At 64.6% G+C, this 115,343-nt stretch carries 82 protein-coding genes and 2 pseudogenes (2 of these 84 running past the window's edge); 43 read left to right on the top strand and 41 right to left on the bottom strand.

The window, feature by feature from the left end:
- Window positions 1-4,888, top strand: the 3' portion of a protein-coding gene (locus JYG36_RS15605; RefSeq protein WP_213601513.1) for a dermonecrotic toxin domain-containing protein. The gene continues 38 nt to the left of window position 1, outside the view; 4,888 of the gene's 4,926 nt are visible here — the last part of the coding sequence; its start codon lies beyond the left edge, outside the window; the stop codon is at window positions 4,886-4,888.
- Window positions 4,889-4,949: 61 nt separating this feature from the next.
- On the opposite strand, the gene JYG36_RS15600 is transcribed toward JYG36_RS15605, so the two are convergent.
- Both JYG36_RS15600 and JYG36_RS15595 read right to left on the bottom strand, forming a co-directional pair.
- Window positions 4,950-5,717 carry an SDR family oxidoreductase gene (locus JYG36_RS15600; protein ID WP_213601512.1) on the bottom strand — a complete coding sequence of 256 codons (768 nt, stop codon included), beginning with the start codon at window positions 5,715-5,717 and terminating at the stop codon, window positions 4,950-4,952.
- Window positions 5,718-5,739: 22 nt separating this feature from the next.
- Entirely contained in the window at window positions 5,740-6,807 is a 1,068-nt protein-coding gene (locus JYG36_RS15595; RefSeq protein WP_213601511.1) for a phosphotransferase family protein, read from the bottom strand.
- A 201-nt stretch (window positions 6,808-7,008) separates the two neighbouring features.
- Between JYG36_RS15595 and JYG36_RS15590 the strand changes: the two genes are divergently transcribed.
- Window positions 7,009-12,195, top strand: coding sequence for a dermonecrotic toxin domain-containing protein (locus JYG36_RS15590; protein ID WP_213601510.1), 5,187 nt, complete (start codon window positions 7,009-7,011; stop codon window positions 12,193-12,195).
- Between the two features lie 54 nt (window positions 12,196-12,249).
- On the opposite strand, the gene JYG36_RS15585 is transcribed toward JYG36_RS15590, so the two are convergent.
- Together JYG36_RS15585 and JYG36_RS15580 are read right to left on the bottom strand one after the other, a co-directional pair.
- Window positions 12,250-12,567 carry an SCP2 sterol-binding domain-containing protein gene (locus tag JYG36_RS15585; protein ID WP_045198572.1) on the bottom strand — a complete coding sequence of 106 codons (318 nt, stop codon included), beginning with the start codon at window positions 12,565-12,567 and terminating at the stop codon, window positions 12,250-12,252.
- Between the two features lie 56 nt (window positions 12,568-12,623).
- Complete coding sequence (locus tag JYG36_RS15580) at window positions 12,624-13,334, bottom strand: histidine phosphatase family protein (protein ID WP_093383652.1); 711 nt, start codon at window positions 13,332-13,334, stop codon at window positions 12,624-12,626.
- Window positions 13,335-13,530: 196 nt separating this feature from the next.
- Between JYG36_RS15580 and sohB the strand changes: the two genes are divergently transcribed.
- The gene (gene sohB / locus JYG36_RS15575; protein WP_213601508.1) at window positions 13,531-14,550 is read left to right on the top strand and encodes a protease SohB; all 1,020 of its coding nucleotides are present in this window, start codon (window positions 13,531-13,533) and stop codon (window positions 14,548-14,550) included.
- A gap of 89 nt (window positions 14,551-14,639) precedes the next feature.
- Window positions 14,640-15,623, top strand: a pseudogene (locus JYG36_RS26720) (dermonecrotic toxin domain-containing protein); the annotation flags it as partial.
- Between the two features lie 676 nt (window positions 15,624-16,299).
- Here the strand turns inward: JYG36_RS26720 and JYG36_RS15570 are convergent.
- Both JYG36_RS15570 and JYG36_RS15565 read right to left on the bottom strand, forming a co-directional pair.
- A complete protein-coding gene (locus JYG36_RS15570; RefSeq protein WP_045198582.1) occupies window positions 16,300-16,794 on the bottom strand; it encodes a DUF934 domain-containing protein in 495 nt (164 codons plus the stop codon).
- The gene (locus JYG36_RS15565; protein ID WP_093383634.1) at window positions 16,778-18,430 is read right to left on the bottom strand and encodes a nitrite/sulfite reductase; all 1,653 of its coding nucleotides are present in this window, start codon (window positions 18,428-18,430) and stop codon (window positions 16,778-16,780) included. Before JYG36_RS15565 ends, JYG36_RS15570 begins: the two co-directional genes overlap by 17 nt.
- Before the next feature lie 217 nt (window positions 18,431-18,647).
- On the opposite strand from JYG36_RS15565, the gene JYG36_RS15560 reads away from it, so the two are divergent.
- Window positions 18,648-19,730 carry an ABC transporter substrate-binding protein gene (locus JYG36_RS15560; RefSeq protein ID WP_045198586.1) on the top strand — a complete coding sequence of 361 codons (1,083 nt, stop codon included), beginning with the start codon at window positions 18,648-18,650 and terminating at the stop codon, window positions 19,728-19,730.
- Window positions 19,731-19,991: 261 nt separating this feature from the next.
- Here JYG36_RS15560 and JYG36_RS15555 read toward each other — a convergent pair whose 3' ends face one another.
- On the bottom strand, window positions 19,992-20,210 hold the full coding sequence (locus tag JYG36_RS15555) for a DUF2970 domain-containing protein (RefSeq protein WP_010223692.1): 219 nt from the start codon (window positions 20,208-20,210) through the stop codon (window positions 19,992-19,994).
- 119 nt (window positions 20,211-20,329) lie between these two features.
- Window positions 20,330-24,037, bottom strand: coding sequence for a methionine synthase (gene metH, locus JYG36_RS15550; protein ID WP_213601507.1), 3,708 nt, complete (start codon window positions 24,035-24,037; stop codon window positions 20,330-20,332).
- A 156-nt stretch (window positions 24,038-24,193) separates the two neighbouring features.
- Here metH and JYG36_RS15545 point away from each other — a divergent pair, with 156 nt between their 5' ends.
- The 3 genes from JYG36_RS15545 to nfuA all read left to right on the top strand — a co-directional run bounded on the left by JYG36_RS15545 (window position 24,194) and on the right by nfuA (window position 28,283).
- On the top strand, window positions 24,194-26,494 hold the full coding sequence (locus JYG36_RS15545; RefSeq protein WP_213601505.1) for a fatty acid cis/trans isomerase: 2,301 nt from the start codon (window positions 24,194-24,196) through the stop codon (window positions 26,492-26,494).
- A 112-nt stretch (window positions 26,495-26,606) separates the two neighbouring features.
- Window positions 26,607-27,629, top strand: a complete 1,023-nt coding sequence (locus JYG36_RS15540; protein ID WP_093383619.1) for an acyltransferase family protein — start codon at window positions 26,607-26,609, stop codon at window positions 27,627-27,629.
- Between the two features lie 69 nt (window positions 27,630-27,698).
- On the top strand, window positions 27,699-28,283 hold the full coding sequence (gene nfuA / locus JYG36_RS15535) for a Fe-S biogenesis protein NfuA (RefSeq protein ID WP_045198594.1): 585 nt from the start codon (window positions 27,699-27,701) through the stop codon (window positions 28,281-28,283).
- Window positions 28,284-28,348: 65 nt separating this feature from the next.
- Here the strand turns inward: nfuA and JYG36_RS15530 are convergent, their stop codons facing one another.
- The 8 genes from JYG36_RS15530 to JYG36_RS15495 all read right to left on the bottom strand — a co-directional run bounded on the left by JYG36_RS15530 (window position 28,349) and on the right by JYG36_RS15495 (window position 41,627).
- On the bottom strand, window positions 28,349-30,808 hold the full coding sequence (locus JYG36_RS15530) for a TonB-dependent receptor plug domain-containing protein (RefSeq protein ID WP_213601503.1): 2,460 nt from the start codon (window positions 30,806-30,808) through the stop codon (window positions 28,349-28,351).
- A 37-nt stretch (window positions 30,809-30,845) separates the two neighbouring features.
- Window positions 30,846-33,089, bottom strand: a complete 2,244-nt coding sequence (locus JYG36_RS15525; protein ID WP_093383608.1) for a TonB-dependent receptor — start codon at window positions 33,087-33,089, stop codon at window positions 30,846-30,848.
- Window positions 33,090-33,271: 182 nt separating this feature from the next.
- Window positions 33,272-34,330 (bottom strand): ABC transporter substrate-binding protein, encoded by a 1,059-nt coding sequence (locus JYG36_RS15520; RefSeq protein ID WP_045198597.1) that lies wholly within the window; start codon window positions 34,328-34,330, stop codon window positions 33,272-33,274.
- Window positions 34,331-34,360: 30 nt separating this feature from the next.
- The gene (locus JYG36_RS15515) at window positions 34,361-35,401 is read right to left on the bottom strand and encodes an ABC transporter substrate-binding protein (protein WP_213601501.1); all 1,041 of its coding nucleotides are present in this window, start codon (window positions 35,399-35,401) and stop codon (window positions 34,361-34,363) included.
- Window positions 35,402-35,413: 12 nt separating this feature from the next.
- Window positions 35,414-36,568 (bottom strand): LLM class flavin-dependent oxidoreductase, encoded by a 1,155-nt coding sequence (locus tag JYG36_RS15510; RefSeq protein WP_213601499.1) that lies wholly within the window; start codon window positions 36,566-36,568, stop codon window positions 35,414-35,416.
- A 209-nt stretch (window positions 36,569-36,777) separates the two neighbouring features.
- A complete protein-coding gene (locus tag JYG36_RS15505) occupies window positions 36,778-38,616 on the bottom strand; it encodes an ABC transporter ATP-binding protein (protein WP_213601496.1) in 1,839 nt (612 codons plus the stop codon).
- A complete protein-coding gene (locus JYG36_RS15500; protein ID WP_213601494.1) occupies window positions 38,609-40,378 on the bottom strand; it encodes an ABC transporter ATP-binding protein in 1,770 nt (589 codons plus the stop codon). Before JYG36_RS15500 ends, JYG36_RS15505 begins: the two co-directional genes overlap by 8 nt.
- Before the next feature lie 31 nt (window positions 40,379-40,409).
- Window positions 40,410-41,627 (bottom strand): acyl-CoA dehydrogenase family protein, encoded by a 1,218-nt coding sequence (locus tag JYG36_RS15495; RefSeq protein WP_093383581.1) that lies wholly within the window; start codon window positions 41,625-41,627, stop codon window positions 40,410-40,412.
- Window positions 41,628-41,937: 310 nt separating this feature from the next.
- Here JYG36_RS15495 and JYG36_RS15490 point away from each other — a divergent pair, with 310 nt between their 5' ends.
- From JYG36_RS15490 to JYG36_RS15460, 7 genes are read left to right on the top strand one after another with little or no spacing between them, the layout of a single operon-like run.
- Window positions 41,938-42,996, top strand: a complete 1,059-nt coding sequence (locus tag JYG36_RS15490; RefSeq protein ID WP_093383571.1) for an ABC transporter substrate-binding protein — start codon at window positions 41,938-41,940, stop codon at window positions 42,994-42,996.
- Window positions 42,997-43,008: 12 nt separating this feature from the next.
- The gene (locus JYG36_RS15485; RefSeq protein ID WP_213601492.1) at window positions 43,009-43,743 is read left to right on the top strand and encodes a class II aldolase/adducin family protein; all 735 of its coding nucleotides are present in this window, start codon (window positions 43,009-43,011) and stop codon (window positions 43,741-43,743) included.
- 9 nt (window positions 43,744-43,752) lie between these two features.
- Complete coding sequence (locus JYG36_RS15480; protein WP_213601489.1) at window positions 43,753-44,928, top strand: LLM class flavin-dependent oxidoreductase; 1,176 nt, start codon at window positions 43,753-43,755, stop codon at window positions 44,926-44,928.
- Window positions 44,929-44,938: 10 nt separating this feature from the next.
- Window positions 44,939-46,510 carry an ABC transporter substrate-binding protein gene (locus JYG36_RS15475; RefSeq protein ID WP_093383562.1) on the top strand — a complete coding sequence of 524 codons (1,572 nt, stop codon included), beginning with the start codon at window positions 44,939-44,941 and terminating at the stop codon, window positions 46,508-46,510.
- Window positions 46,503-47,564 carry an ABC transporter permease gene (locus JYG36_RS15470; RefSeq protein ID WP_093383558.1) on the top strand — a complete coding sequence of 354 codons (1,062 nt, stop codon included), beginning with the start codon at window positions 46,503-46,505 and terminating at the stop codon, window positions 47,562-47,564. The genes JYG36_RS15475 and JYG36_RS15470 overlap by 8 nt, the downstream gene beginning before the upstream one ends.
- 12 nt (window positions 47,565-47,576) lie before the next feature.
- A complete protein-coding gene (locus tag JYG36_RS15465) occupies window positions 47,577-48,395 on the top strand; it encodes an ABC transporter permease (protein WP_093383553.1) in 819 nt (272 codons plus the stop codon).
- A complete protein-coding gene (locus tag JYG36_RS15460; RefSeq protein ID WP_249744356.1) occupies window positions 48,392-50,206 on the top strand; it encodes a dipeptide ABC transporter ATP-binding protein in 1,815 nt (604 codons plus the stop codon). Before JYG36_RS15465 ends, JYG36_RS15460 begins: the two co-directional genes overlap by 4 nt.
- Here JYG36_RS15460 and JYG36_RS15455 read toward each other — a convergent pair.
- The 4 genes from JYG36_RS15455 to JYG36_RS15440 form a co-directional block, all read right to left on the bottom strand.
- Entirely contained in the window at window positions 50,203-51,126 is a 924-nt protein-coding gene (locus JYG36_RS15455; RefSeq protein ID WP_093383544.1) for a LysR family transcriptional regulator, read from the bottom strand. The two genes, JYG36_RS15460 and JYG36_RS15455, sit on opposite strands and share 4 nt — an antisense overlap.
- 18 nt (window positions 51,127-51,144) lie before the next feature.
- Window positions 51,145-52,119: a quinone oxidoreductase family protein gene (locus JYG36_RS15450; protein WP_195883871.1), complete on the bottom strand. Its 975-nt coding sequence runs from the start codon at window positions 52,117-52,119 to the stop codon at window positions 51,145-51,147.
- 124 nt (window positions 52,120-52,243) lie between these two features.
- Window positions 52,244-53,131, bottom strand: coding sequence for an alpha/beta fold hydrolase (locus JYG36_RS15445; RefSeq protein ID WP_093383533.1), 888 nt, complete (start codon window positions 53,129-53,131; stop codon window positions 52,244-52,246).
- Window positions 53,128-54,978 carry a caspase family protein gene (locus JYG36_RS15440; RefSeq protein WP_213601487.1) on the bottom strand — a complete coding sequence of 617 codons (1,851 nt, stop codon included), beginning with the start codon at window positions 54,976-54,978 and terminating at the stop codon, window positions 53,128-53,130. The genes JYG36_RS15445 and JYG36_RS15440 overlap by 4 nt, the downstream gene beginning before the upstream one ends.
- A 414-nt stretch (window positions 54,979-55,392) precedes the next feature.
- On the opposite strand from JYG36_RS15440, the gene JYG36_RS15435 reads away from it, so the two are divergent.
- From JYG36_RS15435 to ureG, 8 genes are read left to right on the top strand one after another with little or no spacing between them, the layout of a single operon-like run.
- On the top strand, window positions 55,393-56,226 hold the full coding sequence (locus tag JYG36_RS15435; RefSeq protein WP_093383524.1) for an urease accessory protein UreD: 834 nt from the start codon (window positions 55,393-55,395) through the stop codon (window positions 56,224-56,226).
- A gap of 9 nt (window positions 56,227-56,235) precedes the next feature.
- Window positions 56,236-56,538 carry an urease subunit gamma gene (locus JYG36_RS15430; RefSeq protein ID WP_093383521.1) on the top strand — a complete coding sequence of 101 codons (303 nt, stop codon included), beginning with the start codon at window positions 56,236-56,238 and terminating at the stop codon, window positions 56,536-56,538.
- A 9-nt stretch (window positions 56,539-56,547) separates the two neighbouring features.
- Window positions 56,548-56,865: an urease subunit beta gene (locus JYG36_RS15425; protein WP_045198635.1), complete on the top strand. Its 318-nt coding sequence runs from the start codon at window positions 56,548-56,550 to the stop codon at window positions 56,863-56,865.
- The gene (gene ureC / locus JYG36_RS15420) at window positions 56,862-58,565 is read left to right on the top strand and encodes an urease subunit alpha (RefSeq protein WP_045198637.1); all 1,704 of its coding nucleotides are present in this window, start codon (window positions 56,862-56,864) and stop codon (window positions 58,563-58,565) included. The genes JYG36_RS15425 and ureC overlap by 4 nt, the downstream gene beginning before the upstream one ends.
- A 9-nt stretch (window positions 58,566-58,574) precedes the next feature.
- The gene (ureE, locus tag JYG36_RS15415) at window positions 58,575-59,054 is read left to right on the top strand and encodes an urease accessory protein UreE (protein WP_093383518.1); all 480 of its coding nucleotides are present in this window, start codon (window positions 58,575-58,577) and stop codon (window positions 59,052-59,054) included.
- A gap of 22 nt (window positions 59,055-59,076) precedes the next feature.
- Entirely contained in the window at window positions 59,077-59,622 is a 546-nt protein-coding gene (locus JYG36_RS15410; protein WP_093383515.1) for a HupE/UreJ family protein, read from the top strand.
- Window positions 59,622-60,296, top strand: coding sequence for an urease accessory protein UreF (locus JYG36_RS15405; RefSeq protein WP_213601485.1), 675 nt, complete (start codon window positions 59,622-59,624; stop codon window positions 60,294-60,296). The genes JYG36_RS15410 and JYG36_RS15405 overlap by 1 nt, the downstream gene beginning before the upstream one ends.
- A gap of 10 nt (window positions 60,297-60,306) precedes the next feature.
- Complete coding sequence (gene ureG / locus JYG36_RS15400; protein WP_045198646.1) at window positions 60,307-60,930, top strand: urease accessory protein UreG; 624 nt, start codon at window positions 60,307-60,309, stop codon at window positions 60,928-60,930.
- A 72-nt stretch (window positions 60,931-61,002) separates the two neighbouring features.
- Here the strand turns inward: ureG and mddA are convergent, their stop codons facing one another.
- Complete coding sequence (mddA, locus tag JYG36_RS15395; RefSeq protein ID WP_213601483.1) at window positions 61,003-61,752, bottom strand: methanethiol S-methyltransferase; 750 nt, start codon at window positions 61,750-61,752, stop codon at window positions 61,003-61,005.
- A gap of 188 nt (window positions 61,753-61,940) precedes the next feature.
- Between mddA and JYG36_RS15390 the strand changes: the two genes are divergently transcribed.
- Entirely contained in the window at window positions 61,941-62,426 is a 486-nt protein-coding gene (locus tag JYG36_RS15390; RefSeq protein WP_213601481.1) for a DUF2199 domain-containing protein, read from the top strand.
- Window positions 62,427-62,431: 5 nt separating this feature from the next.
- Here JYG36_RS15390 and JYG36_RS15385 read toward each other — a convergent pair whose 3' ends face one another.
- Window positions 62,432-63,484 (bottom strand): NAD(P)-dependent alcohol dehydrogenase, encoded by a 1,053-nt coding sequence (locus tag JYG36_RS15385; protein ID WP_045198652.1) that lies wholly within the window; start codon window positions 63,482-63,484, stop codon window positions 62,432-62,434.
- Between the two features lie 176 nt (window positions 63,485-63,660).
- Here JYG36_RS15385 and JYG36_RS15380 point away from each other — a divergent pair, with 176 nt between their 5' ends.
- The 10 genes from JYG36_RS15380 (at window position 63,661) to chrA (ending at window position 76,958) form a co-directional block, all read left to right on the top strand.
- Window positions 63,661-64,554, top strand: coding sequence for an AraC family transcriptional regulator (locus tag JYG36_RS15380; protein WP_045198654.1), 894 nt, complete (start codon window positions 63,661-63,663; stop codon window positions 64,552-64,554).
- A gap of 73 nt (window positions 64,555-64,627) precedes the next feature.
- Window positions 64,628-66,532, top strand: coding sequence for a M14 family metallopeptidase (locus JYG36_RS15375; protein WP_093383489.1), 1,905 nt, complete (start codon window positions 64,628-64,630; stop codon window positions 66,530-66,532).
- Window positions 66,533-66,622: 90 nt separating this feature from the next.
- Window positions 66,623-67,813, top strand: coding sequence for an MFS transporter (locus tag JYG36_RS15370; protein ID WP_213601478.1), 1,191 nt, complete (start codon window positions 66,623-66,625; stop codon window positions 67,811-67,813).
- 36 nt (window positions 67,814-67,849) lie between these two features.
- Window positions 67,850-68,359, top strand: a complete 510-nt coding sequence (locus tag JYG36_RS15365; protein ID WP_045198658.1) for a sigma-70 family RNA polymerase sigma factor — start codon at window positions 67,850-67,852, stop codon at window positions 68,357-68,359.
- Window positions 68,360-68,362: 3 nt separating this feature from the next.
- Window positions 68,363-69,313, top strand: coding sequence for a FecR domain-containing protein (locus JYG36_RS15360; RefSeq protein WP_045198659.1), 951 nt, complete (start codon window positions 68,363-68,365; stop codon window positions 69,311-69,313).
- 114 nt (window positions 69,314-69,427) lie between these two features.
- Entirely contained in the window at window positions 69,428-71,914 is a 2,487-nt protein-coding gene (locus JYG36_RS15355) for a TonB-dependent siderophore receptor (protein ID WP_213601476.1), read from the top strand.
- Window positions 71,915-72,023: 109 nt separating this feature from the next.
- Window positions 72,024-73,013 carry a helix-turn-helix transcriptional regulator gene (locus JYG36_RS15350; RefSeq protein WP_213601474.1) on the top strand — a complete coding sequence of 330 codons (990 nt, stop codon included), beginning with the start codon at window positions 72,024-72,026 and terminating at the stop codon, window positions 73,011-73,013.
- A gap of 81 nt (window positions 73,014-73,094) precedes the next feature.
- A complete protein-coding gene (locus JYG36_RS15345; protein ID WP_213601472.1) occupies window positions 73,095-74,837 on the top strand; it encodes an amidohydrolase in 1,743 nt (580 codons plus the stop codon).
- Between the two features lie 41 nt (window positions 74,838-74,878).
- Window positions 74,879-75,613, top strand: a complete 735-nt coding sequence (locus JYG36_RS15340) for a TorF family putative porin (protein ID WP_045198667.1) — start codon at window positions 74,879-74,881, stop codon at window positions 75,611-75,613.
- 145 nt (window positions 75,614-75,758) lie between these two features.
- Window positions 75,759-76,958: a chromate efflux transporter gene (gene chrA / locus JYG36_RS15335; protein WP_213601470.1), complete on the top strand. Its 1,200-nt coding sequence runs from the start codon at window positions 75,759-75,761 to the stop codon at window positions 76,956-76,958.
- On the opposite strand, the gene JYG36_RS15330 is transcribed toward chrA, so the two are convergent.
- The 3 genes from JYG36_RS15330 to JYG36_RS15320 are packed head-to-tail and all read right to left on the bottom strand — an operon-like array spanning window position 76,951 to window position 78,786.
- Entirely contained in the window at window positions 76,951-77,736 is a 786-nt protein-coding gene (locus JYG36_RS15330; protein WP_093383466.1) for a PhzF family phenazine biosynthesis protein, read from the bottom strand. The genes chrA and JYG36_RS15330 overlap by 8 nt on opposite strands.
- 3 nt (window positions 77,737-77,739) lie before the next feature.
- Window positions 77,740-78,435 (bottom strand): helix-turn-helix transcriptional regulator, encoded by a 696-nt coding sequence (locus JYG36_RS15325; protein ID WP_213601468.1) that lies wholly within the window; start codon window positions 78,433-78,435, stop codon window positions 77,740-77,742.
- Window positions 78,436-78,492: 57 nt separating this feature from the next.
- On the bottom strand, window positions 78,493-78,786 hold the full coding sequence (locus JYG36_RS15320; protein ID WP_213601467.1) for a DUF7693 family protein: 294 nt from the start codon (window positions 78,784-78,786) through the stop codon (window positions 78,493-78,495).
- Window positions 78,787-78,922: 136 nt separating this feature from the next.
- On the opposite strand from JYG36_RS15320, the gene JYG36_RS15315 reads away from it, so the two are divergent.
- Window positions 78,923-80,323: a M16 family metallopeptidase gene (locus tag JYG36_RS15315; RefSeq protein ID WP_213601466.1), complete on the top strand. Its 1,401-nt coding sequence runs from the start codon at window positions 78,923-78,925 to the stop codon at window positions 80,321-80,323.
- A gap of 13 nt (window positions 80,324-80,336) precedes the next feature.
- Here JYG36_RS15315 and mobA read toward each other — a convergent pair whose 3' ends face one another.
- From mobA to JYG36_RS15300, 3 genes are all read right to left on the bottom strand, one after another.
- Window positions 80,337-80,912 (bottom strand): molybdenum cofactor guanylyltransferase MobA, encoded by a 576-nt coding sequence (mobA, locus tag JYG36_RS15310; RefSeq protein WP_093383449.1) that lies wholly within the window; start codon window positions 80,910-80,912, stop codon window positions 80,337-80,339.
- A 61-nt stretch (window positions 80,913-80,973) separates the two neighbouring features.
- Entirely contained in the window at window positions 80,974-84,102 is a 3,129-nt protein-coding gene (locus JYG36_RS15305) for a multidrug efflux RND transporter permease subunit (RefSeq protein WP_093383444.1), read from the bottom strand.
- An 11-nt stretch (window positions 84,103-84,113) separates the two neighbouring features.
- Window positions 84,114-85,292 carry an efflux RND transporter periplasmic adaptor subunit gene (locus JYG36_RS15300; RefSeq protein ID WP_093383439.1) on the bottom strand — a complete coding sequence of 393 codons (1,179 nt, stop codon included), beginning with the start codon at window positions 85,290-85,292 and terminating at the stop codon, window positions 84,114-84,116.
- Window positions 85,293-85,448: 156 nt separating this feature from the next.
- On the opposite strand from JYG36_RS15300, the gene JYG36_RS15295 reads away from it, so the two are divergent.
- Window positions 85,449-86,150: a response regulator gene (locus JYG36_RS15295; protein ID WP_045198685.1), complete on the top strand. Its 702-nt coding sequence runs from the start codon at window positions 85,449-85,451 to the stop codon at window positions 86,148-86,150.
- 6 nt (window positions 86,151-86,156) lie between these two features.
- On the top strand, window positions 86,157-87,455 hold the full coding sequence (locus JYG36_RS15290) for an ATP-binding protein (protein ID WP_045198688.1): 1,299 nt from the start codon (window positions 86,157-86,159) through the stop codon (window positions 87,453-87,455).
- Here JYG36_RS15290 and JYG36_RS15285 read toward each other — a convergent pair.
- The 8 genes from JYG36_RS15285 to JYG36_RS15250 form a co-directional block, all read right to left on the bottom strand.
- Window positions 87,452-87,640, bottom strand: a complete 189-nt coding sequence (locus JYG36_RS15285) for an MbtH family protein (protein ID WP_045198690.1) — start codon at window positions 87,638-87,640, stop codon at window positions 87,452-87,454. The genes JYG36_RS15290 and JYG36_RS15285 overlap by 4 nt on opposite strands.
- Window positions 87,637-91,590 (bottom strand): non-ribosomal peptide synthetase, encoded by a 3,954-nt coding sequence (locus JYG36_RS15280; RefSeq protein ID WP_213601465.1) that lies wholly within the window; start codon window positions 91,588-91,590, stop codon window positions 87,637-87,639. The genes JYG36_RS15285 and JYG36_RS15280 overlap by 4 nt, the downstream gene beginning before the upstream one ends.
- 286 nt (window positions 91,591-91,876) lie before the next feature.
- Complete coding sequence (locus tag JYG36_RS15275; protein ID WP_213601464.1) at window positions 91,877-92,965, bottom strand: GGDEF domain-containing protein; 1,089 nt, start codon at window positions 92,963-92,965, stop codon at window positions 91,877-91,879.
- Window positions 92,966-92,995: 30 nt separating this feature from the next.
- Window positions 92,996-93,841 carry a DUF4434 family protein gene (locus JYG36_RS15270; RefSeq protein ID WP_213601463.1) on the bottom strand — a complete coding sequence of 282 codons (846 nt, stop codon included), beginning with the start codon at window positions 93,839-93,841 and terminating at the stop codon, window positions 92,996-92,998.
- Window positions 93,841-96,816 carry an NfrA family protein gene (locus tag JYG36_RS15265; protein WP_213601462.1) on the bottom strand — a complete coding sequence of 992 codons (2,976 nt, stop codon included), beginning with the start codon at window positions 96,814-96,816 and terminating at the stop codon, window positions 93,841-93,843. Before JYG36_RS15265 ends, JYG36_RS15270 begins: the two co-directional genes overlap by 1 nt.
- A complete protein-coding gene (gene nfrB / locus JYG36_RS15260) occupies window positions 96,813-98,987 on the bottom strand; it encodes a cyclic di-3',5'-guanylate-activated glycosyltransferase NfrB (protein WP_093383415.1) in 2,175 nt (724 codons plus the stop codon). The genes JYG36_RS15265 and nfrB overlap by 4 nt, the downstream gene beginning before the upstream one ends.
- Window positions 98,984-100,138, bottom strand: a complete 1,155-nt coding sequence (wecB, locus tag JYG36_RS15255) for a non-hydrolyzing UDP-N-acetylglucosamine 2-epimerase (RefSeq protein WP_213601460.1) — start codon at window positions 100,136-100,138, stop codon at window positions 98,984-98,986. Before wecB ends, nfrB begins: the two co-directional genes overlap by 4 nt.
- A 113-nt stretch (window positions 100,139-100,251) precedes the next feature.
- Window positions 100,252-101,136 carry a LysR substrate-binding domain-containing protein gene (locus JYG36_RS15250; protein WP_213601459.1) on the bottom strand — a complete coding sequence of 295 codons (885 nt, stop codon included), beginning with the start codon at window positions 101,134-101,136 and terminating at the stop codon, window positions 100,252-100,254.
- 98 nt (window positions 101,137-101,234) lie between these two features.
- On the opposite strand from JYG36_RS15250, the gene JYG36_RS15245 reads away from it, so the two are divergent.
- The 3 genes from JYG36_RS15245 to yiaY all read left to right on the top strand — a co-directional run bounded on the left by JYG36_RS15245 (window position 101,235) and on the right by yiaY (window position 104,625).
- The gene (locus tag JYG36_RS15245; protein WP_123566036.1) at window positions 101,235-101,663 is read left to right on the top strand and encodes a PACE efflux transporter; all 429 of its coding nucleotides are present in this window, start codon (window positions 101,235-101,237) and stop codon (window positions 101,661-101,663) included.
- A 179-nt stretch (window positions 101,664-101,842) separates the two neighbouring features.
- The gene (gene ilvA / locus JYG36_RS15240; RefSeq protein WP_213601457.1) at window positions 101,843-103,405 is read left to right on the top strand and encodes a threonine ammonia-lyase, biosynthetic; all 1,563 of its coding nucleotides are present in this window, start codon (window positions 101,843-101,845) and stop codon (window positions 103,403-103,405) included.
- A 71-nt stretch (window positions 103,406-103,476) separates the two neighbouring features.
- Complete coding sequence (gene yiaY / locus JYG36_RS15235; RefSeq protein ID WP_213601455.1) at window positions 103,477-104,625, top strand: L-threonine dehydrogenase; 1,149 nt, start codon at window positions 103,477-103,479, stop codon at window positions 104,623-104,625.
- A gap of 62 nt (window positions 104,626-104,687) precedes the next feature.
- Here the strand turns inward: yiaY and JYG36_RS15230 are convergent, their stop codons facing one another.
- Window positions 104,688-106,040, bottom strand: a complete 1,353-nt coding sequence (locus tag JYG36_RS15230; protein ID WP_045198708.1) for a GntP family permease — start codon at window positions 106,038-106,040, stop codon at window positions 104,688-104,690.
- A 99-nt stretch (window positions 106,041-106,139) separates the two neighbouring features.
- Complete coding sequence (locus JYG36_RS15225) at window positions 106,140-106,679, bottom strand: gluconokinase (RefSeq protein ID WP_093383393.1); 540 nt, start codon at window positions 106,677-106,679, stop codon at window positions 106,140-106,142.
- Window positions 106,680-106,885: 206 nt separating this feature from the next.
- Between JYG36_RS15225 and gntR the strand changes: the two genes are divergently transcribed.
- The 3 genes and pseudogenes from gntR to JYG36_RS26840 all read left to right on the top strand — a co-directional run bounded on the left by gntR (window position 106,886) and on the right by JYG36_RS26840 (window position 109,324).
- Entirely contained in the window at window positions 106,886-107,905 is a 1,020-nt protein-coding gene (gene gntR, locus JYG36_RS15220) for an HTH-type transcriptional regulator GntR (RefSeq protein WP_213601453.1), read from the top strand.
- An 84-nt stretch (window positions 107,906-107,989) separates the two neighbouring features.
- Window positions 107,990-108,739 (top strand): annotated as a pseudogene (locus JYG36_RS26845) (PAS domain-containing protein); the annotation flags it as partial.
- Window positions 108,740-108,751: 12 nt separating this feature from the next.
- Window positions 108,752-109,324: a methyl-accepting chemotaxis protein gene (locus tag JYG36_RS26840; protein WP_438363206.1), complete on the top strand. Its 573-nt coding sequence runs from the start codon at window positions 108,752-108,754 to the stop codon at window positions 109,322-109,324.
- On the opposite strand, the gene JYG36_RS15210 is transcribed toward JYG36_RS26840, so the two are convergent.
- The 3 genes from JYG36_RS15210 to JYG36_RS15200 all read right to left on the bottom strand — a co-directional run.
- The gene (locus JYG36_RS15210) at window positions 109,299-112,610 is read right to left on the bottom strand and encodes a transporter substrate-binding domain-containing protein (protein WP_213601451.1); all 3,312 of its coding nucleotides are present in this window, start codon (window positions 112,608-112,610) and stop codon (window positions 109,299-109,301) included. The genes JYG36_RS26840 and JYG36_RS15210 overlap by 26 nt on opposite strands.
- A gap of 7 nt (window positions 112,611-112,617) precedes the next feature.
- Complete coding sequence (locus JYG36_RS15205; RefSeq protein ID WP_213601449.1) at window positions 112,618-113,232, bottom strand: response regulator transcription factor; 615 nt, start codon at window positions 113,230-113,232, stop codon at window positions 112,618-112,620.
- 244 nt (window positions 113,233-113,476) lie between these two features.
- Window positions 113,477-115,343 carry the 3' portion of a FepA family TonB-dependent siderophore receptor gene (locus tag JYG36_RS15200; protein WP_093383373.1) on the bottom strand. The gene runs 380 nt beyond the window's last position, so the window shows 1,867 of its 2,247 coding nt (coding positions 381-2,247); its start codon lies beyond the right edge, outside the window — the gene reads right to left on this strand; its stop codon occupies window positions 113,477-113,479.

Raw genomic sequence — 115,343 nt, 5'->3', positions numbered from 1 at the left:
GATCGGTTACATCCCGTCATCGTTTTCACCCCTTGAACAGGAAGGTTTGCCCCAATGGCTGCAGACTGCCGAACCAGCCAAGCGCCTGCGCCTGATGCGCATACGTGAAGAGGGCCGTACGCTGCGCCGTGAACTGACAGAGGCAATGAGCAAGTTGCAGACCCTGCATGAATTCTGTCGACCCAAGCTTGAGCAAATGGCCCGGGAAAGCCACGGTGATGTGGTCGATACCGAGAATGGCACGTTTTTGGTGTTCAAGCCCAACTCAGCCATGCTACCCAACCGCCTGGATGAGGTGCTGGTGAGTCAGCGCTCGTTGTATGAAGCGGCCTTGCAGAATTTCAGCCAGACGCAGTTGCTGCAACTGGGCGGCAATCCCTTCGTCAAGCTGGCGATACCGACGGAGTTCGACCTGTTTGCCGGATTCAATGGCAAGGAACGCGATGCTTCTGATGCCGTCAGCTCGATTGTTTGTTATGCCGATGAGGGTGTCGGCTATGCGTTGCGCGTTCGCAAACTGGATCTGGGCAAACAGTACCAGGAGTACCTGACCCGCCAGCTGGCTGCCGGCTCCCTGCAGCAGGTCAAATGTGAAGCTGCCATGAATGTCCTGTCCGAGGAGTTGGCAATTGCCGATATCAAGGGGCTGTTGAGCAGCGCTGCGAAGGTCATCCTTAACGAATTCATAAAGGGCGCGGCGCGTGATGACCCCCATGGCAGTCAGATCCGCCATACGCTCAATGACGGTGTTTCACCCTACGACTTTGCCGAGGAGTGGTCACTGCACCTGCTGGATGATCTGGCGCTGAGTGAAGTTCTCGTGTTTGGCGCGGCCAAGCCGCAAGCGCCCTGCGTTGCCTTTGTACCGGGACATCCACAGCAGCCGCTGAAGGAGTATCCCTCCCGCTCAGCGTTTCTCAACGATCTGCAGGTACAGTTGAGCGACGGAGCCTTCCGGGCCTTTTTCCATCGGTTCGTGCCATTGGCCAAATGGCCCGGCGTGCTGGAAGCCTTGCAGGAAACCGACGAATACACTCGCAACAGGCGCTTGAATCTACGCACCCAATCGCTGAACAAGGGGTTGAAGGCCCACTGGTATGAGCAGATGTGCCGCAGGCTGGCCGACGATGCCAAGTACCTGGCCGTGCCCACGGCGAAGGTGGAAGGTCGCACCGCGTTTGCCAGAATCCCCGATTTCCTTGAAGCTACCCAGCAGCACCTGATGTACGGTGCCGGCGTCGGGTTTCAGGCCCGCGAGGAGGACGAAGGCCAGGCCCCTTCCGACTACGTCACGCCGTTGCGCTGGGTGATCCTGCCCAACGGCCGTTACGGGCGTTGGGCCAGCAACCTGAGCACCTATACCTTGCCGCCCAAGTTGCAATTCGATCCGCCAGATAACCAAGGCATCATCCACTCGTCCCTGGGGCGGGCCATCCGTATCAACGGCCACAGCTATTTGATCAAATTCGATGCCAGTATCGGAAAAGAGCGCTTATACCTGGATTCGGAAGCACGTACTTATAACCCAATCCTTGAACACAACGGCGCGGGCAGTTGGCATCACAGCCTGGAGCGGCCCGAACGGTGGGGGCGGCTATCGCTCCTGCGTCGTCTGGGGAGCTGGCTGGACGACCTTGGCGATGACGAACTGATGCTGGCTGCGCGCCTCAGTGGTGTCACCAATGCCACCTTGCGCAGGGTATATAGCCATGACGATGCGCCGCCTGCATTGCTGGTGTGGACGATCGGCCAACTGCGGCGGGTGCGCAAGACCGAATCGCTGCTGGCGCTGGTCAAGGACGGGCGTGTGGTGCCTGCTGAGTACGAGGTGCCAGAGTTGGCAGAATTTCGTGCGTTGTTTACTGTCACCCAGACTCAGGTACCCCGGCCACGACGTAGCCCACAACAGGACGACGGTAACGCTTATTGCGGCACTGACTGCGGCGCACCGCCGGCGGTGCTGTTTCTGGAATGGTACGACAGGCTGTTTCGCGCGTTCATGGCGCGCAGCGAACACATGCTGCAGTTGCCTGAGCCCGCGCAAGTGGCTTCCGATTTACAGCTCGGCGAGCTTCGCCAGCACTACCCGAATCTGCCCGTACAGTTGCTTGACGAGCTGATTGCCCAGTCCTCACCGCCCGTTCTGGAGCGTCTTTCCCGCGGTGTCCTTGACCTGAACCTGTTTGAGCGTTCACGCCGAGCCTGGAACGCCTATCGGTTGACGCGGGCGCTGATGGGCTTTCGCGCGCCAGCTCAAGCCGATATCGATACCCGTACGCTGGCGTTTGCATTGTTACCGGCCTTGCCCGGCTGGCACTCGGACCTGAACCTGGCGTTGTACCCCGGGGATGTGCGCAGAACCACGCCCAGGCGCCTTGCCCAGGTGCCAGGTGCAGCGTCCTGGGGGCTGGGGAGCGGCGGCCCGTTCAGCTACGAAGTGGTGCAACTGCAGGGCGAGCGTTACCTTGAAAGCCGCTCCCACCGTGACTTCTATGCCGCATTGCTGGATCTGATGGGGGCCGCGCAGCGCCAACGCCTGGGGCTGGGTACGAACGAGACTGAACGACTGCGTGACCTGCTGTATGAACTGGCCGTTAGCCAGCCGATGCGCACCCTGGCCTTGCTGGGCATCGAACGTCCACGGGTTACCTTGCATCCGCATGGCTCCGAGCGCCGCGCCCGGGCGATGGCTGGCACGGGTGGGCGCTTCGAGCGCGAGAGCAGCATCGAACGGTTGCAATTGATGTTCCCTCGGGCATCCGAGAGCCATATCCAACGTATTTTTGACCAGGTGACACGACAGGGGCCAACGGTAGTTGACGCGCTCAATCGCCTGGAAGATTCGCGACTGCGCCTGGACGGTGCGCTGCGGGCCTGGGTAGGGGCCAGCAATGTGTACGGGGCGGGTTTTGGTGCGCGCCGGCGAGGGCACATTGCCGAGCAGTTGCTCAACGCCCTGGACCCGACAATCACTGTGCTGGAGATCAACGACGCATTTGTCAGCAGCTTGCCCGAATTGCCGCTGGATTACGACGCCATTGAGCGCCTGACCCTTGACCTGCCAGCCATGAATAACTTGCCTGGCAGCTTCCTCGCGCGCTTTGCGAACCTGCGCGAACTGCGTTTGAACACCCGGGTCGGCAGGTTGCCAAACGGCCTGGTCGAATTGCCGCAGCTGCGCAGCCTGTCCTTGACCAACGCGCACCTGCGTCCAGAGGACTTGAGGCCGATCGGCCAGATTGCGCAGTTGAGAGAGCTGAGCATCATTCACCTTACGCCGCCGCAAAGCGAGGGCGAATCGGTTTACGCTGCACGCACCTGGGACACCGAAGACATGGCGGCTATCGCCCGTTGCCAACACCTGCGGCACTTGCAGATCCGGGACTGCCGAGCGCTGTTCGAGGGCGATGTGATTGGTACGCTGGCGCCACTTCAACAGCTCACGCATCTTGACCTTTCGGGCAACTCATTCACGCTGTATGGAGAGAATGTCCGCGGACTCGTTCATCTGCGCCACCTGGACCTGAGTCGCAATCCGCTGAACGCAGGGCTCGATGTCAGTGCCATGAGTGATCTTCGCTGTCTCGACCTGCATTACTCCCGGGCTGATTGGCCGGTTGGCCTGGAAAACCTCGCGCATATTGAACAGGCTGACCTTGCAGAGGTCGACCTGAATACGGTGCCGGCTGGTGCTGGCCGTGTGCGCGGGCTGCGTCTGTCGGTCGTCAACCTCAATGCCACGGATCGCGAGCGGGTTTTGAGGGAAATGGCTGAAGTGAATAATCTGTCGGGCGCGGATCATAGCGAATTCCGACTGTCGCGGGTCGAATTGGGCGAGACTTCAAATGAATCCGAAGAGGAGGATACGGAGCCTGAGGCGGACGTGGGTGCTGAAGGGATAATCGTAGGTAATCTGTTCGACGGCCTGTCGGAACAAGACCGCAGCCTGGCGCAGCAACTGGTCGATTCGAACAGTAATGGCAGTCGTGCGTTCTTTGCGTTGATGAATACAATACTGTCGCGAACACCAGCGGATGAGCGTGACGAGGTAACCAGGCAAGCCCACTCGATCATCCTGCGGATGTTCGATGAAGCCCGGCGCGAGGAGTTCTACCGCGTGGCACTGGACCTGGGCTGCATAGATTCTGCCGTGCAGCGTTTTTCCGACCTGTTGGGGCTGGCAGAGGCGGATCGGGTGGCGGCCAATACCTCTGGCAATGCCCGCCCTGAGCTGATCGACCTGGGGCTTTCTTTGTGGCGGCTGCGCAGCCTGCGAGCCTCTGTTGCCAGGCGCTACCTTGATTGGTGGGGGCAACGCGGTGGCCAGCCGGACTATGCCGAGATCGAGTTGTATATTCGTATCGCGTTGACGGCCCGGCTGCGCTTGCGTCACCAGCCCAGACGCCAGGTCAATGCCAGCATGGTGACATGGATGAGCAGTTCGATGGTGGATGAGGTCGAGACAGATGTGCTGACCACGCAGGCTCAGGATTTCCCGGTTGCCTTGAGCGACCAGCCGTTCTGGCAGGAGCACCTGGTTGCGCAAGAGTGCGCTCCCTGGAGTTACGAGGTTGAATCGGCGCTGCAGGAATTGGCCGTTGGTGAAGGGCTGCCACGTACATTGGGCGAATCGGCACGTACCCGGCTGGAGCAACTCTTGACTCAGGCCCGCAAAGTCATTGCCGAGCGTGATGAGGTGCCGGTGAATTCCGGGCCGCTGGTGCTGGACAACGAAGACCATCGGCTGCAAGCGTTCAACCTGATGCCGGCAATGATCCAGCTGTCCAGGGTCGAATACACCCGGCAGGTAGTCAGCGAGTACTTTGCCCAGGGCGTCCCGACACAAAGCCCGCAGCCGGGGCCTTCGGGTGTACAGCGCAAGCCCTGATCGGCAAAAGCATCAAGGCATGAAGAAAGGGGCCTGAGCCCCTTTCTTTTACGGCCAGCCCTCAGCTCAGAAATCCGCCGTCGACATTCAACGCCACGCCAGTGGTGTAGCTCGACGCGTCGCTGGCCAGGTACAGCACCGCGCCGGCCATCTCTTTCGGGTCGGCCACGCGCTTGAGCGGGATCTGTTGCAGCGCGGTGTTGAGGATCGTATCGTTCTTGACCAGCGCCGAGGCGAATTTGGTATCGGTCAGGCCTGGCAGCAGGGCGTTGCAGCGGATACCGAACGGCGCGCATTCCTTGGCGAAGACCTTGGTCATGTTGATCACCGCCGCCTTGGTCACCGAGTAGATGCCCTGGAAGATCCCCGGCGACACGCCGTTGATCGAGGCGACGTTGATGATGCTGCCGCCACCGTTGTCGCGCATCAGCTTGCCGGCTTCCACCGACATGAAGAAGTAACCGCGGATGTTGACGTCGACGGTCTTCTGGAAGGCGCCAAGGTCAGTGTCTAGCACGTTGCAGAACTGCGGGTTGGTGGCGGCGTTGTTGACCAGGATGTCCAGGCGCCCGAACTGTTCGCGAATGCCGGCGAAGACCTGGCTGATCTGCTCCATCTCGCCGATGTGGCAGGCAACCGCGGTGGCCTTGCCGCCGGCGGCGATGATCGCCTCGGCGACCTGCTGGCAGCCGTCGAGCTTGCGGCTCGAAACGATCACATGGGCGCCTTGCTGGGCCAGCAGATGGGCGATGGCCTCGCCGATACCGCGGCTGGCGCCGGAGACGAAGGCGACTTTGCCGTCGAGGTCGAACAGTTGGGTCTTGGACATGGTCTTTTCCTTGTTGGAGTCGTCAGAGTGGGGACTTGCCGATGACCTGCAGGCTCATGTGCTCCAGCAGCGTGTTCATGTGAATGAACTGGGCGAAGCGCTTGTCCTGGGTCTGGCCGTGGAAGAACCGGTAGTAGATCTGCTGGACGATGCCGGCCAGGCGGAACAGGCCGTAGGTGTAGTAGAAGTCGTAGTTGTCGATTTTGAGCCCGGCGCGTTCGCCGTAGTAGTCGACAAACTGCTGGCGGCTCAGCATGCCCGGGGCGTTGCTTGGCTGGCGGCGCATCAGTTGCACCGGTGCCGGGTCGTCGGCTTGAATCCAGTAGGCCAGGGTGTTGCCCAGGTCCATCAGCGGATCGCCCAGGGTGGTCATTTCCCAGTCGAGCACGCCGATGATGCGCATGGGGTTGTCGGCATCGAGGATGACGTTGTCGAAGCGGTAGTCGTTGTGCACGATGGCAGGCTTGGGGTGATCGGCCGGCATTTTCTCGCGCAGCCAGGCGATGACCTTTTCCCAGCGTGGCGCATCGGCGGTCAGGGCTTTTTCGTAGCGGCTGGCCCAGCCCTCGATCTGGCGTTGCACGTAGCCTTCGGGCTTGCCCAGGTCGCCCAGGCCGCAGGCGTTGTAGTCGACCTGGTGCAGCTCGACCATCCGCTCGATGAAGCTCTTGCACAGGGCCTCGGTGCGTTGGGCATCCAGGCCCAGCTCCGGCGGCAGGTCCGAGCGCAAGATGATGCCCTTGACCCGGTCCATGACATAAAACTCGCCACCGATCAGCGACTCGTCGGTGCAATGCACGTAGGCTTTGGGGCAGTAGGGGAAGCCGCTGTTGAGCTGGTTGAGGATGCGAAACTCGCGGCCCATGTCATGGGCGGTCTTGGCCTTGTGGCCAAAAGGCGGGCGGCGCAACACAAACTCGCGCCCGGGGTATTGCACCAGGTAGGTCAGGTTCGAGGCGCCGCCGGGGAACTGGCTGATGGTCGGCGCACCGGCCAGGCCCGGGATATGCGCTTTCAGATAAGGGTCGATCACTGCGGCATCAAGTTCTTCGCCGGGGCGGACCTGGGTGGACTGGTCGGTGAGCGTCATTCGTTTCCCTTATGTTCAAAGCCAGAGATTATTGGCCAATCTAATTCCTGCCGCGCACGCTCACAAGCACACCCGGGCGTTATAGGTGAGCGTGTTGCAGCACAATCAGCAGGTTTGATCGGCTGAGCATATATAACTACACCCCGCGCCCTGCGTGCCTTTGATTGACTGCTGCCTTCCGCCATCCATAAGGCAGCGACAATGACCACCGACACCCTGACGCCTTTCAAGAGCCACGAGCGCTATTTCAACCAGCAGATCCCCACCTGGCTGAGCCATGCCAGCACCCATGCCATCAAAGAGCTGCATCAACGTCAACTGCCTGCCGCGCAGATTGCCGCAGATACCGACGCACAACTGCGCCAGGCATTGCACGACAGCCTGCGGCGTACCCAGGCTTCCAGCGCTGCGGCCGCCCGGCTTTTGAGGCAAATCAAGGGTATCAGCGAGTTTGCCGAGCCGCTGTTGCGCGCTGAAATAAACAAGCGCTTGGCGCTGGATATCAGCGTAACGGCCAATGAGCTGGTGCACATGCGCGATGATGCTTCGTTGCGCGAAGATCGCCTGGCCTCGGTGTTGATATCACGCCAGCCGTTATTGCAGGCGGCCTTGCAGAATTTTACTGCAAACGACGCAGAGAACTTTCGCACCGATGCCTACAGTGCGGTGACGGCGGTCGGTGCATTGCAACCTTTCCCCTCGACAGTGGACCCTGAGCGGCGTGCCCATCAATCCATCCGTTACGCCAGCAAGCTGCGCATCAGCCCCCAGCAGTTTGCAAAGCTGTGCCGGGAGCTGGATATCGGCCAACAGTACCAGGACCATCTCAAGTCGATTCTCGATGCCGCCCACAGTCGCGACGCCGTGCGCCGCACGCTGGTATCGGCAGCCAGGGACCGCTGCGAAAGCAATGTGCACGCGGCGCGTATCGCCGGCCACATCAGCGAGCCGGCCTACCGCATGCTCAAGCAGATGCTCAGGCAGTCGGCAAGCGCCCCGGCGACACAGACCCTGAGGGTCGACAAGGTGTATGAACGTGGCAACAGCGCGTTCGACGGTTCGCGTTGCTACCTGCTCAACCTCTTCGGTAGCACCCTGGGCGGCGGTTTTCTATTGCTTGGCCCCGATCCTGCCGGCCAGGCGCTGCCGGTGCCGGTCGTGGTGATAATGCCGGGCGATGCCAAGCCTGTGCAGGAATACGACTCTTACGCTGATTTTTACCGCAGCCTCAAGGCGCGCCTGCAAGACCCGCAGTTCCAGGGCTTTTTCAGTCGCTTCGTCGGGCGCCGCGGGCAATCGCGCGTGTTCGCTCAGTTCAAGCAAAGCGCTAACTGGCACGCGCAACCACCCAGGCTTCAGGAAATACGCGGCGAGTGCTTTGACTACCTGCACAGCGCGATGTTGGCCAGGACCTGGGACGACGCCAAGACCCTGGCGGTGCCGACCGCTGATGTCGATCGCGAAGCCTGGTTGCAGGAGTTGAACCATTACCTGGGCTTGGGCTTTAGCATGCTCAACGTAGCCGCGTTCTTCGTGCCGGGTCTGGGCGAGGTGATGATGGTGGCCCTCGGTGCGCAGCTGCTGGGCGACCTGTTTAACGGCCTGCAAGCCTGGGAGGCCAATGACCAGCAGCAGGCTATCAGCTACTTGCAGTCCTTCGGTATCAACCTGGCTATCACTGCCGGGCTGGGTGTGGCCGCGGGAGCCGCGGGCGCAGCGTTGAGCCAGCCGCTGGCGATTGATGCGCTGGAAGTGGTCGAGCTACCGGGGGGGGAGGTCCGCCTGTGGCGACCGGATCTTGCCCCTTACCAGCAAAGCGCAGCACTGTTGGAGGGGCACTTTGCCGATGCGCAAGGCATTTACCGGGTCGCTGGCAAACGCTACATCCGCATCGAGGGCAAGCCATTGGAAATCACCCAGGATTCGCGCCTGGGCAAATGGCGTATCGAGCACCCCGACGACCCTCAGGCTTACCGGCCTGTACTTGAGCATAACGGTGAGGGTGCCTGGCATCATGCGCTGGAGCGCGTCGACAGTTGGCCACGCCCGACCCTGGTGCGCAGGCTCGGGCACGCCTTCGAAGGTTGGGCAGACGCGGCGCTTGAGCGCATGGCCGACATCAGCGGCGTCAGCGATGCTGAGCTGCGCGCGGTCTACAGTGACGACCAACCCGCCCCGGCAGCCTTGCTCGACGTCAAGCGGCGGTTTGAAATCGATCGCCTGATCGCGGCACAGATCGACAATGTCAGGGCCGGGGAGGGGGTGCAATCAGGCTTCAACTATACAGTATCGCTGCTGTCGGAGTTACCGCGCTGGCCGCAAGGCAAAGCCGTCGAGCTGTATGACAGTGCCGAACTGTGGGGGCATCCGATGGTGTATGGCCGTGCGCAGCCTGAGGTGGCCGCCATCAAGCTCTCGCGCAGTGACCTGGCCGCAGGACGCCTGATTCGCAGGGTGCTAGAAGGTTTGAGCGTGGCCGAACGCAGCCGCTGGTTTGGCAATGATCACCTGGCCCGTGACCTTGAAACCGAGATCGGCCAGCAACTGGCTGAGCAGATGCAGGCATCAAGGTCGCGGATCTTCGACAGCCTGTACCAGGACTCGAGCGAACCTCTCGACTCTCTACAAATGGCGCTGCAACGGGACTTCCAGGGGCTGTCGCGGCCGCTCGCCGAAGCCCTCGCCAAGTCTGCCAGCGAAGTTGAGCGCAGCCGTTGGCAGGCTTCGCAGCGTGTGCCGCTGACCCTAGCCAAACGGGCCCGCGAGGCGTCGCGCCAGGTACGCCTGTCACGCGCTTGCGAAGGCCTCGAAATCAGCTACCTGGCCAATGACGACAGCTACCGTTTAGCGCTGCATTTGTTGCCAGAATTGTCCGGCTGGAGCGACTCGGTTCATTTAAGTGTGCGCCGCGACAGTGTGTCCGGCACTGAGCTCGACAGCATTGGCAGCGCGGGCGCGACGTCGCGAAAAACCCTGGTTAAAAGCGCCCGGGGCTGGCGCGCTTTCGACGAAAATGACGCCGAGTTGAGCGGGCTTGAGACAGCGGATCACGGCTTCTTCACCAGCCTGCTGCAGGCTTTGCCCGACAGCGAGCGCGTGGCGCTTGGCTTGAATATCGGTGACAGCACTGCACTGCGCCGCGCCCTGCTGGTGCAGGCGGCGCGTCAGCCTGCCAAGGCGCGGCTGGCGTTGGGCATGGCAGTGGAGCAGGGGCGTTTCAGGCCGCCCCTGCCGGTCGGGGCCGGGCGCCGTGGCTATCCCTTGGGTGGTACGATCGGGCGCTTGTTGCCGCGCACGTATGAGCAGCGTCTGCGCAGCCTGTTTCCCGACAAGTCCGATGAAGAGTTGCGCGATATTGTCCGTAATGCGGTTTTGCAGGGTGAAAACCTGGAAAATTTAGTCGGCGATCTGGAACAGGAGCTGGAGGCCGAACGCCAAGGCTTGTCGTCGTGGGTGGAACAGGGCGCTACAGCCACGGCCCGCGAACGGCGTCGGCAACTGGCGATGCAGTTGCTGGATGTCTGGCAACTTCGCAGCAGGGCGCCACTTGAGGTCAGCGAGTATCAACTGGATGGGGCGCCTGGCTACCTACTGACACTCGACTCCCCTGGGGTGGATGGGCTGCCGCCTCTTGCGAGCGCCATCGACCAGATTCTCGAGCTGGAGTTGAGCAGCATGACGGCCATCAGCGAATTGCCGGCAGAATTCTTGCGCGCCTTCCCCAACCTGCGCCGCTTGAGCGTACGTCACACGCCGATCACGCAAATCCCGCAGAACATTGCCCAACTGAGTGAGTTGCGGGTGCTGGATCTCACCTATAGCCGAACAGGGTTGGCCCACCTGGCGCGCTTGAGCGGGCTTCGGCGCTTGTGGTCGCTGGATCTTCGGGGCGTGTCGCCATCGTCGGTCACTGTGACGGCCGAACAACTGGCGCCTTTACGGCAGTTATCCAGCTTGCGTTTCTTGTCGCTAATGGAGAACCAAGCCAGCTTCGGTCCAGGCGCGTTTGCCGAATTGGCCGGGATGCCGAACCTGCGCCGGCTGTACCTGACGCGCAACAACATCACCCTGAGCGAAGCCGATGTCAGTGAGCTGGCGGGCATAACCAACTTGCGTGAGTTGTCCATGGGCCATAACCCGTTGATGCGCACTCCGGACATCCGCCAGATGCCGCAGCTGCGCCTCTTGGCGTTGCCGGACGCGCACATCACTGGCTGGCCGCTGGGGCTTGAGACCACCGCGAACTTTGACGTTCGCCTCGAAGGCAATGCCATTATCGAAGTGCCTGCTGGCGCCGGACGAATGCCGCGGCTGTTGTTTGGCTACGAGGGCATGAGCGAGGCGCTGACTACCCGCTTGATTCGTGAGCGCATGGCGGTTCAGGCCGAGCCCGGGGCGGACGTGCGTATCGAGGAGGTGCTGGATGACGGAGGGGACACCGACCTGAGCGCCTATCAGCAACTGACGCAAGAGCAGGAGCACACCGCGCTGGAGCTGTTTCGCTTGCCTGAGTCACGCTCGTTCAGGCGTTTGCTGGCCCGGTTGCTGACCAACGGGCAAGTAACCGAGCCTCAGGCTGTGCAACTGATCGAGGCGGCCGCCGCGGACCCTGAACAACTGGGCAGGCAACTGTTCGCCCAGGCAGTTGACGCCGATACCTGCGAGGACCGCGATATCGTGGTATTCAGTGACCTGCAGGGGCTGCGAGAGGCCGATCAGGCACTCGGCCAGGGTGGCCAGGCAAGTCGACAGTTGCTGGCCCTGGGCATCAGCCGCTGGCGCCTGCAACGCCTGCGCACCTATGTGGCGGAGCAGATCCGCGGCTGGCAGGCCGATCCGCAGTTCGTGCACTTTATCGATGCGATCGAAGTGGAGCTGTATTACCGGATTCATCTGGCTGAACGCTTGGGCTTGCGTCATCAACCGACAGAAATGATCCATGGCCATACGGTGTTCTGGGTCACCAGCGATATGCTGGCTGAGGCTGCGCGTATCATCCGCCAGGATCAGGCGGCTCTGCTGCCTGAATGGATGACCCAGGAAATCTATTGGCAGGATTACCTCAAGCGTAGGTATCGCGCGCGCTACGAGGCGCTACAGGCTCAACTGGCCGGCATCTTCGATCCTGCGACCGGTTTCATGGAAGACTTGCAACGGCTACGAGGAACGCAAGCAGACCTGACGACGCCGCTTCCTGTGGTAGCGGGGGAGACGGCTGAACAGCTGGCCTCGGCATTTGCGCTGGCACCAAGCGAGCTGGCGCAGCTAGCGTACGATGAAGCCACATGGATTCAGGCCTACAGGAAACTGCAGGATGCCCGGGAAGTGAGGGAAAACGAGCTTCCAGGGGTGCTGACAAAAGAAGAAATTGGACGTGATGCTGGTTGAGCCAGCAAAAAAAACCGAAGCCTGGGCTTCGGTTTTTTTATCGCTGCCAGCCGATCAGGCCGGGAACAGCTCGCTCAGTTTCATCGACAGCATCATGTCGCCTTCAACGCGCAGCTTGCCGCCCATGAAGGCCTGCATGCCGTCGGTTTCGCCGCTGACGATACCCTTGAGGGTGTCGCTGTCCAGCACCAGGGTGCAGTTGGCGTCGGCGTTTTCGCCTTCCTGGATTTCGCAGGTGCCATCCTTGACGATGAGGGCGTAGTGCTTGTCTTCGTCAGTGATGTTGAAACCGAATACCAGGTCCAGGCCAGCGGCGGCGGCTGGGTTGAACTTGGCTTTCATCGCTTCGACGGCTTTTGCTACATCGCTCATGGTGTGTTCCTTATTAAGTGATTTGCGTGACGGGTGAGGTCACAACGAGCCGGGGTTCATCGGTAGGTGATGAGCTCCGGCGCCTTCAACAGCTGCACATGGGCCTGACTGTTGAAGGAAGCCAGGGCCACCTCGCGGCCGCGAAACTTCAGTTGGCTGAGCGAGGTGTTGATGATCTGCCAGTTCAGCTCGAAAGCCTGGCCGGCAGTGATACGGGTTACCAGGTGGAGCAGGGCGGCAATGGTGCCGCCCGAGGTGAAAATGGCAATGTTGTCGCCGTTGCCGGCCTGTTGCAGCACCCGCTGCAGGCCGCCATCGACCCGCTGGACAAAGCCCTGCCAGCTCTCGGCGCCTTCGCAGGCATGTTCGCCGCCGTGCCAGCGCTGCACCAGCAAGGCGAACAGGCGCTGGAACTCGCTGCGGTTCTGGGTGCCGTTGCGCAGCACGTGCAAGGCTTCCGGCTCGTCCGGCAACAGGCCGGGCAGCAGGCCGCGGATCACGCCGTCGGCATCGAATTCGTTGAAGGCGTTGTCGGTTTCCAGCGTGGGCACTTCGCAACCGGCGTTGTGCATCACTGCCAAGGCCAGTCGCGCGGTGTCCTGCTGGCGGCGCAGGTCGCCGGCCAGGCAGCGGTCCAGGCGCAAGCCCAGTTGCGCCAGGTGCTCGCCCAGGGCCTCGCTCTGGCGCATGCCCACGGGCGAGAGGACGTCGTAGTCGTCTGCACCAAATGAAGCCTGGCCATGTCGAATCAGGTAGATACTGCCCACGTCGTCCGCCTGCGCTAAGGATGAGCCGAGGTTAGGTTGCCGCTGTCAGGCTGTCAACGAAAAAACATACAAGCGTTTGAAAAGAGCGTTTGAACTGCATTGCCGAAGATTTCCTGCGCTGGCAGGGGCAGGGCGGCCTCGGTATGCTTGACTATCGGTTCGCGCCGCACGGGCGCAGGCATGTTAAGGAGTTACTGTGGAGTTTCTTGCAGAGTACGCAAGCTTTCTCGCCAAGACCGCGACCCTGGTGATCGCGATTCTGATTGTCCTCTCGGCGATTGCCGGTCTGCGCGGCAAGGGCCGGCGCAAGGGCGGCGGCCAGTTGCAGGTCAATAAGCTCAACGAGTTCTATAAAGACTTGCGCGAGCGCCTGGAAAGCAGCCTGCTGGACAAGGCCCAGCTAAAAGCCCTGCGCAAGCAGCAGGCCAAGGCCGAAAAACAACTGAAGAAAAAGCCCGAAGAAAAAAGCCGGGTGTTCGTCCTCGACTTCGACGGCGACATCAAGGCCTCGGCCACCGAGAGCCTGCGCCATGAAATCAGCGCGGTGCTGAGCCTGGCCACGGCCCAGGACGAGGTGGTGCTGCGCCTTGAAAGCGGCGGTGGGATGGTCCATAGCTATGGCCTGGCGGCCTCGCAACTGGCGCGTATTCGCCAGGCTGGCGTGCCATTGACCGTGTGCATCGACAAGGTCGCCGCCAGCGGTGGCTACATGATGGCCTGCATCGGCGACAAGATCGTCAGCGCACCCTTTGCCATCCTTGGTTCGATCGGCGTGGTGGCGCAGTTGCCCAACGTCAACCGCCTGCTGAAAAAACACGACGTCGACTTCGAAGTGTTCACCGCCGGTGAATACAAACGCACCGTGACCGTGTTCGGCGAGAATACCGAAAAAGGCCGGGAGAAGTTCCAGGAAGACCTGGACATCACCCACCAGTTGTTCAAGGACTTCGTCTCGCGCTACCGCCCGCAGTTGCACATCGATGATGTTGCCACCGGTGAGGTCTGGCTCGGCATTGCCGCGCTGAACAAGCAACTGGTCGACCAGTTGATGACCAGCGACGAGTACCTGAGCCAGCGCGCCCGCGAGGCCAACCTGTATCATCTGCACTTTGCCGAGCGCAAAAGCCTGCAGGAACGTGTGGGCCTGGCAGCCAGCGGTTCGCTCGAACACCTGGCGGTCAAGCTCTGGAGCCGTCTCAGTGGCCGGCTGTGGTAACCGGCTAGCCCTACGCCCAAGCATTAATTAGCACCCTGGCGGTGCTTGCGGCAGGTCTCCTAGGCATTCAAGCCAACAGGAGACTTGCCATGACCACCCCCTCTTCACTATCCGTTCCCGGCCTGCATGGCCCGTTCATTTCGCAACGCCTGCCGGCCTGGCTTCGCCATGCCCGGCCCGAAGACTTCGAGCGCATGGGCGGGCAGTTGCTGGCGCAGCAGCATGGCCGCGAGCAGCAAGACTGGTTTGCGACTGCCAGCGCAGCGGAACAAACGCTACTGGTCGATTACCAGCAGCGCAGCCGCCGCTCAGGCCAGCGCCTGGCCCGTGAGCTGAAAGACCTCAAAGGCATCGGCGCATTTTGCGAGCCCTTGCTCAGGGCCCGGCTCAACGCTGACCTTGGGGCCGAGCCTGATGTCGACTTCGATGAGTTCGTGCGCATCGAGCGTGAATCGGTGCTGCTGGGGTCAATGCTCAGGACTGTCCCGCGCCGCCAGAGCCTGATGCAGGCGGCATTGCAGAACTTTGCCGCCGACAGCGAGTTTGAAGCCGGCACTGCGCTGGCGCCCAAGGACGCTTTCTTTCTTGAACTGATACCGGGGACCGAGCAGGGCTACCCGCGTTTTCGCTATCGCTACAGGCAAAAGCTCGATATCGAACCCCAGGCGTTTGCCCGCGTATGCCATGACCTGGACCTGGGCGGGCAATACCAGCGGCACCTGAGCGAAGTGTTCGAGACACCGGCCAGCAGCGCCCTGCGTCGTAGCCTGGCAATCGAGCTGTACAAGGATCAGTTAAGGGTGAACCTGCAGGTCGCCTTCATGAAAAAACAGATCAGCGAGCGGGGACGTCAGGCCTTGCTCGATCTGTTGAGTGGCGTACGGGCGCCGCGCTGGAATGGCAAGCCCGTGCGTTGCAGCCAACTGAGCATGTTCGAAGCGCCGCTGTCCGATGTGCTGGTGATCGGGCCTGAACGCAACGACAATCGCGTCGAGCCGGTCATCCTCTACCTGCCCGGGGCGCCGGGCGCGGCGCTCAAGGAGTACCCCTCGGTCAAGGCTGCCAGCGACGACCTGAAGGCCCTGCTGCGCAAACCCGCGTACCAGTCACTGTTGCGCGGCTACGTTGCCCACCAATCGCAGCAGCATGTACTGAAACGGCTGGAGGAGGCGCTGTATCACCTGGTCAATGATGGCGATGGCCTGCACTGGCGGCGGCCGAACCCGGACGCCAACCTGCATGTGCGCGAGACCTTCATCGACCAGGAACTGTTTGGCTACCTGCAGGACCGTCACCTGCAGAAGATCAAGGATGAGGCGCGGGCCCTGGCCGTGCCCAGTGCCGACGCCGATGACCAGGCCTGGCGCGAGCGCCTGGCTTACTGGGAGTCGATCGGTTTCAACCTGCTCAATGCCGCAGCGTTTTTTGTCCCCTCGCTCGGGGCGGTGATGGCCGCCGTGGCGGCGGCGCAACTGATCGGCGAGGTGGTCGAAGGTGCCCATGCCTGGGAGGCTGGCGAGCTGGCCGATGCCTGGACGCACTTTAAATCGGTCGGCCTCAATGTGGCCTTCATCGCCGGGCTGGGCCTTGCCGGCAGGGCCCTCGAGCCGGTTGCGGCCAGCGAAGCGATCAATCGCCTGGTCAAGGTCAGGCTGCCCGATGGTCAATTGCGCTTGTGGCAGCCTGCACTGGGCGACTACGTCCGGGACAGATTGATCGCCGGGCGACTCGGGTCGCCCGGCAATGCATTCAGCGACGACGGAACAGCGGTTGCGGTTCGTCAGTGGCGGCCTGGTAGGTCACCGAGAAGTCCTGCAGGCTCTTCAGCGCTTCGACCGGGTCCTTGTCGGCACGCAGGGCAAAAGCATCGAAGCCGCAACGCTTCATGTAGAACAACTGGTCGCGCAGCACGTCGCCAATGGCGCGCAGCTCGCCGGTGAACTTGTAGCGGTCACGCAGCAGGCGCGCGTTGGAGTAGTTGCGCCCGTCGGTGAAGGCCGGGAAGTTCAGGGCAATGACCTGGAACTGGTTGGCCACTTCGCCGATTTCTTCGGCTTCTTCGTCGGCGTCCAGCCAGACGCCCAGGCCGCCGTCGCGGGCCTTGAGCATATGGCCGTGTTCACGCCACAGCTGCAGCGGCACGATGTAGTCGTCGCAGTTGGTCACTTCGTCGATGTTGAAATCCTTGGGCAGCAGGTGCCAGGTTTCGTCGACGATCTGGTTGTTCTTAATGATTCGCTGCATAGACGCGTTCCTTGAATGGGTCGATGCCAATACGTTGGTAGGTGTCGATGAAGCGCTCGTCTTCGGTGCGTTTTTCAACGTAGACGTCGATCAGCTTCTCGATCACATCCGGCATGTCGTCCTGGGCAAAGGAAGGGCCGAGGATCTTGCCCAGGCTGGCGTCGCGGCTGGCGCTGCCCCCCAGGGAGACCTGGTAGAACTCTTCGCCTTTCTTGTCCACCCCGAGGATGCCGATATGGCCGACGTGGTGGTGACCACAGGCGTTCATGCAGCCGGAGATGTTCAGGTCCAGTTCGCCGATGTCGAACAGGTAGTCGAGGTCGTCGAAACGACGCTGGATGGACTCGGCGATCGGGATCGACTTGGCGTTGGCCAGCGAGCAGAAGTCACCGCCCGGGCAGCAGATGATGTCGGTCAGCAGGCCGATGTTCGGCGTGGCCAAGCCGTTCTCGCGCAGCTCCAGCCACAGGGCATGCAACTGGCTCTGTTCGACGTCGGCAAGAATGATGTTCTGCTCGTGGGAGGTGCGCAGCTGGCCGAAGCTGTAGCGCTCGGCCAGGTCGGCCACGCTATCCAGTTGCTTGTCGGTGAGGTCGCCGGGGGCGACGCCGGTAGGCTTGAGCGACAGGGTCACGGCGACGTAGCCAGGGCGCTTGTGCGCCAGCACGTTGCGCGCGCGCCAGCGGGCAAAGCCTGGGTGCTGCTGTTCGAGCTCGCTGAAGTCGAGGTTGTCCAGCGCCTTGTAGTCCGGGTCGACAAAGTGCTTGGCCACGCGGTGCACTTCGGCCTCGGTCAGGGTGGTGCTGCCGCCGCGCAGGTGGGCCATTTCGGCCTCGACCTTTTCGGCGAACACTTCAGGGGTGAGCGCCTTGACCAGGATCTTGATCCGCGCCTTGTACTTGTTGTCGCGACGGCCGTAGCGGTTGTACACCCGCAGGATCGCGTCCAGGTAACTGAGCAGGTCCTGCCAGGGCAGGAACTCGTTGATGAAGGCGCCGACCACCGGGGTACGGCCCAGGCCGCCACCGACCAGTACGCGAAAGCCCAGCTCGCCGGCTGCGTTGTACACAGGCTCCAGGCCGATATCGTGCACTTCGATGGCCGCGCGGTCGCTGCTCGAGCCGTTGATGGCGATCTTGAACTTGCGCGGCAGGTAGGCGAATTCTGGGTGGAAGGTGGTCCACTGGCGGACGATCTCGCACCAGGGGCGCGGGTCGATCACTTCATCGGCAGCGACACCGGCGAACTGGTCGGTGGTGACGTTGCGCAGGCAGTTGCCGCTGGTCTGGATCGCGTGCATCTGCACGGTGGCAAGCTCGGCCAGGATCTCGGGGATGTCTTCCAGGGCTGGCCAGTTGTACTGCACGTTCTGCCGGGTGCTGATGTGGGCGTAGCCCTTGTCGTAGTCGCGCGCGATCTTCGCCAGCATCCGTGTCTGGCGCGAGGTCAGCTGGCCATAAGGCACGGCGACCCGCAACATCGGGGCAAAACGTTGGATATAGAGGCCATTTTGCAGGCGCAGGGGGCGGAACTCTTCTTCGCTCAGTTCACCGGCCAGGTAGCGGCTGGTCTGATCCCGGAACTGCTTGACGCGGTCCTCGATGATCCGCTGATCGTACTCGTCGTATACGTACATAGGGGTCCTGTTCTCAAGCTGCTTGCAGCTAATCGCGCGCACGGCCGCGCACTCCGGTGCGGAGCCGAGGAAAGATAGCAGTTTGCGTTTATGCGCAAAAGTGAAGTTTTTGCATATGAAAAGAACCATTTGGACTAAGTGAGACTGACTGGCATTTGTCCAATGTGCCACTACGGGCGGTTATAATTGACGGTTTGAATAGCGGGAGCGTCAACGCATGCTCAAGGCCTTGTGCCAAAGCCTTTGCCTGAGCCTGCCACTGGTGGCCGGTGCGCAGGCGGCTTCAGTGGTGTTTCTCAATCCGGGCTATTCCAACGAGACTTTCTGGGTCAGTTATTCGCGTTTCATGCAGGCTGCCGCCGACGATCTGGGCCTGCAGTTGCGTATCCAGTACAGCGAGCGCCGGCCGGAGCTGGCGCTGACCCAGGCCCGTGAAGTGCTCGAAGGCCGTCAGCGCCCCGATTACCTGGTGCTGGTGAACGAGCAGTACATTGCCCCGGAGATCATCCGCCTGTCCCGCGACAGCGGGGTAAAGCTGTTCCTGGTCAATAACGGCCTGACACCGAATCAGGTCGAGCTGATTGCCAGCCACCCGGACAAATACCCGCCCTTGCTCGCCACCCTGGTGGGCAATGACGAGCAGGCCGGCTACCAGATGCTCAAAACCCTGATTGCCCTGCGTGCCCGCCCGGGGGTGACCCGGCCGCTGGAGCTGCTGGCGTTTTCCGGGCTCAAGACCACCCCGGCCTCGCAGTTGCGCGAGCAGGGCATGCGCCGCGCCCTGGCCGAGCACCCCGAGGTGCGCCTGCGCCAGGTGGTGTATGGCGGCTGGGGCCGCGAGCGTGCCTACGAACAGGCCCGCCAGCTGTTACAGCGCTACCCGAAGGTCGAGCTGGTGTGGTCGGCCAACGACGAAATGGCCTTTGGCGCCATGCAGGCGCTGGAGGAAGCTGGGCGCGTGCCGGGCAAGGATGTGCTGCTGAGCGCCGTCAACAGCTCGCCGGCGGCGTTGCAGGCGCGCATCGACGGGCGCCTGAGCGTGCTCATGGGCGGGCACTTTTCCCTCGGCGGCTGGGCCATGGTGTTACTGCACGATGATGCGCTGAAACTGCCAATCGACCGAGATGGCCGGCGCGATTACCAGGTGCCGGTGCTGCAGATGATCGACCCGCAACGGGCCCGGCGCTGGCTGAACCTGCAGGATCAAGCCGACTACGGCCTGGATTTCAACCGTTTCAGCGCTCAGGGCCATGCGCCGGATTACCGCTACCCGTTTCTCAACGCCCCGGTCGAATATTGAAATACCCCTGCTTGAGCAATGGCCATTGCTGAACTTAACTGCTACGGGTGACATGCATTCCCATAAACACTACAAGAGGCGATGCAATGGGAAATTCGACCAAAGCGGGTAAGCCTGACAGCAGTGTCGATGCCTGGGCGATACTCTGTCTGATCATCCTCGTGGTAGTGACCGCCGTGTACTGGGTCAGCCACCAGTGACATCACCCGATGGGTAACAGTGAACCGCCCGCAGAATGGACATCTGCGGGCGGACTGCTTTTCAGCGGGCGGTCAGGTGCATGGCCAGTTGCACCAGCCCGATCAATACCAGAATGAACAGCAAGGTGAACACGGTGCCCAGCGCGATGAAGTGGCTGGCCTTGCCGTGGTTGAAGTCGCGGGCGCGGTTCTTGCCGCTTTGCACCCCGAAGGCCGCTGCCAGGATGCTTTGCAGCATCTGCCAGAAGGTCGGGGGTTTGCCTTGGGCGGGTTCGTCCATGAGGGGCTCCTGGTTAAAAGGCATCCCCTCTCAGTGTAGACGGAAGCTGCAAGCTATGAGCCTCAAGCTACAAGAGGCTGATGCGCCTTCTTGCAGCTTGTAGCTTGAAGCTTGCAGCTTCAGTTGTCATAACCAAGGTTAGGCGCCAGCCAGCGCTCGCTCACGCTCAGCTTCTGGCCTTTGCGCGCGGTGTAGCTCTGCACCTGGTCCTTGTCGACCTTGCCGACGGCAAAGTACTGCGCCTGCGGGTGGGCGAAATACCAGCCGCTGACCGCCGCCGCCGGGAACATGGCGAAGTGCTCGGTGAGGAACACGCCGCTGGGCCCGGTTTCGCCGATGGCGGTGCCGTCGAGCAGGCGGAACAGGGTTTCCTTCTCGGTGTGGTCCGGGCAGGCCGGGTAGCCCGGGGCAGGGCGGATACCCGAGTACTGCTCCTTGATCAGCGCCTCGTTGTCCAGGTGCTCGTCCTTGGCGTAACCCCAGTAGTCTTTGCGCACCTGTTCATGCAGCCATTCGGCGCAGGCCTCGGCCAGGCGGTCGGCGAGGGCCTTGACCATGATCGAGTTGTAGTCGTCGCCCTTGTCCTGGTACGCCTTGGCCACTTCCTCGGCGCCGATGCCGGCGGTGGTGATGAAACCGCCGACGTAATCGGTGATGCCGGTGTCTTTGGGTGCGACGAAGTCGGCCAGGGAGAAGTTCGGCTTGTTGTCCGGCTTGATGGTCTGCTGGCGCAGGTGGTGCAGCTGCGCCAGTGGCTGACCATCGGCGCCATAGACTTCGATGTCGTCATGGTTGACCTGGTTGGCCGGCCAGAAACCGAACACCGCGCGGGCGCTGATCAGCTTTTCGTCGATCAGCTTGGCGAGCATTTCCTGGGCATCCTTGAACAGCGCGGTCGCGGCTTCGCCGACCACTTCGTCAGTGAGGATGCGCGGGTACTTGCCGGCCAGGTCCCAGGAGATGAAGAACGGCGTCCAGTCGATGTACTCGGCCAGTACCTTGAGGTCGATGTTCTCCAGTACCTTGACGCCGGTGAAGCTCGGCACCACCGGCTGGTAACCGGCCCAGTCATACTTGGGCTTGGCGGCGATCGACTGCTCGTAGCTCAGGCGCTCGGTGCGGGCGCTGCGGTTGGCGGTGCGCTCGCGCACCTCGATGTAATCCAGGCGGGTCTTCTCGACGAAGCCTGGCTTGAGTTCCTTGGACAGCAACTGGGTGGCGACACCCACCGCGCGTGAGGCGTCGGTGACGTAGATCACCGCGTCGTTGCTGTACTTGGGCTCGATCTTCACCGCCGTGTGGGCCTTCGAGGTGGTGGCGCCGCCGATCATCAGCGGCAGGTGGAAGTCCTGGCGCTGCATTTCGCGGGCAACATGGACCATCTCGTCCAGCGACGGGGTGATCAAGCCGGACAGGCCGATGATGTCGCATTTTTGCTCGCGGGCGGTCTGCAGGATCTTCTCGGCCGGGACCATGACGCCGAGGTCGACGATGTCATAGCCGTTGCAACCGAGCACCACGCCGACGATGTTCTTGCCGATGTCGTGCACGTCGCCCTTGACCGTGGCCATGAGGATCTTGCCCTTGGCTTCGGGCTTGTCGCCTTTTTCCAGTTCAATGAAGGGAATCAGGTGCGCTACCGCCTGCTTCATTACCCGCGCCGACTTGACCACCTGGGGCAGGAACATCTTGCCGGCGCCAAACAGGTCGCCGACCACGTTCATGCCGCTCATCAGCGGGCCTTCGATCACCTCGATCGGGCGCGCGCATTGCTGGCGGCACTCTTCGGTGTCTTCCACGATAAAGGCGGTGATGCCCTTGACCAGCGCATGTTCCAGGCGCTTGCCAACCGGCAGCGAGCGCCATTCCTCGTTCTCGACTTCCTTGACCGCGCCACCGCCCTTGTAGTCGTCGGCGATCGCCAGCAGGGCGTCGGTGCCTTCCGGGGTGCGGTTGAGCACCACGTCCTCGACCCGCTCGCGCAGCGCCGGCGGGATCTCGTCGTAGATCTCCAGCTGGCCGGCGTTGACGATACCCATGGTCAGGCCGTTCTGGATCGCGTGGTAGAGGAACACCGAGTGGATCGCCTCGCGCACCGGGTTGTTGCCACGGAACGAGAACGACACGTTGGAAACACCGCCCGAGCTCAGGGCGTAGGGCAGGTGGTCGCGGATATAGGCGCAGGCTTCGATGAAGTCGACGGCGTAGTTGTTGTGCTCCTCGATGCCGGTGGCAACGGCGAAGATGTTCGGGTCGAAGATGATGTCTTCGGCCGGAAAGCCCACTTCGTTGACCAGGATGTCGTAGCTGCGCTGGCAGATCTCGCGCTTGCGTGCGGCGGTGTCGGCCTGGCCGACCTCGTCGAAGGCCATCACCACCACGGCGGCGCCGTAGCGCTTGCACAGCTTGGCGTGATGCTTGAAGGCCTCGACGCCTTCCTTCATCGAGATCGAGTTGACGATGCCCTTGCCCTGGATGCACTTGAGGCCGGCTTCGATCACTTCCCACTTGGAGGAGTCGATCATGATCGGTACGCGGGAGATGTCCGGTTCACCGGCGATCAGGTTGAGGAACTTGACCATGGCCGCCTGGGAATCGAGCATCCCTTCGTCCATGTTGATGTCGATCACCTGGGCGCCGGCCTCGACCTGCTGCAGGGCGACTTCCAGCGCTTCGGTGTAGTTCTCTTCGCGGATCAGGCGGGCGAACTTGGCGGAACCGGTGATGTTGGTGCGCTCACCGACGTTGACGAACAACGAGTTGCGGTCGATGGTGAACGGCTCAAGGCCCGACAGCCGGCAGGCCTTGGGGATGTCGGGAATGGCCCGTGGCGGGTACTTGGCGACCGCCTCGGCAATCGCCTGGATATGCCCCGGGGTGGTACCGCAGCAGCCGCCGATGATGTTCAAGAAGCCGCTGGCGGCGAACTCTTCGACCACCACGGCCATTTCGGCCGGGGTTTCGTCGTACTCACCGAAGGCGTTCGGCAGGCCGGCGTTGGGGTGCGCCGAGACATGGGTGCCGGCTTTGCTCGACAGCTCTTCGAGGTAGGGGCGCAGGTCCTTGGCACCGAGGGCGCAGTTCAGGCCCACCGAGATCGGGTTGGCATGGCGCACCGAGTTCCAGAACGCTTCGGTGGTCTGCCCCGACAGGGTACGGCCGGAAGCGTCGGTGATGGTCCCGGAGATCATGATCGGCAATTGGACGCGGTCTTCCTCGAACACCTGCTGCACGGCGAAGATCGCCGCCTTGGCGTTGAGGGTGTCGAAGATGGTCTCGATCAGGATCAGGTCGGCGCCGCCAGCGATCAGGCCGCGGGTCGCCTCAAGGTAGTTTTCTACCAGCAGGTCAAAGGTGACGTTGCGATAGCCCGGGTCGTTGACGTCCGGGGAAATCGAGCAGGTGCGGCTGGTGGGGCCGAGCACGCCGGCAACGAAGCGCGGTTTGTCCGGGGTTTCGAGGGTCTTGGCGTCGGCGACCTGACGGGCGATGCGTGCGCCTTCGAGGTTAAGCTCATAGGCCAGCGACTCCATGCCGTAGTCGGCCTGGGAAATCTGCGTGGCGTTGAAGGTGTTGGTTTCGAGAATGTCGGCGCCGGCGTCCAGGTAGGCCTTCTCGATGGCGGCGATGACGTCGGGGCGCGACAGCAGCAACAGGTCGTTGTTGCCTTTGACATCGCTTGGCCAATCGGCGAAGCGCGTGCCACGATAGTCGTGTTCCTCGAGGCGGTAGCTTTGGATCATAGTACCCATGCCGCCATCGAGAATCAGGATGCGCTCTTTGAGTGCTTGCTGAAGTGCTTGGAAACGAGCGCTGCGGTCAGACATAGGACTACCTGGTCGGGCAAAAACAAAAGTTGCGGAATAATAACAAAGCTGCGCGGTTTTTAGACGTGTTGAAGATTTACATGAATTTCATTCATGTTGGCACGCCGCCAGCACCGGTAGAATCGTGAAGCTATCAATACCCAGGACATTCGGCACATGGTGCATCGCTTTCTTGCCGGCGCTTTCGCTCTGTTCATCAGCGGCGTGGCGTTGGGGCAAGCCCCTCAATCAAGCTCGGCTATTTCGTATACCCGGGACATCCAACCGATCTTCACCGAGAAATGCGTGGCCTGCCACGCCTGCAACGACGCGGCCTGCCAGCTCAACCTGGGCAGTGCCGAGGGCGCCTCGCGCGGTGCCTCCAAGGTGCCGGTGTACCAGGGCGAGCGCAGCAAGGCGGTCGCGCCGACGCGCTTGTTCTACGATGCCACCAGCACCGAAGGCTGGCAGCGCAAGGGCTTTTACTCGGTGCTCGACAACCAGGGCAGCCAGGCCGCGCTGATGGCGCGCATGCTCGAGCTTGGGCACAAGACCCCGCTGACGCCCAACGCCAAGTTGCCCGAGGAGATTGTCCTGGGCCTGAACCGCAACAACATGTGCCCATTGCCCGGTGAGTTCGACGCCTATGCCGGCGCGCACCCGAAAGAGGGCATGCCGCTGGCAGTTACCGGCCTCACCGATGCCCAGTACCAGACCCTGCAGCGCTGGCTGGCGGCCGGTGCGCCGGTGGAGCACGAGCCGATCCAGCCGAGCGCCAGGGAGGCCGCGCAAATTGCCGACTGGGAAGCGTTGCTCAACCGCCCCGGTTCGACCGAAGCGCTGGTCGGGCGCTGGCTGTACGAGCACCTGTTCCTTGCCCACATCCACTTTGTTGGCGGCGAGCAGGGGCATTTCTTCCAGTGGGTACGTTCGCGCAGCCCAAGCGGCCAGCCGATCGACCTGATCGCCACGCGCCGGCCCAACGACCCGCCGGGCACCGACTTCTATTATCGGCTGATGCCGGTGCAGGGCGTGATCGTGCATAAAACCCACATCACCTACCCGATGGGCCCGCAGAAGCTCAAGCGCGTCAAGCAGCTGTTCTACAGCGGCGACTGGCACGCCAATGCGCTGCCTGGCTACGGCCCGCGTCACCGCGCCAACCCGTTCGAGACCTTCGAAGCGATCCCGGCGGTGGCCCGTTACCAGTTCATGCTGGATAACGCCGAATACTTCGTGCGCACCTTCATCCGCGGCCCGGTGTGCCGAGGCCAGATTGCCACCGACGTGATCCGCGATAATTTCTGGACGCTGTTCCAGGAGCCGGCCCACGACCGTTACCTGACCGATGCCGAGTACCGCGGCCAGGCCACGCCGCTGCTGGCGATGCCCGGGCAGATCGACGACGTCGGCAGCATCCTGACCCTCTGGCATGCCTACCGCGACAAGCGCAACGAGTACGAAAAGCTGCGCCGCGAGGCCTATGCCGAAGTGCCGCCGCCGAGCTGGTCGACCCTCTGGGCCGGCAACGACAACGCGCTGCTGACCATCTTCCGTCACTTTGACAGCGCCTCGGTGAGCAAGGGCCTGATCGGTGACCTGCCAAAAACCATCTGGCTGTTCGACTACCCGCTGTTCGAACGCACCTATTACCAGCTGGCGGTCAACTTCGATGTCTATGGCAACGTCTCGCACCAGGCGCAGACGCGGCTGTACTTCGACCTGATCCGCAATGGCGCTGAGGTCAACTTCCTGCGCCTGATGCCGGCCGATGCCCGTGGCGCGATCCTCAGCGACTGGTACCAGAACGGCGGCAAGGTGAAGATGTGGATGGACTATGAGGACATCGACACCGACACCCCGAGCGCACTGAAACTCGACAAGCGCGACCCCAAGCGTGACTTCGGTCTGAAGCTGATCCAGCGCACCGGCAGCCTCAACGCCGCGCCCGACCCGATCAACCGCTGCCAGGGCGCCTATTGCTCGCGGCCGCAAATGAGCGAGGAGTTCCGTGATGTCGAGCAGTCGCTGAGCCGCCTGGTCTCGCGCCCGGCGGCGGGCCTTAAGGTGATCAATCAGTTGCCTGAAGCGACCATGCTGCGCATCGAAGGGCAGGGCGGCCAGCGCCAGGTCTACAGCCTGTTGCGCAACCGCGCGCACAGCAACGTCGCCTTCATGCTCGGTGAGGCCTACCGCTACCAGCCGGGCCTGGACACCCTGACCCTGGTGCCGGGCGTGCTCAGCAGCTACCCCAACTTCATGTTCAACGTTCCGGCCAGCGATGTGCCGGAGTTCGTCGAAGACCTGGAAGCGGCTCGCGACGACACCGCCAGGTTCGAGCGCATCGTCATGCGCTGGGGTGTGCGCCGCAGCCATCCGCAGTTCTGGCAGTACTTCCATGACCTCGACAGCTACATCAAGGAGACCGACGCGGTGGAGTCGGGGGTGCTCGACATGAACCGCTACGAGAACCTGTAAACATGACCGCCGGGAAGGTCGCCTGACCTTTCCCGGCAACCTGTGGTCCGAGCTCTCATGCGGCCCCGGTTCCGGCCGGGGCTTGAGTGGGACTTGAGACGCAGGTAACCGGATGCTGTATTCGCTTCAGGCTTTAAGGGCGCTTGCCGCCTGGGTGGTGGTTTGCCATCACTTCATGCAGATTTTCTTCGACTTCCATGCCAGTGGCCCGATTGGACAGTTCTTGACTGACCGCGGCGCCGTGGGCGTGGATGTGTTCTTCGTCATCAGCGGTCTGGTGATCTACCTCTCGACCCGCGACAAGGCCATGCCGGCCCGTCGCTTTCTGCTCAACCGGGCGCTGCGCATCGTGCCGGCCTACTGGTTCTACACCGCACTGATGGCCTTGCTGCTGGTCGCCGCCAGCCAGTGGATGCCGCACCAGGCCATCGACCTTGAGCATTTTCTTTTGTCGTTGCTGTTCATTCCGGCTGAGAACCCCGGCGGTTACGGCCAGTACCCGACCCTCAATGTCGGCTGGACCCTGAACTACGAGATGTTCTTCTACCTGCTGTTCTCGCTGGTGTTCGTGGTCCGCCAGCAACACCGGCTATTGCTGGTGGCGTTAGCATTGCTGCTGGTCAGCGAGGTGCTGACCCGCGCCGGGCTGCTCAATCACTTCTACCGTAACAATATCGTCTATGAATTTTTGCTCGGTATCGGCATCGGCGTGCTCTACCGGCGCGGCTGGATCGCCCAGGGCCTGTGGCTGCCGCTGGCGATCCTGGCGGCGGCGGGGCTGGCGATCTATCACCTGGATGCCTCGATGCGCTTGCTGCACTGGGGCGTGCCGAGCGCGTTGATTGTTTTCGCCTGCATTGCCCTGGAGCCGTACTTCAAGGGCAACCGCCTGCTCAAGGCGCTGGGCGATTGCTCGTACTCGGTGTACCTGATCCACGTGCTGGTGCTGTATGCCGGCTGGTTTGCAAGCGAGCGCCTGAACCTCAGCCCGTATGCGGTATTTGCCCTGTGCGTACCGTTGATCGCCGGGCTGTCGTGGGCCAGTTATCTGCTGCTGGAAAAGCGTTTGTACCGGCGTATGAGCGCCTGGTTCGAGGCCCGGCGCGGCACGCCAGTGGCGGTAACCCTTTCCTGACAGAATTACTAGGACTTTGTTCGGCGGCCAGGTTGGCGTAAACTGCCGGCAAGTCTGTGAGGAACTTCCATGAGCGCCATAACTATTACCGACGCCGCGCATGATTACCTGGCCGATCTGCTGGAAAAGCAGAACACCCCGGGTATTGGCATTCGCATTTTCATTACCCAACCGGGCACCACCTACGCTGAAACCTGCATTGCCTACTGCAAGCCGGGCGAGGAGAAGCCGGAAGACGAGGCGGTAGGTCTGAAGACCTTCACTGCCTACCTTGACGCGGTCAGCATTCCGTTTCTTGAGGATGCCGTGGTCGACTACGCTACCGACCGCATGGGCGGCCAGCTGACCATCAAGGCACCGAACGCCAAGGTGCCGATGGTCAACGAAGACAGCCCGGTCAACGAGCGCATCAACTACTACCTGCAAACCGAGATCAACCCGGGGCTGGCCAGCCACGGCGGCCAGGTCAGCCTGATCGAAGTGGTCGAGGACGGCATCGCCGTGCTGCAGTTCGGTGGTGGTTGCCAGGGCTGCGGCCAGGCCGACGTGACCTTGAAGGAAGGCATCGAGCGGACCTTGCTCGAGCGCATTCCCGAGCTCAAGGGTGTGCGTGATGTGACTGACCACAGTCAGAAAGAAAACGCTTACTACTAAAGTCTGATCACGGGTCAAGCACGCTTCTTGTGGGAGCGGGCTTGACCCGCGATGGTTTTCAAGCCTCAAAAGTCATAACTGACACTCGCATAGTAAAACGCTCCCTGCGCCCCCTCCGGCGAGGTAATCGAATACTTCGGCACCCCATACAACTGCGGCCCATCAAGCTTGTCCGGATGGCTGTCGAACAGGTTGATCGCGCCCACCGATAATTTCAGCCCCTGGTCGAAGCTGTAGCTCAGGTCCAGGTCGGTGATCCACTGCGCGCTGAAGGTCTGGTCCAGGTCCGGGTTGCTGCTGTTCAGGCTCTGCCACTCGCCATAGCGGCGCTGGGTCAGGGTCACGCCCCAGTTCTCGTACAGCCAGTTGGCGCTCAAGGTCAGTTTGTCTTCCGGCGTGCCGTGTTCGATCAGGCCTTGGGTGGCGCGGCCGACGATCTGCTCGCCGCTGATGCCGCCGACATCGCGCAGCTCGGTGATCCGCGTGCGGGTCTTGGCAAAGCCTGCGTTGAGGTTGAGCCGGCCAAACGGCTGCAAGTCCCACTGGTACTGCCCGGCCAGCTCGACGCCGTCGGTGCGGGTGTCGGCGATGTTGGTGTAGAACGCCGCGCTCTGGATGTTGGCGTAGGGCGTGCCGGCAAAGATCGGCCCGACCACGTTGCCCGGCAGCTGGTCGGAGAGGGTGATGCGGTTGTCGATATCGATGCGGTAAGCGTCGAGAGTCACTGAGGCATTGCTCAGTGGCCGCCAGACCAGCCCCAGCGACAGGTTGGTGGACTCCTCCGGCTTCAACGCCCGGCCACCCAGCAAGGCCGCTTCCGGGCTGTCGGCGCGCAGGGTGCGCTGCTGCACCTCGACCCAGTTGCCGCTGCCCGAAGGCTGCTCGACTACCTGCACACTGAACGACGAAAGGCCGCTCTGCACCAGCGACGGCGCGCGGTAGCCGGAGCTGATGCTGCCGCGCGCGGCAATCTGCGGGGTGAAGTCGTAGCGCAGCGACAGCTTGCCGTTGGTGGTGTCGCCAAAGTCCGAATAGTGCTCGGAACGCACCGCCACCCCGGCCTGGAACTTGTCGGTGATCTGCCCTTCAACATCGACATAGGCACCGAGCACCTTGCGCTCAAGCGAGGCGGCATCGACCTGGGTGATGCCAGCGTAGTAACCGGGAATGCGCCGGCCAGTGAGCGGGTCGAGGGTGTTGAACAGCGGCCCGTTCTGCCAGCCGGCCGCTTCGCCGGCACTCAGGCTGTAGTGCTCCTTGCGCCAGGCCAGGCCCGCCGACAGGGTCAGCGGCCTGGCCAGCAGGTCGGTGGGGAAGTCGCGGACCCAGTCCAGGGTCAGGTTGGTCTGCTCGTTCTCGCGCTCGCCGGTGTAGATTTTATCCGGGCTGGCGTTGCCCCAGCTGGGGTTGATGGCATTGCGATCGGTGGACTTGAGCGTGTCGTTGCCGTAGTTGGCGGCCAGGTCGAACTTGCCCAGGTGTTCGTCTTCGTAACGCAGGCCACCCGTCACGGCGTAGTCTTCGAGGTTGTAGCGGGTGATCGGCAGGCGCCCGTCCGGGTAGCGCTGCAGGGCCACGCTGGCGTAGTTGTTGCGCAGGGTGGTCGGCGGGTCGAAGAAGCCTTCGGCGTCGGTGTTCTTGTGCGCGTAGGTGGCAAAGCCGTAGGCGCTCAGGCCGTCGCCGATGCCCAGCTCGCTGTTGGCCACCAGGTTGTACTGGTCCGAGACATTGCCCGAGCCCCAGTTCCAGGTGCGGTAGCGGTTGTTCTGTTCGCGCTCGCTGTTGATGTTGGTCGAGCCTGGGTAAAAGATCCGGTTGTCCGCGCGGGTGTCGCTGGCCGGGTCCTGGCTGCCGGCATCGAAACTCAGGTTGAGAAAGCCATCGTTGGGCAGCGCCAGGCCTTTCCAGCCGCTGAGCTTGCGCTGCAGGCCGTCGCCCTTGGCGTAGCCGCCGAAGCGATTGCCGAGGTTGCCACCGGCGTCGTTCTCTTTGAGCACGATGTTGATCACCCCGGCGATGGCATCCGAGCCGTACTGGGCGGCGGCGCCGTCACGCAGGATCTCCACCCGTGAGATGGCGCTCAACGGGATCAGGCTCAAGTCCACCGCCGCCGCGCCGCGACCGTTGGCCAGGCCCTGGCGGGTGACGTTGGCGCTGCTGTGGCGGCGCTTGCCGTTGACCAGCACCAAGACCTGGTCGGAGGCCAGGCCGCGCAACGAGGCGCCCTGGGCGATGGAGCCGGCAAAGGCGCCTTGCGGCGACTGCGGGAAGCTGAACGAAGGCGACAGCGCGGTGAGCGCCCCGGACAAATCCTGGGCGCCGGTTTCCTGCAACTGCTCGGCGCTGAGCACATCCACCGGGGCGGCGCTCTGCAGGGCGGTGACATCACTGCGGCGGGTGCCGACCACCACCACGGTGTCGAGCTTGCTGTCGCTGGCGCCCGGCGCCTGGGCGTAAACGCCGGGCGCGCCGAAGCCGCCGATGACCAGCGCGATGGCGCCAGCCAAGGGGGTAGGTCGGAACATGGGAACAGACTCCTGTAAGGCAGAAAGGATGCAGCGATCAGAACCGGCTGGTGACACTCAGGCCCACGGTGCGCGGGTCGCCATAGGTGATCACGTACTGGCCGGCGGTGCCGTTGGGGCGGCCGTGAACCTGGTAGCGGCGGTCGGTGAGGTTATTGACGAAACCGGTGACGCTGAGCTTTTCATCCGGGCTGAACCAGGTCAGGCGGCTGTTGGCCAGGGTGTAGTGCGCCTGGTTGAGCGGCTGGTCGGCGCTGCTCTGGCGGTCGGCCAGAAAGTACTCGCGGTCACGGAAGCTGACATCGGCACCGGCCACCAGCTTGCCGCCGACTTCCAGCGGGATGGTGTAGTCGCCGCCCAGCGACACCACGTAACGCGGCGAGCGCACGAAGCTGTTGCCGCTGTAGTCGGCGGTCACCGCGCCGGTGGTGGGGTTGGTGTTCTTGAAGTCGGTGTACTCGGTGTCGAGGAACGACAGCGCCGCGCGCAGGTGCAGGTAGTCGGTCGGCTGGCCTTCGAGCTCAAGCTCGGCGCCCTTGACCTTGCCCTTGGCGCCGTTGGTCAGCGCGGTGGTGAGGATGCCGTTGTTGACCGTCAGCAGGTTGACCTGGATGTCCTGGTAGTCGTAGTAGAACAGGTTGGCGTTGACTGTCAGGCGGTGGTCGAGCCATTCAGACTTCAGGCCCAGCTCGTAGGCGTCCAGCTCTTCCGGATCGACCGTGGTCAACTGCGCAAGGCTGGTGGATAGACCGGTGTTGAAACCGCCGGAACGAAAACCATGGGCATAACGGAAGAACACCCGCAGGTTGTCGTTGATGCGGTACTCGGGGGTCAGGTCGTAAGTCCAGGCGTCCCAGCGCTTGGCCTCTTCCTGAGAGCCGTTGCTGCCGCTGGCGGTCAGCGGGATCAGCGGGCCGTTGGCAGTGGCGCGGGTCAATTGCACCAGGTCAAGGTCGATGTCCTTTTTCTCGGTGGTCCAGCGCAGGCCACCGGTAACGGTCAGGTTGTCGCTCAGGTCGTAGGCGAGGTTGCCGAACAGCGCGTAGCTGTCGGTTTTGTGGGTGTAGCTCAGGTCACGAAAATCCACCGTGCCGCCGGTCTGGTTGGAACCGGTGCCGTTGGGCGTAGGCCCCGGGGTGACGGTGCGCAAGGCGCTGCTGTCGAGGGTTTCGTGGAAGTAGTGGGCGCCGAGCATCCAGCGCAGGGTTTCCTGTTGCGGCGAGGCCAGGCGAAATTCCTGGGAGTACTGGTCGTAACGGTTGTCGCTGTCGGCGGCGCCGTTGACTTCATAGGGGGTGTAGTCGGCGTCGCTGAGTTGCTGGTTGCGGATGTAGTCGTAGGCGGTGATCGAGGTCAGCTTGTAGTCGCCGATGTCCCAGTTCAGGGTCAGCGAGGTGCCGTTGTGGTCGAGCTTGGCATCTTCATCGACGTTCAGCTCGATGCGCCGGCCTTCCGGGCGCTGGTAGCCGACGTTGTAGTAGCGCCCCAGCGTCAGCGAACCGCTGCTGCCATCGCCCTTGAACTGGCGGCCGTGGACCTTCCACAGCGCTTGAAGGTCAGGGTTGAGCCTGGCCAGGAACTGCACACGCACGGCCTTCTTGTTGACGTCGCCGTAGGTCTGGTCGTTGCTCAGGTTGTGGGTGAAGCCATCGCGCTCTTCGGAGTACAGCGACACCCTTGCTGCCAGGCGCTCATCGACCAGGGCGCCGCCGATGGCGCCACTGAGGATTCGCTCGTTCTTGCTGCCAAAGCCGAGGGTGCCGAAGCCGTCGGTGTCGAAGCCCGGCTTCTTGGAGATGATGTTCACCGCGCCTGCGGTGGTGTTCTTGCCATACAGGGTGCCTTGCGGGCCGCGCAGGATCTCGATGCGCTCAAGGTCGAACAACGGGCCGCCGCCGGCCACCGGGGCATTGAGGTAGACGTCGTCGGCGTAGATACCCACCGGGTAGACGGTGGCGGCGCCGGTGTCGCCGGTGCCCAGGCCGCGAATGTACCAGCGCGGGCGACCATCGCCGTCGGGGTTCTTCGCCGAGGCGTTGGGGATGAAGGTGGTGATATCGCCCATGGCGCGCACGCCGTCGGCGGTGATGCTGCTGCCTTGTACCGCAGTGACCGCCACTGGCACTTCCTGCAGGGTTTCTTCGCGGTGCTGGGCGGTGACCGTAACGGTTTTCAGCGCCGGTGTAGTGCTGGTGTTGTCTTCGGCCCTGAGCAGCTCCGACTGGCTGGCCAGCAGGATGCTCAGGCCGATGCCTTTGGCGATTGGGTTAAGTGTGTGCATGCTGCTGGTCTCCCCGAATGTGCAGTTGAAGGGGATAGAGCAGGGTTTGTGCCATGTTTGTATCTTGTTGTATTTAAAGGATTTTATTGAGTTTTTTAGCGGTGGCTGCTAGTTATTCAGCAGGGGGGTGTGGAATGCCTGTTGCTGGGGCAGCAATCGCGGGGCAAGTCGGGGCGCCGCGATCAGGTAGCCACCCGCGAAGTAGAGCCGATCACCGCCTCCAGCACACTGAAATCAATCCACTCACGCACATCGAAACGCCGCGGTATAAAGTCCCAGCGATGGAGAAAATCGGTGAAGTCCTGCAACGCCTCGATCGAGCGGCCATCGAGGGTGGTGCGCAAGCGCCGGTGGGCGTCCTCGCCATAGGCCGCTGCCACCCAGTACTCGCTGGTGTTCAGCTCGCGGGCAAGATAGCGCCGGGTTTCATCGGCATTGGCCCAGGCCCACTGCTCGGTCCGCAGCAGCACATCAACGATGCGCTTGCAGGCACCGAAGTGCTGCTCCAGCAGGTTGATGTCCACGGTCAGGGTCCGCGGCGTGCCGTTGTTGGCGCGAATCAGCGGATCAGGGTGGGAGCCGGTGTCGATCACTACCCGCAGGCCGAATTCGTGGGCCAGTTGCAGGGCCGTGGCGCCCTTTAAAAAGATCGCGTCGATATCGCCGCGCAGTAGGCCGATCAGCTCGTTGTTGCGGCGGCTGACGCGGTTGACGCCGAGGGTCACCGCCGCGCCATGCACATGAGTGACCTGTTCATCGCTGTGGGTGCCGCCGTAGGGGTAGTCGACCAGCTCGACATCGGCGACGTTCAGGCCTTCGAGCTTCAGCGCGTTCTCCAGCCCGCGCAGGGCCTGGGCGCGGGTGAAGTCGATCTGCACGTTGGCCCATTTCGGCAGGCCGAAGCGGCGGTTCTTGAGGTCGCGCACGGTGCGTACGCCGCTGTCTTCGGTGGTCAGGATCAACTGCACTTCATCGGCCCAGCTCAGGCCCAGCACGCGGGTCTGCACGCCGCTGGCGTAGGCCCAGATCGCCGGGATGTTGCCGCCGTGGCGCACCGAGTTGCGCAGGTGATGGTCGTAATGGGCTTCGCGCACTTCGCGCTCGCTCGATTCGCGCAGCGACTGGATCGAGGTGCCCAGCGGCTGGAAGGCTTCGGCCAGGCGCCCGCTTTGCACGGCGATGCCAAGGCCGGTGGGCACCGGGCTGTGGGTGTACCAGAGGGTATCGAGGGGTGTGCTCATTGTCGGTTCTAGTCCTTGTCAGGTGGCCGGTTAGCCGGCCAGTGCGGTATGCAGCCCGTCCATGGGGCGGCGGTCGATCCATTGGCGTACATCGAACGCCGTGCGGATAAAGCGCCAGCGCCGCAGGAAGGTCACGAAGTCCTGCAGTGCGGCGATGGCCTGTTCGTCGAGGGCGGTGCGCAAGCGCAGGTGCGCGTCTTCGCCGTAGGCGCGGCTGACCCAGTACTCGCTGCTGTTGGTTTCCAGCGCCAGGTAGCGGCGGGTCTGCTCTGGGTGCTGATGGGCCCAGGCTTCGGCGCGCAGGACGCTGTCGAGCACTTGGGTGGCCACCGGCAGGTGCTGGTCGAGCAGCGCCTGGTCGACCGTCAGGGTGCGCGGCGTGCCGTTGTTGCTGCGCATCAGCGGGTCGGGGTGGGCGCCGATGTCCAGTAATGTGCGCAGACCGAAATCATGGGCCTGCTGCACAGCGCTGGCGCCCTTGAGAAAGATCGCATCGACTTCACCGCGCAGCAGGCCGATCAGCTCCAGGTTGCGCGCCTCGTCACTGCTGGCCACGCTGCTGCCGGCAACAACGCGCAGCGGGCTGTCACTGAAACCGCTGTCGTAGCGGTAGTTGACCAGCTGCAAGTCGCCGACCTGCAAGCCCTCGAGTTTCAGCGCGTTCTCCAGCCCGCGCAGGGCCTGGGCGCGGGTGAAGTCGATTTGCGCGCGGGCGCGGTCGGGCAGGCCGAAGCGCTTGCCGGCCAGTTGCCTGATGCTGTGAATGGCGCTGTCGGCGCGGGTCAGGATCAACTGCGCCTCATCGGCCCAGGACAGCCCGATCAGGCGCGTTTCGCGGCCCTGGGCGCGGGCCCAGATTGCTGGAATGCTGCCGCCATGACGCACCGAGTGGCGCAGGCTGTGATCGAAGTGCGACTCGCGCACCGCAGCATCGTCGGCCTCGCGAATCGACTGCACCTGGGTGCCAAGCGTGTGCAGGCTGTCCTGCAGCCAGCCTTGCTGAGCGGCAATGCCCAGGCCCGTGGGCACCGGGCAGCGGGTGTACCAGAGGGTATCGAGGGGTGTGCTCATGTCGGGCTCCGGTCAGGCGCTGGCAGTCAGTGGCAGGCTGGTCAGCGGCGCCTGGCGCACCAGCGGCAGCACCTCCTGGCCGATGCGCAAGGCTTCTTCCAGGTGCGGATTGCCGGCCAGGATAAAGGTCGAGAAACCGGCGTCGCGGTATTCGGCCAGGCGTTCGGCGATGTTCTCGTGGCTGCCCACCAGGCCCACGGTCGGCCCAGGCTTGGCCTTGGCAAAACCGGCCCAGAGGTTGGCGCCGATGATCAGGTCGTCGAAGCGCTGGATGTTCTGGTGATAGGCGGTTTGCCGCGCGCCACCCACCGAGTCGCTGGCGCTGGTGAAGGCCGTGGAGACGGCGCTGGGCTTGCCTTCGAGCTTGTCGAACTGGCGGCGCAGGTCGCGCCAGGCGGCGTCTTCGGTTTCACGCGCGAACAGGTCGACGCGCAGGCCGAAGCGCACCGTGCGCCCTTGCTTGTCGGCAAGCTCGCGTACCCGCTCGATGTGCGGCTTGAGCTGCTCAACCGGCTCGGCCCAGTTCAGGTACACGTCGGCGTGGCGGGCGGCGACTTCCAGCGCCGGCTCGGAGAAGCCGGAGAAGTACACCCCCGGCTTGCGTTCGTTACCCAGGTGCGGCGGCAGTGCGCCGTTTTCCAGGCGGTAGATGTCGCCGTCGTAAGAGAAGCGCTCGTTGCTCCACAAACCCTGGATGATGTCGAGGAACTCGCCGGTACGCTTGTAGCGCTGGTCGTGGTCGAGAAAGTCGCCCTGGGCGCGCTGGCTGGCCGGGTTGCCGCCGGTGATGATGTTCCAGTCCAGGCGCCCGTGGCTCAGGTGCTGGAGGATTGCCGCCTGCTGGGCGGCGTAGGCGGGCAGGGTCCAGGTGGCCTGGAAGGCGATCAGAAAGCGCAAACGGCGGGTTTCCCGGGCCAGGGCCGCGGCGGCGATCCACGGTTCGGGGCCGGTGGGCAGCAGCGCGCCTTCAAAGCCTGCAAGTTCTGCGGCCTTGGCCACCTGGGCGATGTAGTCGATGTAGGTGAAACCATCGGCGCTGCCGTCCTGCAACAGTCCGGGAGCGATATGCCCGGGGCTGCGGCTGAAACTGCCGCGGTTGTGCTTGTCGGTGCTCAGTTGCGGGCCGTCGGTGCCCAGGGGCAGACGCCAGAAGAATTCGGTGCTCATGGCTGTTCCTCGATGAAGGTAGAGACAGCGGTGCAACGCCCATGCCACGCCGCGCGGGCCCGTAATCATTGGGGGTTGGCGGCAGGGGTGTTGCCAGGGCAGCAACCGGTCAGCAGTGGCTGCGGCGGTTGCAGCACAAAGCATCGCGGGTCAAGCATTGACCTTGTGGGAGCGGCGGTGCGGCGCTCCGACTTGACCCGCGAAAGGCCTCAACCAACCTGTAACTCGGCACCGTGCTGATACCGCCGATACAACGCCGCATAATCGCCACCCTTGGCCAGCAACTGCTGATGCGGCCCTTGCTCGACCAGCTTGCCCTCGCGAATCAGCACGATGCGGTCGGCATCGCGAATGGTCGCCAGGCGGTGGGCGATGATGATCGCCGTGCGCCCCTCGCACAGGCGCCGAAGCGCCCGCTGGATGCGCCGCTCGGTGTGCACATCGACCGCCGAGGTGGCCTCGTCGAGCACCAGCACCGCCGGGTCCGCCAGGTAGGCGCGCACCAGGCACACCAGCTGGCGCTGGCCCTGGCTGAGGTGGCTGCCCAGCGGCCCGACCTGGGTGTCATAGCGATGCGCCAGGCGCTCCAGCACCTCGTCGGCGCCCAGCTCGCGCACCGCGTCAATCAGCGTGTCGTCATCGGCATGCGGCGCGGCCAGGCGCAGGTTGTCGAGGATGCTACCGTTGAACAGCACGTTGTCCTGCAGTACCACGCCAACGTGGCGGCGCAACTGTTGCTGGCTGAGCTGGCGAATATCGACGCCATCGAGGGTCACCGCGCCGTGATCAACTTCGTAGAAGCGTGTGAGCAACTGCACCAGGGTGCTCTTGCCATGCCCGGACGGGCCGACAATCGCCAGCACTTCACCGGCATTGATGCGCAGGTCGAGGCCGTCGATCACCGGCCGGGTGGGTTGCGGCAAATAGGCAAAGCGCACCTGCTGAAAATGCACCTCGCCGCGTGCCGCGGGCAAGTCCACCGGGGCAACCGGGTCGACAATCTGCGGCGCGGTGTCGAGCAACAGGAAGATCCGCTGAGCCGAGGCGGAACCGGTGGCATAGCGTTCGAACAGGTCGGTCAGTTCTTGCAATGGCCCAAGGAACAGCATCACGTAGAACAGGCTTTCGCCGACCTGGCCGACCGTGACCGTGCCCTTGGCCAGGCTGTAGCCGCCGACCAGCACCAGCACCGCCATGCCGGCGGCGCTGAGCAGCGCGGTAAAGGGCGCGAACCAGCCCGAGCGCAGGCTGCCGATGATCAGCGCTTCGTTGAAGTCGTGCAGCAGTTGTGTGTAACGCTTAAGGTTCGGCGCCTGCTGGCCGGTCTGCTGTAGCAGGCGCACGCCGCTGACGCTCTCGACCAGGTGCGCGGTGAAGCGGCTGCGCTGTTCGGCGACCTTGGCCCAGTTGCGCTGGGCGATGCGCTTGAACGCCCAGGTCGCCGCCAGCAGCAGCGGCACGCTGCCGATCAGGCTGAAGAAGAACAGCGGCTCGATCAGCCACAGCATCACCGCCGCCAGGCTGCAGCGCAGCAGGGCGCCGAGCAGTTCCGGCGGGCCCTGGATCAGCAGCGGCTCCAGGGCATCGACATCGCGGTCGGCGCGGGAAATGATACGCCCGGCGCGGGTGCGGTCGAAGTAACCGACGCTCAAGGCCTGGACGTGGGCAAACACCCGCACCCGCAATTGGTTGAGCACCTGGATCGCCGCGCTGCCGGCGATATACTGCGATACCCCGGCCAGCACAAAGCGCCCCAGCCAACTGGCCGCCAGGCCCAGCCCCAGCCACATCACCAGCGGTTGCTCGAGCAGCCAGCGATTGCCGTCGTGGATCAGACCGCGGTCGAGCAGTTCACGAACGAACCAGGGGCGCAGGAACACGGTAAACACCAACAGCAGCTCCAGGCCGATGACCCAGGCGATCTGCTTGCGCACCGGCCGCAACAACGGCAGCAGGCGCTGGAACATGCTGCGGTCGAGGGCTTTTTTTGCCAGCAGCTCTTCGATTTCGATATCGCTCAGGGCGTTGCCCGGCAGTGGCTTAGCCATGGTCGATCCCCAGCAGGTCACGGTAAGTCGGGTTGCGCTGCAGCAGTTGCGCGTGGGTGCCGCTGTCGGCGATGGCGCCGTGGTCGAGCAGCAGCACACGGTCGGCGCGTTGCACGGTGGAAACCTTGCTGGCGATCAACAGCAGGGTGGTGGCGCTTGCCTGCTGGCGCAGGTTGTCCAGCACCCGGCCTTCGCTCAGCGCATCCAGGGCGCTGGTGGCATCGTCCAGGCAGAGAATGGCCGGCGCCGCGAGCAAGGCCCGGGCCAGGCACAAGCGCTGGCGCTGGCCGCCCGAGAGGGTTACGCCGCGATCGCCGAGCGGGCTGTCGAGGCCATCGGGCAGGCGTTCGAGGATATCCTCGGCGGCGGCCTGGTGCAGGGCCTGGAGCAGTTGCGGGTCGCTGGCGTCGGGCGCACTCAGGCGCAGGTTGGCGGCCAGGCTGTCGGCAAACAGAAAACTCTCCTGAGGCAGGACATGCACGCGTCGGCGCAGGTCGCGCAGGTCCAGGTTGCGAATGTCCTGCCAACCGGACTGCGCGTTGCCGAGCAGCACACGGCCCTGGGCAACATCGCTCAGGCGTGGCAACAGGCTGGCCAGCAGGCTCTTGCCGGTGCCGGTGGCGCCGACCAGGGCGACGGTTTCACCGGGGGCCAGCTCGAACGAGCAGTGACGCAGGATCGCCTGGCCACCGCCAGGGGCGGCGACACTGACGTCTTCAAGCCTCAGCCCCAGCGGCCCCTCGGGCAGGCGCTGACTGCCGCCGACAATCGCCGCCGGCGCATCCAGCAACTGCCAGATCCGCCCGGCCGAGGCGCGGGCGTCGGCGAAGGTCTGCATCACCCGGCCGATGCCTTCGATGCGAAATACCAGGGTGGTGGCGATCAGCAGCGACGTGACCAGTTCGCCAATGCCGATCCGGCCGGCGGCGACCAATTGCGCGCCCACCACCAGTATCCACACATGCCCCAGCGCCACCACCGCTTGCGGCAGTGGAATCCGCGAACTGGCGTAGGCCAGGGCCTGGCGTGCCAGGCTGCTGAACTGCAGGACCTGACGCTCGAAGCCGTCGATGCGCTGGGCTTGCAGGCCGAACGACTTGATCACCCGTACCGCGCCAATGCCTTCAGCGAGGTCCTGGTTGACCCGGTCGTAGGCGGCGCCGACCGCGCGGTCGAGGCTGACCAGGCGCTCGGTCTGCACTACGAATATCCACACACCGATCACCGTCAGCAGCAGCGGCCCGAGCGCCAGCCACGGGTGGTACCAGGCCAGCAGGCCGACGGTGGCGAGTATCACCAGCGGCGTTTCGACCAGCTGGCGCCAGAAGCTCACCAGTGCATCGCGGACCTTGTCGGCATCGCGGGTGGTGCGGGTGACCATCTCGCCCATGCCGTGCTGCCAGTGATAGCCCAGGTGCAGGCGCAGCACCTGCTCCAGCAGGCGCTCGCGCAGGCGCGTGAGCAGCGCCTGGCCAAGGATCAGCGAGCCGATGGCGGCGGCGTACTGCAGCAGCGCGCGGCCCAGGGCCACGCCGAGGATCAGCCAGAACCAGCCCCAGGCGCGCTGACCGTCGAGGCTGCCATCGGCCAGGCGCTGCACCGCCGTGCCGGCGCTGACCTCGTTGAGGGCGTGGCCGATCAGCCATTGTTGCCAGACCAGGCCAAGGTTGATGGAAACGAACAGCCCGGCGACCAGGGCGAAACGCCAGGGCATTTCACCGTAGATCGCCAGGCTGCGCAGCAGCGGGTGTCGAGGGCTCATGAAGGACTCGCGGCAGGAGGAAAGTGTGTGCTCAGCGGTTGGCGCCGGCCTTTTGCTTGGCATTGAGGATGGCGGTGTATTCGCCGGGGTCGATGCCGTTGAGGTAGTAGTTGCCGACGTGGTGCAGGCGCCAGCGGATCGGGTCGTGGGTGGTGTGCACCCGGGCGTTGCGCCAGAAACGGTCGAGGTTCCACTTGCTCAAGGATGAGCTGGCGCCGAGCAGCGAGAAGATGTCGCTGGAGATCTTCAGCGCAGCGCCATCGGAATGGGCGCGGGCGCTGGCCACCGAAAGGATCAGCTCGTCTTGCAGGGCCTTGTTGTCCGGGTCCTGCTCGTGGGCGTCGAAGGTTCGCGCGGCGTCGCGCAGCAGTGATTCGGCGGCGCGCAGGGCCACCGCGTACTCGCCGATCTGGCGAATGATGTGCGGCTCGTCGCTGGCCCGTTCCACCTCGCTCTCGACCCACGGCCGGGCGTGCTGGTTAAGGTAGTCGATGCCGGCCTGCAGGGCGCCGGCGGCGATACCGGTGTCGATGGCGGCGTGAAGGATCTGCGGGAAGGTCAGGCCGGTGCGCTTCATCGGGCCCTGGCGGCGCAGCACGTAGCGCTCGTCCAGCTCGATGTTGTCGAAGATTACCGTGCCGCTGACCGAGTTGTTCTGGCCGAAGGCGTCCCAGTCATCGACCAGGGTCAGGCCGGGCGTGTCGCGCTGCAGCAGCACGCCGGCGCCGCCGTCATCGCTGGCGGCGGTCAGCGAGATCCACTCGGCCAGGTAGGCGCCGGTGGAGTAGAACTTGCTGCCGTTGAGGATCAGCTTGCCATCGGCGCGGCGCTCGACCCGGGTCTTGAGGGCGAACTTGTTCTTGCCGCCGACCTCGGCCAGGGCATTGCCCAGGCGCTTGCCGGCCAGTACATCGGCGATCAGCCGGTCGCGCACGGCATCCGGGTAGCCGCTGAGCACGCCGCGCAGCATCACGTTGTGAATCTGCAGCAACTGGCCGACGCCGCCGTCGGCGCGGGAGATGATCCGCACGGTCTCGACGATGGTCTCGACCGACGCGCCCAGGCCGCCGAGCGCTGTCGGTACGCCGATGGCGGTGATGCCACTGTCGGACAATAACTGCGCCTGGCGCCGGGGCAGTTCGCGGTTGAGCAACGGGTCGGCGGCGAGGGCGGCGATTTGCTCGGCAATTTCATGGGCCGCGGCGATGGCCTGGGCGGGGCTGTGCAGGCGATGGGGCAGGGTACTCACGATAGGGCTTCCTTGAATGAACAGGTACCCAGGGCCTTGAGCAGGTTCTGTGCCAGTGGCGGCAAAGCCCCGTGGGGCAGGGCTTGCGGCGTTTTTGCCGGTGCCGGGTGTTGCTGGGGCAGCAGTAAGCCGGTGATTGTTGCTCTGGCAGCAGCAGGCTTGCGGCCCGACTGCTGGCAGATCAGCAGTCGCGCCTTGCGGCAAGGGGCAAAGCCCAATGAAATCAGGGCTTTGCCGAGTTGGCACGGGCGCTGCAATAGCTCAGGCACAGGCCACCTGGCCGATTCGATCCGCTTGATGGAGCATGCCCATGACAATCGCCGCCACCTTGCCACTGCCCAGCGCAACCACGCTTGAGCAACTCTGGTTCACCCGCTGCCCGGTGCCGACCGCTTCCGGCATCGCCTACACCCTGGGCTGGCTCACGGAAGAATTCGCCGCCGACGGCCTGCCGGTAGAAACCCTGCAGGAAGTCCGGCAACTGGGTCATCACCACTACGATCACCAACTGCCCGGGCTGTTTCGCGAGGGCGGTAACGTGCCGGCGTTGGCCGCCCGCGCCGCCGGTGCACCGAGCCGGCTGATCGGCCTGACCTGGATCGAGGAATGGCAGACCATCCTGGTGCGCCCGGATTCGGGCATTCGCAGCGCCGCCGACCTCAAGGGCAAGCGCCTGGCGCTACCGGCCTGGGGCGCCAACCGCCCCGGCAGCATCGCCCGGGCCATGAGCCTGCACGGCTACAAGGGCGCGCTGAGCCTGGCCGGGCTGAGCTTCGATGATGTCCAGCTGGTGGAGGTGGCGCTGCAGTCCCAGGACGATGCACCGACCCCGCAGCAGGGCCTGCAACGCCTGTGGTCGGGCCTGGATTACCTGGTGCGCGGCGAGGTCGATGCGGTCTACGTCAAGGGCGCTGCCGCCGCCGATGCCGCCCGGCGCCTGGGCCTGGTGGTGGGCATTGACCTGGACCAGATCACAGACCCACGCTATCGCATCAACAACGGCACGCCACGGCCGATCACCGTGCACCAGAGCCTGCTCGACGATCACTTCGAGCTGGTGGTGCGCTTTCTTGCCCAGACCCTGCGCGCCGCCGACTGGGCCCGCGACAACCGCGACGGCCTGCTGCGCATCCTCCAGGACGAAACCCGCGCCGGTGCCGAAGGCGTCGATCAAGCCTACCGCGGCGACTTTCATACCACCCTGGCCCCGGACCTTTCGGCCGAACGCCTGGCGTACCTCGACATCCAGAAAACCTTCCTCAACCTGCACGGCTTTCTCGAAGCCGATTTTGCCCTGGCCGACTGGGTCGACCCGCGTCCACTGCAAGCCGCCCAGCAACTGCTGGCTGAACGCCGCGCCCGCGCTTAAAGGAGCATTGCCATGACCGTACTGACCACCGAGCACCTGATCGACGCCGAGCTGCAAACCTTCATCGAGCAGGTGCTCGACGAGGCCGGGCAGGCCTTCACCGTGTTCCGCGAAACCAACACCATCACCGCCAACGGCACCGTCGGCTTTATCGAACGGGTACCGGGGCGCGAGCTGCTGGTGTCGGTCAACTACCCGGGGCCGTGGGAGTACCGCAAACCGCTGCAGGCCACGGTCAGCGACCTGGCCGGCAACCTGGTGCATGGCCAGGGCAAGGGTGGCCTGGGCCGTTACGCCAAACTGTTCCGCGAGCAGGCGCAGATCACCACGGTGTCGCATGTGCACTCGCCGTACCTCGGCGCCTGGGCCCAGACCCAGCGCACCTTGCCGTTCAACTACGTGCCGGTGCAGCGCTTCCAGCTGGTCCGCGAGCTGCCGACCTACATCGACCGGCGCCAGGACGAGGTCGATTTCATCCTCGAACGCCTGGCCGAGAACCCCTTCACCCCGGCCATCCTTGAAGCCAACGGTGGCGCCACGGTGTGGGGCCAGCAGGGCCTGCGCGCCACTGCCGAGTTCATCGTGCTGCTGGAGGAGGGCGCGCAACTGCAACTGCTGGCCGAAGCCATCGGCGGCTCGCGGCCCTTCGGCCCGGGCGTGCTCACCCAGCAATGGAAGATGAGCAGGCTGATCGACAAGGCCAGCGAGCTGGGCCTGATTCCCGCCACCGACCGCATTCGCGCCTGAGGAAAGACCATGGCAGTGAAAATTCTCTGGTACCTGACCAGCCCCGATGGCCCCTATCCGTGGGAAGCCCAGGGGCGCTGGAAAACCGATTTCGCCCACCTCAAGCAACTGGCGGTGGCCAGCGATCGCCTGGGTTACTACGGCTCGCTGCTGGGTTCAAGCCCCAACGAAAGCCTGGCAGTGGCCGCCGCGCTGATCGACGCCACCGAGCGCCTGCGTTTTCTGGTGGCCCAGCATCCGGGCGAGCTGTCGCCGGCGGTGCTGGCCAAGTGGGCGCTGACTTTTGACGAGTTCTCCAACGGCCGCCTGTTGTTCAACGTGGTCAACGGCAGCGACGCCGGCCTGGCCACCCTCGGCGTGCATTACCCGCACGACGAGCGCTACCAGTTCAGCCTGGAATACTGGCGTGCGTTCCAGAGTATTTATGCCGGCGAAACCGCAGGCTTTGACGGTCAGTACGTCAAGCTGGCGCCGCGCCCGGCTGCGGCGGCACGTCACCCGCTGGGCGGCTGGCACCCGCCAAAACGTGCCAGCGTGCCACTGTGGGGCGCCGGCACCTCGGGCCCGGGCGTGGCTCATTCGGTGCAATTGCTGGACGTCTACCTGAGCTTTGCCGACACCCCGCCGAAGCTCGGCGACAAGTTCCGCCGGGTGGCGGCGGAGGCGGCGAAGATCGGCCGCGAACTGACCTTTGGCACGCGCCTGCAGATCATCGTGCGCGAAACCGAGGAAGAGGCCTGGGCCCACGCCGAAAAACTGCTGCAGCAGACTTCGCTGGCCACCGCCCGCGCCGCCATCGAACGCCAGTTGCCGCCCGGGCAGAGCCTGGAAACCTTCAGCAGCGACAACCCGCAGATCCAGCGCAATGTGCAGAGCATTCGCGACGGCCGCCTGCCCACCGCGCGGGAGCTTGAGATCTATCCCAACGTCTGGACCGGCCCGAGCCTGTTCGGCTTCAACATTCTCGGCCCGGCGGCCGGTACCTACCTGGTCGGCAGCGCCGAGCAGGTGGCCGAGCGGATTCGCGAGTACGAGGCCCAGGGCACCTCGGCGTTCATCCTCTCGGGCTTCCCGCTGATTGATGAAGCCCACCGGGTCGCCGACCTGCTGTTCCCCTTGCTCGACCTGGACCACGGTTTCGACATTGCGCACCTGAGTGCGCGCACGGTTGCCGAACCGGCTTAAGGAGTTGCCCATGCCAAACGAATTTTCCCGCCGGGTGTTTCTCGGCAACAGCCTGGCCGTCGGGGGCGGCCTGTTGCTCGGCTCCAGTTTGCTCACAGGTTGCGGCGCCGGCGAGCCGGCGGTGGTCGGCGCCATCAGCCGGCCCACCCAGCCGGTGCGTGGCGGGCGCTTGCGGGTTGGCATCATCGACGGCGACCAGGCCGGCAATCTTGATGCCCACAAGCCGTCTGGCGGCGGGATCATTCGCGGCTGGGCGTTGTACAGCAAGTTCTGGGAGTGGAACGACGACGTCAGCACGCGCCTGGGCCTGGCCGAATTCGCCGAGCCCAACGCCGATGCCAGCGCCTGGACCATCCGCATCAAGCCGGGCCTGGAGTTCCACCATGGCAAGAGCATCACTGCCGACGACATGCTGTTTTCGATCCTGCGCCTGACCGACCCGAAACTGGCCTCGCCGTTTGCCGGGCTGGTCGGTGCCATCGACCGCCAGGCCTTGCGCAAGCTCGATGAGCGTACCATCGAGATCCGCTTCAAGCAGGGCCGCAGCTTCTTCCCGCTGGACGAAACCCTGATTGCCTTCGGCGCTATCGTGCCGACCGATTACGATCCGCTAAGCAACCCGGTGGGGGCGGGGCCGTACCGGCTGAAAAGCTTCGTGCCAGGCCAGCGCGCGCTGTTCACCCGCTTCGAGAATTACTACAAACCCAACCAGCCCTACGCCGACGAGCTGGAGATCATCGAATTCAAGGACCAGGTGTCGCGGGTCGCCGCCCTGCGCGCCGGGCAGATCGACGTCGCCAGCGGTGTGCAGGCCGAGCACAGCGCCCTGATCAAGGCCGACCCACGCTTGCAACTGGTGGTCTCGCCCACCACCTCGTTCAGCGGCTTCAACCTCAACACCGCCAAGGCGCCGTTCCAGGACGAGCGGGTGCGTCAGGCCTTTCGCCTGCTGGCCGATCGGCAAGAGCTGATCGGCCGTGGCCTCAATGGTTTCGGGCGCATCGCCAACGACCTGTATTCGCCGCAAGACCCGACCTACAACCACGCCATCGCCCAGCGCGGCTACGACCTCGACCAGGCCCGCTCGCTGCTGCGCCAGGCCGGTGCCACCGACCTGCGCGTCGAGCTGACCACCACCGCCAACGAAGTCAACGCCGCGCTGGTGTTCGCTCAACAGGCGAAGAAGGCCGGGGTCCAGGTCAAGGTCACACCCGTGGACAGCTCGGTGTTCAACGGCCCGCAGAAAGAGCAGTGGCTGATGTCGCCAGGCTCCACGCCTGCCCGTGGCTTCCTGGCCACCGGCCTGCACAACGACGCGCCGCTGGCGATCTACAACCGCAGCAATTTTCGCGATGAGCGTTTCTCCGAGCTGTTCACCCAGGCCCTTGGCCAGCCCGACCTTGAGCGGCGCAAGCAACTGGTGCACGAGGCCCAGAGCATCCAGCACCAACGCGGCGGCTTGCTGATCTGGGGCTTTACCGACGTGCTCGATGCCGCCTCCAGCAAGGTCGGCGGCTTGCACGGCGAACAGACCACCTTCGCCTCCTGGCGCTTTGACAGCCTGTGGTTGAACCATGCCTGAACCCTGCGCACGAACTTCCCGACTGCCTGCCTGGCTGCCCTGGTTCATCGGCCGCCTGGGCTACGGCCTGCTTACCGCCTGGGTTATCAGCCTGGTGGTGTTCATCGCCACCCAGGCATTGCCGTCGGACCCGGCGCGGGTCATCCTCGGCCCCGAGGCGCCGCTGCAAAGCGTGCTGACCCTGCGCGAGCAACTGGGCCTGAACCGGCCGATCCTGGTGCAGTATTGCAGCTGGCTTGGCCAGGTGCTGCGCGGTGACTTGGGCATCTCGCTGGACTCCAGCCAGCCGGTGGCCTCGATCATTTTCAGCCGCTTCGGCAATACCCTGGCGCTGCTGGCCGGCGTGCTGGTACTGGTGGTGCCGCTGGCCTTGGGCATCGGCGTCAGCCTGGCTTTGCGCCGCGACAGCCGCCTGGACCGTTTTGGCCTGTCGGCGCTGATCTTCCTTAAAGCCACGCCGGGGTTCTTGCTGGCCATCGGCCTGGTGCTGCTGTTCTCCATGCCCCAGGTCAACCTGCTGCCGGCGGTGTCGATCCTTGATCCGGACAAGGCCCTGTGGCAGCAGCTTGAGTACCTGCTGCTGCCGATCTTCGCGTTGAGCCTGTCGTCGCTGCCGTACCTGGCGCGCATGGTCCGCGCCTCGATGATCGAAGCGCTGGAGTCGGACTACGTCAGCGCGGCGCGCCTGCGCGGCATCGCCGAATGGCGCATCGTCTGGCGCCACACCTTGCCCAATGCCCTGGTGCCGGCGATCCAGGGCGTGGCCCTGACCCTGCGCACCTTGATCGGCGGCGCCTTGCTTGCCGAGGTAATCTTCAGCTACCCGGGCATCGGCACCCAGCTCAACAGCGCGATCCAGATGCGCGACCTGCCGCTGGTGCAGGGCGTGGTGCTGGTGATCACCCTCGGGGTGGTGCTGATCAACCTGGTGGCCGACCTGCTCACCGTGCTGCTGACCCCAAAACTGCGCACCGCCCGCCGTGCCACCCTGATCCAGCGCAACCGCCGTGGTATCCAGAGTTGGTGGCGGCGCCCGGCAGCCAAAGCCCCTTGAGAGGAATCGCCCATGTTCAATTCACGCTGGTGGCGTGAGCCGCAGATTCGCCGCGGCGCCCTGGTGACCCTGGCCATTGTCCTCCTGGCGCTGTTCGGGCCGTGGCTGGCGCCCCATGCGCCCACCGACATGGTCGGCGGGGTGTACGGCACGCCGGCAACGGATGCGCCGCTGGGCCATGATTTTCTTGGCCATGACGTGCTGTCGCGGTTGCTCAATGGCGGCCTGTCGATTTTGTGGATGTCGTTGGCGGCAGCGGCGATTGCTTTGGTCGTCGGCACCGTACTGGGTCTGCTGGCCGGTCTGTCGCGCCAGCGCCTGGACCAGGCGATCACCTGGCTTGCGGATGTCTGGCTGGCGTTCCCCGACCTGATCCTGGTGCTGTTGATCGTCTCGATGCTCGGCCGCGCGCCGTGGCTGATCGTGCTTACCGTGGCCATTGCCTTCACCCCCGGGGTGATCCGACTGGCCCGGGGTAGCGCGGTAGCGGTGGCCAGCCAGGAGTTCGTCGAGGCGGCGCAGATGATGGGCTTTTCGCGCACGCGCATCCTTGTGCGCGAGATCCTGCCCAACGTGCTCACGCCGTTGCTGGTGCACTTTGGCAACATGCTCACCTGGGGCATCGGCATGCTCTCGGGCCTCAGTTACCTGGGGTACGGCGTGGCGCCGCCGGCTGCCGACTGGGGCCTGATGATCAATGAAAACCAGGCTGGCCTGCTGGTTCAGCCCTGGGCGGTATTGGCCCCGGCGCTGCTGATCGGGGTGTTCGCCTACGGCACCAACATCTTCGCCGAAGGCATTGCCCGGCACAGCGCGGGAGAGCGCCGATGAATTCCTATGCGCCATCGCGGGTCAAGCCCGCTCCCACAGGCTTGACCCGCGAAAAGCCGGCCCTGCGGGTGCAAAACCTGCGGGTTGAACTCAACACAAGCGCCGACATCATCGACCACATCAACTTCAGCCTGGCCCCCGGTGAAATCCTCGGCCTGGTCGGTGAGTCCGGCTCGGGCAAGACCACCCTGGCCACCGCCTTGCTGACCCACGCCCGGCGCGGTGCACGGATTGCCACCGGGCAGATCGCGGTCGCCGACGTCAGCCTCCTTGAGCTGCGCGGCGAAGCCCTGCGCCAGGCCCGTGGCGGGCTGATCGGCTACGTCGCCCAGGACCCGGCGCAAGCCCTCAACCCGGCGCTGCGCATCGGCCGCTTGTTGCTGGAAACCCTGCACGCCCACGAACCGCAATTGGCAAAGGAGGCGCAGCAACAGCGCCTGCAGCAGACCCTGATAGACGTCGGCCTGCCGGGCGACGCCGAGTTCCTGCGGCGCTTCCCTCATCAGTTGTCTGGCGGCCAGCAACAGCGGGTGATGCTCGCCCTGGCCTTCGTGTTGCGTCCACGGCTGATCGTCCTCGACGAGCCGACCACGGCGCTGGATGTCAGCACCCAGGCGCACATCCTGCAAACCCTGCGCCGGCTGTGCAAGGAGCAGGGCGTGGCGGCGGTGTACGTGTCCCACGACCTGGCGGTGATCAAGGACCTGGTCGACCGGGTGATGGTCATGTACGCCGGGCGCATCGTCGAAGTCGCGAGCCGCGAACGGCTGTTCGCCCGCCCCAGCCACCCTTACACCCTGGGCTTGCTGGCGGCGATTCCAGACGTTGCCCGCCAGCACCCGCTGCAAGCAATTCCCGGCCATGCCCCGGCGCCGGGCCAGCGTGCCCATGGCTGCGCGTTTGCGCCGCGCTGCCCACGGCGAACGGCTGCCTGTGAACAGGCCGAGCCGGGCTTGCAAACCCTCGAGGCGCAGCAACAGGTCGCTTGCCTGCATCCGCAGCTTGAGGCACCAGCACCGATCGCGGCGCTGCAGGTTCGGGCGATTCGCGCCGATCAGGCACCGCTGCTGGCGATCAGCAATCTGAACCTCAGCTACGACCGCCAGGTGCTGTTCGACCTGGCCCTCGACGTGCAGGCAGGCGAATGCCTGGCGGTGGTCGGCGAGTCTGGCTCGGGCAAGACCAGCCTGGCCCGCACCCTGGCAGGCCTTGGCGACAACGCCAGCGGTGAGCTGCGTTTCGACGGCCAGCCGTTGAGCCTGCTGGCCCGGCAGCGGCCCAGCGCCAGCCGACATCGCATCCAGTATGTTTTTCAGAACCCGTACCGCGCCCTGAACCCCCGGCAGACCGTGGCCCAGTGCCTGCAGGCGCCGCTGGAGCACTTCTTCAAACTCAAGGGCCAGGCCTGCCGGGCGCGTATCGAGGCGGCCCTGCAGCGGGTGGCCTTACCCGCCTCGGTGGCTGACAAGTACCCCCATCACCTCTCCGGTGGCGAGCGCCAGCGGGTGGCGATTGCCCGCGCGCTAGTGTGCGAACCCAGCGTGCTGATCTGCGATGAAGTGACCTCGGCGCTGGACGTTTCGGTGCAGGCGGCGATCCTGGCGTTGCTCAAGCAACTGCAAGGCGAAGGCATGACCCTGGTGTTCGTCACCCACGACCTGGGGGTGGTGCGGGCGATTGCCGATCGGGTGGTGGTGATCCAGCAGGGGCGCATCGTTGAGCAGGGCCCGGTGGATCAGGTGCTGGACAGACCGGCAGACCGCTACACCCAGAGCCTGCTGGCCCATACGCCACGCCTGGCGGCGGTCTAGCGGCTGCGCCAGGGCGCGCCGTGGGCAAAGCGCGCCTCGATCCACTGCTTGAAGGCGAGGGTCGCGGCGCTGTTGTAGCGGGCGCCGGGGCGCACCAGGTAAATGCCGGCGTCGGCATCCAGCTGCCAGTCGGGCAGCACCCGCAGCAGGCGGCCGCTGTCGAGGTCGTGCTGCATCAGCCAGTCGCCACCGGCAAGGATGCCAACCCCGGCCCGGGCGGCGGTCAGCAGCGCTTCGTTGTCGTTGCTGACCAGCGAGCCGCGCACTTTAACCGTGTGTTGCTGGCCCAGACCGGCCAGGCGCCACTCCGGGTACGAACGCAGGCCGGTAAAACCCAGGCAGTTATGCCCGGCGAGGTCGGCCGGGGTTTGCGGCTGGCCGTGCTGTTGCAGGTAGGCTGGCGCTGCGCAGAGGATACGCCGGTGCTCACAGAGCTTGCGCGCCACCAGGCGGCTGTCGGCCAGCTCGCCAATGCGGATCGCCGCATCGAAGCCTTCGGCGACGATATCGACAAAACGTTCGGCGTATTCGGTCTCAAGCTGCACCTGGGGAAACGCCAGGGCAAACTCGGCAAGCATCGGGCTCAGCCACAGCCGGCCCATGGACGAGGGCAGGGCGATGCGCAGGCGCCCGCGCACCTGGGTCGCACCTTCGGCGGCTTCGCGCTCGGCCTCGCTGATCAGGCTGGCGGCCTGGCGCAGGCGCTCGACCAGGCGTGCGCCTTCGTCGGTGAAGCGCAACTGGCGGGTGGTGCGCTCGACCAGGCGAATGCCTAAGCGCTGTTCCAGGGCCCCGAGGCGCTTGGACAGCACCGACGGGTGGCGCTGCAGCGTGCGCCCGGCAGCGGCAAACGAGCCGTGCTCGAACAGCGCCAGGAGGGTGGCAAGCTCATCGGCCTGGCGACTGTCGAACGGGTCCATCGCGGTTACCTCGGTAGGTCAGGGCGTGAGGATGATTGCGCCCTGTGAGCGTCCTTGTTGCAGGTCGTCATGGGCCAGTGCGGCGTCGGCCAGGGCATAACGCTGCCAGATCTGCGCGCGAATGATACCTGCCGCCAGCGCTGCCAGCACCTCCCCGGCGCGCTGCTGGTACTCGCCAGCGCTTGCCGTGTGCGCCGCCAGCGAGGGCCGGGTGATGAACAACGAGCCCTTGGCGTTGAGGGTGCTCAGCTCGATGGCTGGCGGCGCTCCCGAGGCCATGCCGCAGGACACCAGCAAGCCGCGCGGGCGCAGGCTGTCCAGTGAGGCCTCGAACGACAGCCGGCCAATCGGGTCGTAGACCACGTCGAGTTTGCGCCCTTGAGTGATATCCAGCACCTGCGCAGCGAGGGTCGCGGCGTCGAACACCAGCACCTGATCACAGCCGGCGGCACGGGCGCGGGCGACACTTTCCGGCTTGGAGACCACGCCAATCACAAATGCGCCCAGGTGCTTGGCCCAAGGCACCAGCAACTGCCCCAGGGCCCCGGCGGCGCCGTAGATCATCAGCCGCGTGCCGGGCCCGACCGGGTACGTGCTGTGAAGGAGGTAATGGGCGGTGATGCCCTTGAACAGCACGGCGGCGGCTTGCTCCAGGCCAAGATCATCGGGCAGTTTCACCAGCCGCTCGGCGGGGTACAGTCGGGCGCTGGCATAGGCGCCCAGGGGGCCGGTGGCGTAGCCGACGCGCTCGCCGACAGCCAAGCCGCTGACGCCGGCGCCGATTGCCGCTACCGTTCCGGCGCCCTCAAGGCCCAGCCCGCAGGGCAGGGCGATGGGCACATCGCCCTTGCGCTGGCTGACGTCCAGCGGGTTGACGCCGATCGCCGCCTGTTCAAGCCAGACCTCGCCGGGGCCGGGGGCTTGCGCGCTGGTTTGTTCGAGGTGCAGAACACTTGGTGCGCCCGTCTGCTGGAGGCGGATGTGCATGACCATGGTTGAGAGTCCTGAGACACAGTTAAGGTGCGTTCAAGGGTATTTTTTCAACCAGGGTCCAGCAATCGGCTTGCATGCAGTTGATTGCTGCAGCCAGTGCACGAGTCTGAGTGTTTGAACCTGCTTATGCCAGCAAAGGCCGTAATACGCCCGCTACGATGGTGTCGTTGAGGTACTCGACGATGCCGTGGCGGTTATCGCTGCCGTTGCTGGCGTTGCTGTGGTTTTGCACCGCAGGTGCTCCACTGAAGCGCGCGGCGGGAATTTCGTAGAGCGCCACCACATCGCGTTTGTCACGAATGTTGACCCAGCTGGGTACGCCATCCGGGGCCTTGCGCGGCGAACCGTTGGAGGGCAGCCGGCTCAGGATGGCTTCAATGCCCAGGGGCGAGCCGAGGGTCACCAGGCCCTTGATGTTGCTGCGTGCAGGCCGGTTCATCAGCAGGTTATAGGCAATGATGGTGCCCAGAGAGTGAGCTACCACGATGCACGGATCGTTTTCTGGAAGCTGGGCATCGACCAATTTGTTGACCGCGTCACGGATGGTTTTTTCGGTCAGGTAGTACCACACATCGCGGGTGAACAGCTCGACCGAAGTCGCGCCGACACCGGGCAACTGATCGAGCAGGCGCAGGGCTGCCAGCACGCCGCGCCAGTTCTGAACACCTTTCTCAAGCATCTCGCCATTGGCCTCGGCGTTGATCTGTTCCTTGCTGATACCTTGCTGCTTGGCGATGTCGTAAATGACCTGGCGCATGAACTCTTCTTCCTCGCCACCCGGGGCCGCGGCGTCGGCGCCTTTGTCGGTGAGTACCTGAAAGTCTTTCTGCGCTCTGCGGTAGGTTTCGTCGAACAACAGATCACCGTAGTAAGGGAAGGCCACATCGACCACGCCAGGGTAGGGCGAACCGATGCCTTCAAAACCCTTGATCAAGGCATTGGTCCAGGTGTTTTGCAGGGTGAGCGGGTTTTTGCCTTGTTGCGACCGGCCATGGATGAACACGACTTTCATGACAACTCTCCTTGTAGAAAAGCTTCGATAAGCGGTTGGGTATCGCGGCGGCGAAAGGTCGACCATTCAGTATTGAGCCGGTATTTACCGGCTTCGAGGATTGCAGGGTGGAGCTTCGGGTTCTTGCCTTGGGCTGCCAGCACTGTCCAGCCCAGGCTCATCATCGGGCAGAACGGTGCGATCAGCGGCCGTGCCTTGCGCTTGCCGGGTGCCAGGGCGCCGGCGAGCAAAGCCACATCGAACGGCACGGGCAAAGGCGGTTGGGACGATGCCTGGTAGTCAAGGAAGTAGCTCAGCACCGAACGCACGCCTTGGTCGTCAGCGGCCAGCAGATAGGCGTAGGCGGCGTAGATGCTCAAGGTCGGGTCCAGGCGCTTTTCCTGGCGCAGGACATCGGCGAAGCTCGATGCCTGGGTCGCGGCCAGGGTGCGCAGTTTGGCGCTGCTGGCGAAGGCTGCGGCAAGTGCTTGCAAGTGGTGCAGGTGCAGGCGCCTGCTCGGAGTTTGCGCAAAGGTCTGGGCCAGGGTCCTACCCATCTCGAACGAAACCGACTGCACCAGGCCTTCGTCTACGTGGACTGTGCCTATGTAGCCGGGCATGACCGGTAAGACGATCAGGGTGTCGTCGCTGAACGTGACGATGACTGACTGCGCCTGAGCAGACGGCGCCAGGCTGATGATGCTCTGCTGGTCATCGGTTTGCACATCGGGCGCCGCTTGGCCGGGGGCCACCAGGACGCTGATGGCCTGGCTACCGATGATGCGCAATCCGCTTTCGGCCGGGCTCTGGGGGAGTGCTGTGTAGCGCTGCAGGTTGCGCCGGTAGGCTTCGTCGAGGCCGGCTTGTTCAAGCAATGTGGTGCTGATGTACGCCTCGGGTTCCTTGAGAAAGCTGCTGGCCACCTGTTGTATCGCCTGGTTTCGGCTGGTGACCCTGAGGTTTGCTGGAAACAGCTCGGGAAGCGGCAGGATCTGGATTTGCTCAAAGTAGGGTGCTCCGGCTTCAGCGGGCAGGCCGTAGTCCAGCGGCCCGGGGCCAGGCAGCGGGGGAGGGCTGGCAAAGACTAGCGGCGGGCTGGCATAGCCGAGGAACAGCGGTTGGCGCGCCTGGACAATGATGTCCGGCGTTTGCTCGAAGCGCGGTGTTTGCTGCTGGGCGCGGGTCGGCACCTGGTTGTACAGGTAGTCTTCCAGAAGCCAGGTGGGAATGATCGGCACGCTGGAGCCCGGCCAGGTCTCGCAAATTTCTGTCGGAGGGCTTTGCAGCGCTTCGAGCAGGACCTTGGTAAAGAATCCTTCGCCTTTGTACTCCTTGGCGGTTTGTGACGGTTCGGTGGCGTAGAAGATATCGACCTTGCCGGGCTTGATGCCGACCACCGCACCGCGTTTCACCGCCGGCCTGCCACTGACCTGGCCCAGTGAGCCAAAGGGGTCGACCGCATTGCGACAGGCGTCGGAGATGATCACGACATGGGGTACGCCAATATGGCGGGCGTTGAGCGCCGTTGCAGCAATGTTGATGGCTTCGTCGGGGTAGTCCTTGACGTTCGACAGCAAGACTTGTTCATCGGCGCCGTTCTTGACAATGCCGTGCCCGGAGAAATACAGGATCAGCAGGTCGAGCCCGCCGACCGCGAGCAAGTCGCGGGCGGCGGTCTGGATCGCCTTGGCTTCGACCACCTGGTCATTCTGATCGGTCAGTACGCTGATGCTCGGGCTGATGCCGAACTGCTGTTGCTCCTCCAGCCAGCGGGCAAATTGCAGTGCCCCGCTGGCCGCGCCTTTCAACGAATCCAGAATGCCAGTGTGATCCACCCCGACGGCAATCAAACCAACGTTTCGGCTCATGGTCCGGCCCTCGGTCCGCTAGAGGCGTAGTGCTATCAGTATGGGGCGGTTTTTGCGCTTATCCAGTGCTGTGCCGCTGCCGGGCGACGAGGTACCAGCAGGATTGCATCTGGTTCTACGAGCGCACCAAGTCGCACCGCAAGCGGCTGCGTCAGGAGTAGCCGCTGTTGTAGGCATGGTCTGATGCCCGGGTTTAAACGCGCGGCAAGCACACAGCGCTAAACCGGTGCATGCCGGCTGTTTAAACAACCCCCTCCAGCGCGCCATCTTGGCCCGCTATGTGCTTTGCCTCAGCTATCGATTACTGATCGATTGGTCAAACCTGCAAGTCGCTGGATTCGCTTGAGCGCGTAGGTTGTTTCTTGCAAATGCGTCTGTCGCCGAGTTGGGGCAGCGTTTACTGGAACCTGAGGCATGTCGCTCCCCGCAACCCCCGACCTGGACACCGCAGATGCCGGCTGGCGCGCCGAGCTGCGGCTGCGTTTCGTTCGGGGCGAGAGCAAGACCTGTATTGGTGCGCGGCGCCATTTCGGTCCTCTTTTGGTGCAGCGGCCGTTCTATCCCGAAGGCGCACCGTGCCACGTCTACGTGCTGCACCCGCCGGGTGGCGTGGTCGGCGGCGACAAACTGCTGCTCGATGTGCACCTGGAACCCGGCAGCCATGCGCTGCTGACCATGCCCGGAGCGACCAAGTTCTACCGCAGCGGCGGCCCGACCTCGATCCTCCAGCAGCATTTTTACCTGGACGAAAACAGCACGCTCGAATGGCTGCCCCAGGGCAACATCTGTTTTGCCGGCGCCCGCGTGCGCCTGGAAAACCGCTTTACCCTGGCGCCTGGCGCGCGCCTGCTGGCCTGGGAAACCCTGTGCCTGGGCCGCCCGGTGATGGCCGAGACCTTCAGTCACGGCGCCGTCGACAGTCGCCTGCACATCGAGCTGGCCGACGACCCGGGCCTGCACGAGCGTCTGCGCATCGACGGCGGGCAGCTCGACAAAGTCGCCGGCTTGCCGCTGCAAGCAACCTTTTGCGCCTATCCGGCCAGCAGCGAACTGCTTGAACAGAGCCGCGCCTTGCTTGAAGACCTGGGCGCTCCGGCCGGCGCGACCCTGCTTGGCCAGTTGCTGGTGGTACGCCTGCTCGATCACGACAACCAACGCCTGCAACTTACCCTGCAGCGGCTCTGGCACGCCTTGCGACCCGTCGTGGTCGGCCTGGCGCCATGCCCGCCGCGTATCTGGGCCACCTGAGAGAACGCCATGGAGCTGACCCCGCGAGAGAAAGACAAACTGCTGCTGTTCACCGCTGCACTGCTGGCCGAACGGCGCCTGGCCCGTGGCCTGCAGCTCAACTACCCGGAGGCGGTGGCCTTGATCAGCGCCACGGTGATGGAAGGCGCCCGCGACGGGCGCACCGTTGCCGAGCTGATGAACCTCGGCCGCGAGGTGCTGCGCCGTGACCAGGTGATGGCCGGGGTCAGCGAGATGATCGCCGATGTGCAGGTGGAAGCGACCTTTCCCGACGGCACCAAGCTGGTCACCGTCCATGACCCGATTGTCTAGGAGCACAGGATGATTCCCGGAGAAATACAGGTTGCCGACGGCGACATCGAACTCAACGCCGGCCTTGAGGTGATCAGCGTCACCGTCGCCAACCACGGCGACCGGCCGGTGCAGGTCGGCTCGCACTATCACTTTTTCGAGGTCAACAACGCCCTGGTGTTCGAGCGCGAGCCGACCCGAGGTTACCGCCTGGACATCGCCGCTGGCACCGCCGTGCGTTTCGAACCGGGCCAGGCGCGGACCGTCCCGCTGGTGCCGTACCGCGGCAAGCGCGAGGTCTACGGCTTTCAGGGCAAGGTCATGGGCAAGCTGGAGAATCAGGCATGAGCCGCATATCGCGCAGGGCCTATGCCGACATGTTCGGCCCGACAGTGGGCGATCGCGTACGCCTGGCCGACACCGAGCTGTGGGTCGAGGTCGAGAAGGACTTCACGATCTATGGCGAGGAGGTCAAGTTCGGCGGCGGCAAGGTCATCCGCGACGGCATGGGCCAGGGCCAGATGCTTGCCGCGCAGGCGCTGGACCTGGTGCTGACCAACGCGCTGATCATCGACCACTGGGGCATCGTCAAGGCCGACATCGGCATCAAGGACGGGCGCATCGTCGGTGTCGGCAAGGCTGGCAACCCCGATGTGCAACCGGGAGTGACCTTGCCAGTCGGGCCGGGCACCGAAGTGATCGCCGCCGAAGGCAAGATCGTCACCGCTGGCGGCATCGACTCGCACATCCACTTCATCTGCCCGCAGCAGGTCGAAGAGGCGCTGACCTCGGGCATTACCACCTTCATTGGCGGCGGCACCGGGCCTGCCACCGGCACCAATGCCACCACCTGCACCTCCGGGCCCTGGTACCTGGCGCGCATGCTCCAGGCCGCCGACCAATTGCCGATCAATATCGGCCTGCTGGGCAAAGGCAACGCCTCGCGGCCCGAAGCCTTGCGCGAGCAGATCGAAGCCGGCGCCGTGGGCCTCAAGCTGCACGAAGATTGGGGTTCGACCCCGGCAGCCATCGACTGCTGCCTGGGCGTGGCGCAAGAGCACGACGTGCAGGTGGCGATCCATACCGACACCCTCAACGAGTCGGGCTGTATCGAGGACACTCTGGCGGCGATTGGCGATCGCACCATCCATACCTTCCACACCGAAGGCGCCGGCGGTGGCCATGCGCCGGACATCATCCGCGCGGCGGCCTTTGCCAATGTGCTGCCGTCCTCGACCAACCCGACCTTGCCCTACACCCAGAACACCGTCGACGAGCACCTGGACATGCTCATGGTCTGCCATCACCTGGACCCGAGTATTGCCGAGGACGTGGCGTTTGCCGAGTCGCGTATCCGCCGCGAGACGATTGCCGCCGAAGACATCCTCCATGACCTGGGCGCGTTCTCGATGACTTCGTCCGACTCCCAGGCCATGGGCCGGGTCGGCGAAGTGGTGCTGCGCACCTGGCAGGTGGCGCACCAGATGAAACTACGCCGTGGCCCCTTGGCGCCGGATACCGCGCGCAGCGACAACTTCCGGGTCAAGCGCTACATCGCCAAGTACACCATCAACCCGGCGCTGACCCATGGCATCGCCCACGAAGTGGGCTCGGTGGAGGCCGGCAAACTCGCCGACCTGGTGCTCTGGGCGCCGGCGTTCTTCGGCGTCAAGCCTGCGCTGGTGATCAAGGGCGGGATGATCGCCATGGCGCCGATGGGCGATATCAACGGCTCGATCCCGACCCCGCAACCGGTGCACTACCGGCCGATGTTCGGCGCCCTCGGTGCCGCGCGCCACGCCACGCGCATGACCTTCCTGTCGCAGGCGGCGATCGCGCGTGGCGTGCACCGGCAACTGGGGCTGCAGAGCCTGATCGGCGAGGCCCGGGGCTGTCGCACAGTGCGCAAGGGCGACATGGTCCATAACGGCCTGTTGCCGATGATCGAGGTCGACTCGCAAACCTACGAGGTGCGCGCCGACGGTGAACTGCTGGTGTGCGAACCGGCCACGGTGTTGCCGATGGCCCAGCGTTATTTTCTGTTTTAAGGAGCGAAGATGATCCTGTTGACCCGTCGCCTGAGCGACGCCGCCACGGTAAGCGGCACCGTCACCCTCACTGTCGATACGCGGATCAAGAGCCGCGTGCGCGTCACCCTCGACGATGGCCGCGAGGCCGGCCTGATGCTCGAACGCGGGCAGTTGCTGCGCGGTGGCGAGCTGCTTGGCGAAGCGCAGGGCGGCGAGGTGATTCGCGTGCTGGCGGCGGCCGAGCAGGTGTCCAGCGTGCGCTGCGCCGATCCACTGTTGCTGACCCGCGCCGCCTATCACCTGGGCAACCGCCATGTGCCGCTGCAGATCGAGGCCGGCCTGCTGCGCTATCAGCACGACCATGTGCTGGATGAAATGGTCCGTGGCCTGGGCCTTGACGTAACGGTCGAGCAAGCACCGTTCGAGCCTGAAGCCGGGGCCTACCAGAGTGCCCCGCACAGCCATGCCCACAGTAACCACCTGTTCGTTCGCGTCGCTCACCACTGATTGTCGATAAGGAGATTGTCCCATGAAAAAACTCGTCACCCTCGCGTTGCTGCTGGTTGCGCTTCCGGCCTTTGCCCACCCCGGCCATGATGCCAATCCGCTGCAGGATGGTTTGCTGCACCCGCTGACCGGCCTCGATCACTTGCTCATGCTGCTTGGCACCGGGGTGCTCGCGGCGCTGACCGGGCGTACCCTGGCGCTGCCGTTGCTGACCCTCGGGGCGATGTTCGGCGGGGCGCTGATGGGCCATGTGTTCGGCGGTGTGATCGGCATGGAGCAGATGATCATCGGCTCGCTGCTGGTGGCCGCTGCCGCGCTGCTGCTGCCCAGCCGCCAGGTGCTGCTGGCCCTGGCCATGCCGCTGTTTGCCCTGTTCCACGGCTGGGCCCACGGCGTTGAAGCCAGCCCGGGTGCGTTCTGGGTGTTCAGCGCAGGTTTCGTCACGGTCAGTGGCCTGTTGCTGCTGGCAGGCTTTGCCGGGGGTTGCCTGCTGCGTCGGCACACCGGCCTGCAGAAAGTCTTCGGTGGCGGCTTGCTGGCCGGTGCCGCGCTGGTGCTGGCCGGCTGATGAGCAGCAACCTGAAGCTGCTGCGCCTGTTGCAGCTGGCAAGCCCCAGCCTGCCGGTAGGCGGCTTTACCTACTCGCAAGGCCTGGAGTGGGCGGTGGAGGCCGGCTGGGTGCAGGGCGCCGAAGGTTTTCGCGCCTGGCAACGCCAACAGATCGAGGACACCCTGTGCCACCTCGACTGGCCGCTGCTGGCGCGCTTGTACCAGGCTTGCCTGGCGGATGACGCCGAAGCCTTCGCGCGCTGGAGCCGGTTTTTGCTGGCCAACCGCGAAACCGCCGAACTGCGCCTGGAAGAACGCCAGCGCGGCATGGCCCTGACCCGTTTGCTCGACGGCTGGCAACTGGGCCAGGCACCCCAATGGCGCAGTTCGCTTGAGCTCAGCCAACTCGGCGGCATGGCCTGGCTGGGCGTGCACTGGGATATCCCCTTGGCTGACCTGGCCCTCGCGCACGGCTATGCCTGGCTCGAAGGCGCGGTGATGGCCGGGGTCAAGCTGGTGCCGTTCGGCCAGCAAGCAGCGCAGACCCTGTTGCGTGACCTGAGCGAAACCTTGCCCGCTGTGCTGGTAACTGCTCTGGCCCTGGACGATGACCAGCTTGGCGGCGGCCTGCCGCTGCTGGCGATTGCCTCGGCGCGCCACGAAACCCAATACACCCGATTGTTCCGCTCCTGAGGAAAGCCCCATGCAAAGTTATCAGCAACCCCTGCGCGTTGGTGTCGGCGGCCCGGTCGGTTCCGGCAAGACCGCGCTGCTTGAAGCGCTGTGCAAGGCCATGCGCGACCACTATGAAATCGCCGTGGTAACCAACGACATCTACACCAAGGAAGACCAGCGCATCCTCACCGAGGCCGGCGCCCTGGCCCCCGAGCGCATCGTCGGAGTGGAAACCGGCGGCTGCCCGCACACCGCGATCCGCGAAGATGCCTCGATGAACCTGGCGGCGGTGGAAGAGCTGGCGCGCAAATTCGGCAACCTCGAAGTGATCTTCGTCGAGAGCGGCGGCGACAACCTCAGCGCCACCTTCAGCCCGGAGCTGGCCGACCTCACTGTGTACGTGATCGATGTTGCCGAAGGCGAGAAGATCCCGCGCAAGGGCGGGCCGGGGATCACCAAGTCGGATTTCCTGGTGATCAACAAGATCGACCTGGCGCCTTATGTCGGCGCTTCGCTGGAGGTGATGGAAAAGGACACCTGGCGCATGCGTCCGGAACGGCCCTGGGCCTTTACCAACCTCAAGACCGGGCAGGGCTTGCAGCGGGTGATTGATTTCATTGTCGAGCGGGGGATGTTGAAAGTGTCGGTGTAGCCAAAAGCATCGCGGGGCCGCGCAATCCTGTGGGAGCGGCGGTGCGACGCCTCGACTTGCCCCGCGATCAATCTATCTGCGCCCCACAAAAGGCAACAACATCCCGACCTTGCGCTGATACTGCCGATACTGCTCGCCAAACAACTGCACCAGGTCCTTCTCCTCCAGCAGCGTGCCCATCAGGATGTACAAGGTACTCACCCCGGCAAACAGCAAGTGGCCAACCGTCATGTGCGGCGTCGCCCAGAAGCTCATGACAAAGCCCAGGTACAACGGGTGGCGCACCAGCCGGTACAGCCAGGGGGTCTTGAAGGCGCTGGCTTCGCCGGGGTGTGGGCGAAAGGCGTCGAACGCCTGCTTGAGGCCGAACAGTTCGAAGTGGCTGAGCAGGAAGGTGGCCAGCACCAGGATAATCCAGCCCAGCCAGTAGAGCGCCTCGATCAGCCCGCGGGCCGGTTGCGCCTGGACATCCCACAGGGTCAGGGGAATCGGTTGCCAGAGCACGAACAGCAGGCTCAGCGCCAGGCTGCTGAACAGCACATAGGTGGCCCGCTCGATGGGCGCCGGTACCCATTGCAGCCAGAACTGCTTGAAGCCCCTGCGCGCCATGCCGCTGTGCTGCAGGGCGAACAGGCTGATCAGCAGCACATTGATCGGCACCGCGAAGTACCAGGCGGTCGGCGGGCCGGAGTTGATGTCCTTGGGAACTTCCAGGGGCCCGATAAAGCCCACGAAGTACGCCAGCACCAGCATGGAGAACAGGTAACAGACCAGGCTATAGAGCAAGCCGAGGCATTTGCGCAGCAGGGGGATCTCGTCCATGAGGGGCTCCTTTGAGTCAGCACCTGAACGTCCTGCTCAGATGGGGTGTAACGGCTGAACCCTTAACCCTAGACCAGTACAACGGCTGCCAGACCCGGTGGGGCAATCAGCCGCAGCTCAACTTTGCCCGGCGAGCCTGCTAGAGTCGCGCCCCTTAACCAATCAATCCGGTGCAGGAGGCAGCTTTGATGATGTGCAGTCAGTGCGGTAACGACCACGGCGATGAACTGGGGGAACTTGCGTTTCGGCGCCCGGATGCGCTGTTCGCGCTAGCCGCCGAGGAACGCCAGAGCAAGGTCAGGGAAAGCAACGACTGGTGCGTGATCGCCGGCGAGCGGTTTTTTTTGCGGGCACTGTTGCCGCTGGCCGTGGCGCAAATCAACGATAGTTACTGCATCGGTATCTGGGTCGAACTGCAGCCGACGGATTTCGAGCGCGTCTGCGAGCTCTGGCGCGATGAGCACCAGGCCGCCGAGCCGCCTTTTGCCGTGCGCCTGGCCAACAGTATTCCGACCCTGGCAGAAACCCTGGGGCTTGAAGGCCGGTTGCAGTTGAGCGGCCCGACCTCGCGCCCCAGCGTGACCCTGGCCGCCAGCAGCCACCCATTGGCGGTGGAGCAGGCCAAGGGCATTTCCCTGCACCGCGCCCACGAGTACAGCCAGGTGTTTGCCTGACAGGCTCAGGCCTTGAGCGTGGCCATGTCGATGACGAAGCGGTACTTCACATCGCCGGCGATCATGCGGCTGAAGGCTTCGTTGATGTTACCGATATCGAGCATCTCGATGTCGCAGCTGATGCCGTGCTCGGCGCAGAACTCCAGCACTTCCTGGGTTTCGGCGATGCCGCCGATCAGCGAGCCGGCCAGCACCCGGCGCTTCATTACCAGGTTGGCGGCGTGCAGCGCCGGGTCGACCGGCTCGATCAGGCCGACGAGAATGTGTACGCCGTCGAACTTCAAGGTCTGCAGGTAGGGGTTGAGGTCGTGCTGGACCGGAATGGTGTCGAGAAGAAAATCGAAACGCTCGGCCGCGGCGCGCATCTGCGCCTCATCGGTGGACACGATCACGTGGTCAGCCCCCTGGCGCCGGGCTTCTTCGGCCTTGGCCGGCGAGCGGGTGAAGAGGGTGACTTCGGCGCCCATGGCCTTGGCGAATTTGATGCCCATATGGCCCAGGCCGCCCATGCCGAGAATGCCCACGCGGTCACCGGGCTTGACCCCGTAATGCTTGAGCGGTGAGTAGGTGGTGATGCCGGCACAGAGGATCGGCGCCGCGCTGGGCAAGTCCAGGCCTTGTGGAATGCGCACGACAAAGTGCTCGCTGACCACGATGCTGCTGGAGTAACCGCCCATGGTGTTGCTGCCGTCGACCCGGTCGGGGGTGGCGTAGGTCATGGTCGGGCCTTGCAGGCAGTATTGCTCCAGGTCCGCCTGGCAGGCTTCGCAGTGGCGGCAGGAGTCGACCATGCAGCCCACGCCCACCAGGTCACCGACCTGATAGCGGCTGACCTTGGCGCCGACGGCGGTGACCTTGCCGACGATCTCGTGGCCGGGCATCAGCGGATACACGGCGATGCCCCACTCGTTGCGGGCCTGGTGTATGTCGGAGTGGCACACGCCACAGTAGAGGATCTCGATCGCCACATCGTCGGCGCGCGGGCTGCGGCGCTGGAAGGTCATGGGCGCCAGGGGCGTGGTGGCGGACTGGGCGGCGTAACCGATGGCTGTGTACATAGGGCCTCAATAAACGGTGATCGGTGAAGGCTGCGCATTCTGCGCATCCAGCGTCGGCTCGCCTATCGTCATTCCTCCGCCAGTCATGCCTAAAACTCCGTACTTGGTCGCCGGACTCTGGCGCCTGGCCGCGAAGCTGCGATGATGTCAGTGTCCAATCCTCCGTGCGGTTTTTCATGCAGCTCACTCGCCACTCCGATGCCAACGCCACCCTCTGTACCCTGATCCGCTCCCTGGCGCTGCGCCCGGGTTTTGTCGACACGCCACTTGCCCAGGTGCAGGTGCTGTCGGCCAGTCACTACGTGGCCAGCAGCCCGCAGATTTACGAACCGAGCCTGATGATCCTCGCCCAGGGCAGCAAGCTGGCGCGCCTTGGGCCGCGTACCCTGGAATACGGCGCCGGGCATTACCTGGTGCAGGCGCTGTCGGTGCCGTTCATGTGCGAGACCTTCGCCACCGAGCAGGAGCCACTGCTGGGGGTGTCGGTGGCCATCGACCGCGGCGTGCTCGGGGAGCTGGTGCAGAGCATGGGCCTGGCGCCAGACCGGGCGATCACGGCGCAAACCCCGGAGTCGATGACCTCGGCGGCGCTGGATGAGGCCATGCGCGACAGCGTCGAGCGTTTGCTGCGCTGCCTGCTCGACCCGCTGGACTGCCAGGTAATGGGCCAGGCGCGGGTGCGGGAGGTGCTGTATGTGGCCTTGCGCGGGCCGCAGGCCGGGGTGTTGCGGGCACTGGTCGAGCAGCAGGGCCACTTTGCCCGCATCGCGGCGGCGCTCAGCTACTTGCGCGAGCACTATGCCGAACCGCTGAGCGTCGAAGCGCTGGCGGCGTGCGCGAACATGAGCGCCTCGACCTTTCACGAGCACTTCAAGCGCAGCACCTTGCTGTCGCCGATGCAGTACCTCAAGCGCCTGCGCTTGCTCAAGGCCCAGCAGATGCTGATCGGTGAGGGCATGGGCGTGGCCCAGGCGGCGCACCGGGTGGGCTACCAGAGCACCTCGCAGTTCAGCCGCGAGTACAAGCGCCATTTCCAGCGCAGCCCGGGGGAAGAACAGCCGTATCTGTGACCCGGCCTGGCTCTCGTCTGCTTACACATTGTGGTTTAAGGTGGGCACCTGCCTCTCATGACAGGGATCGATCATGAAACACCCGCTTTTGCAGCCCCTCGTTGTCGCGCTGTTGCTGGGCGCTGCCGTGCAAGCCCCGGCGGCGTTGCCCAGCGCGCCGTCGTATATCGACGATAGCCTGTATTCCCCGGCTGCCAAGCAGCGCATCCTGCCAGCGATGTTCGCCCAGACCCTGGCCAGCACCCGTTACCTGGCCAGGCCGGACAACCCGCTGATCACCCAGGCCGAGGCGAGCGAATTTCGCCAGACCAGCAACTACGACGAAACCCGTGCCTACATGACCCGCCTGGCCGCCGCCTCCGGGGGCAGCATCGTGCTCAACGACCTGCCGGAGAAAAGCGCCGAAGGCCACCCGATGCTGATGGCCATCGCTTCCCTTGAGGTCGACAAGTCGCCGGCCGGGCTCAACGAGTCGGGCAAGCCGACGATTTTCGTCGAAGCCCAGATTCACCCCGGCGAAGCCAATGGCAAGGACGCGATGTTCATGCTCCTGCGCGACATGACCACTGGCGACAAACCGCTGGCTGCGTTACTGGAGAAGGTCAACATCCTTTTCATTCCCACCGTCAATGTCGACGGCGACCTGCGCCGCAGCGCCTACGGGCGCATCAACCAGAACGGCCCGGATGAAACCGGCTGGCGGGTCAACGGCCTGAACTACAACCTCAACCGCGATTTCACCAAGCTCGACAGCGCCGAGATCCGCAACGTCGCCTGGGTGTTCAACACCTACCAGCTGAGCTTTTTTGCCGACACCCATTCCACCGACGGCGCCATGTACCCCTACGACAGCTCCTATTGCCACAACGGCAACGGCTGGTCGCCGGCCAGCAGCGCCTGGATCGACAAGGTCATGCGCGCACCGGTGTACCAGGCGCTGGAGGCCGACGGCCATGTGGTGCATGAATGCATCAGCCTCAACAGCAACCAGGACCCGACCCAGGGTTACTACCCGTACCGCACCGACTACGCGCGCTTTTCCAACCAGTACGGCGACATCCGCAACGTGCCGTCGATCCTCATCGAGCAGCACGCCTTGCACCCGTATCAAACCCAGGTGCTGGGCAACTACGTGATGCTCAAGAGCATGTTCCAGGTGATTGGCGATCAGGCCACGTCGCTTGGCGAAGCCATCCGCCAGGACCGCGAACGCCTCGAAGCCCAGGAGCAGGTGACCCTCACCTGGAAACCGGGCAAGGCCCAGAGCACCGCCTTTACTGTCGGTGACTACCGCTATGAGCAGTCGCCGATCACCGGTGCCAGGACCCTCGTCTGGAGCAACACGCCGAAGAAGCTCAGCGTGCCGGTGACGGGCAACACCGAGCCCGACCTGGTGGTCAAACGGCCTAAACAGTATGTGGTGCCGGGCCAGTGGCGCGAGGTGATTGCCCGGCTCAAGGCCCATGGCATCCACATGACCACCCTCGACAAGCCGACGCCGATTGCCGTCACCCTGTATCGCATGGACCAGGTAAAAGTGGCGGGGGGCTTCGAGCCCGATCGCACCCAGGTCAACCAGATCCCGGGCTACGAAGGGCGCTTGCTGGTCAGTGGCGTGGCCAAGCCGCTGGAGCGCTTGCAGACCTTCCCGGCCGGCTCGGTGGTGATCGATACCGACCAGCCGCTGGGCGTGCTGGCGGTCAATTTGCTGTACCCCGAAAGCCCCGACTCGTTCTGGGCCTGGGGCTTTTTCAATGCGACCCTGGTGGCGGCGGAAGAACCGGAGGAATACGTGATGGAGCCGATGGCGCGCAAGATGCTCGCCGAAAGCCCCGAGCTCAAGGCCGAGTTCGACAGCAAGCTCAAGGGTGACAAGGCCTTCGCCGCCAGCCCCAGCGCACGCTTGCACTGGTTCTACCAGCGTACGCCGTTCTATGACGTCAATGCCTTTGTCTATCCGGTGGGGGCGGTGTACTGAACCGGTATCGATCGGTCTGAAAACGGTATTGGTCATACGCAAAAACCGTGATCTATAAAGGCTCTGGTCTTCCCGCCCGAGCCTTTATGCATGACCACCCGCCGTCGTTCACTGATTGCCGCCAGCATGGCCCACGCCGTGCACGACGGCCTCACCGATGTCATCTACGTCTTGCTGCCGCTGTGGCAGGCGCAGTTTGCCCTGAGCTTCGCCCAGGTCGGCCTGCTGCGTGGCGCCTACGCCGGGATGATGGCTGGCCTGCAATTGCTGGCCAGCCGCGCGGCAAAACGCTGGGGCCGTGAGCGTCTGCTGGTCGGCGGCACCGCCCTGGCCGGGCTGGCCTACCTGGTGGCTGGCCAGGCCGGGGGCCTGGGTATGCTGCTGTTCGCCTTGTTGCTGGGCGGCCTCGGTGCCAGTACCCAGCACCCGCTGGCATCGTCGTTGGTCAGCGATAGTCATGAGGCCGGCGGCGAGGTCAAGGAGGCGCTGGCGCACTACAACTTTGCCGGTGATATCGGCAAGATGCTGGTGCCCGCCGGAGTCGGCCTGTTGCTGGTGGTGACCAGCTGGCAAACCAGCGTCACCGTGCTGGGCATCCTTGGCCTTGCGGCCGCTGCGCTGCTCTGGTGGCTGATCGCGCCGCAGCCGTCGGCGGCGCCGGGCGTGCGCAAAGCAGTGATTGCTGTTGGCAGCGACTCCGCCAGCGGCCTGGCCGCCTTGCTGCTCACCGGCACCCTCGACAGTGCGGTACGCATGGGCTTTCTCACCTTTCTGCCGTTTCTGCTGCAAGCCAAGGGCGCAGGCTCCGCCGGTATCGGCCTGGCGCTGATGCTGCTGTTCGTCGGCGGCGCCTTCGGCAAGCTGCTGTGCGGCTACCTGGGCGCACGTATCGGCATGATGAAAACCGTGTGGTGCACCGAGTCGCTCACTGCGCTGCTGATCGTGTCGATGCTGTACCTGCCGCTGACGCCGATGCTGGTGCTGTTGCCGCTGTTGGGCCTGGTGCTCAATGGCACCTCGTCGGTGCTCTACGGCGTGGTGCCGGAGCTGGCGGGGGCGGGCAGGCGCGACCAGGCCTTTGCCCTGTTCTACACCGGCACCATCGGCGGCGGCGCCCTGGCACCGGTGGTGTTTGGCGCTGTTGGCGATAGCGCCGGCATCACCACGGCGGTGATCAGCCTGGCGGCACTCCTGCTGCTGACCCTGCCGCTGTCCTGGTGGGTGGAGCGGCAACTGCATTGCGGCTTGCCTGGCAAATTTGGATCTAACTATAATGAATGAGATTCATTACCAGATAACTTTGCCCAGGCCGCCTCCATGTCCAGCGCTGACCCTTCGCTGCAACTCGCTGTTCACACGCTGTATGAGGCGCATCACCCGTGGCTGTGCGGCTGGCTGCGCAAGCGCCTGGGCTGCCGCGAGCATGCCGCGGACCTCGCCCAGGACACCTTCATCCGCGTCATGACCCAGCGCAAGGCCCCGGAATTGCGTGAGCCACGGGCCTACCTGAGCACCGTCGCGCGCAGCCTGATGATCGACCTGTTCCGCCGCCGCGCACTGGAGCAGGCCTACCTCGAAACCCTCGCCGCACGCCCGGAGCTGCTCGACATCTCGCCGGAAACCCGCGCCCTGGTGATCGAGACGCTGATGGAAATCGACGCCATGCTTGACGGTCTGGGGCGCAAGACCCGCGAGATCTTTCTCATGGCCCAGCTCGACGGCCTGAGCTACGTGGAAATCGCCCGGCGCCAGAACCTCGCGGTCAACACGGTGAAGAAACACGCCGTGCGCGCCCTGACCCATTGCCTGCTGCTGGCCGAGGACTGAGCGGTGAGCGCCCAGCGCCTGGATCGCGCCACCCTCGAAGCGGCCGCCCACTGGTTCGTCGAACTGCGCTGCGAAGCGCCAGACCCGGCTACCCGCCTTGCCCACCAACAGTGGCTGGCCGGTGATCCGCGCCACCGCCAGGCCTGGGAGCGCTTGCAGCGGGTACAAGGCACCTTTGCTCAGGTCAGTGCTGGCGTTGCCCGGCCGCTGCTGGCCAGCGCCCAGGCCAAGCGCCGCGAAGTGCTCAAGGTGCTGTCGCTGCTGCTGGCCGCGGGCGGGGCAGGGACCCTGGCCTGGCAGACCACGCCGTTGCCGGCCTTGATCGCCGACCAGCGCACCGGCACCGGCGAGCGGCGCAGCATAGGCCTGCAGGATGGCAGCCAGTTGCACCTGAACACCGCTACCGCGGTGGATATTCACTACAGCGGGCAGCTGCGCGAACTGCGCCTGCTCAGCGGCGAGATCCTCATCGAAACGGCAAAAGATGCCCTGGCCCGGCCCTTCATCGTGCATACCGGCGAAGGCAGCATTCGCGCGCTGGGCACGCGTTTTATCGTACGCCGCGACGCCGGGCGCACCCGGGTGAGCGTGCAGGAGCATGCCGTGCAAGTGCGTTGCAGCGCTGATCTGCTCACCCCCGTGCGGGTCGAGGCCGGCCAGCAACTGAGCTTTGAGCGCGCCAGCATCAGCCCGTTGCAGCCCGCCAACCCCGAGGCCGACGCCTGGCTGCGCGACCTGCTGGTGGTGCACGACTGGCGCCTGGACGACTTTATCAACGAATTGCAGCGCTACCGCCCCGGGCACCTGGGGTGCCACCCGGCGGTGGCCGGCCTGAGAATTTCCGGGGCCTTCCAGTTGGCCAACAGCGACCCTATTCTCGCCAACCTGAGCAGCACCTTGCCGGTGCGTATTCGCCAGTTCAGCCGCTACTGGGTCAGGGTCGAAGCGGCCTGAAACGCAGCAGAAAATTATTTTCACAAGGGGGGTGTTGATTCAGATTCTCATTCGACTTGTAGGTAGAGGCGCCTCAGACGCCACCACCACTGCCAACGGGCGAAAGGAAACTGCATGTCCCTTTGTAATCCACACTCCACGCGCAACCTGCGCACACTCACCCCTTTGCGCCGTGCCATTGAGGCCGCGCTGTTCGGCTCGGCCCTGGCAGGCGCCGGCGCCAGCCTGATGGCCGCTGCGCCGGCCTGGGCCGAGACCCGCGTCGAAAGCCAGTTCGACATTCCCGCCGGCTCCCTGGAGTCGGCGCTGACCCGCTTTGCCGCCAGCGCCGGGGTCACCGTGTCGTTCCAGCCGGCCGATACCCGTGGCCTGCAATCGCCAGGCTTGCATGGCCGCTACAGCGTCGAGGCCGGCTTGCGCCAGCTGCTGGCCGGCAGCAACCTGCAACTGCTGCGCCAGGACAGCGGTAGCTACTCGCTGCTGCCAGGGGCGGGCGATGACGCCAGCGTGCAGCTGGACGCCACCGCCATCAACGGCAAGGCGGTCGAGTCGGCCTACGGGCCGGTCGATGGTTATGTCGCCACCCGCAGCGCCACCGGCACCAAGACCGACACGCCGATCCTGGAAATCCCCCAGGCGGTCAACGTGGTCACCGCCGCCCAGGTCGAAACCCAGGGCGCGCGCAATCTCACCCAGGCCCTGCGCTACACCCCGGGCCTGAGCGTCAACGGCTTTACCGACCGCAACAACATTGCCGACGAGATCACCAGCCGCGGCTTCGCCCCGACCCCGCTGTACCTGGACGGTGCCTACCTGCCGTACGCCGGAAGCCTGGGCGGTGCGCCGCAGATCGACCCCTACACCCTCGAACGCATCGAAGTGCTCAAGGGCCCGTCGTCGGTGCTGTATGGCCAGAACCAGCCGGGCGGTATCGTCAACATGGTCTCCAAACGCCCGACCCGCGAACAGCGCAACCAGGTCAAGTTCGGCCTGGGCAGCTACAGCCGGGTCAATGGCGCGATTGATCTGAGCGGCCCGATGGATGAAGCCGGGACCCTCAGCTACCGCCTGGTGGGCGTGGCGAAAAAGGGCAACGACCAGCTCGACCACACCAACAGCCAGCGCATGCTGCTGGCGCCGAGCCTGACCTGGGCGCCTAACGAAGACACCGCGCTGACCCTGTATGCCCAGCTGCAGCGCGATGACGGCCTGGCCGATTACCAGGCCTTGCCGAAAATCGGCTCGCTCGACCGCGGCCCCGATGGCCAGCGCATCGACCGCGATGCGTTTCTCGGCGACTCCCATTACAACGACTACCGGCGCGACCAGTTTGTGCTCGGCTACGACTTCAGCCATGCCTTCAGCGACGACTTGAAGTACCGCCAGACCGCGCGCTACATCGACATCCGCGACCGCTACAAGGGTTTCTACCTGCGCGGCTTCGTCAGCGATGCCGACACCGGCGTGCTCGACCAGACCCACGCCACCCGCACCAAGCTCGACTGGCGCCAGCACAACACCGCCTACACCATCGATAACAACCTGGAGTACAAGTTCGCCACCGGCCGCCTGCAGCACACCACCCTGGTGGGCCTCGACTACCGCCGCTTCAACCGCAAGTACACCGGCTACAATGCCTATGGCGTGGCCCCGGTCGACCTGTACAACCCGAGCAACTACCCCACCGACGACGTGGTGCCGCAGCTGACCACCCAATGGGACAACACCATCGGCCAGACCGGCCTGTATGTGCAGGACCAGATCAGGCTCGACCAGTGGATCATCACCGTCGGCGGGCGCCAGGACTGGGCCAAGGTCGAAAACAAGGACCTGCTGGCGCGGACCATCACCGAGCAGAACGACCAGAAATTCACCGGCCGGGTAGGGCTGACCTACGTCACCGAGTTCGGCCTGGCGCCTTACATCAGCTATTCGCAGTCGTTCCTGCCGACCATCGGCACCAGCGCCCCGCAGCGCGGCGCCAAGGCCTTTGAGCCGACCGAGGGCGAGCAGTATGAAATCGGCGTCAAGTACCAGCCGCTGGACAAGACCCTGATCACCGCCTCGCTGTTCGAGCTGACCCAGAAGAACGTCAAGACCGGCGACAAGCTCTACCCTGAGTACGAAAGCCAGGACGGCGAAGTGCGCTCGCGCGGTGTCGAGCTCGAGCTCAAGACCCGCCTCGACAACCTCGACGTGCTGGCGGCGGCCACCTACATCGACTCGTTCTACACCAAGAGCAACTATGGCGATAAGGGCAACCGTTCCGAGGCGCAAGCGCCGGTGTCGGCTACCCTGTGGGCCGACTACCACTTCACCCAGGCTGCGCTCAACGGCCTGACCGTCGGTGCCGGCGCGCGCTACACCGGGCGCAAGCCGGGGGATTCGGCCAACGCCTTCGACGTGCCGGCGTTCGTCGTTTACGACACCACTATCCGCTACGACCTGGGCAAACTCGACCCAAGCCTGCGCGGGCTGCAGACCAGCCTGAACGTGCAGAACCTGTTTGACCGCGAGTATGTCTCGGACTGCAACTATTCCTTTGGCTGCTACTACGGGCAGGAGCGGGCGGCATCGCTTGAGATGACCTACGACTGGTGATCTGAGCCGGCCTCACTGGCGATGGGCCGCATAGCGGCCCTGGGCTGGACGCTCTTGCACCCCTGTGTCACTGTCGGCGCCACCGTTCGGCAGCAAACAGGGTTGGCCAATGCTCAGCAGTACCCAGTTCAAGGCGTTCAATCGTTGTGTCCTGCAACTGGCGAGCTTGGCCCGCGAGGGTGGCGGCTCGCATTTCATCGCCGAGGGCCTGCAGGCGTTTCGCGCAATAGTGCCGTTTGCCTCGGCCTGGTGGGGCGAGATGTCTGGGGCTGGCGCAACCGCTGCGCCGCAAAGCTGGATGCACGGGCGCATCGACCTGCCGCCGGCCTTTGCCCGCGAATGGAGCGAGGTTGCCGGCATCGACTGTTTCGCCCACACCACCCTGGCGCGGCCAGGGCAGGTGGTGCGCGACAGCGAGTTCACCGACCCCAACGAGGCGGTCAATGTCTTCGCCCGCCGCTACGACCTCTATCACCTGATGTGCATTACCTTCGAGCTGCCACAGAGCGGCCTGAACTTTTACGTTTGCCTGTACCGCGGCGAGCACGACGCTGCCTTTTGCGAAAGCGAAGACGGCTTGTTCGCCGCCTTCTGCGAGCAGCTGCTGCAACTGTGGCGCTTCCAGGTGCAGGACATGATCCGTCTCGATACCGGCAACGCGGCTGCCGATTTCGCCATTGCCCGTCTCGATGGCAGCTTGCTGTATGTGGGCGCGCGGGTGTGCGCGGCAATCGAGCAGGCGCTGCCGGGCTGGAGCGGCTCGTTGCTGCCGCCCCAGGTGTGCGCGCAACTGGCCAGGGCGCCGTGCGTGATGCGCCTCGGGCGCAGCAGCCTGACCCTCAGCGCCAATGGCGAGCATGTGATTGTGTCGCTGGAAGCACCCGCGGCAGGGGTGCTGCTGGCGCCTCGCGAGCGCACCGCAGCCATGCTGTTTGCCGCCGGGCACTCCTACAAGGAAATCGCCCGGATGCTGTCCTTGAGTCCGGCGACGGTGCGCACCTACCTGCGCAATTGCTACGTGCAACTGGGGGTCAAGAGCAAGGTGGAGCTGGGTGCGGCGTTGCGCCTGTCGATGCCGGTGGCGGAAAAAACCGCCTGACCCTCCTCATTTGCAGAGGTCCATTGCCGCGCTGCGCGCTATAGGGTGTCACCAGCCCTATAACAACAAGAGAGCGCTGCAATGCAACGATTGATCCCCACGCTGTTGGCCACTGCCCTGGCCTGTGCTTCGCTGCCTGCCCTGGCCGCCGCCGACCTGGTGCTGTTCAACGGCAAGGTCTACACCGGCGAACCCGGCCAGGGCCTGATGCAGGCGGTTGCGGTCAAGGATGGCAAGGTCCTGCAAGTGGGTAGCGATACGCAGATCCAGGCCCTGGCCGACGCCCACACGCAACGCATCGACCTGGCCGGCAAGGTGCTGATGCCCGGCATGATCGACAGCCACAGCCACCCGGTGGTGGCGGCCTACGACAGCCTCGGCGCCAACCTGCAGGATGAGGTCAAGCCGCTGCCCGCGCTTGAGCAGTGGATCCTTGCCGAGGTCGAACAAGGCCGTGGCAAGGCTGGCGATGTGATCAGTGTCGCCGGGGCGAGTTCGGCCTACTGGGACAACAGTGGCGAACTTGGCCAGTTGTTCAACCAGGGCCGCTGGGCCACTCAGCCGCTGGTGCTCAGTGGCATCGACGGCCATACCGGTTGGGCCAACCAGGCCATGCTCAAGCGTATGCAGATCGACGCGGCGTGGGTCAAAAGCCTGTCCGAGCAAGACCGCAGCTATGTCGGCCACGAGGCCGACTTCAGCCCCAACGGCTACTTCGCCGAAGCGCGCTGGGACCAGGTCCGCAGCCAGATCCCCGCAGCCAGCCAGGAGGTGATGCTCAAGGCCGCACGCGAGGCGGTCAGGGTCAACAACCAGTATGGCGTCACCGCCTGGATGGATGCCGCAGCCAATGCCGGCAGCGGCGATTCGCTATTCGATTTCAAGGCCACGGCGCAAACCGTTGGCGTGCTGCCGCTGTACCGGGCGCTGGCCGAGCGCGGTGAGCTCAATGCCCATGTCGCGGCGCTGATGATCACCAACCCCAAGAGCCGGCCGGCCGACCTTGAGGTGCTGGCCCAGGTCGTGAAGCAGTTCGAGGGGGTGCCCAACCTGAGTTTCCCGGGCATCAAGGTGTTTGTCGATGGCGTGCTCGAATATCCGGGGCAGTCGGCGGCGGTCATCACCCCGTACAGCAACAGCCACAAGAACGGCCAGTTGTTGATCGAGCCGCAGCATTTCGGCGAGCTGGTGGCCGCGGCCGAGCAGCGCGACTGGATTGTGCACATGCATGCGGTCGGTGACCGGGCGGTGCGCGAATCGCTCAATGGCGTGGCCTATGCACGCACGCTGCAAGGCAAGCCGCTGGCGCACAGCATCAGCCATCTGCAGATGGTCGACCCCAAGGACTTTGCGCGCTTCAAGCAACTGGGGGTGATCGCCTCCATGCAGATGCTCTGGGCGACCGCTGAAAACTACACCGTCGAGCTGGTCAAACCCTACGTCAGTGCCCAGGGCTACGCCTTTCAATACCCGGCGCACTCGTTGCAACAGGCCGGTGCGCTGATCGCCGGCGCCAGCGACTGGCCGGTGTCCAGCCCCAACCCGTGGAATGCCATTGCCCAGGCCATGACCCGCAAGGGCCCGCTGGGTGTGCTCAATGCCAAGGAACGTGTCGACCGCCAGGTCATGTTCCAGGCCTACACCCTCAACGCCGCCAAGGCCCTGCGCCTGGAACGGCAGATCGGCTCGCTAGCGCCCGGCAAGCAGGCCGACCTGATCGTGCTCGATCGCGATGTGTTCAAGGTCAGCGCCCAGGAGCTGTTCGACACCAGGGTGCTCAAGACCTACTTCGCCGGCAAGCAGGTGTACGCCAGCGAGTCCTGACAGCGCCGTTACCCGCACACGCATAACAACAAGGGTCTGGTATGAACACACGCTTGCTCATTGCTTTCGCCTGCCTGGCGCCGCTGACGGCCCAGGCATTGACACTCAACGATTCCTTCAGCCTCGACATGAGCCTGGCCGCGACCAGCGACTACCGCTCCCGGGGCATCTCGCAAAGCCTCGGCGACCCGGCGCTGCAGGCCGGCGCCACGCTGATGCACAGCAGCGGCCTGTACCTGGGCGCCTGGACTTCGACGGTGGATTACGGCTTCGACTACAAGACCCGCCAGGAAATCGAGTACTACGCCGGCTGGTACTGGCAGGCCAGCGATGCCATCAGCCTGGATATTGGCTACCTCAAATACAGCTACCCCAAGGAAGGCCAGTTCAACATGAGCGAGGTCTACGCCATCCTTGACCTCTATGGGCTCAAGCTGGGCGCCTATTACTCAAGCGATGCGCCCAACGCCTTTGGCAAGGACCAGGACACCCTGTACAGCTATGTTGCCTACAGCTTCGCCTTGCCGGCCGAGGTCGGCCTGGAACTGCGGGCAGGGCGCAACGATGTCAAGGACCCGGCGTTCTGGTCGGCCAGTGGCGATGACCGCAATGCGTACTATGAGTGGGAGGCAAAGCTGAGTCGCGAGTTTGTCGGCGTGACCTGGGGCTTGAGTTACATCGACACCGACCTGTCCAAAAGCGAGTGCAGCAATTGGTATGGCTATGACGACCTGTGCTCGGCGACTGTGGTGGTAAGTGCCAGCAAGGCGTTCTGAGCCGGCATCAATCCAATGCTGAAGGCAGCGCCGAACCTGTGGGAGCGGGCTTGCCCCGCGATCGAGTGCGCAGCGCTGGTAATTTTCTGGCTGCACAAAGCCCATCGCTGGCAAGATGGGCGCAGTCCGGTAGAACGAGCGTTGTATGCCCCACGCCAACGATCACACGCCATGGCAGGTTTTCCTGATCTTCCTGCGCCTGGGCCTGACGTCGTTCGGTGGCCCCGTCGCCCACCTTGGCTTTTTTCGCCAGGAGTTTGTCAGCCGTCGGCGCTGGCTGAGCGAGCGCAGCTATGCCGACCTGGTGACGCTTTGCCAGTTTCTGCCGGGCCCTGCCAGCAGCCAGGTCGGCATCGCCCTGGGCCTGTCGCGCGCAGGTTACGCCGGGGCGCTGGCGGCCTGGCTGGGATTCACCCTGCCTTCGGCGCTGGCCCTGACCCTGCTGGCCCTGGGGCTGGGCGGTTATGCCGAGGCGGTGCCGGCCGGCACCCTCCATGGCCTTAAGGTGGTGGCGGTTGCGGTTGTCGCCCAGGCGGTGTGGGGCATGGCCCGCACGTTGTGCGCGGATGCGCCGCGGATTGTGCTGATGCTGGCGTCTGCCGGCCTGGTGCTGTTGCTGCCCGGTGCCGGGGCGCAGGTGGCGGTGACGGTTGCAGCGGCTGGCGCGGGGTTGATGCTGCTGAAACCGGGCGACAGCGTTGTCCACGAGCCTTTGCCGATCGGGGTCAGCCAGCGCGCTGGCGGCTGGTGGTGGCTGCTGTTCTTCGCCCTGTTGCTCGGTTTGCCGCTGCTGGCCGGGCTCTGGCCCGATCCGACCTTGAGCATGATTGATGCCTTCTACCGCACCGGCGCGCTGGTGTTCGGTGGCGGACACGTGATGCTGCCACTGCTGCAGGCTGAAGTGGTGCCCACCGGCTGGGTCGGCAACGAGACGTTTGTGGCAGGTTACGGCGCTGCCCAGGCTGTGCCCGGCCCCTTGTTCACCTTCGCCGCCTTTCTTGGCGCCTCGATGCACGGGCCGCAGTCCGGCTGGCTGGGGGCGGTGCTGTGCCTGCTGGCGATCTTCGCCCCGGCGTTCTTGCTGGTGTTCGCGGCGTTGCCGTTCTGGGAGCGCATGCGCCGCAACCCGCGCCTGCAGGCGGCGATGCTGGGCGTCAATGCGGCGGTGGTGGGGCTGTTGCTGGCGGCGTTGTATCAGCCGCTGTGGACCAGCGCCATTGGCCAGCCGCTGGATGTTGTCCTGGTGTTGCTGGCGCTGGTCGCACTGATGGCCTTCAAGCTGCCGCCCTGGCTGGTGGTGATCGGCTGTGGCCTGGGCGGGCAGTGCTTGAGCCTGCTCAGATAAAAATCGTGCCGCGCAGGTACAGCGCCGCCTGGCCGCTGATGATCACCCGGCCGTTGTCGAGCACTTGGCAATGCAACTGGCCTTTGCGCAGGCCGCCTTGCTCGGCGCTGAGGCTGTGCTTGCCCAGGCGCGCGGCCCAGTAGGGCGCCAGCGAGGTATGGGCAGAGCCGGTGACCGGGTCTTCATTGACGCCTACCCGCGGGCCGAACCAGCGCGAGACGAAGTCAACCTCGCGGCCCGGGGCGGTGACGGCGATGCCGCGCACGTCAAAGGCGGCCAGGGCGGCGAAGTCGGGGGCAAGCGCTGCGACCAGCGCCGGGTCGTCGACCACCACCAGGTAGTCATCGGTGCGGTACAGCGCCTCGATCCGCTCAAGCCCCAGGGCCTGCAACAAACCCTCGGGCACGGCCAGCGCCTGTGGCTGGCGGGCCGGGAAGTCCATGGCCAGGCGAGCGCCGTCACGCCGAACGCGCAACTCGCCGCTGCGGGTGGCAAAGCGCAGGGTGTCGCGTTGTTCGCCCAATTGCTCGAACAGCACCCAGGCCGCCGCCAGGGTGGCGTGGCCGCACAGGTCGACTTCTACCGTCGGGGTAAACCAGCGCAGCTCGAACAGCTCGCCATTGGCGACCACGAACGCGGTTTCCGAGAGGTTGTTTTCGGCGGCAATCTGCTGCAGCGTCGCGTCTGCCAGCCAGGCTTCAAGCGGGCACACCGCTGCCGGATTGCCGCCAAACGCCGTGGCTGAGAACGCGTCTACCTGGAATATTTCAACTTGCATGGGTCATTGCTGTCCGTTGTCTGTTGCCCGGAGCTGCTCCAGGTAGTTGTAGATGGTGTAGCGGGTCACGCCGAGCGATGCCGCGGCCTTTTCGATGCCACCCTTGACCAGAAACAGGCCGCGTTCCTGCATCAGCCGCACCGCTTCGCGCTTTTGCGCCGTCTTCATGCCGAGCACACCGCCGGGGCAGGCGTCGTGAATGATCTCGGCCATCAGCTGTTGCAGGTCCCTGGTCTCGTCCGCCACCGGCGCGGCCGCACTGGCCAGGCCCAGCAGCCCGCCGAGCAATTGGTGCGCAGCTTCGACGGCGCTCAGATCGGCATTCACGCACAGGCTGGCAAACGGCTGCCCGCTGCTGTCGCGATAGACCACGGTAGCGCTGCGCAAGGTGCGGCCGTCGGGGGCGAGGGTGGCGTAGTTGTCGACCACGATCGGCTCGCAGCTGCTGCGATCGTCCATGGCCCGGCGCACCGCGGCAAAGCCCAGGTCATGACGCGGGCTGCCGAGCAGCGAATCACCGACCCGGCGCCCGGTGACATGGCCGTTGGCGATGGCGAGGATCGAGCGCTCAGGGTTAAGCAGGTCGTGCAGGACAATCTCGGTATGGTTACCGACGACCTGGCTGAGCATTTTCAGGGTGCTGTGCAGCACGCCGAGGATAAGTTGCTGCTCGTGGTTTTTTGCTGGGCAAACCTTCATCGCAGCCTTGGGGGGCGTTGGACGGTGAAGGTAGGCTATCAACGTAAATTTTAAATATCAACACTGTGTTGAATTTTCTGTTTGTAGTCGCAGCAACCGCTCGACCTGCGCCAGCTCCCAGGTGCTGAGCAAGCTCACCGGATCTGTGCCCCATTGCCAGCTGTCCAGCGTGCCTACACGGCCATCGCTGCTGCGACACGCGAGGCAATGGTGCAAGTGGCTGCCGTCGAAATCCAGGTGCAGGCGCCAGCCATCGATGTCGATCTCAACCCCGACACGGCGCAACGGTCGAACGCCGAGGGCGGCGTCACGCAGTTGCTGGCAAACCTCGCGGGCACTCAGGGCTGGCATCTGTTTCATTCTCAAAAGCGGGGGGCTGAGCATAAAGCCTGCCGGCGTCAGTGTCAGCCGTTGCCCGGGCTTGATCTGCGCGAGCCAAGTGCGTAGCGTCCGCGCCCTGGTCCTTTGAGAAATTGCTATGACCCTGATGGAACGACTCTTCACCTGCGCGTTGGGATTGAGCGCAATCGCCCCGGCCTTGGCCGCCGACAGCCTGGCCATTGAACACTGGACCCAGCCCAGTGGCGCGCGGGTCTACCTGTTGGCGCAAAGCCAGGCCAGCGACCTGCAGATCCAGGTCGACTTCGATGCCGGCAGCCGCCGCGACTCACAGGACCAACCGGGCCTGGCGGTGCTTGGCGCGGTCCTCGCGGTGGAAGGTGTGCACGCCCAGGGCGATGCCCCGGAACTGAACGGCAACGCGCTGCGCATGGACTGGATGCGCCTGGACAGCCAACTCAATACCCAGGTCGATGCCGACCGTTTCAGCTACATCCTGACCATTACCGATAACAACCCCCAGCGCCAGGCCGAGGCCAGCGCCTTGCTCGGCCGGCAGATTGCCGAGCCGGCCTTTGCCGGCAGTATCTGGTTTCGCGCCAAGCCCTATTACATTCGCCAGGTCAACGGTGAAACCACCAAGCGTTTTCCCGGGGTAGGGCATCGCTTTGCCCAGGCGCTGTACGGCGACCACCCTTATGCCCGCGAGCTGACCCGCCCGGGGCTGCAGCGCAACAAGCAGATCGACCTGTACGAATACGCGCTGCCGTTCGGCTATGCCCTGACCCCGGCCATGCTCGAACGTACCCGCATGGAGGATCTGCGCAGCCATTACACGGCAATGATGCTGCCGTGCCGGGCCACGGTCAGCCTGGTCGGCAAGCTTGACCGGGCCCAGGCCGATGCCGTGGCCAGCGCGGTACTGGGGCGCTTGCCGAGCGGTCAGTGCACGGCATTGCCGGCGCTGCCCAAGGTGCAGGCCCTGAGCCAGGCCAGCCACCAGCAGATCGAGCCACAGCAAGGCACGATCTGGATACAGATCGGCCAGCCGGCGGTGCCGCGCAGCGACCCGGACTTTTTCCCGTTGCTGCTGGGCAGCGACATTCTCGGTGGCGAGCACTGGCCGACGCGGCTCAATCGGGCCATCGGCCAGGCGCTTGGCGGTGATGTCAGTTGGCAGTCGGCCAGCTATTTCGCCATGGGCCAGCAAGCCGGGGCGTTTGTGATCTCTGTGGAAGTGAGCGCCGGGTACCAGCAGCAGGCCGAGCAAGCGGTTCATCAAGCGTTGGCACGCTTTGTCAGCGAAGGCCCGAGCCCGGAGGAGCTGGACGAGGCCAAGGCGCGTTTGCTTGCCCATTTTGACGGTACCAGCCGCCAGCGCCTGCTTGAACACGTGGCGCAGGTCGCCTTGAACCAGCTGCCGGACGACACCCTGGTGACCTGGCGCGAGCAGCTTGAGGCGGTGACGCCTGCGCACGTAAAAGCGGCATTCCAGCGCGTCGTACAGCCGGGTAAACAGGCGACGGTGGTGGCGGGGCAGGACTACTGAGTTTACCCCGCGATCAGCCGCGCAAAAAATCCGGGGTATTGAAATTGCTCAGGCGCGGGTCTCCCTCGGCGCACTCCAGCGCCCGCAGCGGATGCTGGCGCAAGGTTCGCTGCACCCCCCGGTCGCCGGCGTCCCAGGCTTGCTGCAAGTCGCTGCGCAAGGCGCAGGGGATCAGGCTGAACATCGGCTGCCAGTAACCACCCTGGCGAATCATCGCCGGTTGCTGCTGGTCATTGGCCAGGTTCATCAGCTCAAGGATCAGTGCCTGGTCAATCAGTGGCGCATCGCAGGCCAGCACCAGTATCCAGTCGTGGCGCGCCACTGCAAGCCCGGCCAGTACTCCGGCCAGCGGCCCGGGGAAGTCCGCCTCGGCGTCGCCGACCAGTTGATCGGCATAGGCCCGGTAGCGGTCCTGGTTGCGGTTGCAGGAGATGATCAGGTCGTCGGTCAGCGGCCGCACCACGGCGTGGATGTGGGCGATCAGCGGCTGGCCCTGCCAGTCGAGCAGGCCTTTGTCCTGGCCGCCCATGCGCTGGCCACGGCCACCGGCAAGAATGAGGATGGAGCAGGGAGGCGGGGCGGCGGGCATGGTCAGGGTTCCTGGCAGTATCAGCCGCTCACCTTCCCATGCACGCCGCGGTCTGTCCAGATCAGCTGTCGCTGGCTTCTGGCGCAGGGGCTTGAGCCTTGGCCCGGCGTTTGCCGGTCAGGCGCATCACCACAACAAAGAACACCGGCACGAACACCACCGCCAGGGTGGCGCTGAGCATGCCGCCGATCACCCCGGTACCGATCGCCTGCTGGCTGGCGGAGCTTGCGCCGCTGGCAATTGCCAGGGGCACCACGCCGAGGATGAATGCCAGCGAGGTCATGACGATTGGCCGCAGGCGCAGGCGCGCCGCCTGCACGGTGGCATCGACCAGGTCGTGGCCTTCATCGACCAGGCTCTTGGCGAACTCGATGATGAGGATGGCGTTCTTCGCCGACAGGCCGATCAGGGTGATCAGGCCGACCTTGAAGAACACATCGTTGGGCATGCCGCGCAGGCTCACCGCAATCACCGCGCCGAGCACTCCCAGCGGTACCACCAGCAGCACCGAGGTCGGGATCGACCAGCTCTCGTACAAGGCCGCCAGGCACAGGAACACCACCAGCAGCGACAAGGCCATGAGGATCGGCGCCTGGGAGCCGGACAAGCGCTCCTGCAGCGACAGCCCGGTCCATTCCAGGCCCATGCCCAAGGGCAGTTGGTCGACCAGGCGCTGGATCTCGTTCATCGCCTCGCCGGAGCTATAGCCCGGTGCCGGCTCGCCCGACACGGCAATCGCCGGGTAGCCGTTGTAGCGGGTCAGCTGCACGGGGCCGGTGATCCACTTGGCCTGGACGAACGCCGACAGGGGCACCATCTTGCCGCTGCTGTTGCGCACGTGAATTTTCAGCAGGTCATCGACCTGGCTGCGCTGGTCGCCTTCGGCCTGCACCACCACGCGCTGCATGCGCCCCTGGTTGGGGAAGTCGTTGACGTAGTTGGAACCCACCGCAGTGTTGAGCACGTTGCCGATATCGGCAAACGATACGCCCAGGGCGTTGGCCTGCTTGCGGTCGACTTCCAGCTGCACCTGCGGGCTTTCGGCCAGGGCGCTTTCGCGCACGTTGACCAGCACCGGGCTCTTCTCGGCGGCGGCGAGCAACTGGTCACGCGCCGCCATCAGCCCGGCATGGCCGAGGCCACCGCGGTCCTGCAGGCGGAACTCGAAACCGCTGGAAGTGCCCAGGCCGTCCACCGGCGGTGGCAGCACCGAATAGGCGATGGCGTCCTTGAGCTGGCTGAAGGCGGCGTTGGCGCGGTCGGCGATCGATTGCGCGCTGTCGTCGCTGCCGCGTTCGGACCAGTCCTTGAGGGTGGTGAATGCCAGCGCCGCGTTCTGGCCGTTGCCAGAGAAGCTGAAACCGAGAATCAGCGTGCTGTTGCCCACGCCAGGTTCGGTGGCGTTGTGCGCCTCGATTTGCGCCGCCACCTGTTCGGTGCGGGCGCGGCTGGCCCCCGGCGGCAGCTGGATGTCGGTGATGGTGTAGCCCTGGTCTTCGGTGGGCAGGAACGAGGAGGGCAACTGGCTGAAGCCGTACACCAGCCCGGCCACCAGCACCGCGTAGACCAGCAGGTAGCGACCGCTGCGCTTGAGGGCCTGGATCACCCAGCGCTGGTAGCCGTTGGTCATGCTCTCGAAGCGGCGGTTGAACCAGCCGAAGAAGCCGGTTTTTTCGTGGTGCGAACCCTTGGCAATCGGCTTGAGCAAGGTCGCGCACAGGGCCGGGGTCAGGCTCAGGGCGAGGAACGCCGAGAACAGGATCGACACTGCCATCGACACCGAGAACTGCTGATAGATGACCCCCACCGAGCCTTTCATGAAGGCCATCGGCAGGAATACCGCCACCAGTACCAGGGTGATGCCGACGATGGCGCCGCTGATCTGGCTCATGGCCTTTTTGGTCGCCTCGCGCGGCGCCAGGCCTTCCTCGCTCATGATCCGCTCGACGTTCTCGACCACGACGATGGCGTCGTCCACCAGGATACCGATGGCCAAAACCATGCCGAACAGGGTCAGGACGTTGACCGAGAAGCCCAGCGACAGCATCACCGCAAAGGTGCCCATCAGCGCCACCGGCACCACCAGGGTCGGGATCAGCGTGTAGCGGATGTTCTGCAGGAACAGGAACATCACCGCGAACACCAGGGCCATGGCTTCGAGCAGGGTGGTGATCACCTGCTGGATCGAGACCTTGACGAACGGCGAGGTGTCGTAGGGGATGTCGAACTTGGCCCCCGGCGGCAGGTAGCGCGACAGCTCGCTGAGCTTGGCTTGCACCAGGGTCGCGGTTTCCATGGCGTTGGCGCCGGGCGACAGCTGCACGCTGAAGGCACTGGTCGGCTTGCCGTTGAGGCGGGTGCCGTACTGGTACTCCTGGCTGCCGATCTCGACCCGGGCGACATCGCCAATGGTCACGGTCGAGCCATCGGGGTTGGCGCGCAGGACGATGTCCTGGAACTCCTGGACCGTGCTGAGCTGGCCCTTGATCACCACGTTGGCGGTGATTTCCTGGGTGCCGGTGCCCGGCAGGTCGCCGATGCTGCCCGGCGCCACCTGGGCGTTTTGCGCGGCAATGGCCTCGTTGACGTCATCGGGGGTGAGGTTGAAGCCGATCAGCCTGGCCGGGTCGATCCAGATGCGCATGGCCCGCTCCGAACCATACAGCTGGGCCTTGCCGACACCCTTGAGGCGGCGGATCTCGTTCATCACGTTGCGGGCGAGAAAATCGCTCAGGGTGACTTCGTCAAGGCTGCCGTCCATGGCCGTGAGGGTCACCATCAGCAGGAAGCCGGTGGAGACTTTCTCGACTTGCAGGCCTTGCTGGGTGACCGGGCGCGGCAGGCGCGACTCGACCACTTTCAGGCGGTTCTGCACATCGACCTGGGCCAGGTCCGGGTTGGTGCCCGGTTCGAAGGTGGCGGTGATGGTGGCGCTGCCCAGGCTGCTTTGCGAGCTGAAATAGAGCAGGTTGTCGGCACCGTTGAGCTCTTCCTCGATCAGGCTGACCACGCTGTCGTCGATGGTCTGCGCCGAGGCACCCGGGTACACGGCGTAGATTTCCACCTGCGGCGGCGCCACGTCGGGGTACTGGGCCACCGGCAATTGCGGGATGGCCAGGGCGCCGGCAAGCAGGATGAACAAGGCGACCACCCAGGCGAACACCGGGCGGTCAATGAAAAACTGCGGCATGAATCAGGCCCTCACTGGCCGTTGGACTGAACGATGGGGAGGGCGTCCTTGCCCGCGTTGTCGACCTCTACCTGGTCGCCGGGGCTGATGTGCTGCAGGCCTTCGACCACCACCCGGTCACCCGGGGCCAGGCCTTCGCTGACGATCCAGCGGTCGTTCTGCACACTGCCCAGCACCACCGGGCGTTCGCTGACGCGCTGTTCGCCATCGACCAGCATGACCTTCGGCTTGCCGGCGCTGTCGCGCAGGATGGCCCGCTGCGGCACGCTGATGCCTTGCTGCTTGACCGCCTGCTCCAGGCGCACGCGGATGAAGCTGCCCGGCAGCAGGTCGAGGTCGGGGTTGGGGAACTCGCTGCGCAGGGTGATCTGGCCGGTGCTCGGGTCGACGCTGATGTCCGAGAACAGCAGTTTGCCCGGCAGCGGGTAGGGCGTGCCGTCGTCCTGGATCAGCGTCGCGCTGGCCTGGTCCTGGCCCACCTGCTGCAGTTCGCCGGCACGCAGGGCGCGGCGCAGGGCATTGAGTTCGCGGGTCGACTGGGTGACGTCGGCATGGATCGGGTCGAGCTGCTGGATGGTCGCCAGCGGTGTGGTTTCGTTCTGCCCGACCAATGCCCCTTCGGTCACCAGGGCGCGGCCGATGCGTCCGGAAATCGGCGCGGTGACGGTGGCGTAACCGAGGTTGAGCCTGGCTCGCTCAAGCGCCGCCTTGGCCGCGGCGACGTCGGCATCAGCCTGCAGGAAGGCGGCGCGGGCATCGTCGTGCTGCTGGCGGCTGATGGCATTGATGGCGATCAGTTCGCGGTAACGCTGATCCTGCAGGCGCGCCTGGTAGCGCGTGGCCTCGGCGCGGGCCAGGGCGGCGCGGGCACTGTCGAAGTCGGCCTGGAACGGCGCCGGGTCGATGCGAAACAGCACATCGCCCTGTTTGACGTCGCTGCCTTCGCGGTACACGCGCTTGAGCACCACGCCGGCCACCCGCGCGCGCACTTCGGCAGTGCGCGGGGCGAGGATGCGGCCATTGAGCTCGGTGGTGATCGCCAGCGGCTGCACCTGCACGGTCTCGACCCGCACTGCGCTGGGCGGGGCCTTTTCTTCGGCAGGCGATTTGTCGTCGCAGGCGCTCAGGGCGAAAGTGATCAACAACAGCGGCGCCAGGGCGCGCAGACGGGCGGGACTTGAACTGGACATGCGGATCTTCCGAAAATGACCCGGCAATGCTAAGGCAGGCGACCGACGGGCAACAGTTAAGCTGTGTAGGCCATGTGTAAAAAAGTGTGAAGCTTTATCCTGCGAGCGCGTGAGCTCTTATATCCTGCCTGACTTTCCCAGCCTGTCAAACTGCCCATGCCCAATATTCTCCTGGTCGAAGACGACTGCGCCCTGTCCGAACTGATCGCCAGCTACTTGCAGCGCAACGACTTCAGCGTCAGCGTGATTGCCCGTGGCGATCACGTGCTGGCCGAGGCGCGGCGCAACAAACCGGACCTGGTGATCCTCGACCTGATGCTGCCGGGCCTCGACGGCCTGCAGGTGTGCCGGCTGTTGCGCGCCGAGTCCCAGGCCCTGCCGATCCTCATGCTGACCGCCCGCGACGATAGCCACGACCAGGTGCTGGGCCTGGAAATGGGCGCCGACGACTACGTGACCAAACCGTGCGAGCCACGGGTGCTGCTGGCGCGGATACGCACCTTGCTGCGCCGCAGCAGCATCAACGAGCCACGCCTGGAGAGCGACCTGATCGTGGTCGGCGGCCTGCGCATCGATCTGGCCGAGCGCAATGTGTTCTGGCGCGAGCAGCCGGTGGAGCTGTCCAGCGGCGAATTCAATCTGCTGGTGGTGCTGGCGCGCAATGCCGGCGTGGTGCTCAGCCGCGACCGCATCCTCCAGCAACTGCGCGGCATCGAGTTCAACGGCACCGACCGCTCGGTGGACGTGGCGATTTCCAAGCTGCGGCGCAAGTTCGACGACAGCGCAGGCGAGGCGCGCAAGATCAAGACCGTGTGGGGCAAGGGGTATCTGTTCAGCCGGGTCGAGTGGGAGTTCTAGCGGCTCATGCTGAAAATCCTCATCCGCCTGTACCTGATCACCATCGTCGCCTATGCCGGGGCGATTTTTTTGATTCCCGATGCCATCGTCGGCGCCTTTCACCAGCGTTTCATTGCCTACAACCTTGACCAGGCCCGTGGCGTGCAACGCTTGATCGTCAAGCAGTTCGAGCAGGTGCCGAGCACTGAATGGCCGGCCAAGGCCAAGGAACTGGCGGCGGATTTCGCCCCGCTGGAAATCCAACTGCGCCGCCAGGACCAGATTGGCCTCAGCTATGCGGAGCGCGACCGCCTCAAGGCCGGCCTGAACGTGGTGCGCCTGGGCGACTGGGGCTACTACGAGACCGCCCTGGCACCACTGGACGACACCTGGCTGGTGGAACTGAGCAATCCGCCCGATCCTCTGGACATCAGCCTGCTGTCCTGGGTGGTGACCGTGCTGATCGGCGCCGCGTTGCTCGGCTGCCTGCTGTTCTGGGTCTGGCCGCACTGGCGCGACCTTGAACGGCTCAAGGAAACCGCCCGGCGTCTGGGCCAGGGCGAGCTGTCGCAGCGCACGCATATTCCGCCGCGCTCGAACATCGGCGAACTGGCCCAGGTGTTCGACACCATGGCCCAGGACGTCGAACGCCTGCTGACCCAGCAGCGCGAACTGCTCAATGCCGTGTCCCATGAGCTGCGCACGCCGCTGACACGCCTGGATTTTGGCCTGGTGCTGCTGTTTGACGAAGTCCCGCCCAACTGCCGCAAGCGCCTGCTGGAACTGGTCGGCCATGTGCGCGAGCTGGATGAACTGGTGCTCGAGCTGTTGTCCTACAGCCGTCTGCAGAACGCCGACCAGGCCCGCGAGCGGGTCGAGGTGTCGCTGCTGGAGCTGGTCGACAGCATCCTCGGCAGCTTTGCCGAAGAGCTCGATGGCCGTGGCATCGAATGGCAGGTGCGCGCCGACGACAACCTGCCGCGCTTCATCCTCGACCCACGGCTGACCGCCCGTGCCTTGCAGAACCTGGTACGCAACGCCATGCGCTACTGCGACGGGCAGATCCTCCTGCGCCTGAGCCTCGACCCCCAGGGCCATTGCCTGCTGACCGTGGAGGACAACGGCATCGGCATCCCCCACGACCAGCGCGAGCTGATCTTCCAGCCGTTCTACCGCCTGGACCGCAGCCGCGACCGTACCACCGGCGGCTTCGGCCTGGGCCTGGCGATCAGCCGCCGGGCCATCGAAGGCCAGGGCGGCACCCTGACGGTCGGGCAGTCGGCGCTGGGCGGCGCGCAGTTCAAGATCAGGCTGCCGCGCGGCTAGCGGCGCGGGCGCAAGTCGCGCCAGTGCTGCTCGACGTAGTCCAGGCACAGCGCTTTGCGCTGCGGGCCGAACACCGCTTGCCAGCCGGGCGGGCAGGCCAGGTAGGCTGGCCACAGGCTGTGCTGGTGCAAGTGATTGCGCAGCACCTGGAATTGCCCTTGCGGGTTGTCGAATGGGCTGCTCATGGGTTCACCTCCTGGGCACGGCGGGCGCTTTCGCTGGCCTGCAGGGCCCTGGCCAGCAGCGGTGCGATCTGCGCCACGGCGTCGGCACGCAGCATGTTTTCGTGCATGCAGGCAATATCGTGGACCTGCAACCGGCCATCGACGTGGGCGCGCCAGTGCTCGGGGTCTTGCCACAGGGCGTCACGCAGCCCTTCGGTAGCGCGCAGGAACAACACCTCGCCGGCAAACACCAGCGGTTTGAAACGCTCCATCAACGGCACGGTCTGGCGCACTTCATCGCAGAAGGCCTGGACGATCGCGCCTTCCAGGTTGAGCACTTCGGCCAGGTAACGGCGCTGCTCGGCGATCGGTTGCAAGGGTTGGCTGAAGTCTGCCGGGCTGTTGGTCAGGGTGCCGATCAGCAGGGCCAGCAGTTGTTGGTCGCTCAGTTGCGGGACCTGGCTGTGAGGTTGCAGCGGGTAGCCGTCGAGCAGCGCCAGCAGTGCCACTGACTCGCCCTCGCGCTGCAGCAAGGTCGCCACGGCGTGGGCGACATGGCAGCCGAATGACCAGCCGAGCAAATGGTACGGGCCAACCGGCTGGACCTTGCGGATCTGCGCCAGGTAGTCGCTGGCGCAGGCTTCGACGCTCTGCGGGCGTAGCCCCGGGTTGCGCAGGCCGCGAGCCTGCAGGGCATACAGCGGGCGGTCGGGCAGGTAACCACTGAGCGCCGCGTAAGGCCAGCCCAGGCCGCCGCCCGGCGGCAGGCAGAACAGCGGCGCCTGGCTGCCCTCGCTGCGCAGTTCCAGCAGCACCGTGAACGGGTCGCCAGGACGGACCAGGTCCGCGCTGCGCTGGAGCTGCTCGGCAAACTGGTGCAGCACCGGGCGGGTGAACAGATCGGTGGGCATCACTTCTATGCCCAGTTGCTGGCGCAAGCGTGCGGCGACTTGCACTGCCAGGATCGAATGGCCGCCCAGTTCGAAGAAGTGGCTGTTGCGGTCGATACCCTGGCGCTGCAGCAGTTCACTCCAGATCTGCACCAAGGCCTGTTCGAGCGGGCCTTGCGCAGGCTCGGCGGGGCGTTGTGCCTGCAGGTGCTGCGCCGGCACCGGCAGCGCCCGGCGGTCGAGCTTGCCATTGGCGGTGCACGGCAGTTGCGCCAGCACCACAAATACCTTGGGCACCATGTACTCGGGCAGGCGCTCGCCCAGGTAATAGCCAAGCTGGCCCAGGTCCAGCGCCTGTTCACCGGCCAGCACCAGGTAGGCCACCAGTTGTTGCTGGCCGGGGCAGTCTTCGCGCACCTGCACCGTACAGCGGGCAATCTGCGGATGGCTGGCCAGCAGGTGCTCGATCTCGCCGAGCTCGATGCGCAGGCCGCGCAGCTTGACCTGCTGATCAACCCGCCCGAGGTATTCAAGCTGGCCGTCGGCGCGCCACAGTGCCAGGTCGCCGGTACGGTACAGGCGGCTGCCGGGCGGCCCGAACGGGTTGGCGACAAAGCGCTCGGCGGTCAGCCCCGGGCGGCGGTGATAACCCCGGGCCAGGCCGATGCCGCCCAGGTACAGCTCACCAGGGCTGCCGATTGCCTGCTGGTGCAGGCTGCTGTCGAGTACATAGGCCTGCAGGTTGGCGATCGGTTGGCCGATCGGCACGCTGTGGCTACCATCGTCGCGACAAGTCCAGTGACTGACATCGATGGCCGCTTCGGTGGGGCCATAGAGGTTGTGCAGGGCGGTATTGGGTAGCGCCTGCAGCACCTGGTGCTGCAGCTCGGCGGGCAGCGCTTCGCCGCTGCAGATGATGTGCCGCAGGCTTTGGCCCTGGCCGGGTTGGAGCTCGGGCACAAACACCTGCAGCATCGACGGCACGAAGTGCAGGGTGGTGACCTGGTAGCGCTCGATCAGCGCCAGCAACTGTTGCGGGTCGCGGTGGGCCCCGGGCTCGGCGATGGCCAGGCGGGCACCGCTCATCAACGGCCAGAAGAACTCCCAGACCGACACGTCAAAGCCACAAGGGGTCTTCTGCAGCACAGTGTCGGCGCTCGTCAACGGGTAGGCCGCCTGCATCCACATCAACCGGTTGTACAAGGCCTCATGGCTGTTGCCGGCACCCTTGGGCTGGCCGGTGGAGCCGGAGGTGTAGATCAGGTAGGCGAGGTTGCTGCCTTGCACGTGGCTGAGGGGGGTATCGTCGTTGCCGTGCTCATCGTCCAGCAGGTCATCGAGCATCAGTTCAGGGGCAAGATTGGCGCCAAGGCCGCTGTACGCCTGCGCTGTCAGCAACAACTGGACTGCGCTGTCCTCGATCATGAAGCGCAGTCGCTCGCGCGGCAGCTCCAGGTCCAGCGGCACATAAGCGGCGCCGGCCTTGAGGATGGCCAGCAGGCCGATCACCAGTTCCAGCGAGCGCGGCATGGCGATGGCGACCAGGCTGTCGGCGCCGATGGCGTGCTGTTGCAGACGATTGGCCAGGCGATTGGCTTGCTGGTTCAGGCGCCCGTAGCTGAGCTGCTGGTTGGCGAACAGCAGCGCGCAGGCATCGGGTGTGCGCCGGGCCTGCTGCTCGATCAGTTGGCTGACCGGCTGCCACGGCGAGTAGTCCACCGCGGTGCGGTTCCAGGCGTGCAACTGCTGGTGCTGTTCGTCGCTCAGCAGTTCGATGCGGGCAACCATCTGTTGGGGCTGTTCGATCAGCGCGTCGAACACCTTGAGCAGGCGCTGCTGGTGTTCGGCCAGTGCCTGGGCGCTGTAAAGCCCGGGGTTGGCGTCGAAATCGAACTGCAGGTCCTGGCCCAGGCCGCGCTCATAGAAGAAGATGCCCAAATCGTCGGTGGTGCCGTTGGACAGGTTGCGTGCGCGGGTAGGGTGGCCGTCGAAGGCAATGGCGTAGTCAAAGGGCTCGATATTGACCAGGGTGGTGAACAGCTGCTGATGAGCCCCGTGCAGGCCCAGGTCGTTGCGCAGGTGCTCGTAGCGGTATGACTGGTGGCGCAGCAACTGGCGCATTTGCCGCGATACCTCCTGGACCAGCTCGGCCAGGCTCATGTCCGGGCGCATGCTCAGGCGCATCGGCATGGCGTTGGCGACCATGCCCGGCACCTGGCGCATGCGTGCGTTGCGCCGGGCGCTGAGCGGCACACCGATGACCATGTCCTGGTTGCCGGTGGCCCGATAGAGGTAGGCGGCGGTGGCGGCGGTGAGGATCTGCGGCAAGGTGCTGCCCAGTTCGCTGGCGCGCTGGCGCAGGGCGTCGACCCTGGCCGCGGGCAGGTGGGCGGTGCGGCGCAGCAGGCCGTCGTGGTTGAGGGTGCGCTGGCGCGCCAGGCTCATCGGCGCCGGCAGGTCGGCGAAGCGCTGCATCCAGTACTCGCGGTCACGCTGAAAGCGCTCCGACTGGCGATACTCGCTGTCTTGTTCGGCCAGTTCGCTGATCGGCAGCAAGGCGCTGGCGGCGGACACCGGCTGGCCTTCGCCGAGGGCCTGGTAGGTGTCGGCCAGGCGCCGCACCAGCAACCCGGCGCCAAAGCCGTCGAGGATGATGTGGTGCGGGCGCTGGTACCAGACAAAATGCGCCGGGCCCAGCTTGAGCAGCGCCGACATCCACAGCGGGTCGCAGCCCAGGTCGACGCGGCGCTGGATGTCGTCATGCATCCAGGCATCGGCACTGGCCCGTGGATCATCCGCCGTGCTGAAGTCGAGAAACGGCAGTTCCCCCCTGAATCGCGGGGCCAGCAGTTGCCGCGGGCCTTCGGCGCTGTCAACGAAGTTCAGCCGCACCGCTTCGGCCTCATCAGCCACTCGGCGCAGGGCGGTCATGAAGCGCTCGACGTCCACCGCGCCAAATATGTCGACGGACTCCGCCAGGTTCATGTTGGTCTGGGGTGGGGCAAGCTGGGCGTTGAACCACATGCACAGTTGGCCTGCGGTCAAGGGGTGGCCGGTTTCGCTGGTGATGTTCGAATCCATTCGAGTGTTCCTCTGTCCGGGTTTGCGCGAAATTGCAGCGTAGAGCGGCGCAAATGATCTGCAAGTGCACGCGGACGGGGGCTTTGAGAGGCAGCGCAAGGGGGCTTGGCGATGACCGGCAGAGCACTACTACAGCCGCTGTGACGGCACGATTGCGGCCTTTACCGGCAGGATGGTCGCGGTTGGCCGCAGGCTTGCACTCGCTGCCAGGCGGCTCGGCAGGGGTGGCGGGAGCATCTCGGCGAAGGCGCGGCGCCATTGGCGGCCGCCGCGAAGGGCTGAAGGCTTACAACCCGAGAGGCTCGCGCCACAGCACGTAGCGGTCCTTGCCACTGCGCTTGGCCTCGTACAACGCCTGGTCGGCCTTGACCAGGGCGTTGCTCAGGGTGTCTTCGGCGAGGATTTGCGCCAGGCCGATACTGATGGTCACCGGATGCTCGGCGACTTCGTCACGGACCCGCCGACACAGGGCGTCGATGCGCCGTTCGGCGTCGGCCTGGTTGAGCCCCCAGACGTAGATCACGAACTCTTCACCGCCCAGCCGTGCGTACTCGAATTCGCTCATCGAGGCCTTGATGTCGGCGGCGATGCGCTTGAGCACCACGTCGCCGATGTCGTGGCCGAACTGGTCGTTGACCTTCTTGAAGTTGTCGATGTCGATCATCGCCAGGTAGCGCGTGGCGGCCGCGTCCTGCTGCAGGTGTTTTTCGGCCTTGGCCATGAACGAACGGCGGTTGGGGATCTCGGTCAGGGCATCGACGTAGGCTTGCTCGAGCAGCAACTTGGCCATGTAGAAGTTGTACAGCTTGGCCCGGCGCATCTTCAGGTAGCTGTACAGGGTCAGGCCGTTGAGAAACACCGCATAGCAGACGAACATGCTGCCACGCAGCTCGAACAGGTGCATGTCCGGGACCTGGAACGGGTTGAGGTTGACCCAGGTCACCAGCATCGTCGCCAGGAACGACCACCGCCGCACCGGCAGCACCGACACGCTGTACAGCACACTCGAGGCGCCGAGCACCATCCAGGCCGGGCGCAGCGCTTGCGGCAGGCCGTCGATCACCAGGCGCACCGCCAGGGTGATCACGGCGATGAACACCAGGTTGAGCACATCGAAATGCGCCGCCTTGCGGGCGAAGCCGAGGATGATGGTGAGCATGCCCATCACCGCGATGAACAGCGCCGACAGCCAGGTCAGGCCCTGATTGCCCTGGTAGCTGACGATCAGGTCGAACAGAATCCAGATCCCCAGGCTCAGCACGAACACCAGCAAGCTGAACGACTTCAGGCTTTCGAAGTCGTGCTGGCGGAATTCTTCGCGCAGTTGCGGCGGTGCGACGTTCCTGCGCACTTGCTGTTCGATGGTCTTGTACATGGCAGCCCTGAATGCTCGAAGAAGACGGTTTCAGTGCCCGGCCAAGGGCAGTACCCCCTGGGTCCAGGGCCGGTAGCGCAACGAGAACACTGCCCGCGGATGACAGTCGCTGCGCAGCTGCGGTGGCGCTGCCACGGCAGTGAAGGGCTGGCCGGCGGCGCTGGTCTGGCGAAAGGCTTCGTTGACGATGCCGATGCTGCAGGGCAGGGCATCCTCGTAGTTGTGGCGCACCAGCGGCGCCAGGCGCCCGGTGCCGGCGCCGTCCTGCCACCAGACCTGCAGCTTGAGGCTGGCCAGCTGCTCGAGCCAGCGAGCATTGACTTGCGGGCTCAGGCGCGCGGCGCTGAAAGCGCTGATGTGCAGCGGCGCATCCAGGCGGCGATTGAAGGCCTGTAGCTGGGTGTACAGCGCCTGGCGGCGGTCGGCACTGTGAAAGTGCAGGTCGTCCAGCTCCATCGGCAGGTACCAGCCGGCCACCGGCAACTGCCAGTCCTGGCGGATCTTGCGCTGCTGGGCCAGGGAATTGCCCAGTTGCGCGCGCCAATAGGCGGCCAGGCCGGCGCCATCGAGTTCGTCGATGCGCTGGTAATAGGCGGCGTCCATGTACAGCCCCAGCACCAGCTGCAGACCTTGTTCGTGGGCCAGGCGCAGGCTGTTGGCCAGCCAGCCCCGGGCACCGCCGAAGTCGCTGTCGCCATAGGCGCTCCACTGCACGATCAGGGTTTTGCCGCCCTGGGCCGCAGTGGCTTGCCACAGCGCGCGCCACTGCGCCTCGCTCAACTGCGCGTCGCGGTTCAGCGGTTGGTAGAACAGGCGCTCGTCGGCAGTTGCCTGCAGGCTCAGGACGAACAGCATCACAGCGATCAAGCGGCGCATCAAAAGGTCAACTCCGCACCCAGCAACACGCCGTTGGCGTGTTCATAAAGATTGCCGCCCAGCGACTGCTGGTATTCGGCGCGTACTTTCAGCGAACCGCGATAGGCGTTGTAGCGGTCGTCGTCGAACCACCATTGCCAGCGCAGGCCCAGGCCGGTGCGCAGGTCCTGGCGCCAGTCGTTGCTCGGGTCCTGGCTTGAGAACTCGAGAAAACCATACGGCATCAGGGTTTGTGGCGAGGCACTGGGCAGCTTCCAGGTGTGCCCGCGCTGGTAGCGCGACAGCCATTGATGGTCGCCGGCGCGGGTCCACCAGGCGGCATCGAGGTAGAGGAAACGCTCGTCCCACTCGTCCTCGTCGACCCGCCAGTCGTTGCGCCATTTGCCCTGGTCGAGGTACGAGGCGGTGGCGCGCAGCAGCAGGTCGTTGCTCGACTCGGCATGGCCGCGCAGGTCGCCATAGTTGTCGCCGACCTTGCTCGGGCTGAGCAACTGGCCAAGGCTCAGGCCGCCGTAACGGGCATCGTCGATCTGGCGCTGGTGGTACAGCTCGGTGTACAGGTTCAGGTTGCTGGTGCCCAACGGCTTGTAGCGCAGGCCGACGCCGGTGCCCATGCTCTGCGCATAGTCGTTGCGCCCGCTGCCGCCGAACAGCACCCGGCCGTAGACCGAGAAGGTGCTGCCGTTGCGGCTCGGCTCTTCACCGAGGGCGTGGTCCCACATCGCCAGTTGCACGTTTTGCGAAGTGGCGCGGCGGTCCTGGCGGTCATCGCGAAAGTTGTCGTTGGTCGAGACGCCGGCCGGCGACCAGGTGCTGACCAGGGTGAAGCTGTCGCGCCGCGACAGCGCCTCGTGGGCGCGGCGCTGACGGTACTTGCGGGCGTCCAGGCTGCCGAACTGGTCGTCGCCATCGACCAGGTCGTGTTCGACGTCCAGCACCCGGCGCAGCTCTTTACGGGCCGCCGCGCTGTTCTCGACTTCGTCGTAGCGCCAGGCCAGGGTTTCGCCGATCCGGTAATCCTCGGGGAAGGCCTGAGCGGCGCGCTCAAGGTAGGGGATCGAGCGGGCGCGGGTTACTTGTTGTTCCGAGCCCGCCAGGCGCATGCCGTAGTCGGCGCTGTAGCGCGGCTGCTCTGGCGCCAGGCGCACGGCCTCGGCAAGCCAGGCGGTGCTCTGCGCCAGGTCGCCGTTCTGCGCGGCGGTCACCGCAGCGCCATAGTAATGGTCGGGGCGCGGTTGCTGCGCGAGGGCCTGGCGCTGGTAGTCCATGGCGTCGTGGACCTGGTAGTCGCGCTGGGCGATGGCCGCGCCCAGCGCCCAGTCATCGGCCGTTACCGGCGTTGCCTGTTTCCAATAGGTGTATGCCAGGTGAGGATTGTCGGCGTTCAGCGCACTGCGCGCGGCGGTAAGCCGGGCGTTGGCGGTCCACTCGCTGTCGGCCAGGGCTTTCCACAGCGGTTGCGCCGCGTAGGAATCGCCGGCGGCTTCCAGGGCGTAGGCCAGCGGCAGGCGGCTGCCGGTATCGCCCAGGTCTGCGGCGGCCTGGTAATAGACCACCGCTTCGCCAGGGCGCTCGGGCATGGCGCAGCGGCCCAGGGCACGCAACTGGCCGACTTCGCTGGGTGTGGCGGGGATCGCCTGGCGTACCGTGTCGCACTGCCCGCGCTCGGCCAGGCGGGCGAGCAGCAGGGCGCGGTTGGCGGCATCGACCCGCGGGATCAAGGCGGCCATTCGCCGGCTGTCGAGCGGCGCATCGTCGGCACTGTAAAGCCCGGCCAGGCGCTGCAGCAAGGGTTGTGGCAAGCGGCCCTGGCGGCGGTCGTAGGCCTGTTCGAGCAGTTGGCGCACATGCTCCTTGCGGCCCTCCTTGAGCTGCAGGAAGCTCGCTTGTTCGAGGGCCTGCAGGTCGCCGCTCTGGCGGTACAGGCGCTCCCACATCTGTGCGGAACGCGCCTCGCCACCCGGGCCCTGCAGGCGCTGGTTGAGTACCAGCCAGGCTTTGGGGTTGTCATCGGCGCGGCAGCCTTTGAGCTGCTCGCGGGCGGCCTGCGGATCGTGGCGCGACAGCCATTCGGTGGTTTCCAGGCATGGCCGGTTCAGCTCGTTGCTGAGCCGCCGTACCAGCGCGGCATCATCGCCCTGGCGCGCCAGTTCCCACAGCTGCCGACGATTGGCCGGGTCGTGCAGGTCTTGCTCGGGCAGCGACTGCAGCCAGCGCTGGGCCAGCTCGGTGTGGCCCATGGCAATTGCCCGGTTGGCCATGGCCAGGCGGGTCTGGCGGGCGATCTCGGGGGTGGGCGCCTGCTTGAGCAGTTGTTGCAGTGGCGCCTCGTCCAGGCGCTGCACGTAGGCGTTGGCCAGGCGCTGCCAGTCTTGCGCCGGCAGCTCGCCGCGCTCGGCCAGCGGCGCCAGGGCGGCGATGGTCTGGCTCCAGTTGCGCAGTTGCTCGGCCCAGTTGGCCCGGGCCAGGCGCAGGATGTTGTCGTCACCATGGGCCGGCAGGTGGTTGAGCCACTCCAGGGCCTTGGCCGCGCCACCGAACTTGGCCAGGCTCAGGCTGTAGGCCTGCCACAGGCGGATACGCTGGTTGAGGCTGCTGGTGGCGATCCAGCCCTCGACCCGGCTTGCGGCGGGTGGGTCCTGCTCGATCCAGGTCAGGCGCAGCTCCAGCAGGGCGTCGGCGTCGCTGCTGCTGGCGGCTTCGGCCAGTTGCTCGGCTTCGCGGTAGCGGCGCTGATGGGCCAGGGCCTGGATCAGCAAGGCGCGGGCTTCGCTGTTGTTGGGTACCCGCTCGAGCAGGTGGCGGGTCAGGCGTTCGACTTCTTTCCAGTTGTCGGCCTTGGCCTCGCGGTAGCTGCGTTCAAGGAAGGGGTAGCTGCGAAAGCGTTCGAAGTCGCTAAGCGGCGCGGCCAGGCCGTGCACGGTGTAGAACGACAACAACAAACTGGCCAGCGTCAGCGGCGGGCGCACACTCATGCCACCTCCCGGGTCAGGTCATAAGCGGCTTGCTGTTCTTCGAGCTGCTCGGCGAGGGCGTCTTGCAGTACCGCTTCGCTGATGATGCCGCGGGCAATCAGGTGCTCGCCCAGGGACATGTGCTCCGGGTTGAAATCGATCAAGGCCTGGTTGAACAACGTGGGGGGGACCATGCCGCGCACCTGCAACAGGGTGCCGAGCATGATTTGGTGGTGACTGACCCGCTCAAGCAACGCGGCATCGTCCTGATGCTTTTCGAGAACCGCGAGCATGTGCCGGGTCTCCTCCTTCTGCCAGGGGCTGGGGTAGTGGTAACGCAGGCCGAGGGTGACCCGGCCCTGGGGCGCCAGGCGATATTGCACCGGGCGCTTGAGTTGACGGCTGATGACCCCGAGGGACACCTGGCTGACCGGGCCTTCGCTGGCCAGGATCAATGTATCGCCGTCTTGCGCTACCGGCAGCACCCCGTAGTGCACTGCCAGGCGGCGGGGCAGCAGGGTAATCAATTTGCGCTCAAGTTTGAATGGATTTAATGGCGCCCAGGGTAAATCCAGTTGTTCGGCCAGGGTTTGCACCAGTTGCTCGCTGGTCAACAGCCCGCGCAGCAGCAGTTCGCGGCCCAGGCGCCGGCGCACCGGGCTGGTGATCAGCACTTGCAATTGCGCCTCGCTGATCAGCCCCTTGGCCACCAGGCGCTGACCCAGAGGCGTGCGTGCCGGCGCGCCGAGGGCCGGGAACTCGTGGGTGGTCTTGTCCCAGGCCACACGGCGCGAGTCGCCCATTTCCATGACCTGGCGCAGCGCCCGCAGGTTGGCGAAGAAGTTGACGAAGTTGCTCCACATCATCCGCGGCGCCGACAGCAGCCCCTCGAAGATGCCGTAGTAACGGGTGACGAAAAAGCCACGCTGGAACAGGCGGTTGATCAACAACAGGCCGTTGAGCCAGAGCAGGGTCATCAGCAGCGGGCTGTCGCTCAGAATTGACTGGAAGCGCCAGGCGTTGGGCGCCAGCATCGTCACCAGCCACATGGCGATCAGCACCAGGAACAGCAGGTTGACCAGAAAGCTCAGCAGGTAGGCGAACAAGCCGCGGCGGTCGCGCCAGAGAAAATAGTTGAGCGCGCCGGTGCGGCTCCAGCCCAGGTTGCTGGTGCCCTGGAAGACAATGCCGACAATCCACCGCGACTTTTGCCGGATCGCATGCTGCCAGTCGCGCGGGAAGTGCTCGCGCACGCAGATGACCTGGGCGAACTCTCGGCTCATGCCCCAGCGCCAGTCGCGCTTGAGGGCCAGTTGCGGGTCGCTCATCGAGTAGCGGGCGAAGATACACTTCATGCCCTTTTGCTTGAGGCGAAAACCGATGTCGTAGTCTTCGGTCAGGCTCTGCACGTCGAAGGCAATGCCGTCGCCGTCTTCGAGCAGGGCGCTGATCGCCTTGCGGCTGAAGCAGGTGCCGACCCCGGCGCTGGGCACCTGGCCGGTCAACGCTTCGCGCACGATCACGTCCTTGCCGTGGTTTTCGGCGAACTCGTCGACGTAGTGCCCGGCAGTAAAACCGCGCCACTCGGGGGCGAAGGGGTAGACCGGGATCTGGATCATGTCCTTGTTCGGCAGCAGGTAGTTGTACAGCCGCAGCTCCATGGGCGAGATCACGTCTTCGGCGTCGTGCAGGATGAAGCCGGCGAACTCGATGCGCGCGTCCTGCTCAAAGCGCAGGATCGCATCGATGATGTTGTTCAGGCAGTCGGCCTTGCTGGTCGGCCCGGGCCGCGCGCACACCACCTTGTGCACGTTGGGGTAGTGCAGGCACACGGCGTCGACGTCGGCCTGGGTCTGCGGGTCGTTGGGGTAGGTGCCGACGAAGATCTGGTAGTTTTCGTAGTCGATGGTCGAGGCTGCCAGGCGCGCCATCTCGCCGACCACACCGACCTCGTTCCAGGCCGGGACCATGATTGCCAGGGGTTTTTCCGGCACTTCGAAAAGGCGTTTTTCGTCGGCCTTCTCGTACTTGTCGTAGATGCGAAAGCGGCGAATCAGCTTGCGGCCCCAATAGACGATGTCGATGAACAGGTCATCCAGGCCGAGCAGGAACATCAAACTGGCAAGGACGATGGCCAGCAGCTTGAGGCCGAACAATACATAGGTGAAGAAATCGACCCAGGCCAGGCTCATGCCTCGTCTCGCTCAGCGGCGTTTTCCTCGAGCCAGCGGCTCAGGCGTTCGGCGATGCGTTCGCTGGCATGGCCGTCGCCGTAAGGGCTGAACACCCGGCTCATGCGTTGGTAGGCCTCGCTGTCATCGAGCAGGCGGCTGGCTTCCTTGACAATGCGTTCGGTCTGGGTGCCCACCAGCATCACCGTGCCGCCTTCGAGCACTGACGGCCGCTCGGTGACCTTGCGCAGCACCAGCAGAGGCTTGCCGAGTGCCGGCGCTTCTTCCTGGACGCCGCCCGAATCGGTGAGGATCAGGTAGGCGCGGTCCATCAGCCAGACGAAATGCTGATAGTCCTGGGGCGCCACCAGGAGGATGTTCGGCTGATGCGAGAGCAGCGCGTACACGGCTTTTTGCACCTGCGGGTTGAGGTGCACCGGGTAGACGAACTGCACGTGCGGGTAACGCAAGGCAAGTTCGGCCAGGGCCAGGCAGATGCGTTCGAAACCCTGGCCGAAGTTTTCCCGGCGATGGCCGGTAATCAGTACCAGGCGCTGGTCGTCGCGCAGTTGCGCCAGCGGCGACTCGGGCGCAGGTTTCCACTGGCTCTTGTTCAGGTGCTCGCGCATCCACAGCAGCGCATCGATCACGGTGTTGCCGGTGACTTCGATGTGCTCGAGCACCACGCCTTCGCGCAGCAGGTTGTCGCGGGCCTTGGTGGTGGGCGGGAAATGCAGGTCGGCGATCACCCCGGTCAGGCGCCGGTTGGCTTCCTCGGGCCACGGCGCCTTGAGGTTGCCGGTGCGCAGCCCTGCCTCGACGTGGCCGATGGGGATCTGCCGGTTGAACGCCGCCAGCGCGGCGATGAAACTGGTGGTGGTGTCGCCGTGCACCAGGACGATGTCGGGCTGGATGCGTGCGTAGGTGTCGTCGAGCTGTTTGAGCAATTGCTGGGACAGGCCGTTGAGGGTCTGGTTCTGGGTCATCACCTTGAGGTCTTCATCGACGCTCAGGCCAAAATCGTGCAGCACTTGCTGGAGCATTTCCCGGTGCTGGCCGGTGGAGCAGATGTTCAGCTCGATATCCGGCCACTGGCGCAACACCTGGGCCAGCGGGGCCATTTTGATCGCTTCCGGGCGTGTGCCAAACACCATCATGACTGTGTACGCCATTGTCCCGCTCCTCGTCCGTCCTTTTCTGAGAAGTTGTACGTTCTGCCGCTCTTGTAAGGTTTAGATACAAGCAGTAGAAGGCGGGGTTGTCCAATGGGCGGGTCAGCGATTGCTCAAGGCCCCAGGGAGAGTGCCAGCCAGTCGAGAAACGCCCGCAGCGCAGGTTCGCGCTCGCGCCCCGGCAACCACACGGCGCTGTACTGCGCGGCCGGCAAGCGCACCTCAGGGTGCCACGGCTGCAGCACACCCTGGCGCACACTGTCGGCCACCAGCACGTTGCTGGCCAGCACCAGCCCATAGCCGGCAGCGGCTGCCTGCAGGGCATGGTGCTCATCGTCATAGTGATGAAAACGCGCCCGTTGCAGCCAGTCTTCACACCCGGCCAGGGCGCACCAGCGGGCCCAGTCGATGACTACGCCACTGACCGAAGTCCACGGCACTTCAAGCATCGACAGCGGCAGATTGGCAGGCGGCGGCTGCCAACCGGGCGGGGTGTATACCGAGAAATGCTCGGCCAGCAATGGCAACCGCTGCAACGCCGGATCAGGATTGAATTCGGCACGCAAGGCCAGGTCGAAACGGTGCTCGCGCTGCAGGTCGACCACCTCGTTGCCGGTCAGCACCCGCACCTGGATGTCGGCATGGCGGCGATGGAAATCGCCCAGCCGCGGGATCAGCCATGCACTGGCGAAGGCCGCGGTGGTGGTCAGGGTCAGTTGCTGGCGATCACAGGGCGGTTGCAGGTCGTCAAGACTTTGCTGCAGGTTGGCCAGGCCCTGGTGCACCTGCAGGTACAGGCGCTCGCCGGCGTCGCTGAGCCTGACACCCTGGCGGCTGCGCTCGAACAGCAGCAGGCCCAGCTGCGATTCCAGGCGTTTGATCTGGTGCGAAACCGCCGCAGGCGTGACTGCCAGTTCGTCGCTGGCAGCCTTGAAGCCGCCCAGGCGGGCCGCCGATTCGAAGGTGCGCAGGGCAGTCAGGGGCAGTTTGCCGAACACGGTGCTCAAGCCAATTGAGGGAGGCTCAATTTAGCTCAATTGAAGCATCGCCTCAACGCCGCTAGGGTGGGGCTTCATTGACGTTCAGGGAGGCAGATATGCAAGGCAAGTCGCGCAAGGTCGTCCAGGCCATTCTCTACGAAACCATCGCCGTGCTGTGCGTGGCGCCGGCGCTGTCCTGGGCCTTCGATGCCGGCATGGCCCACTCCACGGTGCTGTCGCTGATTCTGTCGGCGCTGGCCCTGGCCTGGAACATGTTCTACAACTGGGCGTTCGAGCATTGGGAAGCCCGCCAGGCCCAGCGCCAGCGCACCCTGTGGCGGCGGTTTCTCCACGCCCTGGGCTTTGAAGGCGGGCTGGTGCTGATCCTCTTGCCGGTGGTCGCCGGCTGGCTGCAGATCAGCCTGTGGCAGGCGCTGCTGACCAACCTTGCGCTGTTCGCATTCTTCTTTGTCTATGCCTTCGTGTTCCAGTGGGCCTTCGACCGGGTGTTCGATGTGCCCGATTCTGCCCGCGAGCCTGCTTGACTTTGCCTGGGCGGCTGCGCTAGTTTCGCTGGCATGAACACATTCCTGCAGTCGCCTCAGCACAGCATTATTACCGCCATTATCGTTTTGGCGGGCTAGCTGGCACTTGCACCGAACCCGCCCTGGAGGCGGGTTCTCTCTCTCTCTCCTGGGCACTTTAAAAAAACCAGGAGTCACCGATGACCAGCCTTGCCGTTAGCCCCCGCACACCTGCCGCGCCGCTGAACCTGCTGTCTGACTACGTGCGGCGCATTCTTGCGGCGCCGGTGTACGACCTGGCGATCGAAACGCCCCTGCAAGCGGCGCCGGCGCTGTCGCGCAGCCTTGGCAACCAGGTGTTGCTCAAGCGCGAAGACCTGCAGCCGACCTTTTCCTTCAAGATCCGCGGCGCCTACACCCGTCTCAGCCGCCTGAGCCCGGCCCAGCGCCAGCGCGGGGTGATCACCGCGTCCGCCGGCAACCACGCCCAGGGCGTGGCCTTGGCCGCCCGCGAACTGGGCATGCGCGCCACTATCGTGATGCCGACCACCACCCCGGAGCTCAAGGTCGAAGGCGTGCGTTCGCGCGGCGGCCAGGTGGTGCTGCACGGCGAAAGCTTCCCCCACGCCCTGGCCCATGCGCTGAAATTGGCCGATAGCGAAGGCGCGACCTTCGTGCCGCCGTTCGACGACCCCGACGTGATCGCCGGTCAAGGCACGGTGGCCATGGAGATCCTCCGTCAGCAACCCGGCGCGCTGGATGCGATCTTCGTTCCGGTCGGTGGCGGCGGCCTGATCGCCGGCATCGCCGCCTACGTCAAGTACCTGCGCCCCGAGGTCAAGGTGATCGGCGTCGAGCCGCAGGACTCGAACTGCCTGCAAGCGGCCATGGCCGCCGGCGAGCGGGTGGTGCTGGCCCAGGTCGGCAGCTTTGCCGAAGGCGTGGCGGTGGCGCAGATCGGCGCCCATTGCTTCGAGTTGTGCCGCCACTATGTCGATGAGGTCATCACCGTCAGCAGCGACGAGCTGTGCGCGGCGATCAAGGACATCTACGACGACACCCGCTCGATCACCGAACCTTCCGGCGCTTTGGCCGTGGCCGGGATCAAGAAGTACGTGGCCCGCGAAGGCGCCCAGGGTCAGACCCTGGTGGCGATCGACTCCGGTGCCAACGTCAATTTCGACCGCCTGCGCCATGTTGCCGAGCGCGCCGAACTGGGCGAGCAGCGCGAAGCGATCATCGCCGTAACCATCCCCGAGCAGCCGGGCAGTTTCCGCGCCTTTTGCCAGGCCCTGGGCAAGCGCCAGATCACCGAGTTCAACTACCGCTACTACCCCGGCAAGGAGGCGCGGCTGTTCGTTGGCGTGCAGACCCATCCGCAGACCGACCCGCGCGACCAGTTGCTGGCCAGCCTGCGCGAACAGGGCTACAGCGTGCTCGACCTGACCGACAACGAACTGGCCAAGGCCCACGTGCGCCACACCGTGGGCGGGCATGCCGGGCCTGGGGCGGACGAGCGCGTGCTGCGCTTTGAATTCCCCGAGCGTCCGGGGGCCTTGCTGGGCTTTCTCGAGTGCCTGGGCAAGCGCTGGAACATCAGCCTGTTCCACTACCGCAACCACGGCGCCGCCGAAGCGCGGGTGTTTGCCGCCCTGGAAGTGCCGCAGGACGAACAGGCCGGCCTGCCCGCAGCGCTGGACGCCATGGGCTACCGCTACTGGGACGAAAGCGACAACCCGGCCTACCGGCTGTTCCTCGGCTGACTCAGATCAACACGGGGCAGGGCAGACAGGCGGATCCTCATGGCAAAGGAACATTGCATGAGGATTTCGCCATGAGCAGCACGTTTTTCATCCCCGCCGTCAACATCATGGGCATCGATTGCCTCGAAGAGGCGATGGCTGCCATTGCCGGATACGGCCTGCGCAAGGCCCTGATCGTCACCGACGCGGGCCTGGCCAAGGCCGGGATCGCCGAGCGCATTGCCGAAATGCTGGCGATGCGCGACATCGACTCGGCGATCTTCGATGGCGCCAAGCCCAACCCGAGCATTGCCAACGTCGAGCAGGGCCTGGCGCTGTTGCAGCGCGAGCGTTGCGACTGCGTGATTTCCCTGGGCGGCGGCTCGCCCCATGACTGCGCCAAGGGCATTGCCCTGTGCGCCACCAACGGCGGGCATATCCGTGATTACGAAGGGGTGGACCAGTCGGCCAAGCCGCAACTGCCGCTGATTGCCATCAACACCACCGCCGGCACCGCCAGTGAGATGACCCGCTTCTGCATCATCACCGACGAAGCGCGCCACGTGAAAATGGCCATTGTCGACCGCAACGTCACGCCGCTGCTGTCGGTCAACGACCCGGCGCTGATGGTCGGCATGCCCAAGGGCTTGACCGCGGCCACCGGCATGGATGCCCTGACCCACGCCATCGAGGCCTACGTTTCCACTGCCGCCACGCCGATCACCGACGCCTGCGCGATCAAGGCCATCGAGCTGATCAGCGACAACCTGCGCCAGGCCGTGGCCGACGGCAGCGACCTCAAGGCCCGGGAAAACATGGCCTACGCCCAGTTCCTCGCCGGCATGGCGTTCAACAACGCCTCGCTGGGTTACGTGCATGCCATGGCCCACCAGCTCGGCGGTTTTTATGACTTGCCCCATGGCGTGTGCAACGCGGTGCTGCTGCCCCATGTGCAGCGCTTCAACGCCAGCGTCAGCGCCGCGCGCCTGCGCGATGTGGCCAAGGCCATGGGCGTGGATGTCAGCGCCATGAGTGCCGAGCAGGGCAGCGATGCCGCCCTGGCGGCGATCGAGCAGCTGTCGCGGGCCATTGATATTGCGCCGGGGCTGGCGGTGCTGGGGGCCAAGGAGGCCGATATTCCGACCCTGGCGGCCAATGCCCTGAAGGATGCCTGCGGTCTGACCAACCCGCGGGTGGCCAGTCAGACGGAGATCGAGGCGATCTTTAAAGCAGCCTTTTAACAGCCTCGCGGGGCAAGCCCGCTCCTACAGTGCAGGAGCGGGCTTGCCCCGCGATGAGGCCCTCAAACCACCAACGACAGCAGCATGATAAAGATGATGCCGACCACCGAGAGGATGGTCTCCATCATGCTCCAGGTCTTGAAGGTCTCGGCCACGGTCATGTTGAAGTACTGTTTCACCAGCCAGAAGCCGGCATCGTTGACGTGCGACAAAATCAACGAGCCGGCGCCGGTCGCCAATACCAGCAGTTCACGGTTGACCCCCGGCATCATGCCGATCACTGGCGCAACGATGCCCGCGCCGGTAATGGTCGCCACCGTCGCGGAACCGGTGGCGATACGAATCACCGCCGCCACCAGCCAGGCCAGCATGATCGGCGAAATCTGTGCCTGCACGGCCATCTGCCCGATCACATTACCCACCCCGGTATCGACCAGCATCTGCTTGAAGCCACCGCCGGCACCGACGATCAGGATGATCGCCGCCGTCGGCGCCAGGCTCTGGTCAAGCAGCTTCATGATCTGCTGGCGGGAGAACCCGCGCGCCGCGCCAAAGGTGTAGAACGCCAGCAGCAAGGCGGCAAGCAGGGCGCTGATCGGGTGGCCGATCAGGTCCATCCATTGGCGCACGATGTGCTCGGCCGGTAGCACCACGTCGGCGAAGGTTTTCAGCAGCATCAGGAACACCGGCAGCAGCACGGTGATCAGGGTGATGCTGAAGCTGGGCAGGTTCTGCTGGTCGGACTCGCGGGCGATCTGCTCCATCAGCTCCTTGTTGGGGTTGCCCGGGATGTATTTGGAGATGAAGTTGCCGTACAGGGGACCGGCAATGATCGCCGTGGGCAGGGCGACGATCAGCCCGTAGAAAATGGTTTTGCCGATGTCGGCGTTGAAAATGCCGATCGCCAGCAGCGGCCCCGGGTGCGGCGGCACCAGGCCGTGGACCACCGACAAGCCGGCCAGCAGCGGAATGCCGATCTTGATCAACGACACCCCGGAGCGCCGGGCGACGATGAACACCAGCGGGATCAACAGCACGAAGCCGATCTCGAAGAACAGCGGAATGCCCACCAGGAAAGCGGCGAACATCATCGCCCAGTGCACCTTCTGTTTACCGAAGGCGCGGATCAGTGTCTGGGCGATCTGGTCGGCGCCGCCGGAGTCGGCCATCAGCTTGCCGAGCATGGTGCCCAGGGCCAGGACGATGCCGACAAAACCCAGCACGCCACCGAAGCCGTCCTGGAATGATTTCATCACCTTGGCCACCGGCATGCCCGAGGTCAGGCCGAGAAAACCGGCCGCCAGGGTCAGGGCGACAAAGGGGTGGACCTTGAAGTGAGTGATCAGCAGCACCAGGCCGATGATGGTGACCACCGCATCGAGCAGCAGGTAGGTATCAGTTGCCAAACCAAACATGGTTCAGTGCCTCGTATTGTCATTGTTGTGGGCGGAACTATTACAGCGTTTACGGGTCGAGACAGCGCTATCTTTGGTGAGCCGAAAAAACAGCCAGGGTCAGGCCGTTCGCGCCAGCAGCGGTTCACCGCAGGGCTTTAGCCACTGGTCTACCTCGATGGCCAGCTTGTCCACCGCCAGGGTGGCGTCCAGCGCCAGGGTCAGCGGCTCGCTGTTGGGCCGTTCGAGGGCGGCGAACTGGCTGTCGATCAGGCTGGCGGGCATGAAGTGGCCGGGGCGGGCGAGCACGCGGCGGCTGGCTTCAGCGGGGGTGAGATCGAGAAACACGAAGCCCAGGTCCGGCACGGCATGGCGCAGGGCATCGCGGTAGCGCTTCTTCAGCGCCGAGCAGGTGAGGATCGGACGCTCGCCGGCCTTCAGGCACGCTTGCAGTTCCTCGCCCAGGCGAATCAGCCAACCGGCACGGTCGTCGTCGTCCAGGGGGATGCCGGCACTCATTTTCTGGATATTGGCAGCGGGGTGGAAGTCGTCGCCTTCGATCAGGCGACCGCCGCTCAGGCCTGCAATGGCGGCACCGACGTAGCTCTTGCCACAGCCAGCGACGCCCATGACCACAATCGCGGAGAGGGGTGGGTTCATCGGTACCTCCTGCAGGGCAAGATAGCGCTATCTTGAAGCGAGACGGCTAACGTCTCGGGCGCTTCCCACCCAGATGTTATTGATTTTGTAAAAGCAGTCTGGATGCTCATTCCTGGCCTCATGCAGTTTTGCATTGCCTGTGGTCTGAGACAGCGCTACCTTAGTGCCCGTTCCCCATTCTTTGCAAGTCGAAAATAAAACCCCTCATGACCCGCATTGGCTCTCGTACTACCGGTCGTCCCACCCTGGCGGAAGTTGCCAGGCTTTCCGGGGTTTCCCCGATCACCGCTTCGCGGGCACTGCGCGGGGTCAGCACGGTTGCCCCCGCGCTTGTGGAAAAGGTCCAGGTCGCCGCCGCCAGCCTCGGCTATGTGGCCAACCCGGCTGCGCGGGCACTGGCCTCCAAGCAGAGCCAGTCGATTGTGGTGTTGATCCCGTCGCTGTCCAACCACCTGTTCATCGACACCCTCGAAGCCATTCACGATGTTATGCGCCCTCGCGGTCTTGAAGTGCTGATCGGCAACTATCACTACGATATCGCCGAAGAAGAAAACCTGATCCGCAACTACCTGGCTTATCAGCCGCGCGGCATCCTGCTCACCGGTTTTGACCGCAGCGACGCCGCCAAGCAGATGCTCGCCGCCAGCGGCGTGCCGTGCGTACACATGATGGAGCTGGGCGGCGAAGGCCAGGCCATGTCGGTAGGGTTTTCCCAACAGGAAGCGGGAAGGGCGGCGGCGCGCCATCTGCTCGAGCGCGGTTGCAAGCGCCCGGGCTTTATTGCCGCGCAACTTGACCCACGGGTGATGCAGCGCGCCGAAGGCTTTCGCCTGGCCCTGGCCGAAGCCGGCCTGGATGCCCACGGCCGCGAGCTGCTGGCACCACAACCTTCATCGATCGGCCTGGGCGGCGAGCTGTTTGCCCAGCTGCTGCAGCGCCATGCCGATGTCGATGGCATTTTCTTCTGCAACGACGACCTGGCCCAGGGGGCGATTCTTGAAGCCTTGCGCCAGGGCATCAAGGTGCCGCAGCAGGTGGCCATGGTCGGTTTCAACGACCTGCCGGCTTCGGCGCACATGGTTCCGCGCCTGACCTCGATCCGCACCCCGCGCGCGGCCATTGGCCGTTGCGCCGCGCAGGCGCTGTTGGGCCTGCTTGATGGCAAGCGCAGTCAGTTGCAGTGCCAGGATCTGGGCTTCGAACTGATGGTTCGCGAAAGCAGCTGAAACCGCCAGTCGGCGGGCGCTGCAAGGTGATGTCAGAGTGCTTGCACGGTGCCAATCGCCATCTATGCTCAGCAAATCCCGAGCATGGAGTGTTACAAAATGTTTGATTTGCATCGTAAGTCCGATCTGGCTGAAATCGAGCGTTGCACCCAGGCCCTGGGCCAGATGACTGCCAAGTTGGCGGCGGTCAGCCGCTCGATGGCGATGATCGAGTTCAGCCCCGACGGGATCATCCTCGACGCCAACGAAAACTTCTGCAAGACCATGGGCTACGGCGTCGAAGAGATCCGTGGCAAGCATCACCGCCTGTTCTGCGACGAAGCCTTCGGCAAAAGCGAGGAATACCGCCAGCTGTGGCGTGACCTGAACCGTGGCGAGCCGCGCAGCGGCACCTTCGCCCGGATCGACAAGCGCGGCCGCGAAGTCTGGCTCGAAGCCAGCTACATGCCGGTGCTTGGCGCCCAGCAGCAGGTCACCAGCGTCATCAAGGTCGCTTCCGATATCACTCAGCGGGTGCAGCACGAGCACGAGACCGAGAGCCTGATCAACGCCATCAGCCGCTCGATGGCAATGATCGAGTTCACCCCGGATGGCAAGGTCATCGACGCCAACCAGAACTTCCTCAATACCATGCACTACCGCCTCGACGAGGTGGTGGGCAAGCACCACAGCCTGTTCTGCCACAAAAGCGAAAGCGAGTCGGCGGCCTACAAAGCCTTCTGGGCCTCGCTCAACCGTGGCGAGTACCATTCCCACCGATTCGAGCGGGTCAACAAGCTCGGGCAGATGGTTTACCTCGAAGCCTCCTACAACCCGATCTTCGACACCCGCGGGCGCCTGTACAAGGTGGTCAAGTTCGCCAGCGACATCACCCGCCAGGTCAGCACCCAGCAGACCGCCGCCGAGTCGGCCCATGCCACTTCGGTGCAGAACGACGCCTGCGCGCGCAAAGGCTCGCAGGTGGTGCAGCAAACCGTGCAGGTGATCGAGGAAATCTCCCAGGACCTCAACGCCGCCGCGCGCAGTATCGATGCCGTGAGCAAACAGTCGGAACTGATCGGGCAGATCGTCCAGACCATCCGCAGCATCGCCGACCAGACCAACCTGCTGGCCCTCAACGCGGCCATTGAAGCGGCGCGCGCTGGCGAGCACGGACGCGGTTTTGCGGTGGTCGCCGATGAGGTGCGTAACCTGGCGGCGCGCACCAGCAAGGCGACCCTGGAGATCGTCGAAGTGGTGCGCCAGAACCACGACCTGTCGTTGACTGCCGTGGCCAGCATGCAGTCGAGCCTGAGCCGCACGGGCCTTGGCGTGGAGCTGGCCAACGAAGCCGGTGAGGTGATTCTGGAAATTCAGCAGGGCTCGCAGCATGTGGTCGATGCGATCAGCCAGATCAACTCGACCTTGCAGTTGCACTGACGCGCTGATTGAGCTCGGTCTCGAGGGTCTGCAGGCTCAGTTCCAGGGCCCTGGCCAGGGCCTGCAGGTGCTCGATACCGGCGTCGCCGACACAGGCTTGCTCAAGCGCTTCGCAGCGCTGCACCACGCCCCGCGCCTTGAGCATCTTGGCGCCGCCCTTGATCCGGTGAGCCAGGCTGCGCAAGGCATCGCGGCTGGGCGTCGGGCCGAGGGCGCGCAGGGCCTTGAGGTCGTCGCCGTTGCTCTGGGCCAGTTCCCGTAGCAGGCGTTCGACCAGTTGCGGGTCGCCCAGGGTCAGGTACCTGAGGTTGTCGACCTCGAAGCCGCTGGCATGTGCTTCAAGGTTATCGCTTGCCACTACCGGCGCAGCCGGGCTGTCGATGCCGGTCAGGTGACGGCGCAGTTCATTGAGACCGATCGGCTTGAACAGGCAATCGTTCATGCCGCTGGCCAGGCAACGCTCGCGCTCTTCGGCCTGGGCGTTGGCGGTCAGGCCGAGGATCAGGCAGGGCTGGCGTTGCTGTTGCTGCTCCTCATTGCGCAGACGCCGTGCCAGTTGATGGCCGTCCATGCCGGGCATATGGCAATCAGTGATGACTACCTCGAACTGCCCCTGCAGCCACAACCCCAGCGCCGCCTGGCCATCGCCGGCCTGGCTGACCTGATGGCCGAGCACGCTCAACTGGCGCTCAAGCAGCATCAGGTTGGCCGGGTAGTCGTCCACCACCAGGATGTTCAAGGCCTGCGTGGCTGGCGCTTGCTCGATCGGCGCCACCGGGGCGTGCACCACCGTCGCCAGCGCCAGTTGCAATTCGATATCGACGCGGGTGCCGCGGCCCGGGCTGCTGCTCAGGCTCAGGCGGCCGCCCATCAGCTCGCACAGGGTGCGGCTGATCACCAGGCCCAGGCCGGTGCCCTGGCGCGCGGGTTGCTCGCCCACCTGGGCGAAGTTGTGGAACAAGTGCGCCTGGTCTGCAGCGCTGATGCCGATGCCGCTGTCTTGCACGCTCAGCAGCACCCGACGCAGTTGCCCGGGTTGCGCCGGGCCGTAGCGCAGGGTGACTTGCACCTGGCCCTGCTCGGTGAACTTCAGGGCATTGCCCAGCAGGTTCGACAGCACTTGCTTGAGCCGCAGCGGGTCGACCATGAGGCCTTCGTCGAGGGTCTGCAGGTCGGTGACCAAGGCCAGGCCCTTGAGCCGCGCATTGCCCTCGAACACGCGCACGGTGGCGGCGACCAGGGCAGTCAGGTCGGTCGCTTCGGCGTTCAGTTGCATGTGCCCGGACTCGATGCGGGCGATGTCGAGAATGTCGCCGATCAGCGCCAGCAGGCCGTTGGCCGAGTCGAAGGCGACCTGCAGCGACGCACGGTCGGCGCGGCCCTGTTCGGCGTCCTTGACCGCAAGCTCGAGCAGGCCGATCACCGCGTTCATCGGCGTGCGGATTTCATGGCTCATGGTCGCCAGAAAGGTGCTTTTGGCGCGGCTGGCATCGTCGGCCTGGTCCTTGGCCAGGCGCAGCTCTTCGAGCAGGCGTTTGCTGAAGCCCAGCTCATGCTGCAATGCCTGCTGGGCTTCGCTGCGCTGGCGGATAAGGCTGCGCAGGTAGCGGTTCCAGAACACCACGCAGGCGATCAGCAGGCTGGCGACGATGAGGATCTGTACGATCAGCGAGCGGTAGTTGTACCAGGGGCTGTCGCTGATCAAGGCGTTGGTGCGCCAGCGGTTGGTCAGCTTCGCCAGTTCGTCGGGCGGGATGCTGAGCAGGGCTTTGTCGATGATGGCGTGGAGTTCGGTGGCCGGCAAAGCCGTGGCAAACGAGGAGGTAATCGGTTGATCGCCGTACAGTGAGGCGATGCGCAGGCGATCCTTGAACAGCCGGCTGATGAAGTAGGCGGCGTTGATACGCGAGCTCAGCACCAGATCGACGCGCTTTTGCGCCAGCGCCTCCATCAATGCGAGCGGGTTATCGACCTCGATCAGCGTCAGCGACGGGTAGCGCTCCCGTAGTTGGGGCTTCAAGGGTGAATCGCGGATCACCGCCAGGCGTTTACCCTGCAACTGCTCCGGCGTTTGCCCGTCGTCGCTGTCAACCCGGCTGACCAGCACCCAGGGATCGACCAGATAGGGCCGGGTGAAGTTGACCTGCCTGGCGCGGTCGGGGCTATAGACCAGGGTCCCGGCCAGGTCGGCTTTGCCCTGTTGCAACAACGTGATCGCGGCGGCGCCGGCATCGGCTTCGACGAACTCGAATTTCAGCCCCGTGCGCAGGCTGATCTGCTCCAGCACATCGGCGGTAATGCCACGGACCTGCTGCTGGTCATCGTAGAAGTTCAAGGGTGCAAAGTACTTGTTGACCAGCACTCGCACAATCGGGTGCTGTGCGATCCAGCGGCGCTCCTCGGCGGTCAATACCAGCACATCGCGATCCAGCAGCATGCTGGTACTGCCGCTGCTCCAGCGGCGCAGGATGTTCAGCCGCTCGGTTTCGCTGGTGACCGCCAGTGACTGGTTGAGCAAGCGCAGCAATCGGTCGTTGCCACGAGCCAGGGCAAAGGCGAAGGTTTCGCGCTCGTGCCTGACGAAGTGCGAGATCTGCACACTTTCCTGAAAGCTCTTGCCGATCAGGTAGTCACTGCTGATGGCATCGCCAACAAAGGCGTCGGCCTGTCCCAGCGACACTGCCGACAAGCCGGCCATGGTCGAGGAGTACAGCTGCAGGTGGGCTTTGGGAAACAGGTGCTGGACTTCTTCATCCGGCAGGTAGTGATCGACCATGGCCAGGCGCAGCCCGTCCAGCTCGTCATCGACGGCGCGGGTTTTGCCCTGGGGCGTGACGATCACCGGCAGGTCGTCGGCATAGGGTTGGCTGAGCACCAGTTGCGCATCGGCGGCTTCAAAGCCATTGGAACTGCCGAGCAGGTCGATGGCCCCGGTGTGCAGGGCAGTGATTGCCTGTTGACGGCTGTTGTAGCGGCGAACCTCTACCCGGATGCCCAGCAGCTCGCTGATCAGCCCGGCGTAGTCGGCGGTCAGGCCTTCGTATTCGTTCTGGCTGACGTTGATATCAAAAGGCGGGTAGTCCGGGCGCGAGGTTCCCAGGCGCAGCACGGCTTTTTCCTTCAGCCAGCGCCGGTCATCTGCTGACAGGGCGACGCCTTCGCCGCCGACCACCGAACGCGCCAGTAATGTACGTGGCTCGCCGGGCTCATCGGCCAGGCTGCTGTCGAGCAGCAACAGCGGCAGGCAGCCCAGCACCAGGGCCAGCAGAGCAGGGCGGATGTTCATGACGGGCTCAGATCACCTGGTTACGAGTGGCCAGAGCCATTAACTCGACGAAAGATCCTACCTGAAGTTTCTCCATGATCCGGCTTTTGTAGGTGCTGATGGTTTTCGGGCTCAGCAGCATGCGTTCGCCGATCTCGTTGTTCGACAGCCCGGCCGCGAGCATGCGCAGCACTTCCATCTCGCGGTGCGACAGGCTGCCCAGGCGTTCTTCTTCAGAACCCAGCGGGCCACGGTTGGCCGACATGTCGGGGAAGGTCGAGTAGCCTTTGACCATGGCTTTCAAGGCGAATACCAGCGCCTCCAGGTCCTCGTCCTTGTGCACGAAGGCGGAGCTGCCGGCATCCAGGCAGCGACGGGCGAACAAACTGGCCGGTTGCCCGGTGAGGACCATGATTTTCGGGGTTTTTTCCAGCAGGTGCAGGCGCTTGATCACGCTCAGGCCATCGAGCCCGGGCAGGCCGATATCAAGGATGACCACATCGGGGCGCAGTTCGCGGGCCATCTGCACGGCGGCCACGCCGTCACCGGTTTCACCGACTATTTCGTAGCGGTCACGCTCGAGCAGCATACGCACCGCAAGACGAATCGTGGGGTGATCATCGACGATGAGTACCGAAGGCATTGGCACAACTCCTTGACGAAAAGGGTAAGCCGTTTCCTGAATCATTCAGGAAGACGAGTCGGGCCGGAGCCGGCGAGCCGCCAACGATACGTCGAATCAGGTTGCAAGAGTATGGGAAGTATAGAGGCGTTGAAAATAGTGGTAGGAATTGTCGAAAATTCCTACGCACTTGAGTTGTGGCTTGTCGGGGTGAATGACTCGGCCTGAGACCTGCGAGGCCAGCTTCCACCCCCCACTCACTCCATCAGAACGACGTGGTAAACGAGGCGAAGTACGCCCGGCCCGCTTCGTTATAGGTCAGTGCCCCGGCTTCATCGGAGTTGCCCTCGCGGTACAGGCGCTTGTCGAACAGGTTGTTGACGCCCACGCGCATGCTCAGGTTCTTGGTGAACTCGTAACCGCTGCTGATGCCGACAATGCCGTAGGGGTCGACGTCCTTCTGCACCTTCTTGTCCAGGGTTTCATTGGCCCGGGCGTTGTAGGTTGGCGCTTCCTGCTTGCCGTAGTAGGTGCCGTTGAGCTGGAACGACAGCTTGTCGGTGACATTCCAGTCCAGGGTCGAGTTGACCGTGTACTCGGGGATGATGCTCAGCGGCTCGCCGGTTTTCTTGTCCTTGGACTCGATCATGTAGGTGAAGTTGGTGTTCCAGTCCAGCGCCGGAGTCAGCTCGACGAACAGGTTGCCCTCAACCCCTTGCACCACGGCCTTGCCGGTGTTTTCCCAGCGCAGGATGCGCCGGCCGTTGGGCAGGCGGAACAAGGTCTGGTTGCCGGCTTCGATCTTGTTCTTGTAGTCGTTACGGAAGTAGGTGGCGCTGGTGCGCCAGGTGCCTTTGTCGTAGGCCAGGCCCAGTTCCTTGTTGACGCTGGTTTCCGGGTCGAGGTTGGCGTTGCCCAGCAGGTAGCAGCCGCCGTTGTTGACTTCACCGGAGTTGCAGCCCGTACCGCGGCTGTACAGCAGGTAGTTGGGGTTGGCCTGGTACAGGTTGGGGGTCTTGTAGGCGCGGGCGATGCCGCCCTTGATGCTCAGGGCCTCGGTGATCTGGTGCGAGGCGTTCAGGCTCGGGCTCCAGTTGTCGCCGTAGTCTTCGTGGTGGTCCAGGCGCAGGCCGGGGGTGACGATGGTGTTTTCACCGACTTCGATGTTGTCCTCGGCGTACAAGGCAAAGCTGCGCGCGGTGGATTTGGTCTGGGTGCGGTCAAAGCCCGGTAGCTCGGCACCCGGGTCATAGCTTTGCGGGCGCAGCGAACCCGGGTCGTTGAGCGACTCGTAGAGGTACTCGCCGCCCAGGGTCAGCACCTGCTCCAGGCCCATGCTCAGCGGCAGGTTGACCTCGCCGGTGGCGCGGGTGTTGCGCAGGCGCGACTCGAAGCGCCCGGCACCGCCCGATGGCGCGCCTTCGCCCCAGCCGGCCAGGCCTTCGTTGAGACGCTCGTTGCGGGTCAGGTCGTAGGACAGCGAGGCGGTCGAGGTGCCCCAGTCGTAGTCGCCACGGTGGGTCAGGGCAAAGCTTGAGCGCTGCATGACGTTGGTTTCCTTGCCCACCTGGCTCTCGACGAACTCGCCGCCGGCGTTGAGCATGGTGTCGCCGGCAAAGATGTTGCCCTGGCGGCTGTAGCTGGACTCCAGGTCGACGGTGTTGGCCGGGTCGATCTTCCAGCTCAGCAGGCCGTTGATGTCCTTGTTGCGCACACCTTCGCGGCCGGCCATCAGCGATTCTTCATAGGCCTGGTGCGCCGAGTTGATCTTCATGTCGTCGGCGTCGGTCTTGTTCAGGTTGCCGTAAACGCGAAAGATCAGGCTGTCGGTGAGCGGCCCGCTGAGGCTGAAGTTGACCCGCTTGCCGGTGCCTTCGGAGTCGTCCTCGGGGAGCATGGTGTAGAGGGTCATCGAGCCGCGCAGGTCCTGGGTCGGGCGCTTGGTGATGATGTTGACCACACCACCCATGGCACCCGAGCCGTAGCGTGCGGCGGCCGGGCCGCGGAGGATCTCGATGCGTTCGACTTCTTCGGCCGGCACCCAGTTGGTTTCGCCGCGGGTGTCGCGGTCGCCGCTCCAGCCGTAGCGCACGGCGTTGCGCGAGGTCGACGGCTTGCCATCGATGAGGATC

Origin of the sequence: Pseudomonas sp. SORT22 (genome assembly GCF_018417635.1) — a bacterium.
In the GTDB taxonomy this organism is placed as follows: Bacteria; Pseudomonadota; Gammaproteobacteria; order Pseudomonadales; family Pseudomonadaceae; genus Aquipseudomonas.
This window is presented reverse-complemented; position numbering and strand designations above follow the sequence as displayed.

Excerpts from the sequence above, each read along its gene's own strand:
- JYG36_RS15315 (WP_213601466.1), top strand. The coding sequence starts at position 78,923 with ATGGAACGACTCTTCACCTGCGCGTTGGGATTGAGCGCAATCGCCCCG.
- JYG36_RS15325 (WP_213601468.1), bottom strand. The coding sequence starts at position 78,435 with ATGAAGGTTTGCCCAGCAAAAAACCACGAGCAGCAACTTATCCTCGGC.
- JYG36_RS15560 (WP_045198586.1), top strand. The coding sequence starts at position 18,648 with ATGCTCAAGGCCTTGTGCCAAAGCCTTTGCCTGAGCCTGCCACTGGTG.
- JYG36_RS15505 (WP_213601496.1), bottom strand. The coding sequence starts at position 38,616 with ATGGCTAAGCCACTGCCGGGCAACGCCCTGAGCGATATCGAAATCGAA.
- JYG36_RS15375 (WP_093383489.1), top strand. The coding sequence starts at position 64,628 with ATGAAACACCCGCTTTTGCAGCCCCTCGTTGTCGCGCTGTTGCTGGGC.
- JYG36_RS15465 (WP_093383553.1), top strand. The coding sequence starts at position 47,577 with ATGTTCAATTCACGCTGGTGGCGTGAGCCGCAGATTCGCCGCGGCGCC.
- JYG36_RS15285 (WP_045198690.1), bottom strand. The coding sequence starts at position 87,640 with ATGAGCAGCCCATTCGACAACCCGCAAGGGCAATTCCAGGTGCTGCGC.
- JYG36_RS15510 (WP_213601499.1), bottom strand. The coding sequence starts at position 36,568 with ATGAGCACCGAATTCTTCTGGCGTCTGCCCCTGGGCACCGACGGCCCG.
- JYG36_RS15320 (WP_213601467.1), bottom strand. The coding sequence starts at position 78,786 with ATGCCAGCCCTGAGTGCCCGCGAGGTTTGCCAGCAACTGCGTGACGCC.
- JYG36_RS15425 (WP_045198635.1), top strand. The coding sequence starts at position 56,548 with ATGATTCCCGGAGAAATACAGGTTGCCGACGGCGACATCGAACTCAAC.
- JYG36_RS15405 (WP_213601485.1), top strand. The coding sequence starts at position 59,622 with ATGAGCAGCAACCTGAAGCTGCTGCGCCTGTTGCAGCTGGCAAGCCCC.
- JYG36_RS15520 (WP_045198597.1), bottom strand. The coding sequence starts at position 34,330 with ATGAGCACACCCCTCGATACCCTCTGGTACACCCACAGCCCGGTGCCC.
- JYG36_RS15500 (WP_213601494.1), bottom strand. The coding sequence starts at position 40,378 with ATGAGCCCTCGACACCCGCTGCTGCGCAGCCTGGCGATCTACGGTGAA.
- JYG36_RS15540 (WP_093383619.1), top strand. The coding sequence starts at position 26,607 with ATGCTGTATTCGCTTCAGGCTTTAAGGGCGCTTGCCGCCTGGGTGGTG.
- metH (WP_213601507.1), bottom strand. The coding sequence starts at position 24,037 with ATGTCTGACCGCAGCGCTCGTTTCCAAGCACTTCAGCAAGCACTCAAA.
- JYG36_RS15485 (WP_213601492.1), top strand. The coding sequence starts at position 43,009 with ATGACCGTACTGACCACCGAGCACCTGATCGACGCCGAGCTGCAAACC.
- JYG36_RS15525 (WP_093383608.1), bottom strand. The coding sequence starts at position 33,089 with ATGCACACACTTAACCCAATCGCCAAAGGCATCGGCCTGAGCATCCTG.
- JYG36_RS15475 (WP_093383562.1), top strand. The coding sequence starts at position 44,939 with ATGCCAAACGAATTTTCCCGCCGGGTGTTTCTCGGCAACAGCCTGGCC.
- ureC (WP_045198637.1), top strand. The coding sequence starts at position 56,862 with ATGAGCCGCATATCGCGCAGGGCCTATGCCGACATGTTCGGCCCGACA.
- JYG36_RS15390 (WP_213601481.1), top strand. The coding sequence starts at position 61,941 with ATGATGTGCAGTCAGTGCGGTAACGACCACGGCGATGAACTGGGGGAA.
- gntR (WP_213601453.1), top strand. The coding sequence starts at position 106,886 with ATGACCCGCATTGGCTCTCGTACTACCGGTCGTCCCACCCTGGCGGAA.
- JYG36_RS15350 (WP_213601474.1), top strand. The coding sequence starts at position 72,024 with ATGCTCAGCAGTACCCAGTTCAAGGCGTTCAATCGTTGTGTCCTGCAA.
- JYG36_RS15565 (WP_093383634.1), bottom strand. The coding sequence starts at position 18,430 with ATGTACGTATACGACGAGTACGATCAGCGGATCATCGAGGACCGCGTC.
- mobA (WP_093383449.1), bottom strand. The coding sequence starts at position 80,912 with ATGCCCGCCGCCCCGCCTCCCTGCTCCATCCTCATTCTTGCCGGTGGC.
- JYG36_RS15440 (WP_213601487.1), bottom strand. The coding sequence starts at position 54,978 with ATGAGCCGAAACGTTGGTTTGATTGCCGTCGGGGTGGATCACACTGGC.
- JYG36_RS15515 (WP_213601501.1), bottom strand. The coding sequence starts at position 35,401 with ATGAGCACACCCCTCGATACCCTCTGGTACACCCGCTGCCCGGTGCCC.
- yiaY (WP_213601455.1), top strand. The coding sequence starts at position 103,477 with ATGAGCAGCACGTTTTTCATCCCCGCCGTCAACATCATGGGCATCGAT.
- mddA (WP_213601483.1), bottom strand. The coding sequence starts at position 61,752 with ATGGACGAGATCCCCCTGCTGCGCAAATGCCTCGGCTTGCTCTATAGC.
- JYG36_RS15490 (WP_093383571.1), top strand. The coding sequence starts at position 41,938 with ATGACAATCGCCGCCACCTTGCCACTGCCCAGCGCAACCACGCTTGAG.
- JYG36_RS15385 (WP_045198652.1), bottom strand. The coding sequence starts at position 63,484 with ATGTACACAGCCATCGGTTACGCCGCCCAGTCCGCCACCACGCCCCTG.
- JYG36_RS15460 (WP_249744356.1), top strand. The coding sequence starts at position 48,392 with ATGAATTCCTATGCGCCATCGCGGGTCAAGCCCGCTCCCACAGGCTTG.
- JYG36_RS15570 (WP_045198582.1), bottom strand. The coding sequence starts at position 16,794 with ATGCAGCGAATCATTAAGAACAACCAGATCGTCGACGAAACCTGGCAC.
- JYG36_RS15585 (WP_045198572.1), bottom strand. The coding sequence starts at position 12,567 with ATGAGCGATGTAGCAAAAGCCGTCGAAGCGATGAAAGCCAAGTTCAAC.
- JYG36_RS15600 (WP_213601512.1), bottom strand. The coding sequence starts at position 5,717 with ATGTCCAAGACCCAACTGTTCGACCTCGACGGCAAAGTCGCCTTCGTC.
- JYG36_RS15530 (WP_213601503.1), bottom strand. The coding sequence starts at position 30,808 with ATGTTCCGACCTACCCCCTTGGCTGGCGCCATCGCGCTGGTCATCGGC.
- JYG36_RS15245 (WP_123566036.1), top strand. The coding sequence starts at position 101,235 with ATGCAAGGCAAGTCGCGCAAGGTCGTCCAGGCCATTCTCTACGAAACC.
- JYG36_RS15295 (WP_045198685.1), top strand. The coding sequence starts at position 85,449 with ATGCCCAATATTCTCCTGGTCGAAGACGACTGCGCCCTGTCCGAACTG.
- JYG36_RS15430 (WP_093383521.1), top strand. The coding sequence starts at position 56,236 with ATGGAGCTGACCCCGCGAGAGAAAGACAAACTGCTGCTGTTCACCGCT.
- nfuA (WP_045198594.1), top strand. The coding sequence starts at position 27,699 with ATGAGCGCCATAACTATTACCGACGCCGCGCATGATTACCTGGCCGAT.
- ureE (WP_093383518.1), top strand. The coding sequence starts at position 58,575 with ATGATCCTGTTGACCCGTCGCCTGAGCGACGCCGCCACGGTAAGCGGC.
- nfrB (WP_093383415.1), bottom strand. The coding sequence starts at position 98,987 with ATGAGCCTGGCCTGGGTCGATTTCTTCACCTATGTATTGTTCGGCCTC.
- JYG36_RS15365 (WP_045198658.1), top strand. The coding sequence starts at position 67,850 with ATGTCCAGCGCTGACCCTTCGCTGCAACTCGCTGTTCACACGCTGTAT.
- JYG36_RS15370 (WP_213601478.1), top strand. The coding sequence starts at position 66,623 with ATGACCACCCGCCGTCGTTCACTGATTGCCGCCAGCATGGCCCACGCC.
- JYG36_RS15205 (WP_213601449.1), bottom strand. The coding sequence starts at position 113,232 with ATGCCTTCGGTACTCATCGTCGATGATCACCCCACGATTCGTCTTGCG.
- JYG36_RS15305 (WP_093383444.1), bottom strand. The coding sequence starts at position 84,102 with ATGCCGCAGTTTTTCATTGACCGCCCGGTGTTCGCCTGGGTGGTCGCC.
- JYG36_RS15410 (WP_093383515.1), top strand. The coding sequence starts at position 59,077 with ATGAAAAAACTCGTCACCCTCGCGTTGCTGCTGGTTGCGCTTCCGGCC.
- JYG36_RS15480 (WP_213601489.1), top strand. The coding sequence starts at position 43,753 with ATGGCAGTGAAAATTCTCTGGTACCTGACCAGCCCCGATGGCCCCTAT.
- ilvA (WP_213601457.1), top strand. The coding sequence starts at position 101,843 with ATGACCAGCCTTGCCGTTAGCCCCCGCACACCTGCCGCGCCGCTGAAC.
- JYG36_RS15555 (WP_010223692.1), bottom strand. The coding sequence starts at position 20,210 with ATGGACGAACCCGCCCAAGGCAAACCCCCGACCTTCTGGCAGATGCTG.
- JYG36_RS15280 (WP_213601465.1), bottom strand. The coding sequence starts at position 91,590 with ATGGATTCGAACATCACCAGCGAAACCGGCCACCCCTTGACCGCAGGC.
- JYG36_RS15290 (WP_045198688.1), top strand. The coding sequence starts at position 86,157 with ATGCTGAAAATCCTCATCCGCCTGTACCTGATCACCATCGTCGCCTAT.
- JYG36_RS15470 (WP_093383558.1), top strand. The coding sequence starts at position 46,503 with ATGCCTGAACCCTGCGCACGAACTTCCCGACTGCCTGCCTGGCTGCCC.
- JYG36_RS15270 (WP_213601463.1), bottom strand. The coding sequence starts at position 93,841 with ATGCGCCGCTTGATCGCTGTGATGCTGTTCGTCCTGAGCCTGCAGGCA.
- JYG36_RS15330 (WP_093383466.1), bottom strand. The coding sequence starts at position 77,736 with ATGCAAGTTGAAATATTCCAGGTAGACGCGTTCTCAGCCACGGCGTTT.
- wecB (WP_213601460.1), bottom strand. The coding sequence starts at position 100,138 with ATGGCGTACACAGTCATGATGGTGTTTGGCACACGCCCGGAAGCGATC.
- JYG36_RS15265 (WP_213601462.1), bottom strand. The coding sequence starts at position 96,816 with ATGAGTGTGCGCCCGCCGCTGACGCTGGCCAGTTTGTTGTTGTCGTTC.
- JYG36_RS15445 (WP_093383533.1), bottom strand. The coding sequence starts at position 53,131 with ATGAAAGTCGTGTTCATCCATGGCCGGTCGCAACAAGGCAAAAACCCG.
- JYG36_RS15590 (WP_213601510.1), top strand. The coding sequence starts at position 7,009 with ATGACCACCGACACCCTGACGCCTTTCAAGAGCCACGAGCGCTATTTC.
- JYG36_RS15275 (WP_213601464.1), bottom strand. The coding sequence starts at position 92,965 with ATGTACAAGACCATCGAACAGCAAGTGCGCAGGAACGTCGCACCGCCG.
- JYG36_RS15355 (WP_213601476.1), top strand. The coding sequence starts at position 69,428 with ATGTCCCTTTGTAATCCACACTCCACGCGCAACCTGCGCACACTCACC.
- JYG36_RS15595 (WP_213601511.1), bottom strand. The coding sequence starts at position 6,807 with ATGACGCTCACCGACCAGTCCACCCAGGTCCGCCCCGGCGAAGAACTT.
- JYG36_RS15450 (WP_195883871.1), bottom strand. The coding sequence starts at position 52,119 with ATGGTCATGCACATCCGCCTCCAGCAGACGGGCGCACCAAGTGTTCTG.
- ureG (WP_045198646.1), top strand. The coding sequence starts at position 60,307 with ATGCAAAGTTATCAGCAACCCCTGCGCGTTGGTGTCGGCGGCCCGGTC.
- JYG36_RS15380 (WP_045198654.1), top strand. The coding sequence starts at position 63,661 with ATGCAGCTCACTCGCCACTCCGATGCCAACGCCACCCTCTGTACCCTG.
- JYG36_RS15225 (WP_093383393.1), bottom strand. The coding sequence starts at position 106,679 with ATGAACCCACCCCTCTCCGCGATTGTGGTCATGGGCGTCGCTGGCTGT.
- JYG36_RS15345 (WP_213601472.1), top strand. The coding sequence starts at position 73,095 with ATGCAACGATTGATCCCCACGCTGTTGGCCACTGCCCTGGCCTGTGCT.
- JYG36_RS15455 (WP_093383544.1), bottom strand. The coding sequence starts at position 51,126 with ATGGACCCGTTCGACAGTCGCCAGGCCGATGAGCTTGCCACCCTCCTG.
- JYG36_RS15435 (WP_093383524.1), top strand. The coding sequence starts at position 55,393 with ATGTCGCTCCCCGCAACCCCCGACCTGGACACCGCAGATGCCGGCTGG.
- JYG36_RS15230 (WP_045198708.1), bottom strand. The coding sequence starts at position 106,040 with ATGTTTGGTTTGGCAACTGATACCTACCTGCTGCTCGATGCGGTGGTC.
- JYG36_RS15300 (WP_093383439.1), bottom strand. The coding sequence starts at position 85,292 with ATGTCCAGTTCAAGTCCCGCCCGTCTGCGCGCCCTGGCGCCGCTGTTG.
- JYG36_RS15210 (WP_213601451.1), bottom strand. The coding sequence starts at position 112,610 with ATGAACATCCGCCCTGCTCTGCTGGCCCTGGTGCTGGGCTGCCTGCCG.
- JYG36_RS15545 (WP_213601505.1), top strand. The coding sequence starts at position 24,194 with ATGGTGCATCGCTTTCTTGCCGGCGCTTTCGCTCTGTTCATCAGCGGC.
- chrA (WP_213601470.1), top strand. The coding sequence starts at position 75,759 with ATGCCCCACGCCAACGATCACACGCCATGGCAGGTTTTCCTGATCTTC.
- JYG36_RS15340 (WP_045198667.1), top strand. The coding sequence starts at position 74,879 with ATGAACACACGCTTGCTCATTGCTTTCGCCTGCCTGGCGCCGCTGACG.